Origin of the sequence: Lactobacillus sp. MRS-253-APC-2B, assembly GCF_012843675.1 — a bacterium.
GTDB lineage: Bacteria > Bacillota > Bacilli > Lactobacillales > Lactobacillaceae > Limosilactobacillus > Limosilactobacillus pulli.
Window position 1 is genome coordinate 115,344 of record NZ_JABAFO010000001.1, and the last position, 115,343, is coordinate 230,686.

At 46.1% G+C, this 115,343-nt stretch carries 101 protein-coding genes, 1 tRNA gene, 1 other RNA gene and 2 pseudogenes (1 of these 105 only partly in view); 22 read left to right on the forward strand and 83 right to left on the reverse strand.

Features of this window, described 5'->3' with window-relative positions:
* The first annotated feature begins 132 nt into the window (after positions 1-132).
* Positions 133-861 carry a M57 family metalloprotease gene (locus HF864_RS00595; protein WP_240936839.1) on the forward strand — a complete coding sequence of 243 codons (729 nt, stop codon included), beginning with the start codon at positions 133-135 and terminating at the stop codon, positions 859-861.
* 133 nt (positions 862-994) lie between these two features.
* On the opposite strand, the gene HF864_RS00600 is transcribed toward HF864_RS00595, so the two are convergent.
* The 5 genes from HF864_RS00600 to HF864_RS00620 form a co-directional block, all read right to left on the reverse strand.
* Entirely contained in the window at positions 995-1,360 is a 366-nt protein-coding gene (locus tag HF864_RS00600; RefSeq protein ID WP_205882233.1) for a DUF1304 domain-containing protein, read from the reverse strand.
* Between the two features lie 108 nt (positions 1,361-1,468).
* Positions 1,469-1,675 carry a hypothetical protein gene (locus HF864_RS00605; protein ID WP_169461206.1) on the reverse strand — a complete coding sequence of 69 codons (207 nt, stop codon included), beginning with the start codon at positions 1,673-1,675 and terminating at the stop codon, positions 1,469-1,471.
* Between the two features lie 2 nt (positions 1,676-1,677).
* Complete coding sequence (locus tag HF864_RS00610; protein WP_169461207.1) at positions 1,678-2,376, reverse strand: MIP/aquaporin family protein; 699 nt, start codon at positions 2,374-2,376, stop codon at positions 1,678-1,680.
* 110 nt (positions 2,377-2,486) lie between these two features.
* Complete coding sequence (locus HF864_RS00615) at positions 2,487-3,848, reverse strand: glucose-6-phosphate isomerase (RefSeq protein WP_169461208.1); 1,362 nt, start codon at positions 3,846-3,848, stop codon at positions 2,487-2,489.
* Positions 3,849-4,280: 432 nt separating this feature from the next.
* Positions 4,281-5,363: a GntR family transcriptional regulator gene (locus tag HF864_RS00620; protein ID WP_169461209.1), complete on the reverse strand. Its 1,083-nt coding sequence runs from the start codon at positions 5,361-5,363 to the stop codon at positions 4,281-4,283.
* A gap of 454 nt (positions 5,364-5,817) precedes the next feature.
* Here HF864_RS00620 and HF864_RS00625 point away from each other — a divergent pair, with 454 nt between their 5' ends.
* Positions 5,818-5,967 (forward strand): AraC family transcriptional regulator, encoded by a 150-nt coding sequence (locus HF864_RS00625; protein ID WP_240936840.1) that lies wholly within the window; start codon positions 5,818-5,820, stop codon positions 5,965-5,967.
* A 45-nt stretch (positions 5,968-6,012) separates the two neighbouring features.
* Here HF864_RS00625 and HF864_RS00630 read toward each other — a convergent pair whose 3' ends face one another.
* From HF864_RS00630 to ahpC, 3 genes are all read right to left on the reverse strand, one after another.
* Positions 6,013-8,220: a glycoside hydrolase family 3 C-terminal domain-containing protein gene (locus tag HF864_RS00630; RefSeq protein ID WP_169461210.1), complete on the reverse strand. Its 2,208-nt coding sequence runs from the start codon at positions 8,218-8,220 to the stop codon at positions 6,013-6,015.
* Positions 8,221-8,518: 298 nt separating this feature from the next.
* Positions 8,519-10,180, reverse strand: a complete 1,662-nt coding sequence (locus tag HF864_RS00640; RefSeq protein WP_169461212.1) for an FAD-dependent oxidoreductase — start codon at positions 10,178-10,180, stop codon at positions 8,519-8,521.
* A gap of 18 nt (positions 10,181-10,198) precedes the next feature.
* Positions 10,199-10,762, reverse strand: coding sequence for an alkyl hydroperoxide reductase subunit C (ahpC, locus tag HF864_RS00645; RefSeq protein WP_006500333.1), 564 nt, complete (start codon positions 10,760-10,762; stop codon positions 10,199-10,201).
* Positions 10,763-11,069: 307 nt separating this feature from the next.
* Here ahpC and HF864_RS00650 point away from each other — a divergent pair, with 307 nt between their 5' ends.
* Positions 11,070-11,303: a hypothetical protein gene (locus HF864_RS00650; RefSeq protein WP_169461213.1), complete on the forward strand. Its 234-nt coding sequence runs from the start codon at positions 11,070-11,072 to the stop codon at positions 11,301-11,303.
* A 67-nt stretch (positions 11,304-11,370) separates the two neighbouring features.
* Here the strand turns inward: HF864_RS00650 and HF864_RS00655 are convergent.
* The 6 genes and pseudogenes from HF864_RS00655 to xylA form a co-directional block, all read right to left on the reverse strand.
* A pseudogene (locus HF864_RS00655) lies at positions 11,371-11,583 on the reverse strand (zinc ribbon domain-containing protein); the annotation flags it as partial.
* Positions 11,584-11,921: 338 nt separating this feature from the next.
* Entirely contained in the window at positions 11,922-13,961 is a 2,040-nt protein-coding gene (locus tag HF864_RS00660) for a right-handed parallel beta-helix repeat-containing protein (RefSeq protein ID WP_056967549.1), read from the reverse strand.
* A 38-nt stretch (positions 13,962-13,999) separates the two neighbouring features.
* Positions 14,000-15,463, reverse strand: coding sequence for an MFS transporter (locus HF864_RS00665; RefSeq protein WP_169461214.1), 1,464 nt, complete (start codon positions 15,461-15,463; stop codon positions 14,000-14,002).
* A 252-nt stretch (positions 15,464-15,715) separates the two neighbouring features.
* Positions 15,716-16,915, reverse strand: a complete 1,200-nt coding sequence (locus HF864_RS00670; protein WP_169461215.1) for an AraC family transcriptional regulator — start codon at positions 16,913-16,915, stop codon at positions 15,716-15,718.
* Between the two features lie 549 nt (positions 16,916-17,464).
* Positions 17,465-18,970 carry a xylulokinase gene (xylB, locus tag HF864_RS00675; RefSeq protein ID WP_169461216.1) on the reverse strand — a complete coding sequence of 502 codons (1,506 nt, stop codon included), beginning with the start codon at positions 18,968-18,970 and terminating at the stop codon, positions 17,465-17,467.
* A gap of 83 nt (positions 18,971-19,053) precedes the next feature.
* Positions 19,054-20,403: a xylose isomerase gene (gene xylA / locus HF864_RS00680; RefSeq protein ID WP_074505119.1), complete on the reverse strand. Its 1,350-nt coding sequence runs from the start codon at positions 20,401-20,403 to the stop codon at positions 19,054-19,056.
* A 379-nt stretch (positions 20,404-20,782) separates the two neighbouring features.
* Between xylA and HF864_RS00685 the strand changes: the two genes are divergently transcribed.
* The 3 genes from HF864_RS00685 to aroB all read left to right on the forward strand — a co-directional run bounded on the left by HF864_RS00685 (position 20,783) and on the right by aroB (position 24,693).
* Complete coding sequence (locus HF864_RS00685; RefSeq protein ID WP_169461217.1) at positions 20,783-22,135, forward strand: sugar porter family MFS transporter; 1,353 nt, start codon at positions 20,783-20,785, stop codon at positions 22,133-22,135.
* A gap of 476 nt (positions 22,136-22,611) precedes the next feature.
* Positions 22,612-23,607 carry a 3-deoxy-7-phosphoheptulonate synthase gene (gene aroF / locus HF864_RS00690; protein WP_169461218.1) on the forward strand — a complete coding sequence of 332 codons (996 nt, stop codon included), beginning with the start codon at positions 22,612-22,614 and terminating at the stop codon, positions 23,605-23,607.
* 15 nt (positions 23,608-23,622) lie between these two features.
* Positions 23,623-24,693 (forward strand): 3-dehydroquinate synthase, encoded by a 1,071-nt coding sequence (gene aroB, locus HF864_RS00695; protein WP_169461219.1) that lies wholly within the window; start codon positions 23,623-23,625, stop codon positions 24,691-24,693.
* Between the two features lie 93 nt (positions 24,694-24,786).
* On the opposite strand, the gene HF864_RS00700 is transcribed toward aroB, so the two are convergent.
* The 4 genes from HF864_RS00700 to HF864_RS00715 form a co-directional block, all read right to left on the reverse strand.
* A complete protein-coding gene (locus HF864_RS00700) occupies positions 24,787-25,959 on the reverse strand; it encodes an ROK family transcriptional regulator (protein ID WP_169461220.1) in 1,173 nt (390 codons plus the stop codon).
* A 135-nt stretch (positions 25,960-26,094) separates the two neighbouring features.
* On the reverse strand, positions 26,095-26,955 hold the full coding sequence (locus tag HF864_RS00705; RefSeq protein ID WP_169461221.1) for a GRP family sugar transporter: 861 nt from the start codon (positions 26,953-26,955) through the stop codon (positions 26,095-26,097).
* Positions 26,956-27,180: 225 nt separating this feature from the next.
* Positions 27,181-28,710: a HAMP domain-containing sensor histidine kinase gene (locus HF864_RS00710; RefSeq protein ID WP_169461222.1), complete on the reverse strand. Its 1,530-nt coding sequence runs from the start codon at positions 28,708-28,710 to the stop codon at positions 27,181-27,183.
* A complete protein-coding gene (locus HF864_RS00715) occupies positions 28,707-29,429 on the reverse strand; it encodes a response regulator transcription factor (protein WP_169461223.1) in 723 nt (240 codons plus the stop codon). The genes HF864_RS00710 and HF864_RS00715 overlap by 4 nt, the downstream gene beginning before the upstream one ends.
* A 191-nt stretch (positions 29,430-29,620) precedes the next feature.
* On the opposite strand from HF864_RS00715, the gene ssrA reads away from it, so the two are divergent.
* Positions 29,621-29,996: a transfer-messenger RNA gene (gene ssrA, locus HF864_RS00720) on the forward strand.
* Between the two features lie 191 nt (positions 29,997-30,187).
* On the opposite strand, the gene HF864_RS00725 is transcribed toward ssrA, so the two are convergent.
* The 4 genes from HF864_RS00725 to HF864_RS00740 all read right to left on the reverse strand — a co-directional run bounded on the left by HF864_RS00725 (position 30,188) and on the right by HF864_RS00740 (position 33,070).
* Positions 30,188-30,622, reverse strand: coding sequence for an Rrf2 family transcriptional regulator (locus HF864_RS00725; protein WP_169461224.1), 435 nt, complete (start codon positions 30,620-30,622; stop codon positions 30,188-30,190).
* Between the two features lie 68 nt (positions 30,623-30,690).
* The gene (locus HF864_RS00730) at positions 30,691-31,326 is read right to left on the reverse strand and encodes an NAD(P)H-binding protein (protein ID WP_169461225.1); all 636 of its coding nucleotides are present in this window, start codon (positions 31,324-31,326) and stop codon (positions 30,691-30,693) included.
* Between the two features lie 135 nt (positions 31,327-31,461).
* Positions 31,462-32,046: a L,D-transpeptidase gene (locus HF864_RS00735; protein WP_240936846.1), complete on the reverse strand. Its 585-nt coding sequence runs from the start codon at positions 32,044-32,046 to the stop codon at positions 31,462-31,464.
* Positions 32,047-32,473: 427 nt separating this feature from the next.
* A complete protein-coding gene (locus HF864_RS00740) occupies positions 32,474-33,070 on the reverse strand; it encodes a hypothetical protein (protein ID WP_169461227.1) in 597 nt (198 codons plus the stop codon).
* A gap of 338 nt (positions 33,071-33,408) precedes the next feature.
* On the opposite strand from HF864_RS00740, the gene HF864_RS00750 reads away from it, so the two are divergent.
* A complete protein-coding gene (locus HF864_RS00750) occupies positions 33,409-34,623 on the forward strand; it encodes a D-alanyl-D-alanine carboxypeptidase family protein (protein ID WP_169461228.1) in 1,215 nt (404 codons plus the stop codon).
* 147 nt (positions 34,624-34,770) lie between these two features.
* Entirely contained in the window at positions 34,771-36,303 is a 1,533-nt protein-coding gene (yjeM, locus tag HF864_RS00755) for a glutamate/gamma-aminobutyrate family transporter YjeM (RefSeq protein WP_169461229.1), read from the forward strand.
* A gap of 82 nt (positions 36,304-36,385) precedes the next feature.
* Here the strand turns inward: yjeM and HF864_RS00760 are convergent, their stop codons facing one another.
* The 6 genes from HF864_RS00760 to HF864_RS00785 form a co-directional block, all read right to left on the reverse strand.
* On the reverse strand, positions 36,386-37,345 hold the full coding sequence (locus HF864_RS00760) for a hypothetical protein (protein ID WP_240936841.1): 960 nt from the start codon (positions 37,343-37,345) through the stop codon (positions 36,386-36,388).
* 165 nt (positions 37,346-37,510) lie between these two features.
* Complete coding sequence (locus tag HF864_RS00765) at positions 37,511-37,744, reverse strand: hypothetical protein (protein WP_169461230.1); 234 nt, start codon at positions 37,742-37,744, stop codon at positions 37,511-37,513.
* A 381-nt stretch (positions 37,745-38,125) separates the two neighbouring features.
* The gene (gene gdhA / locus HF864_RS00770) at positions 38,126-39,460 is read right to left on the reverse strand and encodes an NADP-specific glutamate dehydrogenase (protein WP_169461231.1); all 1,335 of its coding nucleotides are present in this window, start codon (positions 39,458-39,460) and stop codon (positions 38,126-38,128) included.
* A gap of 477 nt (positions 39,461-39,937) precedes the next feature.
* The gene (locus tag HF864_RS00775) at positions 39,938-41,029 is read right to left on the reverse strand and encodes a PTS sugar transporter subunit IIC (protein WP_169461379.1); all 1,092 of its coding nucleotides are present in this window, start codon (positions 41,027-41,029) and stop codon (positions 39,938-39,940) included.
* Positions 41,030-41,509: 480 nt separating this feature from the next.
* Positions 41,510-42,697, reverse strand: a complete 1,188-nt coding sequence (locus HF864_RS00780; protein WP_169461232.1) for a cysteine desulfurase family protein — start codon at positions 42,695-42,697, stop codon at positions 41,510-41,512.
* Positions 42,698-43,027: 330 nt separating this feature from the next.
* Positions 43,028-43,903, reverse strand: a complete 876-nt coding sequence (locus HF864_RS00785; protein WP_169461233.1) for a LysR family transcriptional regulator — start codon at positions 43,901-43,903, stop codon at positions 43,028-43,030.
* Between the two features lie 123 nt (positions 43,904-44,026).
* On the opposite strand from HF864_RS00785, the gene HF864_RS00790 reads away from it, so the two are divergent.
* Positions 44,027-45,067 (forward strand): putative sulfate exporter family transporter, encoded by a 1,041-nt coding sequence (locus tag HF864_RS00790; protein ID WP_169461234.1) that lies wholly within the window; start codon positions 44,027-44,029, stop codon positions 45,065-45,067.
* 41 nt (positions 45,068-45,108) lie between these two features.
* On the opposite strand, the gene HF864_RS00795 is transcribed toward HF864_RS00790, so the two are convergent.
* The 9 genes from HF864_RS00795 to cdaA form a co-directional block, all read right to left on the reverse strand.
* Positions 45,109-46,179 (reverse strand): LCP family protein, encoded by a 1,071-nt coding sequence (locus HF864_RS00795; protein ID WP_169461235.1) that lies wholly within the window; start codon positions 46,177-46,179, stop codon positions 45,109-45,111.
* Between the two features lie 277 nt (positions 46,180-46,456).
* Positions 46,457-47,047, reverse strand: a complete 591-nt coding sequence (locus tag HF864_RS00800) for a LysM domain-containing protein (RefSeq protein ID WP_169461380.1) — start codon at positions 47,045-47,047, stop codon at positions 46,457-46,459.
* 333 nt (positions 47,048-47,380) lie between these two features.
* On the reverse strand, positions 47,381-48,196 hold the full coding sequence (locus HF864_RS00805) for a Cof-type HAD-IIB family hydrolase (protein WP_169461236.1): 816 nt from the start codon (positions 48,194-48,196) through the stop codon (positions 47,381-47,383).
* Positions 48,197-48,211: 15 nt separating this feature from the next.
* Entirely contained in the window at positions 48,212-50,044 is a 1,833-nt protein-coding gene (locus HF864_RS00810; protein WP_169461237.1) for an acyltransferase family protein, read from the reverse strand.
* Positions 50,045-50,188: 144 nt separating this feature from the next.
* Positions 50,189-50,500, reverse strand: a complete 312-nt coding sequence (locus tag HF864_RS00815) for a hypothetical protein (RefSeq protein ID WP_169461238.1) — start codon at positions 50,498-50,500, stop codon at positions 50,189-50,191.
* Positions 50,501-50,727: 227 nt separating this feature from the next.
* The gene (gene glmS, locus HF864_RS00820) at positions 50,728-52,548 is read right to left on the reverse strand and encodes a glutamine--fructose-6-phosphate transaminase (isomerizing) (protein WP_169461239.1); all 1,821 of its coding nucleotides are present in this window, start codon (positions 52,546-52,548) and stop codon (positions 50,728-50,730) included.
* Between the two features lie 205 nt (positions 52,549-52,753).
* Positions 52,754-54,109 (reverse strand): phosphoglucosamine mutase, encoded by a 1,356-nt coding sequence (gene glmM, locus HF864_RS00825; RefSeq protein WP_169461240.1) that lies wholly within the window; start codon positions 54,107-54,109, stop codon positions 52,754-52,756.
* A 58-nt stretch (positions 54,110-54,167) separates the two neighbouring features.
* A complete protein-coding gene (locus HF864_RS00830) occupies positions 54,168-55,064 on the reverse strand; it encodes a CdaR family protein (RefSeq protein WP_169461241.1) in 897 nt (298 codons plus the stop codon).
* Entirely contained in the window at positions 55,054-55,908 is an 855-nt protein-coding gene (gene cdaA, locus HF864_RS00835) for a diadenylate cyclase CdaA (RefSeq protein WP_169461242.1), read from the reverse strand. Before cdaA ends, HF864_RS00830 begins: the two co-directional genes overlap by 11 nt.
* Positions 55,909-56,038: 130 nt before the next feature.
* Between cdaA and HF864_RS00840 the strand changes: the two genes are divergently transcribed.
* Positions 56,039-56,695 carry a DUF1361 domain-containing protein gene (locus HF864_RS00840; RefSeq protein WP_240936842.1) on the forward strand — a complete coding sequence of 219 codons (657 nt, stop codon included), beginning with the start codon at positions 56,039-56,041 and terminating at the stop codon, positions 56,693-56,695.
* A 240-nt stretch (positions 56,696-56,935) separates the two neighbouring features.
* On the opposite strand, the gene murB is transcribed toward HF864_RS00840, so the two are convergent.
* A complete protein-coding gene (gene murB, locus HF864_RS00845; protein ID WP_169461243.1) occupies positions 56,936-57,835 on the reverse strand; it encodes a UDP-N-acetylmuramate dehydrogenase in 900 nt (299 codons plus the stop codon).
* Positions 57,836-57,963: 128 nt separating this feature from the next.
* Here murB and HF864_RS00850 point away from each other — a divergent pair, with 128 nt between their 5' ends.
* Positions 57,964-58,731: an exodeoxyribonuclease III gene (locus HF864_RS00850; RefSeq protein WP_169461244.1), complete on the forward strand. Its 768-nt coding sequence runs from the start codon at positions 57,964-57,966 to the stop codon at positions 58,729-58,731.
* Positions 58,732-58,748: 17 nt separating this feature from the next.
* Entirely contained in the window at positions 58,749-59,282 is a 534-nt protein-coding gene (locus HF864_RS00855) for a 3'-5' exonuclease (protein ID WP_169461245.1), read from the forward strand.
* Positions 59,283-59,378: 96 nt separating this feature from the next.
* Here HF864_RS00855 and HF864_RS00860 read toward each other — a convergent pair whose 3' ends face one another.
* The 7 genes from HF864_RS00860 to HF864_RS00890 form a co-directional block, all read right to left on the reverse strand.
* Positions 59,379-61,415: a beta-galactosidase gene (locus HF864_RS00860; RefSeq protein WP_169461246.1), complete on the reverse strand. Its 2,037-nt coding sequence runs from the start codon at positions 61,413-61,415 to the stop codon at positions 59,379-59,381.
* A gap of 18 nt (positions 61,416-61,433) precedes the next feature.
* Complete coding sequence (locus HF864_RS00865; RefSeq protein ID WP_169461247.1) at positions 61,434-63,377, reverse strand: PTS sugar transporter subunit IIA; 1,944 nt, start codon at positions 63,375-63,377, stop codon at positions 61,434-61,436.
* A 204-nt stretch (positions 63,378-63,581) separates the two neighbouring features.
* On the reverse strand, positions 63,582-64,586 hold the full coding sequence (locus HF864_RS00870) for a LacI family DNA-binding transcriptional regulator (RefSeq protein WP_169461248.1): 1,005 nt from the start codon (positions 64,584-64,586) through the stop codon (positions 63,582-63,584).
* A gap of 126 nt (positions 64,587-64,712) precedes the next feature.
* Complete coding sequence (locus HF864_RS00875) at positions 64,713-65,234, reverse strand: GNAT family N-acetyltransferase (RefSeq protein WP_169461249.1); 522 nt, start codon at positions 65,232-65,234, stop codon at positions 64,713-64,715.
* The gene (gene tsaE, locus HF864_RS00880) at positions 65,227-65,694 is read right to left on the reverse strand and encodes a tRNA (adenosine(37)-N6)-threonylcarbamoyltransferase complex ATPase subunit type 1 TsaE (RefSeq protein WP_169461250.1); all 468 of its coding nucleotides are present in this window, start codon (positions 65,692-65,694) and stop codon (positions 65,227-65,229) included. The genes HF864_RS00875 and tsaE overlap by 8 nt, the downstream gene beginning before the upstream one ends.
* A gap of 130 nt (positions 65,695-65,824) precedes the next feature.
* On the reverse strand, positions 65,825-66,799 hold the full coding sequence (pta, locus tag HF864_RS00885; RefSeq protein WP_169461251.1) for a phosphate acetyltransferase: 975 nt from the start codon (positions 66,797-66,799) through the stop codon (positions 65,825-65,827).
* Positions 66,800-66,828: 29 nt separating this feature from the next.
* Positions 66,829-67,524 carry a uracil-DNA glycosylase gene (locus tag HF864_RS00890; protein WP_169461252.1) on the reverse strand — a complete coding sequence of 232 codons (696 nt, stop codon included), beginning with the start codon at positions 67,522-67,524 and terminating at the stop codon, positions 66,829-66,831.
* Between the two features lie 121 nt (positions 67,525-67,645).
* Between HF864_RS00890 and HF864_RS00895 the strand changes: the two genes are divergently transcribed.
* Positions 67,646-68,257, forward strand: a complete 612-nt coding sequence (locus tag HF864_RS00895) for a hypothetical protein (protein ID WP_169461253.1) — start codon at positions 67,646-67,648, stop codon at positions 68,255-68,257.
* A 193-nt stretch (positions 68,258-68,450) separates the two neighbouring features.
* Here HF864_RS00895 and smpB read toward each other — a convergent pair whose 3' ends face one another.
* The 8 genes from smpB to gap all read right to left on the reverse strand — a co-directional run bounded on the left by smpB (position 68,451) and on the right by gap (position 77,939).
* Positions 68,451-68,924 (reverse strand): SsrA-binding protein SmpB, encoded by a 474-nt coding sequence (smpB, locus tag HF864_RS00900; RefSeq protein WP_169461254.1) that lies wholly within the window; start codon positions 68,922-68,924, stop codon positions 68,451-68,453.
* Positions 68,925-68,945: 21 nt separating this feature from the next.
* Complete coding sequence (gene rnr / locus HF864_RS00905) at positions 68,946-71,354, reverse strand: ribonuclease R (protein WP_169461255.1); 2,409 nt, start codon at positions 71,352-71,354, stop codon at positions 68,946-68,948.
* A 56-nt stretch (positions 71,355-71,410) separates the two neighbouring features.
* Complete coding sequence (gene secG / locus HF864_RS00910; protein ID WP_033934341.1) at positions 71,411-71,650, reverse strand: preprotein translocase subunit SecG; 240 nt, start codon at positions 71,648-71,650, stop codon at positions 71,411-71,413.
* Positions 71,651-71,714: 64 nt separating this feature from the next.
* Complete coding sequence (locus tag HF864_RS00915; RefSeq protein WP_169461256.1) at positions 71,715-73,265, reverse strand: ClC family H(+)/Cl(-) exchange transporter; 1,551 nt, start codon at positions 73,263-73,265, stop codon at positions 71,715-71,717.
* Positions 73,266-73,377: 112 nt separating this feature from the next.
* On the reverse strand, positions 73,378-74,700 hold the full coding sequence (gene eno, locus HF864_RS00920; protein WP_033934339.1) for a phosphopyruvate hydratase: 1,323 nt from the start codon (positions 74,698-74,700) through the stop codon (positions 73,378-73,380).
* Between the two features lie 88 nt (positions 74,701-74,788).
* Entirely contained in the window at positions 74,789-75,538 is a 750-nt protein-coding gene (tpiA, locus tag HF864_RS00925) for a triose-phosphate isomerase (RefSeq protein ID WP_169461257.1), read from the reverse strand.
* Between the two features lie 93 nt (positions 75,539-75,631).
* Positions 75,632-76,840 (reverse strand): phosphoglycerate kinase, encoded by a 1,209-nt coding sequence (locus tag HF864_RS00930; protein ID WP_169461258.1) that lies wholly within the window; start codon positions 76,838-76,840, stop codon positions 75,632-75,634.
* 85 nt (positions 76,841-76,925) lie between these two features.
* Positions 76,926-77,939, reverse strand: a complete 1,014-nt coding sequence (gene gap, locus HF864_RS00935; protein ID WP_169461259.1) for a type I glyceraldehyde-3-phosphate dehydrogenase — start codon at positions 77,937-77,939, stop codon at positions 76,926-76,928.
* A gap of 309 nt (positions 77,940-78,248) precedes the next feature.
* Here gap and HF864_RS00940 point away from each other — a divergent pair.
* Positions 78,249-78,320, forward strand: a tRNA-Arg gene (locus tag HF864_RS00940).
* Between the two features lie 134 nt (positions 78,321-78,454).
* On the opposite strand, the gene HF864_RS09515 is transcribed toward HF864_RS00940, so the two are convergent.
* Positions 78,455-78,586, reverse strand: a complete 132-nt coding sequence (locus HF864_RS09515) for a hypothetical protein (protein ID WP_006500395.1) — start codon at positions 78,584-78,586, stop codon at positions 78,455-78,457.
* Between the two features lie 402 nt (positions 78,587-78,988).
* On the opposite strand from HF864_RS09515, the gene HF864_RS09520 reads away from it, so the two are divergent.
* Together HF864_RS09520 and clpP are read left to right on the forward strand one after the other, a co-directional pair.
* Positions 78,989-79,114: a hypothetical protein gene (locus HF864_RS09520; protein ID WP_272208555.1), complete on the forward strand. Its 126-nt coding sequence runs from the start codon at positions 78,989-78,991 to the stop codon at positions 79,112-79,114.
* Positions 79,115-79,283: 169 nt separating this feature from the next.
* A complete protein-coding gene (clpP, locus tag HF864_RS00945) occupies positions 79,284-79,877 on the forward strand; it encodes an ATP-dependent Clp endopeptidase proteolytic subunit ClpP (protein WP_006500398.1) in 594 nt (197 codons plus the stop codon).
* A 60-nt stretch (positions 79,878-79,937) separates the two neighbouring features.
* Here the strand turns inward: clpP and whiA are convergent, their stop codons facing one another.
* The 9 genes from whiA to HF864_RS00990 all read right to left on the reverse strand — a co-directional run bounded on the left by whiA (position 79,938) and on the right by HF864_RS00990 (position 90,868).
* Entirely contained in the window at positions 79,938-80,876 is a 939-nt protein-coding gene (whiA, locus tag HF864_RS00950; RefSeq protein ID WP_169461260.1) for a DNA-binding protein WhiA, read from the reverse strand.
* Between the two features lie 18 nt (positions 80,877-80,894).
* Positions 80,895-81,884 (reverse strand): uridine diphosphate-N-acetylglucosamine-binding protein YvcK, encoded by a 990-nt coding sequence (gene yvcK / locus HF864_RS00955; RefSeq protein ID WP_169461261.1) that lies wholly within the window; start codon positions 81,882-81,884, stop codon positions 80,895-80,897.
* A gap of 12 nt (positions 81,885-81,896) precedes the next feature.
* On the reverse strand, positions 81,897-82,766 hold the full coding sequence (gene rapZ / locus HF864_RS00960) for an RNase adapter RapZ (RefSeq protein ID WP_169461262.1): 870 nt from the start codon (positions 82,764-82,766) through the stop codon (positions 81,897-81,899).
* Between the two features lie 295 nt (positions 82,767-83,061).
* Complete coding sequence (gene aroD / locus HF864_RS00965) at positions 83,062-83,814, reverse strand: type I 3-dehydroquinate dehydratase (protein ID WP_169461263.1); 753 nt, start codon at positions 83,812-83,814, stop codon at positions 83,062-83,064.
* A complete protein-coding gene (locus tag HF864_RS00970) occupies positions 83,815-84,720 on the reverse strand; it encodes a shikimate dehydrogenase (protein ID WP_169461264.1) in 906 nt (301 codons plus the stop codon).
* 139 nt (positions 84,721-84,859) lie between these two features.
* Positions 84,860-87,712: an excinuclease ABC subunit UvrA gene (gene uvrA, locus HF864_RS00975; RefSeq protein WP_169461265.1), complete on the reverse strand. Its 2,853-nt coding sequence runs from the start codon at positions 87,710-87,712 to the stop codon at positions 84,860-84,862.
* Positions 87,713-87,730: 18 nt separating this feature from the next.
* The gene (gene uvrB, locus HF864_RS00980) at positions 87,731-89,770 is read right to left on the reverse strand and encodes an excinuclease ABC subunit UvrB (protein ID WP_169461266.1); all 2,040 of its coding nucleotides are present in this window, start codon (positions 89,768-89,770) and stop codon (positions 87,731-87,733) included.
* A gap of 149 nt (positions 89,771-89,919) precedes the next feature.
* Positions 89,920-90,615: an HAD family hydrolase gene (locus HF864_RS00985; RefSeq protein WP_169461267.1), complete on the reverse strand. Its 696-nt coding sequence runs from the start codon at positions 90,613-90,615 to the stop codon at positions 89,920-89,922.
* A 49-nt stretch (positions 90,616-90,664) separates the two neighbouring features.
* Entirely contained in the window at positions 90,665-90,868 is a 204-nt protein-coding gene (locus HF864_RS00990) for a hypothetical protein (protein WP_169461268.1), read from the reverse strand.
* 131 nt (positions 90,869-90,999) lie between these two features.
* Between HF864_RS00990 and HF864_RS00995 the strand changes: the two genes are divergently transcribed.
* Both HF864_RS00995 and HF864_RS01000 read left to right on the forward strand, forming a co-directional pair.
* The gene (locus HF864_RS00995) at positions 91,000-91,791 is read left to right on the forward strand and encodes a hypothetical protein (protein ID WP_169461269.1); all 792 of its coding nucleotides are present in this window, start codon (positions 91,000-91,002) and stop codon (positions 91,789-91,791) included.
* A gap of 14 nt (positions 91,792-91,805) precedes the next feature.
* Positions 91,806-92,582, forward strand: coding sequence for a hypothetical protein (locus tag HF864_RS01000; protein WP_169461270.1), 777 nt, complete (start codon positions 91,806-91,808; stop codon positions 92,580-92,582).
* 42 nt (positions 92,583-92,624) lie between these two features.
* Here the strand turns inward: HF864_RS01000 and HF864_RS01005 are convergent, their stop codons facing one another.
* The 3 genes from HF864_RS01005 to HF864_RS01015 all read right to left on the reverse strand — a co-directional run bounded on the left by HF864_RS01005 (position 92,625) and on the right by HF864_RS01015 (position 95,916).
* A complete protein-coding gene (locus tag HF864_RS01005; RefSeq protein WP_169461271.1) occupies positions 92,625-93,263 on the reverse strand; it encodes a YfbR-like 5'-deoxynucleotidase in 639 nt (212 codons plus the stop codon).
* 70 nt (positions 93,264-93,333) lie between these two features.
* Positions 93,334-95,058 carry a phospho-sugar mutase gene (locus tag HF864_RS01010; protein WP_169461272.1) on the reverse strand — a complete coding sequence of 575 codons (1,725 nt, stop codon included), beginning with the start codon at positions 95,056-95,058 and terminating at the stop codon, positions 93,334-93,336.
* Between the two features lie 42 nt (positions 95,059-95,100).
* Positions 95,101-95,916 (reverse strand): HAD family hydrolase, encoded by an 816-nt coding sequence (locus tag HF864_RS01015; protein ID WP_240936847.1) that lies wholly within the window; start codon positions 95,914-95,916, stop codon positions 95,101-95,103.
* 177 nt (positions 95,917-96,093) lie between these two features.
* Between HF864_RS01015 and HF864_RS01020 the strand changes: the two genes are divergently transcribed.
* Positions 96,094-97,035: an L-lactate dehydrogenase gene (locus HF864_RS01020; RefSeq protein WP_169461274.1), complete on the forward strand. Its 942-nt coding sequence runs from the start codon at positions 96,094-96,096 to the stop codon at positions 97,033-97,035.
* 50 nt (positions 97,036-97,085) lie between these two features.
* Here HF864_RS01020 and trxB read toward each other — a convergent pair whose 3' ends face one another.
* The 11 genes from trxB to HF864_RS01075 form a co-directional block, all read right to left on the reverse strand.
* Complete coding sequence (trxB, locus tag HF864_RS01025; protein WP_169461275.1) at positions 97,086-98,021, reverse strand: thioredoxin-disulfide reductase; 936 nt, start codon at positions 98,019-98,021, stop codon at positions 97,086-97,088.
* Between the two features lie 126 nt (positions 98,022-98,147).
* Positions 98,148-99,053, reverse strand: a complete 906-nt coding sequence (galU, locus tag HF864_RS01030; protein ID WP_169461276.1) for a UTP--glucose-1-phosphate uridylyltransferase GalU — start codon at positions 99,051-99,053, stop codon at positions 98,148-98,150.
* A gap of 69 nt (positions 99,054-99,122) precedes the next feature.
* Positions 99,123-100,139 carry an NAD(P)H-dependent glycerol-3-phosphate dehydrogenase gene (locus HF864_RS01035; RefSeq protein ID WP_169461277.1) on the reverse strand — a complete coding sequence of 339 codons (1,017 nt, stop codon included), beginning with the start codon at positions 100,137-100,139 and terminating at the stop codon, positions 99,123-99,125.
* Positions 100,132-100,965 (reverse strand): prolipoprotein diacylglyceryl transferase, encoded by an 834-nt coding sequence (gene lgt, locus HF864_RS01040; protein WP_169461278.1) that lies wholly within the window; start codon positions 100,963-100,965, stop codon positions 100,132-100,134. Before lgt ends, HF864_RS01035 begins: the two co-directional genes overlap by 8 nt.
* Complete coding sequence (hprK, locus tag HF864_RS01045; RefSeq protein ID WP_169461279.1) at positions 100,958-101,932, reverse strand: HPr(Ser) kinase/phosphatase; 975 nt, start codon at positions 101,930-101,932, stop codon at positions 100,958-100,960. Before hprK ends, lgt begins: the two co-directional genes overlap by 8 nt.
* Positions 101,933-101,952: 20 nt before the next feature.
* The gene (locus HF864_RS01050) at positions 101,953-102,306 is read right to left on the reverse strand and encodes a phage holin family protein (RefSeq protein WP_169461280.1); all 354 of its coding nucleotides are present in this window, start codon (positions 102,304-102,306) and stop codon (positions 101,953-101,955) included.
* The gene (locus tag HF864_RS01055; protein WP_169461281.1) at positions 102,306-102,641 is read right to left on the reverse strand and encodes a PspC domain-containing protein; all 336 of its coding nucleotides are present in this window, start codon (positions 102,639-102,641) and stop codon (positions 102,306-102,308) included. The genes HF864_RS01050 and HF864_RS01055 overlap by 1 nt, the downstream gene beginning before the upstream one ends.
* A 59-nt stretch (positions 102,642-102,700) precedes the next feature.
* Positions 102,701-103,817, reverse strand: a protein-coding gene (gene prfB / locus HF864_RS01060) for a peptide chain release factor 2 (protein WP_169461282.1) whose coding sequence is annotated in 2 segments (ribosomal slippage) — positions 102,701-103,756 and positions 103,758-103,817 — 1,116 coding nt in all. Because the reading frame shifts where the segments join, the coding sequence is not laid out codon by codon here.
* 77 nt (positions 103,818-103,894) lie between these two features.
* The gene (gene secA / locus HF864_RS01065) at positions 103,895-106,261 is read right to left on the reverse strand and encodes a preprotein translocase subunit SecA (protein ID WP_169461283.1); all 2,367 of its coding nucleotides are present in this window, start codon (positions 106,259-106,261) and stop codon (positions 103,895-103,897) included.
* A gap of 211 nt (positions 106,262-106,472) precedes the next feature.
* The gene (gene raiA, locus HF864_RS01070; protein ID WP_006500424.1) at positions 106,473-107,015 is read right to left on the reverse strand and encodes a ribosome-associated translation inhibitor RaiA; all 543 of its coding nucleotides are present in this window, start codon (positions 107,013-107,015) and stop codon (positions 106,473-106,475) included.
* Between the two features lie 348 nt (positions 107,016-107,363).
* Entirely contained in the window at positions 107,364-107,771 is a 408-nt protein-coding gene (locus HF864_RS01075) for a phosphoribosyltransferase family protein (protein ID WP_169461284.1), read from the reverse strand.
* 23 nt (positions 107,772-107,794) lie between these two features.
* Between HF864_RS01075 and HF864_RS01080 the strand changes: the two genes are divergently transcribed.
* Positions 107,795-107,947: a hypothetical protein gene (locus HF864_RS01080; protein ID WP_169461285.1), complete on the forward strand. Its 153-nt coding sequence runs from the start codon at positions 107,795-107,797 to the stop codon at positions 107,945-107,947.
* A gap of 62 nt (positions 107,948-108,009) precedes the next feature.
* On the opposite strand, the pseudogene HF864_RS01085 reads toward HF864_RS01080, so the two are convergent.
* A pseudogene (locus tag HF864_RS01085) lies at positions 108,010-109,358 on the reverse strand (helicase-related protein).
* 84 nt (positions 109,359-109,442) lie between these two features.
* Between HF864_RS01085 and HF864_RS01090 the strand changes: the two are divergent.
* Complete coding sequence (locus HF864_RS01090) at positions 109,443-110,084, forward strand: YigZ family protein (protein WP_169461286.1); 642 nt, start codon at positions 109,443-109,445, stop codon at positions 110,082-110,084.
* 198 nt (positions 110,085-110,282) lie between these two features.
* Here HF864_RS01090 and HF864_RS01095 read toward each other — a convergent pair whose 3' ends face one another.
* The 5 genes from HF864_RS01095 to HF864_RS01115 form a co-directional block, all read right to left on the reverse strand.
* The gene (locus tag HF864_RS01095; RefSeq protein WP_169461287.1) at positions 110,283-111,671 is read right to left on the reverse strand and encodes an MFS transporter; all 1,389 of its coding nucleotides are present in this window, start codon (positions 111,669-111,671) and stop codon (positions 110,283-110,285) included.
* Positions 111,671-112,090: a MarR family transcriptional regulator gene (locus HF864_RS01100; RefSeq protein ID WP_169461288.1), complete on the reverse strand. Its 420-nt coding sequence runs from the start codon at positions 112,088-112,090 to the stop codon at positions 111,671-111,673. The genes HF864_RS01095 and HF864_RS01100 overlap by 1 nt, the downstream gene beginning before the upstream one ends.
* Before the next feature lie 114 nt (positions 112,091-112,204).
* Entirely contained in the window at positions 112,205-112,477 is a 273-nt protein-coding gene (locus HF864_RS01105) for a hypothetical protein (RefSeq protein WP_169461289.1), read from the reverse strand.
* Positions 112,478-112,499: 22 nt separating this feature from the next.
* Positions 112,500-114,338, reverse strand: a complete 1,839-nt coding sequence (locus tag HF864_RS01110; protein ID WP_169461290.1) for an APC family permease — start codon at positions 114,336-114,338, stop codon at positions 112,500-112,502.
* 124 nt (positions 114,339-114,462) lie between these two features.
* Positions 114,463-115,343, reverse strand: the 3' portion of a protein-coding gene (locus HF864_RS01115) for an APC family permease (protein WP_169461291.1). 721 nt of this gene lie beyond the right edge of the window; the window shows 881 of its 1,602 coding nt (coding positions 722-1,602); its start codon lies beyond the right edge, outside the window; the stop codon is at positions 114,463-114,465.

Genomic DNA, 115,343 nt, shown 5'->3' on the forward strand with positions numbered 1-115,343 from the left:
CGAGTTGGACAATTCGTTCAAACCGATGCTTTTTAAGCTTTGGTTGCAATCTTTCCTTTAGGCATCATTAGATTAGACGTTGCTCTTTTGACAGGGTAAAATAACTCTACACCGTCGTAAAGGAGGAAAATCATGCGACGCTTTTTTGGCACCATCATGCTTTATGCACTGGCATTTATTGGCTTTGGCTGGGCCTACCAAAATAATGAGAACGTCCGCTTAACCGCCAATCGAATTGCCTACGTTGCCCAAGCTGACTTCCAGCAGCTCAAGAGTCGCGTTACCGGCCAAAAGACAACTACGACCGCCAAAACCAAGGCACAGCAACAGACAACTGGTGATGATGACTCAGTCAGTGGTCGCTGGAAAAAAGCCATGGCTACCGTTTATGTTAACTATGAAAATCAAACGCTGCAGCAGGCGGCTTTGGATGCAATTGCCAACTGGAACGCCACCGGCTGCTTTAAGTTCAAGCAGACCAGCAACAAGAAAAATGCCGATATCGTTATGACGACCATGGATAAGGATAATGATGCGGCGGGACTTACTCAAATGAGTGTTGATTCATTAACCGGCTATTTTGTGCATGGTACGGTTTATTTAAACACTGCCTACCTGCTTAACTCATCGTATGGCTACTCCATGGAACGCATCATCAATACGGCAGAGCATGAATTAGGCCATGCCATAGGACTGCAGCATACCAATGACGTTTCGGTCATGCAGCCAGCTGGTTCGCTTTATACCATCCAACAACGCGACATTGATAACGTCAACGAATTGTATAGCAGCCAAGTCAACTCCAGCAGCTCATCTGCTTCCAACATCAAGGTATCGACTCAAAACACCACCAATCAATAAGAGACTGGGAATAAAGCCTCAAAACCGAAAAATGGCTGAGGATTGCGTTACTTAAAACGCTGATCTTCAGCCATTTCTATTATTAAAGTTGTTTTACTTGGTTGGAAAAATCAGTTTTTTTCAACTTCTTTTTCTATACCAATAGACAGCAGATCGCAGCCAGAATCGCTGGCAGCATCTGCATGGCCCAAACCTTTTTACCAACCGTCAGTCCACCGTAAAAGGCTACGACGATAACAAAGCTCAACAGCAATAGCCATACCTTGATCAAGATAGCTCCATTAAACAGCCAGTAGCTGACAATCAAAGAAAGCCCCAGCATGCCATTATAGATGCCTTGATTGGCAAATGCCACCCGCGCTTCTTTTTGACCAACGTATTCTTCTGAAAGCCCAAATGCCTTGGCTTGACGTGCTGGGCTGGCAAACATCTCCAAACCCATGATACCCAGGTGTTCGATCCCAACCAGCATCGTCAAAATCAGTGCTAAAATCTCCATGAAGATCCCCTATCTATTTAAATGTTTAATTAATTATGACAAGAAATAATGCCAGTTACAAGAAGTATGCAAAACACGCCCGCCGATTAAATCAGCCGAGCGTGTTTTTTATTTGGTATGATGATAAACATTAAACAGCCACAGCCACGTGCCCAGCAAAAAAACGCAATAGCCGGCACTTAACCAAGCCAGCCAATGCACGAATGGCAAAACGTTGAAGGCTGCAATGATGTAAAAACAGATCGTCAAAACACACCAGACTGCCAGTTTGGTCTGCAGACGCTTTAGTTCAGCATGCAGCTTTTCTTTTTTCACGTTTACTTCACCGCCATCTGCAGCATAGTCGCCAGCAGTGCTCCAGCCAGTGGTCCAAACATCGGTACCCAAGCATAATCCCACATGGCACTCGTTTTATTGGGGACGGGGATGATCGTGTAAGCCAACCGTGGTCCCCAGTCACGAGCAGGGTTAAGCGCAAACCCAGTCGTCGTCCCCAGGCCAGCACCAATCACGAAAATCACCAGGCCAACAACGACTGGCTTTAATCCGGTCGTAAAATTTCCCAGGTTATACAGCACCAGCATAAAGACAAACGTGGCAATCAATTCACTCAAAAAGTTGAACAAATTGCTGCGAATCCCCGGCACGGTCGAAAAGATCCCGACGTTGTTGTGCTTTGGATCCTTAGTCACCTTAAAGTGCGACCAGAATTGAACCATAACCAAAACGGCACCCACAAAAGCGCCTAAGAATTGACCAATCAAATAAGGCACTACCTGTGACCAAGGAAATGTTCCGGCTACGGCAAATGCAATGGTAACGGCTGGATTCAAATGTCCCTGTGCACCAAAAGAGGCTGCGACATAGACTCCCATTGTTACGGCAATCCCCCAAGCAAACGTTACGTAGAACCAATCGCTTTGACCATGCGCCATAGTTTTGTTCAGGTTTAACCCGGCGCCAACGCCACATCCTAAAACAATCAGCGTCAGCGTCCCTAAAAATTCTCCCAGCATTGAAATCTTCCTTTAATGATATAGTTTTGACTATTTAGTATTTAGTTTCTAAGACTAGATACCACAAATAAAAAACGTCATCCGCCAGTCACAGCGAATGACGCAAAAAACTATTTTTCGTTTTCCTTCATTTGAGCACGCAGTTTGTCACCGACTTCTTCAAATCCTGGCTTGCCCAGCAGACCAAACATGTTCGTCTTGTATGCTTCAACACCAGGCTGGTTGAATGGGTTAATACCGTTCAAGTAACCGGAGATCCCCATAGCAACCTCAAAGAAGTAGATCAGACTGCCCAGCGTGTATTCATCCTCACGTGGAATGTGTACCGTCATAACTGGTACGCCACCGGCATTGTGCGCAGCAACCACGGCTTGGTAGGCCTTGGTGTTGACCCAGTCCATGTTCTTGCCTTGCAGGTAGGCCAAACCATCCAGATCGTTTTCAGCTGCTGGAATCGTAACGTCATGGTTTGGCGTATCCAGCTTAACAACCGTTTCCATCAGGTTGCGCAGCCCTTCTTGAATGTATTGACCAAGCGAGTGCAGATCAGTCGTGAAGTTGGCACTGGATGGGTAAATACCTTTTTGGTCCTTACCTTCAGATTCACCAGCCAATTGCTTCCACCATTCGGCAAACATCGTCATGTTTGGCTCGTAGTTTTCCAGCAGTTCGGTCGTGTAGCCCTTGCGATACAAAATGTTACGGTAGGCTGCGTATTGGTAGGCTTCGTTTTGCGTCAGGTCTGGGTTGGTGTATGACTTTTCAGCATCCGCGGCCCCAGCCATCAGCTGGTCGATGTCGGCACCAGAAACGGCAATCGGCAGCAAGCCAACAGCACTCAAAACTGAGTAGCGGCCACCAACGCCATCTGGAATTACAAAGGTTTCCCAACCGGCATCGTCAGCTTCAGTTTTCAAAGCACCGCGCTTAGCATCGGTCGTAGCATAGATGCGCTTGTTGGCACCGGCTTCACCATACTTTTTAACCAGCAGCTCACGGAAAATCCGGAAGGCAATGGCTGGCTCCGTGGTCGTACCAGACTTGGAGACCACGTTAACCGAAAAGTCGCGGTCGCCGATCAGCTTAACCAGATCATGCAAATAAGATGAACTCAGTGAGTTACCGGCAAACAGAACCAATGGGAACTTGCGATCTGCTGGTTCTTGTGAGTAGTAGAACGAGTTGTGCAAAAAGTCAATGGCCATCCGCGTACCCAGATAAGAGCCACCAATCCCAATGACAACCAGCACTTCAGAATCGGATTGAATCTGCTTGGCAGCCTGCTTGATGCGGTCAAATTCCTCATGATCATATTCCGTTGGCAGATGCAGCCAGTCACGGAAGTCAGCACCAGCCCCCGTACCATTGCGTAATTCGCTGTCAGCGGCATTGACCATGGCCTGCATTTCACCCAGTTCGTTTTCGTGCACGAACTTCTTCAGTGCACTGGCGTCAAATGAAATTTGCGTCATTAAAAAACACTTCTTTCCTTAAATCTATCTAACATATGATTTCATAATAAAATGATAGCCGATTGTGGAGCCGGTTTCAACGTTGATCTGAAACTTGTCACTAATATTGAAAAGGATTGATAAGCATTATGTCGGTGAAACATACGGTTGCACGAATAAGCATAAAAAATAGCTTTAAAAGGCAATAAATAGACTGATAAGTGGCTCTTTGTTGGACAAAATCTTAAGTAGCCGATTGATCTTGGACGTGTTCCATTAACCTTTTTTCCCGAAACAGTAGTCATCCCGTACACATCATTTGAGAAACCAGACTTGATAAATGCTCCAAATCGTGAAGGCTTCAAAGTCATTGGCAAAAATCTTGTAACCTTTGTAACCCACAAAAAGCTGCCAGCAAACACTTGCAGACAGCTTTTAGGCAACTCGCCATTATTATTTTAATTTCCGCACTGAATCATTAAAAATCAACTTGGCATCATATTCAATCGGCTTGACCACTTCGCCATCGATCATGCTCATAATCATCCGCCCGGCATCCAGTCCCATTTTTTCTTTAGGGTGCTCAATTGTCGTCAAGCGTGGTGAGAAGTAGCGCCCCAAAACGTAGTCATCAAAGCCAACGATACTGACGTCTTCTGGAATCTTCAGTCCGGCCGAACGTACCACGTCCATAACTTGAATGGCCAAGGCATCATTGTAGCAGACAATTGCCGTCGGATGATCGGGACGTTCCATAATCTGCGTTACGCGTTGGAAAATCCGATTCATATCCTGGCCTGATTGATACATAACCGTCTCACTCAAGTACGAGATGTTAGGATATTCCATATAGGCATTGATAAACCCCTCCATCCGCCGCGTTCCTTGCAGATCATCAACCTGAAAGATGCCCAGGATCCGTTTATGTCCTTGTTTGATCAAATACCGAGTCATCTCGTATTCAGCTTTTTTATCCTTGATTTCCAAATAAGGCGCCTGCAGCTGCGGATAGTGCGCGTTGATAAAGACCATTGGCAAATGACTCTGGGCGATTTTTTGATAAAGATCCATATTGGTATTTGCCAGCGCACTTTGCGTCGGTTCTACGATCAGCCCGGCAATCTGAGTGTCGAGCAGCCTCTCCAGACTCCGCCGCTCATTTTCTCTTTGGTTGTGCGTATTGCTGACGATCAAAGAATACCCATGCGCGGAAACGATTCGGTCAATCCCGCTAATGATATTAGGAAAGATATAGTCAACCAGATGCGTCGTCACCAGGCCAATCATTTTATTGTTGGCCTTAGGTGGCTGATGACTGTCCTGCCAATCATCAACATACATGCCGCCACCTTGGATCCGGTAAACGTAATGCGCGTTTTGCAGCTCGCTGATTGCCCTTCTGACTGTATAGCGGCTTACACCAAACGTTTCCATCAGGTTTGATTCCGTGGGCAGCTTGTCACCGACTTGATACTTGCCGGACTCGATCTCTTTTTGAATTGTTTTTCTGATAATTTCATATTTAATCTCTGCCATTGAACCAACCTTCTATATAACTTTAATTAACTCTGATTTTATGATAATTCTAATAATTTCTTATTATGTTTAGCAATAAAATCCTGTAATCTTTTTTTCATATTGCGGACTAAATATAAAAAAGAAAATCTGTCTTCTAGAACTTTGAGTTACTAGAAGGCCACTGTTTCATTAACCCATAAACTATTACAAACGATTCCAACTTTGATTTAAAAAATCAACTGTATAGTTGCGCAACCCAATACAATCAACAGCCTTTGCCATAACACCCGATCAAATAAACATTATGACAATCCACTTTAAAAAAATAACATAAATTAGACTCTATTTGTTATACCCCAAATCTAATCTTTTAGGAGTACTTATTTAACTCGGTTATCTTCTTTTCAAAATGAAGTTGCTAAAATCACTGGCAGCTCTTAATTTAGAATAAAAAGCCTAGCAACTGCTGATGATGCCTAAGCTTTCAATCGGTGAAATCAGTACGGCGCTGGGTTACCAGGAAGCCTCCCATTTTTCTCGACAATTCAAGCGGTGGTGTGGCCAAACGCCAATGCAGTACCGCCAGACGGCTAAGAAGCATTCCCAAGAACAAGCCAAATAAAAAGGATCGCGAGATTCGCGATCCTTTTTATTGATATTTAATTAACTAATCTGGTTCATTTAATTTTTGCAGCAGCTCATGAACCGTTTCAGCATCAACATCCGCCATCGTTAATGAACGCAAAGGAATATTGGCAAAAACCGGTGCCAATTCAGGCAACATGAACTTATCAAAAGTAGCCGTCAGACCCATTTCAGCAATGATCTGCTTGATTCGTTCATCAGCGTTTTCCATCAGTTCGCCAACGTAGGTTTCGCCGGTAATCTTACCCAGCGGATTAGTACCAATGGTCAGCTCAAATTCTTGACGCAGCCGAATGTCACGCGATGAGCTGCCGACTAAAATCTCGTATTTTCCATTATCAGCTTCCCACATTGCGGTTTCCGCGTTGTACCAAGCAAAGGCCCGTCGTAAAAGCTTAAGTGCCACATGCTTGGTTTCACCAGAATTTAGCTCAACCTTGACAAAATCACGCAATTCATCAACCGGCATGACCGTCTGACTGGCATGGTTGGCTACGTAGATCTGTGCGACTTCCTTACCAGCTTGCTTGCCAGTGTTTGCCAGGTCAAAACTGACTTCAACGTCGTCGCTGTTTTCCCTGATCGTCAGATTTTGATAGGCAAACGTCGTGTAGCTCAAGCCGTGGCCAAATGGGAAGCGTACAGCCAGCTGCTTGGCATCGTAGTAGCGGTAACCCATCAAAATTCCTTCACGATAGACTTCATGTCTGCGATCCTTGCCAAAGGTCGGATAGGTTGGATTGTCAGCCAATCGCTTAGGGAACGTTTCGGAAAGCTTGCCTGAAGGATTGACTTGGCCAGACAAAATATCCCAGGTAGCTTCACCGACTGCCTCTCCAGCCAGATAAGTTTCAACAATAGCTGGCGTCTTTGGTTCCCAAGGCATCTCAACCGCTGAACCGTTTTGAAGGACTACAACCACGTGCGGATTGACCGTCAGCAGCTGTTCGAGCAGTTTATTCTGGTTAGCCGGCAGACTAATGGAATGTTTGTCAAAGCCTTCTGATTCCATAGCTTCAGGGAAACCAGCAAAGAAGACCACTTGATCACTGTTTTTAGCTAGCGCCATTGCCTCAGCAGTCAATTGTTCATCCGGTTGATCACTATCCAAACGGTAGCCTTGCGCGTAAACCGCATTTTCAGGCATGACCTCTTTAGGCGTTACTACGCGATGGGCGTTGACATGTGAGCTGCCACCACCTTCAAAACGCGGCTTTTGGGCCAGCTCGCCAATTACTGCCAGTTTGGCGGAATCACTCAATGGCAGCTCTTGTTTTTCGTTTTTCAACAAGACAATACTGTCATCAGCCAGCTGGCGGGCAAACTCATGCTGGGCTTCCATATCATATTCTGGAGCTGCAACGGTTGGGTAACCGTAACGCTCTGCCATTTTTAAGACGCGCAGTGCCGAACGGTTTAACGTCGATTCTTGCAAACGGCCTTCCTTAACGGCTTGGACGATCTCTTCTTTAGAAGCATCCCCCTTACCTGGCATTTCCAGATCCAGACCGGCCTTGATTGCTGCAACATGATCAACTACGGCACCCCAGTCTGACATAACCAGTCCTTGATAGCCCCATTCATCACGCAAAATATGCGTTAACAGGCGCTGATTTTGCGATACCTGAACGCCATTGAGCTTATTGTAAGAGCACATCAGCGTGGCTGGGTGCGCTAATTTAACGATGCGTTCAAACTGTGCCAGATAGATTTCGCGCAGCGTCCGTTCGTCAACATCGGAAGAATTGGTGAAACGTTGATCTTCACGGTTATTAGTGGCAAAGTGCTTAACACTAACGCCAACCCCAGTACTCTGAACCCCTTTGACATAAGCCGTGCCCATCCGACCAGCCAACAGTGGATCTTCGGAGAAATACTCAAAATTACGACCAGCTAACGGGCTGCGTTTGATGTTGACCCCAGGACCGAGCAATACACCGATCTTTTCAGCCCGTGCCGCTGTTCCCAGATTCTCGCCCAATTTTTCCAGCATGGCATCATCAAACGAGCTGGCCGTCAACGCTGAGCATGGAAAACAAACCGCCTCAATACTTTGGTCCATGGCACTGTGTACATTGACTTGTTTACGCAGGCCAGATGGTCCATCCGTCATCAGCATGGGATCCATTCCCGTTACCTTGGCCGTAAACCAAAAGTCCGTTCCTGAAACCAGATCGGCCCGTTCTTCAAGTGTCAAGCCTTCAACAAAATTCAGATCTACTTTTGTCATATTGCTACCTCATTTTTAAAAATATTCGCAACCGCTTTCTGATGTTATTATAATATTTTTTTGAATCTTCGCTTATCTCACCTTGCTGCAGCCGCTCAGCCCATTACCGAGATTGCCGCCAGCCTTGGTTTTGCTACGCCCAACTATGCCTCACGCTGCTTTAAAAAATTTGTCAGTACGTCACCCAAAAATATCAGCAAGCCCATCAGCTGAATTTTTTACATCTGCAATAACCAAAAGAAAATGCCTTGGAACAGGCTAGGCTATAATGCCCACAAAAGTCCAAGACATTTTTTCATTATTCAGTTGCTTTTTCAGCAGCAGCTACCAATTCTTCTAGCGACTGGCTGCCAAAGATAACCGGCCCATCATTGATAATCGTAGCCGGTACGCTCATGATCTGGCGTTCCGTACGTAAAGCCGGGAAATGCTGTAGATCAATCATCGTAGCCGTGATGCGCGGATTCAGCGAGGCCATCCGCTGACAAGCAGCCACGACATCCGGACAGAAGTGACACGTTAAAGAGACCCCAATCTTAATATCAGTCGATGGCAGCTTTTTGATTCGCTCAGCCAGTGCTGGCTCAACGCTTTGCCCTGGGCCGCCCACGTTGTAGATGCCTAAAATCAATGACGTCAATTCATGACCGGTTGGCACGCCGGCATAGTGCAGCCCAGTATCGATATCATCAACGACCAGACGCAGCTGAGGTGTGTAGACCAGGCTATCGGGTGCGGTGGCTTTTTGAATCTTGAGGTGATCATTGAGCTTTACCAGTTCACCAATAAAGCTGTCCATCTCTTGACTCAGTTCCGTATCGTCTTCCAAAAGCTGCAGCGTGACGTCTTTGGTCAGCCGGCTAAAGACGCCCTGCATCTGAGCAACCAAATCAGGCGTAAACCAGTCACCAGTATGATGAGCTACAGGCTGTTTGCTTTCAACCTGTGAAGTCTGACCAACCGTAGCGGCTTTAGGAACCTCTTTTTTGACATGAACCGGGATTCCCAACCGCTGCTTTTGTTCCGTCACGTATTTTTCCGCGCTGGTAGCTGCTACCGCCCCATCAGCCGCGGCCGTGATGATCTGACGCAACTGCTTGACGATGACGTCGCCCGCCGCATAAACACCAGGCAGGTCGGTTGCCCCGTTTTGATCAACGTGAATATAGCCGCGTTCATCCAGATCAACGATACCCTTTAACCGCTCAGTAGCCGGCTGCGTACCAACATAAATAAAGACGCCAAAGGTTTGGTCGCCATCATCGACATGGTAGACCGTTTCCTCGCCGGTTTGATTATTGACCATCGTCAGCGAGTTCAGGTATTGATCACCATCAACGCGCTTGACTTCGGTATGATACATCACGCTGACCTTAGGATTGTCTAGCGCCCGAGAAGCTGTCAGTGGTGCACATTTGAAATGATCACCCCGGACTAAAACCGTAACGTGCTTGGCAAATCGCGTCAGGTAGTCAGCTTCTTCAGCGGCCGAATAGCCACCACCAACGACAAATACCTGCAGTCCACTGAACAACTCACCATCACAGGTTGAACAATAGGCGATCCCTCGCCCACGAAACTCTGCTTCACCAGGGAAGCCAACCTTACGTGGACTGGCACCCATTGCCAAGATGATGCTGCGGGTTTGATAGACGGTACCACTCTTGCCAGTCAGCTTTTTGACGTCTCCTTTAAGCTCAAACTTGACGATATCGTCTTTTTGAATCGATACCCCGAAGTCAGCGGTCTGCTGCTGCATTTGATTCATCAACTTGGTACCGTCAATGGCCGCGTTGCCAGGATAGTTATAGACCGTCGAAGTCGTAGTAACCTGGCCGCCAACCGTATCTGCCTCCAAAATCAAGGTATCCAGCGTGGCACGACCAGCATAGATACCAGCCGTCAAGCCAGCTGGGCCGGCACCAACGATAATTAAGTCATAAATATGTTCTGCAGCCATTTTTATCACCTGCAATCATTAAAGTTTGCCGACCAGATCCAGACTTGGCTTAATGGTATCTTGACCTGGCTTCCAGTTAGCTGGGCAGACCTGATCGCCGTGTTCACGAACAAATTGAGCCGCCTGAAGCGTCCGCAGAATCTCTTCAGCTGAGCGCCCAATGCCCATGTTATTGATCGTGTATGATTGAATCTTGCCATCTGGGTCAACAATAAAGACGCCCCGGTAGGCTTGACCTTCATCTTCGTTTAAAACATCAAACATGCGTGCCAACTTGCCAGCCGGGTCAGCCAGCATGTGGTACTTGATCTTGCCGATTTTTTCAGATGCCTCCGCCCAGGCCTTGTGAACGAATTCTGTATCTTCAGAAACCGAGTAGATCTCGGCATTGGCCTGCTTGAAGGCTTCATAATTATCTTGCAGTGCCTCCAGTTCGGTTGGGCAGACAAATGAAAAGTCGGCTGGGTAGAAGAAGAAAATGCTCCACTTGCCAAGAACGTCCTGCTTGGTTACATCCATCGTCTCGCCATCTTGATAGGCACGTACCTTAAAGTCCGCAATTTCTTGACCGATAAAGTTCATTATAATCCTCTCCTTTAGTTTAGAATGATTATTAACTACACCTATAATTTAACACTTTTACCACTCAATGTAAATCAAATTCATTTTTATTTTGTAAATGCTTTAATATTTTTGATTTACCTTAAAAAATGCCAATCTGCCAACTCTTTTGCAGCTCAAAACATCTTCACATCTATTTTAACAACTTTTATTTTCATTTGAAAGCGACTACAATTTTATCAATAATTAACAGGAGGAGTGGGCATGTAGTTTTTGGAAAACGGCTATCTGCCAACGATCAACACTACGTTTTCTTTTTTCGGTGGTCATGCTGAAACCGTTGAGCCCGGCTGGCGCCCACCCAGCCTTTGAGATTCTGCACATCTTGGATGGCGCGCAAAGAACCGTTACCGAATTAGCCGAAAAAATCATTAAGGCTGGTGAGATGATGGTCATTCCCATTGGCATGAAACACACTAACTATTGCTGGGGCAACGAATCAATGACCTTTTTACCATGCATTTCAATCTTGACGGCCCAGCAATCAAATATCTGCTGGTGAAAAACTTTACCAACCAGATTATTGATCAGACCGCGCCTTACTATGACGAACTGCGCCAATCGCTTGACTAGGCTTTTTGTTGTTTCTGGAGTCCTTTTTCTAAAATATTCAGTGCTGCATTGTAATCACGGATATGATGAACATGGCACTGTGGACATATCCATTCGCGATCTGCCAGTGTCAGCTTTTTGGTCCCGGTACTCCCCATTACAAAACCGCAGTCATGGCAGGTTTGGGTAGTGTTTTTAGAGCTGACAGTGATAAATTGACGGTCAAATATGGATACTGCTAAAAAAACAGAAGAAATCAAGTTAGATAAAAACGGGCGTATCTGCTTTACGCCCGGCTTCTTTATCTGTGCCATTCTTTGGGTGACTAGGATGGCGATCGTTTTGGCCTGCATCTTTATTCAGATGATTTGCTCTGTGAAATAATTTTTACACTTGATCGTTGGTTTATCATCTCAACTCTTTTAAACAAAATTCCTATTGTAAAATCGCTAAAATTCATTAAAATCAACGACCAAGCAACCAATAAAAGCGCTTCGCCATTTCAAAATGACGAAACGCTTTTTAGTTGATTCAGATTCAGTATTATGGCTAATCCAGCATCAAGCTTTTAGAACACACGCTGCTCGGCTTGGAACTTAACCAAAGGACCAGCCGTTACCATGGCACCGTCACGATGGTTGCCAAAGAAGTCAGCATCAAAGACGATTGGCGTGCCATCAGGATTTTCATAGCGTTCTTCTGGTTCAAACGCCATCCCCAGCGTAGCAGTTGTAATCTTGGCATCGTTGTCTTGCGGCAGGAAGTCAGCCAAATTAGTCTTAAGATACAGACCATCAGCTCGCTTCTCCAATTCTAGGACGACTTGATCCTTATCGTCGACGAATTGGTTCTGCTCCTTGCTGCATGACTGGGCACCGTTGAAGTAAGCGTTGCCCGCGTTCCATACTGGCAGGTGGTTGTAATAGTGATCGCTGTTTGGCGCATAGATTCCGCAATAGCCATCAAACTGCTGATCCCATTCTGCAAACGTTGGATATTCTTCAAATGGCTGGGTACCGACCTTAAAGTTGTAAGTATCCCATGCATCCGGCTTGTCATGCATCAGTTCAGCCAGCTTTTGCATTTCCGGCCGCAGCTTTTGTTGAACGAAGACATTATTGTAAAAACGATTGTCGCCATGTTGGAACGTCATAAAGCCCATTACCTTGGTGCCGTGATGTTCATGATATGGTGTAAAGCGGTTGGATGGCAAGTTGACGGAATTATTGTCCGTCCCAACGCCAACCGCAGTAAAGCTGCCCGCAATCAGGTTGTGCACCATGGCAATTCCCTGCGCAGCAAACCGAATTGAGCGTTCTGAAAGGAATAGGTTGTTGTCAATCAGCGTTGGTCCATGCGAAACCTCGACCCACATATCTTCACCAAGCCCTTGCAGCACGTCGCCCACGTTCTCTTCGCTGACTTCAAAATGCTCTGGTAACGAATTGTGGTCAAAAACATTTTGAGTTACACGTGTCCCTTGTGCCTGCCAGTCCAGCCATAAGCCACGCGTACAGTGGTGAATATGATTATGACGGTAGATCACATCAATGGCAGCATGCATCTTAATGCCGCCAATTTCGGCTCCCACCAGATTTTGACGAATGTTGATATTGTAGATGTCGTTTTCTTCAATCAAGGAGAAGACACCGCCCAAGTGACCAACAATCCCGGTTTGACCACAGTCATGAATGCGATTGCGCCGTACGATATGCGAGCCGACGTGTTCTTTATCCCAGCCTTCATAAGATGCTTGACAGATTACGTCACGCTCCGTCTGAGTACCATCTTTGTATTTCCACTTAGACCATTTATTGTCATTGTTTGGCTGCAGGTACTTGCCAAGCGAGATACCAGAACATTTAGAATGCGAAATCTCACATTCTTCAATGATCCATCCTTTTGACCAGTGTGGACCAACCATCCCTTCTTGGTAAGCCGTTGGTGGCGCCCATTGCGTCGCCGCTTTGGTAACGCCAAATCCTTTTAAGGTAATGTAGCCGATTCCTTCAGCCTGTGGGTAAAAACAGCTTTGACGCACGTTGATCTCCACGTTTTCCTGGTTGGGATCGAAATCATGGAAGTTGGCATAGATAATCGTTTCATCCGTATCAGCATCTTGTTCCGTATACCAGGTATAGATCGTAAAATCTGGGTCCCATGATTTTTCATTGCGAACGGGCTGTTTTACCTCAGCCAGCGTGTTGACCTCATACAAGGCCTTGTCGTTTAAATAGACCTCACCGGTATGAGCCAGGATTCGTGCATCGAACCAGTCACCAAAAATCTTGGTCGTGTATGGATTGCGCTCACTAAACATACTGTTGGGAATTTTTACCTGCCAAATGCCATCTGCAGTTTTTTCCCAGCCTTTAACGACTTCCGCCCCAGTAATAATGGCCTTTAACGGCTCAACCGACTCATAGACGATGCGCTGATCTGCCGTGCCCGCATGCTTAGGATTAACGTTTTCACGATAAATGCCTGGAAAAACGCACACCTTATCGCCTGGCATTGCGATATCTGCGGCTGCTTGAATCGTTTTAAATGGACGATGCTTGCTTCCATCGCCATCAAATGGTGCCTGCGCATCAACATAGATTTTCATGAACTTTCATCCTTTCCGTTATTTCTGCATTAAGACAGCTACTTTTCTTCAGCTTGGCGGCGATCTTCAATTTCGTGATTGATTTTGTCAACTTCTGCATCAGACAATGGGTACTTACTGATCACCCACATGCCAACAATTGCCAAAACAATTGGCAGCCAGATCATTGAAATCGTAATCCCATTCAAGGCCGTTGCTGATTGCGTAGCCTTAGTACCGTCAAAGTGGCAAGCGGCATTGATGTAGCCTGGAATGATCCCGCCAAGTGCCAGCCCAATCTTGAAGAACAGTCCCATCAAGGCGTTGATGATCCCAGCAACCCGCTTCTTTGAGTTCCATTCACCATAGGAAACGACTTCCGGAACCAGTGACCACATGTAGCCAGTAGCGGCCGTAATTCCCCACTGCATGATAAAGCGACCAATGTAGCCCAGGGCAATGCTGTTCTTAAACTGTGGCCATGACCATACCCAAAGAAGCAGCGTCCCAACGATAAACATTCCCAAGAACAGTTGGAAGAATCCCTTTTTGCCGATCTTGCGCCGAATAATTGGCCATAAGAAAACCAAGAAGATCCCTGGAATCGAACCAATCAGATTGATTGAAGCCATCCATTCTGAGTGACCAATGTTGTACTGAACAAAGAATGGCCAAACCGTATTGCCAAAGAACATGAAGGTAAAGCCAACCAGGAAAAAGCAGCCTAGTACCCGTAGTGGTTTGTTACGACGCAGCTCATTCCAAAGATCAGAAAACTTAACGGAATTCGTTTCTTCTTCCGTTGGCAGCACCCGTTCATGAACACCAAAGTAAGTGCAAAGCAACAGAATAAAACCAATCAGCATATAGATTGACATAACGTGGAAGTAGGCACCAGCAGCGTGTGGCGAGGCATAGTTACCTAAATTAAGCTTGATGCCAAACATCCCGATGGCTTTTAAATGCTTGTCAGGGGATGCCATTTGAACGAACAATGGCAGGAACGTGTAGACCAAAAGATTACCGATATTGGCTTCCGTCATCCGGACCGTCGTTAACGTGGAAATCTCATCATTATCCCGCGTCAGCGAGGCATTCAGCGAGCCATAAGGAATGTTAACGAATGAATAGATCAAGGCCGTTGCCAGATACATCAAGAATGCATAGGCAACATTGCCACGAACGGCTGGAATTGGCAAGAACAGCATGGCACAGCAGATCGTGAGCGGAATTCCGAAATAAATTAAAAATGGCTTGTATTTGCCGCCGTGCTTAAAGTGGCTCTTATCGACAACCGTTCCGACCCAGGGATCCCAAAAAACGTTAACCCAGCGAACGATCAGAAAAATCGTGGCCCCAACGGCTGCCGAGATTCCAAAAACCGTTGTCAGATAAAACAGCAGCATTGAGCCAATCGTTCCAAAAATCAGATTTTGTGCCAAGTCACCGGCACCATAAGCGATTCGCTCACCCCAAGACAGTTTGGCGAACTCATCGACTTGCTTATTTTTTGGCTTGTCCATAGTTTTTACACCTCTTGTAAATTTGATTCAAACCGGTGCAGCGCTGCACGTTAGTTTGTGTTTTCAACCAACGACCAAAATCTAACACGGTTTTTTTGAAAACGCTACCCTAAAAATCTATTTTTCGTCATTTACGAGCTAAAGTCTTTAGTTTCTTAAAAATTATGAAGCCGTTTTCTTCATATAATGCAAAATAAAAATGATCGCTGAATAAAACGCGATCATTCAACAAAAAAATTAAATCACATATGATTAATCTTTCATGTTATTTTTGAAAAGATAATCGTAAAGATTCCAATCAGCAATTTGGGTAGCATCAGCACGTGCTTCTTTAGGCGTTATCCCAGTTAGGGCATGGAAGACTCGTGAAAAATGCGCCTGGTCAGCAAATCCATAACGCTCGGCAAGTTCTGCCATTGAAAGATTGGTGCCAATCAGATCTTCAATCGCATGATTAATCTGAACCAAGCGCTTGAAGTGACTGATACTGACTCCAACCTGTTTTTTAAACTGGCTGCCAAGATAGCGACTGGATAACCCTACCGTCATTGCCAGATCATCAACGCTTTGGTCCATAGTCGGATTACTCATTAACTGCCAAAAAACCTTGCTGACCGGTGCCGTCATCTTGGCATCAACCATCTCACGGCAGCGCATAGCCATATCCACATCAGCTGCCTCAATTGCTGCCAGTACTTCATTGTAGGACGTCAATGACTCAATATGACGTACGTATTGATCATTCAGTGAATACACCATTTCGTAATCCAACCCGACTTGAAACAGAGCACGCAGATTTACGGAAACCGAGATAATGCCCCAGTTCTTAACGTTGCGCAGCGCATCTTGATTATCTGCTAAAATACCGATCCGACCTGAGTTGATGTTTTTAGAGAAAATAATTGGTAAAGCAGCCAAATTTCCCTGTGCGATTGCTTTTTTGACTTCGCGTTCATAAAGATAACTAACATGGCCACCCTCACTGCTCATCCGCAGCTTCAGTAATTGGGCATCAAAGTCTCTCGAAAGGCGTGCTTGGTGAAACTCGTCACTGATGGTTTCAAAATCGATCGGCAGTTCTAATAACCGTACCAACACCAAAATCTGCTGCAAAAACTGTTTTTCTTCCAGATAAACCGTCTTCAGCAGCTTTGGCATATACATGACGGCATGACTGCCCGGCATCTCACTGTTTTGATAACGCTGACTAATGTTAACGATCACTGGTCCTACATAGATGACTATCTGGTCGCACCATATTAAGCAACTGTATAGATTTTGACTATGCCGCAAAAATTGCAGCGACTTATGTGGACAGCGACGCAAAATTTTTAGATAGTTCACCAGCAATAACTTGCCTTGACGAAACTGTAAACTATACTGACCGTTGTCATACTCCCAAATTGTGGCTGGAACTCCCAATGATTCCAGATACGCAGTTACGATTTCCATTTTATTCCGTCCTTTGTTCAAAAAATAGTTCTAATATTCAAGCAAGCGTGTTAGCGATTACATAAAATATATCATGAGCTAGGGAAAATTAATATATTGCTGCTGATTTTAAGATCTTGGTCAGTCTGATTTTTTAGATTGGTCAATTCCTTAGCTCTTTTTAAAATCAGCATTAACTATAAAACACTCCAATTCCATTTTCCCTACTCACGCTCATTGGTAAAAATGCTGATTATTATTGTTTTGCCGACTGCTTTTTAAGCCGTGGGCAAAACATTTCTCAAATCTTACTGTCAACTCGGTTTGGACAAGTCCGTTAACCTGTCTGCGAATTCGTTTTAGTTATGATCATCTTATAAAGACAAACGGCCTAATCATCTGGTCGCTGTTTGTCTGTTTTTTTCTTATATATAATAGAAGAAAAAATTTCAAATATATAAAAGCGTCATGCAGAAATGCCTTAGTGGCAGTTTGCATGACGCTTTTTAATGATGCAAATGAGTTTTTAAGCTGTTAATTGATAAAATAATCAGAAATTAAACTGCCCAACTATTCTTCACGACGGAAGCTCAATAGAGAGTGGCACAAGTCTTTAGTCTGACCATAAACTTGATGATAGATTGCGTACAATTCATCATACTTGGCAACATTGGCGGGCTTTGGCAGATATTCCTTACCAAAGTGAACGAATTCTTTAGCACAGTCCTGCAGCGAATCAAACCAACCCAGACCAACTGCCGCGATCATAGCAGCTCCCAAACCAGGTCCTTGTTCATTGGTCAAGGCAACAACCTTCTTGTTAAAGATGTCGGCCTGCATCTGAAGCCAAAAGTCGCTCTTGGCCCCACCACCAATGGCTACCACCGTATCGAATTCCTGACCGTTTTGATCATAGATATTTAAAATATCACGGAAACTGAAGGTGATCCCTTCCATCACGGCCCGACAGAAGTCATAGCGATCCTGCATACTGTCAACACCAATAAAGCTACCTCGAATATCAGCATCAGCATATGGCGTCCGCTCACCAACTACGTAAGGCGTAAAGATCAGACCATTGGCACCCAGTGGCCGCTTGGAGGCTTTTTCAACCATCGTCGAGAAGTCCTCGTCTGGATCAAACTTATGCTTAAACCAGTTTAGCGAGTGACCGGCTGCCAGCGTAACACCCATTGAGTAGTAGGTGTCTGGGATTGCGTGACATTCGTATTGAATCTGGCCATGGTAATTAACGTTGGCATTTTCTTCATATTTAAGCACAACGCCCGAAGTCCCAATTGAGGACATAACCATGTTTGGATGCAGGATGCCGGCACCAACCGCACCACAGGCATTGTCACCGCCACCACCATAGATTTTGGTGTCCGTTGAAAGGCCTGAGAACATGGCATAGCTAGCCGAAACGTTGCCCGCATAGTCAACCGACTTCATCAAAGGTGGACACATGCTCATCGGAATATCAAAGGCATCACAGATTTCCTGGCTCCATTGACCTTCCTTGATGTCTAACAGCACCGTCCCCGTGGCATCCGAATAATCCATCCCCAGGTTACCCGTCATGCAGAAGCGAACATAGTCTTTTGGCAACAGGAACGTTTTGGCCTTAGCCCAGATCTCCGGTTCATTCTCCTTGACCCAAAGCAGCTTAGGCAGCGTGAAACCTTCCAGTGGCTTGTTGCCAGTAATATCGATGAAGCGATCGCCCATCTTATCCATGATTTCTTGACACTGCTTGGTCGTGCGCGTGTCGTTCCATAAAATAGCTGGCCGCAGCACCTGATTATTTTCATCAAGCAGCACCAGGCCATGCATCTGACCAGAGAAGGAAATCCCTTTGATCTCTTCTTTTTTAAGACCATCTTTTAAGATCATCCGGTCAATGCCAATCGTCGTACCATACAGCCAGTCTTGTGGGTTCTGCTCACTGTAGCCTGGCTTAGGCTGACTCAGTGGATAGTCGTAGCTTTGCTGAGCGGCGATCTTGCCTGAGCGATCCATTGCCGAAACCTTAACGGCACTGGTCCCCAAGTCGACCCCAATTACGTATTCATTCATAGTCTTTCCTCCAAGAAAAAAGGATCCGCAGCCATCTGCGGCGATGCGAATCCTTTCTATTATATTGTTAGAGTTTCAAGTGATTATTTAGCCAGCGTTTCGATCATGAAGTGGTTGATCGTGTCCTTAACCTGTTCAAGGTGGTCAGATTGCGTAGCTGCACGCAGTTCGCTTTGTGGCGTGTCCAGAACGGTTGGTTCGATAGACTTGAAGTCTTCCTTGCCTTCTTCGATGGACTTGCCCAGACCTTCGTCCCATGATGCGTAACGATCCTTGAGTACCTTGTCCAGGTAGCCGTCTTCCTTTAGAGCAGCGGCAACGCGCAGGCCGGCAGCAAACGTGTCCATACCAACAATGTGGCTGTAGAACAGATCTTCTGGCTTCCAAGAAGTACGACGTGGCTTGGAGTCGAAGTTCAGACCACCGTGAGGGCCAATTTGACCTTCTTCAACGACTTCGTACATTGCAGCCGTTGCTTCGTACAGATTGGATGGGAATTCGTCGATGTCCCAACCGATCAGCTTGTCACCTTGGTTGGCGTCCAGTGAACCCAGCATGCCGGCTTCACGTGCAACGCGAATTTCGTGTTGGTAAGTGTGACCAGCCAGGTTAGCGTGGTTGCCTTCCAGGTTCAGCTTGAAGTCCTTGTCCAGGCCGTATTCCTTCATAAAGTTCAGCGTCGTAGCAGCGTCGAAGTCGTATTGGTGCGTAGTTGGTTCCTTTGGCTTAGGTTCCAGCAGCATTTGAGCATCAAAGCCGATTTCGTTTGCGTAGTCCTTAGCCATGTGGAAGAACTTGGCAATGTGCGATTGTTCACGCTTCATTTCAGTGTTCCAGAGTGATTCGTAACCTTCACGGCCACCCCAGAAGACGTAGTTCTCAGCGCCAACCCGCTTACCAACTTCCAGACTGTGCTTCAGTTGAGCACAAGCATAAGCGTAGATCTTAGCAGATGGAGCAGTACCGGCACCAGCCAAGAAACGAGGGTTCGTGAACAGGTTGGACGTGTTCCACAGAACCTTCATGCCAGTCGTCTTTTGGTACTCAACGATCTTGTCAACGATCTTGTCCAGGTTCTTGTTGGTTTCACGCAGGGTGTCGCCTTCTGGAGCCAAGTCGCGGTCGTGGAAGCAGAAGTAGTCAACGCCCAGCTTGTTGTAGAATTCAAAGGCGTAGTCAACCTTTGCCAAAGCGTTGTCCATTGGGTCAGTGTACTTGTCGTATGGACGAACGGCCGTACCATCACCAAATGGGTCAACCAGGCGTTGGTCAAACGTGTGCCAGTAAGCAACTGAGAACCGCAGCCAATCCTTCATCTTCTTGCCCAGGATAACTTCTTCTGGGTTGTAGTATTGGAATGCCAGGCGTGAGTTCAAGCCTTTGTGTGGACCTTCATACTTAACTTTGTCAATACCTTGCCATAAATCACTCATAATATGGGCCTCCTGAAATTTATTAGTTTAAATAAACAACTAACTTACGGTTTTTAATATAGACCATCAAGCTATTTTTGTAAACCCTTTCTAGCAAAAAAATTGAAATTTTTGCATTTTCAATTTGGTGCGTAATTCGATTCTCCGCTTATAAATATAGTAGAGAAAAATACTCTCTCGCAACCGCTTTTTAGCTAGGTTTCATCGAAAATAGCACTAAGCAGGCCGCAGATTTTACCTTAATTGGTTTTTTTGATATTTTTTACTAAACATCTTGATTTTTGAATTGAAAGCGGTTATATTAATCTCGTAAGTTAGTTTTAATCTTTAACTAACTAAGCAATAGGAGTGTTTTTATAGTTAAGGAGTTGTAGTAATCATGCGCAAAGTATCTGCGGGCTTTATCTACTTTTTCGGGGCCCTCGGCGGTTTGCTCTTCGGTTACGATACCGGTGTTATTTCTGGGGCTATTCTGTTTATTCAAAAACAGATGCACCTGGGAACTTGGGAACAAGGCTGGATCGTTTCCGCAGTACTGCTGGGTGCCATCTTAGGTTCATTGTTTATCGGACCATCTTCTGACAAGTATGGTCGTCGCAAATTGCTATTATTGTCATCGATTATCTTCTTTGTTGGTGCGCTTGGTTCCGGATTCTCACAAGGCTTTTGGTCATTGCTTTGCTTCCGGATTGTCTTAGGGCTGGCCGTTGGTGCCTCATCTTCAATGGTACCAACCTACCTGGCCGAACTTTCTCCAGCCGACAAGCGGGGCATGGTTTCCAGTATGTTCCAATTGATGGTTATGACTGGTATTCTGGTTGCCTACATCACAAACTGGTCATTTGAAAACATGTACACTGGTTGGCGTTGGATGCTTGGCTTTGCAGCTATTCCTGCTGCCATTATGTTCTTCGGTGCCCTTTACCTGCCAGAATCCCCTCGTTATCTGGTTAAGATTGGTCGTGAAAACGATGCACGAACCGTTTTGATGAACATGAACCACAATGATAAAGGCATCGTTGATAAGGACATGTCTCAAATCGAACAACAAGTTCACATGAAGAATGGTGGCTTAAAGGAACTGTTTGGCCCAATGGTGCGTCCAGCTTTAGTTGCGGCAATCGGTCTGGCTGTCTTCCAGCAAGTCATGGGCTGCAACACAGTGCTTTACTATGCCCCAACCATCTTTACTGACGTTGGTTTCGGTGTTAACGCTGCGCTGCTGGCTCACATTGGGATTGGTACCTTTAACGTCATCGTCACGGCATTTGCCCTCTCAATCATGGATAAGGTTGACCGGAAAAAGATGCTGATCTATGGTGGTCTTGGCATGGGTGTCTCACTGTTTGTCATGAGTGCTGGGATGAAATTCTCCGGCGGTTCAAAAGCAGCTGCGGTTATCTGTGTTCTTGCCATGACCATTTACATTGCCTTCTTCTCAGGTACTTGGGGTCCAGTTATGTGGGTTATGTTTGGTGAAATGTTCCCACTTAACATTCGTGGTCTTGGGAACTCATTTGGTTCCGTGGTCAACTGGACTGCCAACCTGATCGTTTCGTTGACGTTCCCAACCCTGCTGGACTTCTTTGGTACGGGTAGTCTGTTTATCGGCTATGGCGTCCTCTGCTTCTTTGGTATCTGGTTCGTTCATGCCAAGGTCTTCGAAACACGCGGTAAGTCACTGGAAGACATCGAACAGACGTTGCGTGACCACGCTGGTTCCAAGAACTAATCCAGTCATTATTCAAAATCCCACTCAAATCTTAAATTTAAATCCGATCTTACTTGCTGAATCCTAACCCTCTCAATATCGATAGTAAGTAAATGGCCTGACAGTCCTCGCTGCCAGGCTTTTTTATTAATCATAAATTAAACTAAAATTAGAGTTGACTTAGAACTCCTCATAATGTATACTCAATCCAACCTTTTGAAATTAAAAGCACTAAAGGAGCAGCATTATGAAAATTACAAACGTACGATTTAGCTATTATTATCAATCACGCTAGCGCTGGCACGCATAGACGGTTGGCGCTGGGCTAACGGTCTATGCGATTGATAATAGTTTGTAATTACCGATTGCATGGCAGATCTTTTGTTAAGGCACTGTGTAGTCGGTCGTGCTCCAACCAGCATCGCTGCTGATCACGAACCCTCACGGTGGTTTAACATCGTGAGGGTTTTTGTATTGACGGATAAGGAGTGTTTTTTATGATTATCGTATTAAAAGCTGAACAAGCAGCCCCAACAATTGAAGCATTAAAGCAGCATTTTGGCAGTGATCATGATATCTTCGTTCATAATAATCGAATTGCCATTCAAAATATTACACCAGACGACCTGACTCCCACTGAACAAGCCGCAGCTGAAAAAATCATTACCAAGGTTCCAGCAGCCGTTCAAGCATCCCGCTTGTTTCATCCCGAAGATACGATCATTAAAACGCCTCATTCAACGATTGGCGGCGATAATTTTACCTTGATGGCCGGTCCCTGCTCAGTTGAATCAGCCGAACATGTCTTAAAAATGGCAAAAGTCACTAAAAACGCTGGCGCAACCGTTCTGCGTGGTGGTGCCTTCAAACCTCGCACCTCACCATACTCATTCCAGGGATTAGGCAAAGCAGGACTGATCGCCTTAAGAAAAGCCGCTGATCAGCTGGCATTAGATGTCGTAACCGAGGTTATGGATGTTGAACAGGTACCATTGGTCGAAAAATACACCGATATTTTTCAGATCGGGGCGCGCAACATGCAGAACTTCTCGCTGTTAAAAGCAGTTGGAAAAACCCGCAAACCAGTAATGCTAAAACGCGGCATGTCAGCAACGGTTGATGACGTTTTGAACGCTACGGAATACATTGCCGCTGGTGGCAACCATCAAATTATGATCGTTGAGCGTGGGATTCGAACGTTTGATAATAAATACACGCGCAATACCTTTGATGTTGGCGCCATTCCGGTCTTGCACAAACTGACTCACTACCCAGTCATTGCCGATCCAAGCCATGCCGCTGGTCATACCGAGTTTGTAACGCCATTGGCTTTGGCCGGGGTAGCAGCCGGTGCAGATGGCTTGATCGTTGAGATTCATGACGATCCGGCCCATGCCTTTTCCGACGGTGCTCAGGCATTGCGTCCTGATGAATTTAACGAAATGGTAACCAAGGCTAATACGGTACATCAAGCTTTACAGTCAACCAAGTAAAAGAAGGGAATCCCAATGGAAAAAATTTCAGTCGCGCTGGCCAGTCATCAATATGACGTTTTAATTGAACCTGGCTTGTTGAAAACAACTGGTGAACGGATTGCTCAAATCTGGTCACCGCGTAAGATTGCCTTGATCAGTGATGACAACGTGGCTCCGCTTTATCAAAAAGATTTGGCTGCCCAGCTGACTAATCAAGGCTTTGAAGTCCATTGTTATGACTTCCCGGCTGGTGAAGCCTCGAAATCATTAGCCCAGCTCCAGCGACTCAGCGAAAAACTGGCAAAAGCCAATTTCAATCGCGATGATGCGGTCATTGCTCTTGGCGGCGGCGTCACGGGCGATCTGGTTGGTTTTTTGGCGGCTACCTACATGCGCGGAATCTCATTGATTCAAATTCCGACATCGTTACTGGCTCAAGTTGACAGTTCGGTTGGTGGTAAAACTGCTGTTGATCTAGGAACAACCAAAAATATTATCGGTGCCTTTTATGAACCTGATCTGGTATTGATTGATCCGCAAACCTTAACAACCTTGCCTACCCGTGATCTGGTAGAAGGATATGGTGAAATCGTCAAAGCCGCGGCAATGGTTGGCAACGGTTTTTGGCGTCTAATTGAGCAGATCGATTCGCCTGCCGCTATCTTGAAACATGCTTTGAAACTGAGTGAATTCTCCATTCAGTTTAAAGCCGACATTGTCATGGCAGATGAAAAAGAAAGCGGCCAACGCCAGCTGCTTAATTTTGGTCATACCATTGGCCATGCTATTGAGGCCCTATCTGCCGGTGAATTGCGCCATGGTGAAGCGATCAGCATTGGTACGGTTGCCATCTGTCGTGCTTTTGAAGCGGCTGGTAAAACCGCACCCGGTACTACACAAAAAATCACAGCCAGACTGACAGCGGTCGGTTTGCCAATTACGTCACCATGGCTTGCTTCTAATCGGGTTTTAGAACTGATCAAACACGATAAGAAAAACCACAACGGCTATTTGAATCTGGTTTATGTTAAAGAAATTGGCGTCCCCGCCATCTTAAAGGTTCCCACCAACCAGATTGCCGCAACCCTACAGCTGCCTAGCTAACATAAAAATCGTCAGCTCCCATTTTAGGAGTTGGCGATTTTTTGTGCGCTGCATTTCTTATCTAAAAAGCCCGTCCCATTAGATGGGCCTTACTTATTTGATATTTGAAACTGACTTAGGCCACTTTAACGTCAGCGAATATTGATCCATCTTCAAGAAACGATGAATGGCAATCGAGCTGGCACCCAAAAGCGAGGCCATTTCAGACCCCTTGATCATCCGAATCGGAATATCAACATGATGTACCTGCAGCCAGTCGCGAAGCTGTTGATACAGTTCTGGAATCTCGTCAAACAATGGCGAATCAAAGTATACTGCCTGAGGGCCATAGCCAACGACTGCATTATGGGCAGTCTTTTGCAGCTGCTGCATGGCCTGAGCAACAACTTTTTCGGTCGCCTCGTCATGCTGCCGATACAGTTCATACAGCTGCATTGGCGTCAGTTCCGCCAGCCCCTTTTCTTTGGCAATGCGGTTTAAGATGGCCTCTTCCGAACAAAGATCCTCAACCTTGACCAGCTCACCATTTTGGCCCACCACCAGGCTCCGACCGATTTCACCAGCCCGACCATGAAACCCTCGATACAGTTGATGGTTGGCAATGATGCCGGCACCAATCCCTTTATGAATACTGATCGTCAACAAGTCACGATAGTTTTCTCGATCGCCAAAATCGCGCTCAAAAATCGCCGCCAGGTTGGCTTCATTTTCCAAGATCGTGGGGACATTGAACTCATTTTCAAAATAGGCTGCCAGATCAATCCCGTTCGTATTCATAAACGGTGCATCAACGATTTGATTGTCATCAACGATCCCATGCACTGAAAAGCCGATTGCCAATAACCCATGACGCGTATCGTTGTTTTGTTCCATTTTCTGCAGTCGATCCTTCATCAGCTGCATGATGGTCAGCATGTCGCGATTGTTGAGTATTACCGCTTCATAGCTGATTACCTCGCCATTTATGTAGTTAAACATGATCCGCAGATGATTGGTTCCAACTTCAAAGCTGGCCACAAAGCCATATCGTTTATCCAGGCAGACCAGATTAGGCTTGCGGCCCCCACGATTGGTCGATTCCCCCTGCCCCAGTTCTTCAATAAAGCCTTCATCATTTAATTCGTTATAGATTGCTGATACGGTTGATTTGTTAATATCCAGCTCACGAGAAATATCAACTCGTGTCGTCGTAGGATGATTAAACAGCTGCTGTAAAACCAGTTGCCGATTAGTCACCCGCACCAGACTACGACTGTCATTTTTCATGTGGCCACCTCTTTTAGTTAGTATAGATTTTAAACTATCTTTAGTTTAACCGTTTTAAGCCAAATTATAAACCATTCGTCAAATAAAAAAAGAGAAAAGCCATTCAGCTCTTCTCCTTAATTAATCTCAAATTCTTTAGGCAAATGCCGTTGCGATACTGCCGATCACGATCAGCACGATACCCCAGAAGGTAAACTTCGATTCACGAGGACTCTTGTGTTCATGTAGAACCAAAATCCCACCAAACGTTGCGATAATAACGTTCAATTGCGTGAAGACAAAGGCCACCGTAACCCCAATCATCCGCGCTGCGAAGATGTAGGCAAATGCCGCAATCCCCCATGAAATACCAGCCAGGATGTTGGTGTATTGTTCTTTTTGCGTAAAGGCCTTAGCATTGCCAGAAGCCAGATCATAGATGATGGCCCCCAGTAAGATCCCCAGCACCTCTGGCAAGAAGATCCCAACTGAATCCTCATGCGCCAAAATGGGCATCTTTGGAAATGACGAGTAGATCCAGTAACCAATCGTCGTTACCAACAGGAACAAAACATCTTTACTGGTAACGTTTTGACCACCTGAACGATCGGTAAACGACGTCATCATAGCCCCGATGATAACAATGGCCAAGGCGATGAAACCAATCGTCAAAGCCCGTGCTGAATGCCATTCACCAAAAATTACCACCCCAATGATCGAATTACCGACCAGTTGGAAAACCGTTGACAGCGGTACCGTATTGGAAACCCCAATTCGTTTGAATGAAACGAACTGACCAACCTGAGCCGTTGACCATAAAGCTCCACAAAGCAGTGAGAACAAAAATGCTTTCATGCTAACCTGCGGATGAATAATCAAAAAGGCAATCAGACCGACTAATGAGGCCCCAGCGCCAATCCCAAAGATCTGGTTGGCTTCTGATCCACCAACCTTACCGGTAATCAGCGGCATAAAGCCCCAGCCCAACGCTGGAATTAATGCAATAAGATAAGCCATAATCAAAATCTCTCTCTCTTAATAAAAATTTCGATAAAAATATTTAAAACTTTACGAGAAATAACTATACCTTAGTGCAATCGTTTTCACAAGTATTTACATTCAAAAAGTTAGTAAAACCATTAGTGGTATCGATATTCTAAAAGTGGTTAAGATTGATATTGCAAACGGTTGCCTAAAAAGTTGGTCTAAAATTGGAAAGGTTTGCAGATTTTATTTTAAAAACTACTTTTCAACTTGACCAGCCGTTTGCTGCTCGTCTGTAGTCTGCGGTGTGATCGTGTGAGGAGCATATTCACGATCAGGAAAGAACAGCGTAAAGGTCGTCCCTTTGCCCAATTTACTTTGAACCTTGATCGTACCGCCATGCAGATCAACTAGATGATGCACGATTGCCAGCCCCAGTCCCGATTCGCCATACTGTGTATTCATCCGGGAACGATCAGCCTTATAGAAGCGTTCCCAGATTTTTTCGGTCTGCTCCTTGGTCATTCCAATCCCATTATCCTTAACTGCAAACTCGGCCCCTTTTGGCAATCGCCGACCAGCAATTTCGATCTTGTCATTTTTGGTAAATTGAATGGCATTTTGGATAATATTGAACATAATCTGCACAAATCGGTCATAGTCAGCATAAACACGTAGCACTTTAGGCATGTCAACAACCAGCTCATCATTTTGCAAGGCGGCTTTTTTATTCAGCTGTGCCCGCAAATTATCGATCACCGCCGTGGCATCAAAGACTTTACGATCCATTGAAATCTGATTGGTCCGGATCTTTTCGTAGTCCAGCGTGTCATTGACCAGACGAATCAGACGGCGCGTGTCATTTTGCATCAATTGAATACTGTGCTTTTTATCTTCTTCTGGAATGGCATCATAGGCCAGCCCCTCCAAAAGGCCATTGATCGTCGTCAAAGGCGTCCGCATTTCATGAGCAGCATCGGCCATAAAGCGGCGCCGGCGTTCTTCTTGCTGACGAATCTCTTCTTGTGATGCCTGCAATGCATCAGCCATTTGATTAAAGTCGCGCCCCAGATCGTCCAGTTCATCTTTACCTGGCGTATCGATATGTACCTTATAGTTGCCGCGTGCAATCTGGTGCGTAGCCCGCCGCATCTTGCTGATTCGCTGCGTAGATGAGCGCGCCAATAAATAGCTGACCACCAGTGCCACCAGCATGGCAATTACAAACGTCGCCAACAGGTTGCTGATGATCTGATGACGACTCTGTTCAACCGTTGACACAAACGTTCCAATTGAAACTACGGCTACCAGCTTGCCTTGATAAAAGTATGGTCGCAAGATATCCGTCATTTTAGGATGGGGTCCAGGGCCTGATTTTTTTTGTTTGTTTTTATCAGAAATGTTCAGCCGTGGACGATCCATCTTTTTTTGAATCGTCTTGCCTTCCTTTAGGGCTTGCCATTCTTTTTTAGTCAGTTTGGCTGTATAGCCGTTGCTGGCAAACATTTTCTTATGATCGGCACTATAGATGGCGAAGTGGACGTTTTGCCGCGCCAACAGACTGGCATTGCTTTTTAAGGATGCCGTTTTTAGCCCTTTAAACTGATGGGTTGTCTGGTCATATTTGATGGAATCTTGAATCAAGCTGTCGGCATCCTGCTGCAGCTCACGCCAAGTATTGGTATAAAGAGTCCGATTGGTGACGTTGACAAACGAGATGGTAACAATAATCAGCAGCGTACAGATAACGGCAAAAAAGCTCAGCATCTGCCGATAGAGCAGCTTCATTGATCTTCAACCTCGCTGTCATCAAATTTATAGCCAACGCCCCAGACCGTTTGAATAACCTGTGGACCAGCTTTTTCAATCTTTTGCCGCAGCTTTTTGATGTGGGCATCGACCGTTCGCTCATCGCCATAGTATTCATAGTTCCAGACCAGCTGTAGCAATTGTTCCCGAGTAAAGACCTGCTTAGGCTTGGAAGCCAGCGTCTTGAGCAGGTCAAACTCTTTTGGCGTCAGATTTTCGATCTGTTGATCATCCAAAAAGGCTTCCCGCGTCTTGGAATTTAATTTAAAGTGCGGTGTCTGCACATCAAAATCGCTGGCGATCTGCTGCGTATTGGCACTGAGCTGATTAAGCTGCGTCCGCCGATACAACGCCTTGATCCGTGCAATCAGAGCAATCGTACTGAACGGCTTGGTAACATATTCATCAGCCCCCATTTCAAGTCCCAGCACCTGATCGCTTTCTGAATCACGTGCCGTCAGCATGATGATTGGCACGGTTGGCGAAATTTTGCGCATTTCAGCCGCTACCTGCATGCCGTCCATCTTGGGCAGATTAAGATCCAGCAAGACAATGTCCCAGCCCGTTGGATCCTTTTTAAACATTTCAACGGCTTTAACGCCATCTTGCGCGTAGCCAGCCTCCCATTTTTCTTTTTTGAAGAACATTGCCATCATTTCACATAAGGTCTGGTTGTCCTCCACCATTAGAATCTTCATTATTTTCACCCCGTAATTTTATTAGCATAATTCTAGAAACATTATAAAGCATTGATCTACTACAATAGGAATAATTTGTGACCAAAGTGCGAAACTTTTGATAAGTCGAGCCGAATTTAGCTGGTTATTTAATGGAAGGCTGCGTGACACGTGCAATTAAAATGGGAATATGATAAGATTATGATCGTAACGGGGATGTTTATGGATTCGACGGGTATAGTTCGAATTCCGGCTGCGTTTCGAAGGTTGCGACTTCGTAAAAACGCTCAGTTTCAAATTATAACTGCAAACAATAATTCAAACTCTTACGCATACGCTGCCTAACAAGTAAGCATGCGTAAATCCGGCTGGGCTCGTCCATGGTGCAGTACCGGGTTTTATCTAACAGTGGACTTACGCTTGTTGCTCCGGCTTGAAGCAGCAAGAAGAGACTAATCAAGCTAGTCAATTGGGTTAGCCCTGATCAGCGGCGTTCCAATCGATGAAATTTAAATAGCTGAGATACGAACGTAGACGCCGAAATGGCGATATATTCGGACGCGGGTTCAAATCCCGCCATCTCCATTTGTGAATTTTAAGCGTTGATGGATAACCAGCCATAAAGGTTGATCTACCAACGTTTTTTTATTCCAGCAAGTAAAAAATTTAATATTTCACAAGTAAATACAGTCAAAAATGTAGTCACAAAATGCAAAATGAATAAAAAAACCATCACCGATCATTTTGATCAGTGACGGTTTTTTTAATATTGGTAATGGTTATTTGGCATCAATGGCTTTAACAACGTCTTTTTCAACGTCGCCAACCGTCTGGCGCTTTAAGTCATCTTCAAAATTCCGCTGAATCTTGAGCAGCTTATCGCTCAGTGCCTGGTGAATATTGCGTCCCACTGGGCAGTTGAGATTAACGTGCTCATGAAAATTGAACAGCTCATCCTTATTTTTTTCCACGGCCAGATAGACATCATAAAACGTAATCTGATCCAAGGGCTTGAGCAGCTTGATACCGCCCGGACCCCGCTTGGTATCGATCAAGCCGGCATGCTTGAGCTCCGACATCAAATTACGGATGATCACGGGATTGCTGCCGATACTATCGGCCAAAGAAGCACTGTTGACCGTTTCTTGATCGCCAAAATAATCAATTGCCACCAGCATGTGAATGGCAATCGTAAACTTAGTTGAGATCTGCATTTAAACACTTCTTTTTTGTATTCTATAAAAATATTCTATTACAGATTTCGAGGAATTGCGAATCGGCTTTAGGCCTCAACTACTGAGATCCGCTGCTGAACATGATCGCCATTTTCGATCTCATCGATCATGGCAATGGCATAATCAGCATATGAGATTACGCTTTGCTGACGATCATTGAGCATGAATTCTTCGCCACCAAGCAGATACTTGCCAGTCTTTTGTCCATCAGCTTGAAAATCAGCTGCTGGTGAAACATAGGTCCATTTGGTATCCTTTGAGGCCCGCAGAACTGCCAGTGCTGCACCATGAGCGGCACTGACTGGTTTGTAGCTGGCAGGAAAATCAGGCTGCAGTTCCAAAGTTGAGGTATGCTCCGGATTTACATACAGGGAACCAGCACCCCCAACCACCAACAGACGCGTAGCCGTTCCCTTCAGCAGATCAGCCAAGTAGGCCGCAGCTTTTGAGATTACATACAGATCCGTCAACTGCCAAACACCAACAGCATCAACAACGGCATTAAACTCTTGCAGATCAGCCTTTGTCAGCTCAAAAACGTCCTTTCGAACATAGCGGGCAGCCTGCGTATTGTTTTCATGACGGCCAAATGCAGTCACATCAAAGCCGCGTGAAACAGCCTCACTGATGATTTCTTTGGCAACACGTCCATTAGCGGCAACCACGGCAATTTTTTTAGTCATTTGAGATTCCTCCATTTTTGTAATATGTTTCATTACATTTTTGTTATTTATAATATATTATGTTACAAACTATTTGTCAATATGATTATTACAAAAAAAGACCAGTCTCCGTTAAGAAACTGATCTTTGATGTTATTAATTATCGGCAATCACGACTTTAGTACCTTCCGGCAGATTCTGTTCCATCCATTTGGCATCCGGAACCGACAGCCGAATACAGCCATGCGAGCCGGTCGACTTCCCCAGCTTGGCAGCTTCTTTTAGATTATAGGAGCCGTCTGCCTTGGTTGGTACCGAGTGGAACAGGTACTCACCATGATTGAGCCAGGAAACGTAGTAGTTGGCACCTTCACTCAGCTCTTGGTTAAAGAAGCTGTCACCTCGTTCAGCCTGTACGTAAAAGGTGCCAGTTGGCGTAGCGCTCTTCATTTTGCCGGTCTTGGCATCTTTTTGATAGACGCCACCAGAGCTGTACATGGTGTAGATAATCTTGGAGCCATCATAAAGGTAGGTCCGGTTGCCCTTTAAGCTGACCTTGACCCACAGATCCTTAACCTTGCTCAGATCAGGATATGGAATGGTTTCAGACGACTTTTGCCAATCAATCGGCGTGCGCATGTTGCTGTCTTCAGAACTGGAATCTTTAGCTGTGGCCTTGGACTTGGCAGTCGTAGAAACCATACTGCTGGTGGCCGAAGACCGGTTAAGATGACCATACATGTACCAGCCGCCTAAAACGATTACGATTAAACAAATCAACCAATAAATAGCGTGTTTTGATTTCAATTTTCTTTCTTCCTATTTTTATTGTAAGATTGTAGCAAATTCAACGGATAGGGGGATTTACATTGCGAACCAACTTAAAAATTGCCTATCTTTCGGCAATCGGATTTGCTGCTGCAGTTATTATTCTATCAAATTGGCACTGATAATGCTCGGGGGAAGCAAGATTGAATCACTTTTTTAAGAAAACTGTTGGCCACTATAAAAATGGGATCGCCTGTCAACTGCAGACCATCCCATTTTTATTAGGTTTATTCTCGACCCGACAGTACGATTGCTTGAGCTATCACACATAAAACATCAGCAACCGCAATCAATAACAGGACTGTTCCAATCCCAAGATGAATCAACGGAACAAAAAAAGTCAATCCATCATATAAAAGCAACGGTAAAAACAATAAGATATTGCAAACGGCAAAATGCTTGGGCAAATCTGGCCGCTGCCATAGTTTTTTAAGCTGTCCATTTTTCCTCGCACCAATCGATAAATTATCATTTCAACGTGTTCTGGCAAATTGGCATTCAACCATTTAGCATCGCTTTTTGATAATAGAATCGTGTCATTTGTCTTGTTATTGTTTTGTGATCTAGCTTCAAAGTCCGCACTTTTGCCAATGCTCAACCAGTCAGATGATTTAACGCTATTGCCATTTGCATCATAATGATAAATCGAAGTTCCCCTTAGGTCACCAACCGACACGCAACAATGTCGATCTGCCAAATTAAACCTGGCATTTAGGATGTAGATGATCTTTTGCCCACTTAAAATATAGACGCGATTTTGATTTGACATGGCAATCATCTTTAATGCTGGCTGACTCTTTAAGCTCGGGTGAAGACCGACTTCTGAAGCGCCATTGCCTTGCTGATTAAACAGTCGATTATTTTGAATGCGCCAATTACAGTAACCTACTTTTAATTGTGACGGCAATGGTCGCATTAACCCAATCAGATTGATCAATATCAGACCTGTCAAAATGATCAATGTACTGAAATGCAGCATCTGCTTGATTTCTCGATTTATTTTTTCTAAAAGTCACTCCCCATTTTAATCTGAAAATTCCGATTCTAATAAAATAATTTATATTAACTATGTTTAGATGATATATAATTACAGAGTTGTCCACAATATATACCTAGTTATTTTAGATAATCGTTCAACATGCTTTAAATTTCAAGTTTTCTAATTGCGTCCGCTTTTTGGTTACCCCACAAACAAATCTTAAACATTGTCTCGTTGACAGTGTGATAAAATGTCGCTGATATCTATTTTTGATCTGTCTACTAGGAGCTATTTTCATGAAAAAAATTGTCACTGTTTTTCTGACATGTTGGCTAACGCTGCTGAGTTGGCTACCAATCGCCCATGCCGAAACGTTTTTAAACGTCAATCAACTGGATGCCTCAGCCGCCCTGGCAATCGATGCCAAAACCGGCCAGATTCTATATTCACAAAACATTAATCAGAAGTTACCAATTGCATCAATCAGCAAGCTTTTAACGGTCATGGTCATTGAAGATGAGATTAATAATCATCAACTGAGCTGGAACACTAAGATCAAGATCAATCAAAAAGCAGCGGCGATTGCCAATGACTCAGAATACTCAAACGTCAGCCTGACACAAGGACAATCCTATACCGTATCTGACCTGGTCAAAGCCGCTTTGATCAAGTCAGCTGACGGAGCCACCGTCGCCCTGGCTGGTGCTTTAGGCGACAGTACCGCTCAATTCAACCAAAAACTGCAAAAAAAGGCGCGCCAAATCGGTATCAAAGACGCAACCATCGTCAACAGTGTTGGTTTAACCAACAGTCAGCTAAAAGATCTGGCTGTCAAAAACATTGATGACAATGCCGAAAACATGATGTCAGCCAAAGACGTTGGCAAAATGGCAGCCTATTTGGTCAACCACTATCCTGATCTGCTCAAGATTGCCGGTCAGACCTCATTTGAAATGGACGGTCAAAGCTATACCAACATCAATAAAATGCTGACAGAATCCAAGTATCAGACCAACGGCGTGACGATCGATGGCTTAAAAACCGGAACCTCCGATGCGGCCGGTGCTTGTCTGGTCAGCACGGCTACCTTTCAAAACCGTCATATCGTAACGGTCGTACTGCATGCCAATGGTGACAGCACCGATGCGCGGTTTACGGCAACCCAAAAGCTGTATCAGTTGATCGTCAACAGCAGCTTAACGCCACAAAAGGTTGCTTTACCTAAGTCTTTTTATCAGCGCACCGTAGTCAAATTTCTGTTTTTTAAGCACCAGATCACATTGCGTCCGCGTTCGATTACCATCTGGGAGAATGCCAACGATGCTGCCAAGACATCCAGTCTCACCATCTATGATCATCTCTTGGCCAAAACCAATCAAAACGGTCAGCTTAAAGCTCCAATCAAAAAAGGGCAGTTGCTGGGGTATTCATACGTCAAGGTTAAAGGCATTCAATTTCTCAATAGTCACGGCCTCAAGCTGCATCTGTTCAGCCAGACCGCCGTCCAATAATCAAAAGGTCAGTGATCTTCACTGGCCTTTTAATTATGCCTGATGTTATCAAATCTCTTCATTATTAATTTTTATAAATTATTAACAAAAAAAGAGCGTATAATTTATACTAATTTACAAATGATTATTGAGAGAAGGAATTCTAATATGGATTCACAGTCGTCCAGTACCAAGATCAAGCTTGGCGCACTGGTTTTGATGATTTTTTCATCGATTTTTGGCTTTAGCAATTCACTGACTGCGTTTTATCAGATGGGCTATGCCAGCATCATTTGGTATATCGTAACCGCAATCTTGTTCTTTTTGCCTTCTGCCTTGATGTTTGCCGAATACGGGGCTTCGTTTAAAGCGGCCAAGGGCGGCATCTTTTCCTGGCTAAGAGGCTCAATTGGCGAAAAGCCAGCCTTTATCGGGACCTTTATTTGGCTTGCCGCCTGGGTCATCTGGCTGGTTTCGTCAACCCAGTTTTTCTTAGTGTCGGTGTCAACCATGATTTCAGGTCATGATCAAACGCAGACCTGGCATCTGTTTAACTTGAGCGCCAATCAGACATTAGGGATCTTAGAGATTGTATTTTTATGCATCGTTACTTTAATTGCCTCTAAAGGGATCGATAAAATTGCCAAGATCTCTTCTTTTTGCGGCATCTTTACCTTGGGAATCTCAATCATTTTTATTCTGGCCAGTCTTTTGGTTTGGATCTTAGGGCATGGTCAGCTGGCTCAGCCAATGACAACTGCCAGTCTGATTCATTCACCCAATGCCGCGTTTGTCTCACCAATTGCCGTGATTTCTTTTATCGTTTACGCTCTGTTTGCCTATGGCGGCTTGGAAACAATGGCGGGCGTGATTGATTCGGTCGATCAGCCCGAAAAGACCTTTCCACAGGCCATGATTATTGCGATGTTTTTAATGACCTTTATCTACATTGCCGTAATTTTTCTTTGTGGGGTCTGCACCAACTGGCAGGCCGTTTTGAGTGGCAAAAACGTTGATCTGGCAAATGTTGAATATGTTTTAATTAACAATATGGGACTGGTAACGGCCCAAAAACTGGGGCTGTCACATGCCGTTGGAATCACTTTAGGAAAGGTCTTTGCCCAATTTACGGCCTTTACCGACGTACTGGGTGGTCTGGGAGGCGCGTTTGTTATGACCTACTCGCCGATCAAGTCGTTTATTGAAGGATGCGATCCGCGCCTTTTGCCTAAGAAGCTAACTGCAATGAACAAGCATGGCATGCCATCATTTGCCATGTGGATTCAAGTTGTGATCGTCTCAATCATCATCCTATTTATCTCGTTTGGTGGCGATGCAGCCGGTCATTTCTATACTATTTTAACGGACATGATGAACGTTTCTTCATCCGCACCGTATCTGTTTTTAGTTGGGGCCTTTCCGTTCTTTAAAATGAAGCATGATCTGGATCGACCATTCGTATTTTACAAAAATATGACGACAACCTGGATCGTATCAATCGTGGTCTGGCTAGTACTGGCAGTAGGCATCATTTTTACCTGCGTTGAGCCAATTTTGGAGCATGATTATGCCACCGCCTTTTGGACGGCAATCGGGCCCGTTGCGTTTGGCGTTGTGGCCTGGATTTATTATTCATGGGCTGAGCACAAACACATTTTAGATGATGAACCTGCTGTCTCAGCTGAAGAAAACGATAACTAACAACATTTGACTCAGAGTAAAAATAGCGCTGTATCAAGCTTTGATGAGCTCGGTACAACGCTATTATTTATATTTGGCTTAATTATTTAAGACTGGCAGCCATCTGAACCAAGGTATCAGTACTGTGCGCTTCCATGGTATAAACGACGTTGCCGCGCATCCAGGTCAAAACCTGAGGCCGCTCACCATCGCCAACGCTGACCTCAAACGTCCCCGTTCCGCGATCATCAGGAGCTGGCAGGTAGTACTGCTCCAACAGTGCGACGATATGCTGAGCAGTTGGCAAAGGATCTTCACCATTGACCGCCGCGGCATGCACCGTCAATTGCCATTTGCCCTCTTTCCAGGTCAGATAGCGCTGCCCGGCCCCGGCATCGATCGTACCCTTGATGCCATGACCAAGATCAACCGTTGCAAGGCCGCTCGTATCAAGGTCATAGTTTCTGATTGCTTGTGCTGCTGCTGATTGGCTGGCATAGGTCTTCTTATTGAAAACCAAGTATGGAATCTGCGAGCTTAGGGTAGCATCATTCAGGCTCTTAGCTGTGTAGCCCACGCTGTAGTAGATCGTGTAGCTGTCCGCATTGCCCGAATAGCGAACGTTGAGGTGTCCATTGCTGGTTGACAGTCCCGACGTAGTTGGCAAAAGAACGTTTTTACCCAGTTTGGAGCGCATCGACTGGTTGAATGCCGTCAGCCGCTGCACATCGCTACCGGTTGGATTGACAGCACTGGACTTGGTCTGACCGGTTAAAGAGTTCGTCGTTGAGCCAGCTGCAGATGATGAAGCAGTAGAACTGGACTGGCTGGCTGATGATTGAGCCGAACTAGAAGACTGGGCAGTCGGAGATGAGCTGATCGACTGTGATGACTGGCTGGCAGCTTGTTTGGCTGTCTTTTTGGCGTTCGAATGCTTTTTGGCGGTTTTAACGCTGCTGGAACTGGACGTATCTTTTTGACTGGACGTGGTTGAAGAACCGCACCCAGTTAAAAGCATGGCCAGGATTACTGCACCAGCCATTAAATTGAATTTCCGTTTCATTGGGCTTCCCTCCCATTGGTTAACTCGAGAAAGCGTTTTCTATTAACTATATTATCCATCAAATCAACGTAATAGACAAATTCAATTTAAATCATCCTGAGCCGCGACCACTTTATTGCAAATAAAAAACCGCCGGGACCTTGATCCCAGCGGCGGTTGGATTGGCTAAAACACCAAGCGGGCACCTAATACCAAAACAGAGATGGCAATTACGACACCCACGCATTCAACGAAAAGGCAGCTGATGTTGATTGTCGTTGCTACCCAGGGGGCTGTTTGCGGCAGGTTATCCTGCACATCCTTCAATACGACAAACAAACTGCTGAGACTCAAAACGGCAAAAACGATCAATGCACCGAAAAGAGCGGCTTGGTTAAGAGCAGCAACAGCAACAAACATAGTAAAACTTCCCTTCTGTAACTTATTTGCATGGCTTATTCTAACACAAGAATTTTTTAAATCCACCCTACGTCCCTTGACAATCACTGCGGTTTATGGTTAAAAATGTTTGAAAAATGAATAAATTGGTTTTTAAACCATAAAAGTCGTTTAAACCTTGATTAAACCATGATTTATGCATATTTAATTTTTAAAATTATTTTTTGAAAAAATTTTTCGTCACTTTTTAAGACAGCGTTTTCACAATTAATTTGGTTAATTTTTAGCGTTTTGCCTCGATTTTTACCGCTATTTTTTCACAAACTTATATGTTAAATTTATCATATTTAGTCAAAAAAACAGCTCCTTATCCCGATTTTGAGATAACGAGCTGTTTAACATTTAAACGATACCTTGCGCCTCCATGGCATCGGCAACTTTTAAGAAACCGGCAATGTTGGCCCCAATAACGTAATCACCTTCATGGCCATATTCCTTGGCTGCGTCATCGATACTATGATAGATGTTGATCATAATGTCTTTGAGCTTGGCATCAACTTCGGCAAAGCTCCAGGACAGCCGCTCTGAATTCTGGCTCATTTCCAATGCCGAAACGGCAACCCCACCGGCATTGCTGGCCTTGCCTGGTACAAACAAAATGCCATGCTCTTTAAGGTAATTGGTAGCCTCGTAGGTCGTTGGCATGTTGGCCCCTTCGCAGACCGCCAGAACGCCATTTTCAACCAGCTGCTTGGCATCCTCAACATTCAGTTCATTTTGCGTAGCACATGGCAGTGCCACATCGGTCTTGATGCTCCAGACACCGCAGCCTTCATGATATTCGGCACTTTCTCGCTGACTGGCGTATTCAGTTAAACGCTGGCGCCGATTCTCCTTGACCTCTTTTAACAAAGCCACGTCAATACCAGCTGGATCATAAACCCAACCAGTTGAGTCAGAACACGTTACCACCTTGGCCCCCAGCTGCTGTGCTTTTTCAATTGCATAGATCGCCACGTTACCTGATCCCGAAACCGTTACCGTCTTATTCTTCAGGTATGTACCGTGATCTTTTAGCAGCTCTTCAACCAGATACAGCAGGCCATAGCCCGTTGCCTCGGTCCGGGCCAAAGAACCGCCAAATGACAGACCCTTACCCGTTAAAACGCCCTCATAGCGATTGGTTAGGCGCTTGTATTGACCATACAGATAGCCAATCTCACGGCCACCCGTTCCAATATCACCAGCAGGTACATCAATGTCGGCACCAATGTATTTATGCAATTCGGTCATAAAGCTCTGGCAAAATGCCATTACCTCTCGATCGGACTTGCCTTTAGGATCAAAGTCGCTGCCACCCTTAGCTCCGCCAATCGGCAGCGTCGTCAGTGAGTTTTTAAAGATCTGCTCAAAGCCTAAAAACTTAATGATCCCCAGATTAACGGTTGGATGCAGCCGCAAACCACCCTTGTAGGGACCGATTGCATCATTGAACTGAACTCGATAGCCATTGTTGACTTGAACCTGGCCATGGTCATCAACCCAGGATACCCGGAATATGATTTGACGATCCGGCGTGGTTAAACGCTCCAATAATGCTTCCTTGCGATAATGATCCTCATTGCGCTCAATTACTGGGCGCAGCGATTCCAAAACCTCCTTGACTGCCTGGTGAAACTCAGGCTGTGCAGGATTTTGCTTAACTACACGGTCATAAACTTCATCAACATATGCCATTTGTCGGCCCTCCTAAGGGAAACTTTATTTAATGAGACTGCTCATTGATAATAATCTTACACTATTAAATTAAAAAAATCTCTTTTTTTAATTATTTTCACATCAAAAAAGCGATCAGTCCTGTCAACCAATCGCTTTCTTTTGCTTGTCAACCACCATCGGCTAAAGTCGATGGCTTGTGGGCAAACACCCCGATATTGAGTGTCTGAACCACAATTTGCATAGATACGGACGATTTACTCAAACAGCCGCAGTTGCTTGAGCAGTGATCGTCTAATTACCAATGCCTTTTACATTCCCAGGTTGCCATAGGAATGATATATCAATAGTTGTTAGATAGTCAGTCTTATAATGCTGTAATACTCACTTTGGTTCTCAGCGAGGCAGTTACTAAGTTAATTACTATCTACAAGTATTCTATCATAGCAGGCCTATCCATCCCATGACTAAAGTCACGGGATTTCCGGCTAGGCATAATTAAAGAACCGTCAAATGCATCTCGCCATCTCGTACCAGCTTCATCTTCTTCATAAGTTGGAAGCCAACTACGGAAATTAATGCCGGTAACGCCATGCCACATACAACATAGGTCGCAAACGCACTGGTACTCTGCCCCCAGAAGTAGATCGGTGCAATAAACGAGTTAAGTCCCAGGCCGCCAACCGTATAAGCGGCACGAAAATGAAGCATTACTGTTGCCAGTGGTGCACAGACCGCTGCTGCCACGACTGGTGGGATCAGTTGCAATGGATTTACGATCAGATTCGGAAACTGCAGTTTTGGCGTAACCACGAATTGCGCAATATTGGCCCCAACCGTATTCTGCCGCCAAGACATTGCCGTAAAGCCAACAAACTGCGCCGTCGTACCAATTGCCGCGGCAGCTGAGGAAACCGGATCAAGCATCAATGCTACTGCCAGTGCCGCTGAAGATGCAGGTGTCATCAAAAACAGCGCCCAAACCACCGAAATGCAGATTGAGCCAAGCACTGGGTTAACCGTCATTGACTTAGCAATGAAGGTACTAACAGCAATCAGTGCTGGCGTAACAACAGCTGCCAAACCCAAACCAGCCATCGTACCTACCATCGTTGCCGCAAATGGAACCAGAACCATATCCAAAGGCGTCTTACCCGAAAGGTACTTGCCGACCAACGCTGCTATTAGGGCCGCACAGACTGCCGAAACCGGCTGACCAGTACTAAAAACACCAGTCCCCGCGGCTTGAACGGCGGTTTGACCGGTTGCCGTCACGGTTGCCACCCCTTTGGCTGCTGTAACAAAATGAACTGCATTAGAACCAACCGTTGCTGCAATCATGGAGCTAAACATAACCAGCGTAGTCGTCTTCAGCTCAACGGCAACAGCAATTCCCAGTGCCGGTGCCAAAAGATCCTGCGCCAGTGTCCCGGCCATATACAGCGGTTGGAAGTGAACAAAACCTGCAATCGTCTGCATCAACAATCCCATCCCCAGCGTGACCAGAATGGCATTGGCAACCGCTGCAGAAATATTATAGGCATATTCCTTAACGGTTGTTTTGTGCACGGCTTTTTCACGTGCACTCATACTAAAATTCACTTGTTTGGTATTGGCTGCTTGCTCCATATGCATTACCTCTTTCCTCTCATACCTTTTTAATAAAACACATCCACTGCCGATTCAACAAGCAGTGGATGTCAAGCTAGGATCTAGATTGATGCTTGTCCACTACCGCGTTTCGGTTTTAGGCGCGCGTCGTGGACAGAAATCTCAATGCTAAAAAGCATGGATTCTTGATCGCACGATTCGCACGATAATAATGACCAGGATTAGGGAAATAATGGCTAGGACAATTGCTGATTGAATCATGGCGATCAAGCTCCTTTCTTAAAAATAAATGAGATTTCTTAATGGCTTTATAATATCAGATTATTGCAATAATACAAGACATTATTAATGTTTTGACTTTTATTAAGTCAGTTTATGCAATAAATACAAAAAAGAGCCGCTGTAAGCGACTCCTCTAACAATGCATATTATTTTTTTAATGTACTAAAACTTAATTAACTAACGCTGACCCCGATCACCATTGTTCTTGAGGCGTGGTACGTACTTATTCAAAGCAGCCAACAAGCGATCAACATCTTCAGTCGTATTGTAGATACCAAAGCTGAATCGCAATGTCTCCCAGACTCTAGGACTGCCCTTGCCATACATGGCTACCAAAACGTGGGAAGGATCCAGTGAACCAGACGTGCAGGCCGATCCCGCTGCCCCGACGATGCCATCCAGATCCAGATTGGTCAAAAGTGCATCATTGGGAACGTCTTTAAACCAGATACTGATAACCTGGGGAGCCATCCCCTCATTTAAGCGACCATTGATCTCAAATTCAATATTATTAGCCTTTAATCCATCAACCAGCCGTTGCTTAAGCTTTAGATAGCGCTTGGTCTGATCTGCCAGATCCGCCATGTGCAGTTCGATAGCCTTGGCAAAACCAGCTGCTGCCGGTACGTTTTCGGTCCCCGCACGCCGCTTGAGCTCCTGGTCGCCACCGCGAACAAACGACGGGAAATTGATGCCGCGTCGCCGGTACAAAAAGCCGATCATCTTTGGGCCATTCAATTTATGACCAGAAACCGAAAGCAGGTCGATCTGATCTTTTTGAACGTCAATCGGTACGGTCCCGTATGCCTGAACTGCATCCGTGTGGAACCAGGCGTTGGTTGGGGCCACGATCTCACCGATTTCATGAATTGGCAGATGGCTGCCGACCTCATTATTGACCATCATGACTGAAACCAGAATCGTATCGGGACGGATGGCCTGCTTTAATTCTTCCAAATCAATCTGACCATTTTCATCCACATTTAGGTAGGTTACCTCATACCCTTGTTTTTCCAGATCCTCTAATGGTCTTAAGATTGCCTCGTGCTCAAAGCGCGTGGTAATGATGTGATGTCCCTCGTTTTGTCGGGCTAGCGCCGTTTGCTTGATAGCGGTATTGTCGCTTTCCGTTCCGCCGCTGGTAATTACGATCTCATCATCATAGGCAGCATTAATCGATTCAGCCATTACGTGACGGCTGTCTTCTAAGACCTGTTTGGCAATCCGACCATAATAATTGGTTGTTGAAGCATTGCCAAAAACGTTGGTCATCTTATCAGTCATTTCTGAAACGACCTCTGGAGCCATTGGCGTGGTTCCGGCATTATCTATATATACTCGCTTGTCCAAAATTTTCGCTCCCATTTTTTGATTTGGTCAAGGTTCTTAATCTAGCGCATTCTTTAGTATACCCCTTGGCCACCGAGACGCAAAATAAAGCCGCTCAGCTTGGGGGAACTGAACGGCTTTATTTTTAAGTGCTTTATTCAATAATTGGGAGTATTTTTGAGAAAAAGTAGGGGATCATCAAATCAATCACCGTTGCTTGATTAATTTGATTGTCATTATCATACCGATTAAATGCAATTAAGCTGTGTCAGATTTATGAAGTAATTGCGAATAATGGTTAAGAAAGCATTTATCAAGTCTTGATTTTGGCTGAGCTGCCCGGTCTTAATTGAACAAATCGCAATTTCAGCGTACCTGACGACAGATTTTGGCCAATTGATGGCGCTGATCTTTAAAAAAACTATTTTTGGCCGTTACCAAATAAAGCGCGTGCCGAATTGAAAGTTCATTGAGATCCCATTCAAAAAGTTTTCCTGACTGTAGATCATCTTCAACCAAGGCCCGATACATAAAGCTGATCCCTACACCATCCTTTAGTAGGGTAATAATTGTCGCTGGACTGCCGATCTCAATTATCTGCTTAAAATCCGTTAAAGCGCTGCCCTGTGCCTGCAGCCATTTTTCTAGAATCTGCCGCGTTCCCGATCCCGATTCACGAATCAACAAGGGGTAGTCAAATAATTCTGGTAAAGCAACAGGCCGATCGATTGCCTGGCTGCCAAACAACGCAAATGGCTCTAAGCCAATTTCTTCCCAATCAAAGCGCTGATGGTCAAAGTCGCCTTCAACCAACGCTGCATCCAGCTCACCTCGTTGAATCTGGTTAAGCAGCGTTTGCGTATTGCCAATCTGAGTTGTGACCGGCCTGTTTTGGGCAATCATTTCCGTCAGCACCTGCGGTAGCAAAAAACTGCCGATCGAAAGTGTCGCGCCCAACCTTAATGGTGCGGTTTGCCTTTTTAGCTCATCCAGCATTTTTTGATTTTCATGCGCCAAAAAGTTCAAATAATCAACCAAACGCTTGGCAGCCGGTGTTAGAGTTACCTTTTTTCCTTGATGATCCAATAGTCGAAAACCAAGTTCTTTTTCCCAGGCATTCAACTGCTGAGAGACCGCTGGCTGTGTAATAAACAGCTGTTTGGCAGCCGCAGTCAGCGAGCCCGTTTTTGCTACGGCAAGCAGGGTTTGACCACGATAATCGAGTAATGGGTCTTTTTCCATGACTGATACCTCTCTTTTATAAGCAGAATTTTGGATTACTAATAAATACTAATTTTTATTTATTAATATATCATGATAGGCTTAAATCATCAGCAATCTGAGTTAAGAGAAAGGGTTTTGGATATGATTAAGACACTGTTTTCACGGCAGTTCATCGTCGCATTTTTTCTGACACTGCTGTGCTCTTTAGCTGGCTCGTTTTTAGGTGGACTTCCCTACCTGTCTGTTATCGGTGCCTTGGTGATTGCATTGATTTTAGGCATGTTGATGCAATTTGCCAAACCAGCTATCAGCTATGCCCAACCAGGAATCGGTCTGATCTCCAACAAGTTTTTGCGACTGGGGATTATTTTGCTAGGATTTAAGCTCAATTTAATTGCCTTGGCGCAAGCTGGCATCAAAACGATTTTACTGGCCGTTTTGATCGTTTCAGGCACGATTCTGCTGGTCTACAATCTAGCGCGGTATTTTGGCGTTGATCGGCATTTGGCAATCTTGGTGGCCAGCGGAACCGGAATTTGTGGTGCGGCGGCTGTCATGGGGATTTCGTCACAGTTTGACAATGCGGCTGATGAAACCGAAGCCGAGCGGCAACGAGAAAACAAGGTCGTTGCCGTTGCCATTGTTGCCATTTTAGGGACCTTGTTCACGCTTTTAGAGATCGGCATCAAGCCGCTTTTGCATATGTCAGCCGTTCAATTTGGCGTCATGACCGGGGGCTCGCTGCATGAAATCGCGCATGCCGTAGCTGCCGGTAGTGCTGGAGGTCCGGTCAGCCTGGATACTGCAATTATCACCAAGCTGTCACGGGTTTTGATGCTGGCTCCGGCTGCCATGATCATTGGCTGGTGGTACCAAAAACAAGGTATCAAGGATGGTTCAATCGTTTTGTCGGCTGACCAAAAACGCGTACCGATTCCATGGTTCATGGTCGGTTTCATTTTGGCCAGCGTCATCGGTACGTTTGTCCCACTTGGCAGTGCTGTTATTGCCGGGATGGTCAAACTGGCCTACCTGGTCTTGGGCATGGCCATGGCAGCATTGGGGATGAGCGTCAACTTCAAGGTTTTATTGACGCGGGGGCGTAATGCATTAATGGCTGCTGTTTTAGGTTCCCTGGTACTGTTGACGTTCGTGATTACTATGAGCAAACTGTTTTTCTAAAACAATCTAAAAAGAGCTAGGGATCTCCCCCCAGCTCTTTTTTAGTTGCTGACAACCGTATTATATTGCGCACCGTTTGGCAAGGTGAATTCCAGATTATTCACCCCATCGTAGCCATTTTGAACGGCATAGTTGTAAAGCTTGGTTTCCGTATTAACAACATGGATCGGCTTTTGACCAAGCGACTTGCGAATGGCCTTAGAAACCCGGTTGATTTCAGTTGGCGTAACGGCCTGGAACGAGGTGCCATCAATGGTAGCACTAAGCCCTTGTAAATGATCAATCTTAACGTTGCTCAAGGCTGGACTATACTTGGTATACAGCGTTGCCACGGCCTTGACTGGCAGGTCAGTCCGCACGCCATCGTCGGCTGCCTTTAAAAGCTTGTTGGCAACCGAGATGGAGCCGTTTTGCTTAAATTTATTGATTACAGCCTCCAGAATCTGCTGCTGACGATACTGACGGCCATAATCGCCGCGTGGATCATCATAGCGCATCCGAGCATATTTAAGTGCCTGGCTGCCATTCAAATGCTGCTTGCCCTTCTTGAAGTGGTGACCCTCATAGGTAAAGGCAAATGAATTATTGACCGTAACGCCGCCAACTGCATTGACGACTTTTTCCAAAACCCCCATATTGACTGAGGCATAGTAGTCGATCTTGATACCGAGTAAATCTTCAAGCTGTTTTTTGGTTTCCTTAACCCCACCTAATGAGTAGGCCGCATTTAGCTTAACATAGGTGTAGCCGCCATCAACCTTAACTTTGATCGGAATGTCACGCGAGATTGCCGTCATCCGCACCGTTTTCTTTTTGGGATTGACGGTAATAACCTCAATCGAATCGGTATTGCCGGCCCCCCAGTTTTTACGTCCCAAGGCACCGGAATCGATTCCCAAAGTCATAATCGTGATTGGCTTGCCCTCACGCAGTTTTTTATCAACTTTGGCACTATTGCTGAATACCTTAGAGGCCGTCTGATGAATCTGATAGTATTCATAACCGCCACCAGCTGCCAGCCCGATCACAATCAAGGCCAACAGCCATTTAAGCCAGCGCCATTTTTTCTTTTTTGGTTTAGGCGTTCTGGTTGGTTGTGTTTGTTCTTCCATGTTTTCGTTCGCATCTGTAATCAAGAATTCATTCAGATCATCAAACGATTCTCAATTTGCAGCATAATCCTCCCGTCACAGATTTGACAGTAAACTGACTGTTGCCATATTTAGCCTGACTAATTCAATTTAGCAGAGAAATCCAACAACAAGCTCAGTTTGCTTAAAAATTTAAAAAATTAATAATCTTCTTTAGCAAATTTTTAAGTAATTTCCAAAATAAAAACACCGTTCATAAAGAACGGTGACTAAATTACTGTTTTATTAATGTTTGATCTTAGTACCAGCCATTGCTCATCCAGAATTGTTGAGCATTGGTCCAAGAACCGTAACGACTGGCAACATAATTGTCAGCTACTCGTTCTTGGTTGGCAGCGGAGTAGTCGCCATTCAGGTAAGAAGCGCTCAATTGGTACTTACCGATGTATTGACCGTTACGAGCACCGTAGTTGTTGCCGGATTCACGAGCAGCAATCCATGCCTTGGCAGCTGCTTCGGAACCAGAAACTGATGAAGTGTAGCTGGAAGTGGTTTGTGAAGTTTGAGCAGCAGCTGATTGCGTCGTTGCTTGAGCGGCTGGCTGTGCCGTAGCAGCAGTTTGTGCAGCATCAGTACCTTGGCCATCCGTCTTAACAACCAGTTGTTGACCAACGTAGATCTTGTTGATGTCTTGAATGTTGTTTTGTTGAGCCAGGGTTTGAATCAAGCTGTTGTCGTTAGCGAACTTTTGAGAAATGCTGGACAGCGTGTCGCCGGATTGTACCGTGTAGGTCGTGTCAGCGTTGGCAACCGTAGCCGTAGCAGCAACGCCAAATGCAACGGCGCCCAAAGCAGCAGTAACTTTCTTGAAGTTCTTCTTCATAAAAATCAAAACCATCCTTTATCAATTATCAATTCGTTATTTATCATTTCCTTATCAACGGTCCCTATCATACACGCTCAATATTACCAACAGATAACAGAGCAATTGCGATTTAAGAGTTTTTTACGGCCGTTTTGTAATATTTTGTAACATAACCTTTATCGTTGAATCAGCAATTTGATTATAAATGTTGTTATAGCAATGTTTTTAGGTTTGGCAAACTTTTTATCTAAGTATTTTAAATATTGCAAAAAAAATCGTAAAAAGTCACACAAAAACCATTTTTCGGCTTTCGGCAGCTTTTTACGACCCTTTTTTAAGGCTTGACCATCGTCAATATTACATTAATGTTGCAAAATAATTTTCCAGATAGACAGCTACGCCATCCTCATCATTAGCAGCCGTCAGATGATCGGCAACTTTTTTGACGCTTGCCAATCCATTTGCCATGACCACGCCATCGCCGGCATCTCGAATCATCTCATAGTCATTGTCAGCATCACCAAACGTCATTAGATTCTCAAATCCCCAGCCATAGTGCTGCAGCAGTGCTGCCAAGCCAACGCTCTTGTTGACGCCGTTTGGCAAAAATTCCAAAACCATCGGCTGCGACTGGACGACATTGACTTGTTTTTTCAGCTCATCAGGTACGCTTGGCAAGACCTCACGACTCATTTTTTCTGCTGGAATTGCCATAATGGCTTTGGCATAAACATGATCATCACCAGGCAGATCACTAAAATCCGCATCCTCAAACTCAATATTTTTTAAGATCGTTTTGTAGATCGAACGCGGCATATCCATAATCTCATAGACACGATCAAAGTCCAAAACATCCAGTGAAAAGTCATGCTGCTTGGCAAAAACAAAAACAGCCTGCAGCTTATCTTTGGTGATACCATGTTCGCTGAGTGCGTTCCGAGTCTGATTATTGACGACCAAGCCACCATTAAAGGTAATCGTATAGTCATCAGCCGTGGTCAGCCCCAGCTGCTCGATATAAGGCCAGATAGCATTGATTGGCCGACCTGTACAAAGCACGACTTTGATACCTTGTTCGTGCAGTCGTTTCAAGACTTGCTCGTTTCTTTGGCTGATCTCCTTTTGACTGTTCAGCAACGTATTATCCATATCCAACGCAATCATTTTAATCATATTATTATCTCTTTTCTATTTATTTTTTAGAATGGTTTTGACGATTAAGCGCGTAAAGTAGGCATTCCCCTGCTCATTCATGTGCACCTTGTCTTGGCCAAACCACTCGGCATGACTGCTGGCAGCCTGATTCCAGTCAATCACATGCACATTGTTATGCTGCTTGGCAGTCTGCTTGATCTGATCACAAACCGTCTGTTCCCAGTCACGCGTTGGTACGTGCGGCGTAATCCAATATATCTGATGATCGCTGCCGATTGCATTTAAGATATCATCAATTGTCTGTGCATTCATTGCGCCATTGGTTCCAAGGTTTAGAATCACGATCTTTTGCAGCTGGCCTTTTGCCTTGAGATCTTTAATGACTCCAGGCGTGGCATTGCCCTGACGACCAACTTCAGCATCAACATAGGCATGCGGCATGATTTCTTGAATATCCTGGGAGGCATCCGCCATTACCGAGTCCCCAATTGCCGTGATCTTAAGCTGTGAAGCGGCTTTTAGCTGAGCTGAGGTCAAACCGTATTTTTTCTGCAGCGACTTGCTGTTGACGTTAACTTTAGTCGTTTTTCCTTTGGCAATTTGTTGATTTTTCTGCGCGGTGGCCTGCTTGCTTTTTTCAATCCGGGTCTGTTCCGCGCTCTTTTTAATCGGTCGACTCGGCAGCATCAATCCACACAAAGCGATAAAGCAGATGATCACACCAGGGCCGATCTTGACCCATTGCCGCCAGTCGTGCATCTTAAAATCGATCCAGTGTCGAATGCTGTTTGGCAGATGACGCCATTGATAATGGGCCAATGGCTGTTCAACAAAACGATAGGAAAGCTCGCTGATCACCATGATCAACCCACATTCAATCAGCGCATTGAGCAATGGATGCTGGCCAATCTCAACTACTCGCTCATAAAAGACCATTACCGGCAGCTGATAGACATAGATACCATATGAACGCTGACCGATCCAGGCAAAAATCGGATTGGTCAGCCACCGATTCATATGACTGCCGGGATGAACCACGGTCGCAATTAAAAGCATTCCGATCAGACTATAGAAAAACATGCCCCCACGATAGGTCCAGCTGCTCTGCCCTGGTAAGGTAAAAAAGCCCAGCAGCGTAATCAAAAGCGCACTGATCCCAACCCCATCCAAGATTTTGGCGGCCGGCGTCGTCAATTTGGCGTTTAGATGATCGATCGGCCAGCACAGCGCCAGCCAGGCACCCAAAAGCAGCGAAAAGGCCCGCGTATCAGTTCCATAATAGACGCGGTTCAGATTATTTGGATCAAATAAGACGGCCATCTCAATTGCTGAGGCAACGGCCAGGATAAAAACGGTCCATTTAATACGCGTGCGTTTTCTCAAGACCAAAAACAGCAAAAACAAGATCAATGGCCACAAGAAATAAAATTGTGCCTCCACGCCTAAGGTCCACAGATGCGTGAACGGCGACTCACCATTAAAACGGTCAAAGTATGACTGTCCATGACCAATTTCCCACCAGTTGTAAACCCAAAGCAGATTGGTAATGATCGTACTCTTTATGTTGTGCAATAGATCGCGGGCGAATACCGTAATATAGGCTGTTGTGACCGTCAGCATAACAATCAGCACCGGATAGAGTCGGCGCAGTCGCTTAAGATAAAACTGTGTCAAGCGAATGCCGCCTGTCTGATCCATTTGACGTACCAACTGCAAGGTCACGAAATACCCCGAGATCAAAAGAAACAGCGGTACGCCCAGATAGCCGCCCGGCAAGGTTGTTGGCAGCAAGTGATAGATGATTACGCCAAATACGGCCAGCGTCCTGACGCCATCGATTCCGGTCACGTATTGCTTGGATCGCATAAAAACTTCCCCCAAATTAAAAATACAATTTTCATTATAGTCACAGTTGTTCGTCAAGTCTCACCAATTGACGTTTTTTTACAAAATAAACGGCCAGGGCACCCTTATGCCCAAGCCGTTCATCAAAATTTTTAGTTTGCTGAATCAGCCGACCCGATTCTCCCGCAGAATGTCTTTAACCAGCTGGTCCGCCTCTGGGGTTCGTTTCCATTCTTCCCAGTGATCCATTGACTCATCCTGCATTTGATAATGCGTATTGATAAAATGCTCATATTTGATCACGTTTTGTGAGTGTGGGATATTAAGCTTTAAAATGCGAACTTCCTTAATAAAGCCCCGCTCGGCAGCCAGCTCGGCCCGACCGTTATGTACCATATTGCCGATTTCATAATACTTGGTACCGTCATTGCGCGTAATTTCTTCAATTAAGGTAAAGACTTCATGCTGTTCTTCCATTTAATAATCCCCCTTCATGTCTATTGTAGCAGAAAACAAAAATCATCGCCGTGGACCGACGATGATTGGCATAAGAGAGAAAGAGAATTGATTAGAAGGTAAATACTTAATACCTTGTGACTATATATTACAAAATTCTGTAAGCGCTGTCAACAATTAACGATAGATTTTTATGACTTTATGCATAAAAGAAGGTCTCGGCAATACCGAAACCTTCCTTTGATAATTTATTGTACCGTAACGGACTTAGCCAGGTTACGTGGCTTATCAACGTCCAGACCCTTGCCCAGACTGGTGTAGTAAGCCAGCAATTGAGCTGGAACGACACTAAGCAGCGGCGTCAGCAGTTCGTCAACGTCTGGAATAATGATATTGTCGTCTTCACGTGCCAGATGACGAGAAACAATCGTCAAAGCAGCGGCACCACGCGACTGCGTTTCTTCCAGGTTGCTGCGCGTCAAGCCAGCCGTACGATCCTGCGTAATGATGGCAATTACCGGCGTCTGGTTTTCGATCAGGGCAATCGTACCATGCTTGAGTTCCCCAGATGCAAAGCCTTCTGCCTGAACGTAAGAGATTTCCTTAAGCTTTAAGGCAGCTTCCAAAGAAACCGACCAGTCGATGCCACGACCAATGTAAAAGGCATTGCGTGGCTTAGAGAGGTAGCGTGATGCCAACGCCTCAATGTCTTCTTTGGAATCCGTGATTGACTGCATCCCGTTGGCAATCGTACCCAACTGGTGCTTTAAGTCAAAGTCCTGAGCAGCATCGCGACTCAAGTACTCGCCAAGTGCCTTAGCCAAGATAGCTTCAACGGCGATCTGTGCCGTGTAGGCCTTGGTTGAGGCAACGGCAATTTCTGGACCAGCGTACAAAAGCAGCGTAAACGTAGCCTCACGCGATAGCGTTGACTTGTCAACGTTAGTAATCGTCAGACTTGGCCAGTTGTGCTCATTAACGTGAACCAGCACCTCACGACTGTCGGCCGTTTCACCACTTTGCGAAAGGAACAAGAAGAATGGCTTTTCGCTCAGCAATGGCTGCTCGTAGGCGAATTCAGAAGAAATATGGACCGTCGTTGGTACGCCACAAAGCTTTTCAAACATCCGTGCCCCGATTAGACCGGCATGATAGCTGGTCCCGGCACCAATGATGTAAATATGGTCAGACTCAGCCATAGCCTTCAGCAGCTTTTCGCTGACCTTTGGCTGATCATCGCTGTCAAAGTATTCTTGAACCAGCTTGCGCATTACGGCAGGCTGTTCATCGATTTCCTTTAGCATGTAGAATGGATAGGTACCTTTATCGGCAGCGCTTGGATCCATGTCAACCTTAAAGGAATCGCGTTTCTTTTCCGTCCCATCGAATTCTTCGATCGTGACATTGTCTGGCTTAACGATAACCAGTTCATGGTCGTTGATTTCCATAAACTCGTTGGTCTCGTCAATCATTGACATAGCATCGGAACCAACCATGTTGTAGCCTTGGCACAAACCAACCAACAATGGGCTCTTGTTTTTGGCAACAAACAGCGTATCGGGCTGTTCACGATCCATTAAGGCAAAGGCATATGAAGAGTCCGGACTGATCAAGCGCAGTACTTTGAGCAGGGCATCTTTGGTATCCATCTTGTAGTCAACAACAAACTTGTCAACCAGTTGGACGATTACCTCAGTGTCGGTCTGGCTCTTGAATTCAACGCCCTGCAGGTATTCTTCTTTGAGCTGCAGATAGTTTTCGATCACACCGTTGTGAACCAGGTAGAAACGTTCATCATTGGAGTAGTGAGGGTGCGCGTTGGTTTCACTAGGAACACCGTGCGTAGCCCAGCGGGTGTGGCCAATCCCTGCCATCCCTTTGACTTCTGGCGTCAAAGCTGCCTCTAGGTTGCTGATGCGGCCTGGGCGCTTAACCAGGTAGTCATGTCCTTTTTCGTCGTTGACGTAGATGCCGGCTGAGTCGTAGCCGCGGTATTCCAGCCGCTTCAACCCGTCGATCAGAATGGAAACGCTGCGATCGTTTCCAGTAACACCAACAATTCCACACATAATATTTCCCATCCTTTAATAAAATTGGTATAGATAACTTTAAAAACAAGCTATTATTTAATAACACTATTGTATATTAATAATTGCCGGCCCCAATGTCAATCGATTAACCTCGATTGGTATAGAGTCGGCAATTTTTTAATGATACCAATGGCGTCACGACAACGATCGCACCTGCCTTGGCTTGTTCAAATATTTACTAAAATTATTTAACTTCCAATTCGCGACGGGCAACTTCGGCAATTTTTTCAACATAGCCATGTACCAGTTCTTTGGTTGGTGCCTCGGCCATGATCCGCAGCAATGGTTCCGTACCAGAAGGCCGTACCAGTACTCGGCCATCTCCATTCATTTCCTTTTCAACATCAGCAATCACGGACTTCAGTGCTGGATTTTCCATCGCCGACTGTTTGTCAGCCACGGTAATGTTGACCAGCTCTTGTGGATACGTCTTAACGTCTGAAGCCAGTTCCTTAAGGCTCTTGCCGGTTGCCTTGATAACCTGCAGCAATTGCAGTGCCGTCAGCATCCCGTCACCAGTCGTATTATGATCTAAGAAGATAATATGGCCGGACTGCTCGCCACCTAGGTTGTAGCCGGACTTCAGCATTTCTTCGACAACATAGCGATCGCCAACCTTGGTTTGAACGCTCTTCATACCGTGGGCTTCCATGGCCTTGTACATGCCCAGGTTGCTCATCACGGTCGTTACGATCGTATCCTTTTTCAGACGGCCATTTTCATTCAGATACTTGCCGCAAACATACATGATCTTGTCACCATCGACCAAGTTACCCTCATTATCGACGGCAATGCAGCGATCCCCGTCACCGTCAAAAGCCAGCCCCAGGTCAGCCTGATTTTCAACCACGGCTTTTTGCAGACTCTCTGGATGCGTGGAGCCACAGTCCAGGTTAGTATTCAGCCCATTTGGATTGGCATGAATTGGCGTAAAGTCAACGTTTAAATCGGCAAACAAATTGGAGACAAAACCGCTGGTAGCACCATTGGCCGCATCAACAACGACTTTGAGACCGGACAGATCCGTTGAAATCGTCTGTTCCAAAAACGATGTGTATTTCAAAGCTCCTTCATGATAGTCTTCAACCGTTCCCAAACCGGCATCGGATGGGCGGGGCAAGGTATCTTCTTTTGCATCCAAGAACTGTTCGATCTCATATTCCAGCTCATCGGAAAGCTTGAAGCCATCACTGCCGAAATACTTGATTCCATTATATTGAATCGGATTGTGGCTGGCCGTGATCATAACCCCGGCATCAGCACCTTGGGCCCGAACCAGGTAAGCCACGCCAGGCGTTGTTACAACCCCTAAGCGCAATACCTCGATGCCGACTGAAAGTAAGCCGGCAACCAGGGCATTTTCCAGCATCTGACCGGAAATTCGCGTATCATGGGAAACCAAGACTTGGGGCTGCTTGCGTTCTGAGTGCCGCGTCAAGACATAGCCCCCGGCACGGCCAACCTTAAAGGCCAACTCAGGACTCAGGTCGCGATTGGCCACACCACGAACGCCATCAGTTCCAAAATATTTCAACTTCATGTTTCTCCTCATTTCTGGGCTAAATAAGCTCCATTAAAATTCACTATGTTTGATTATACTACTTTGTACTGTTTTCGCTTGCCGAAACCGATGAATTATTTGCCTGGCTGCTGACAGACGAACTAGCAGAACTGCGCTTGGACGATGATAAGCTCTCAGAGTCAGCGTCACTGACCGTACTGGACTGCGTATCAGTTGAGCTGGCATCCGACGTGCTGCTTGAGTCTTTTGAGTTGCTTGCCGTCTGGCTGATCGGTACGGTTACGGAAACCGTATTTGGCATGATCACCACGTTCATGGTCTGACCAGCCTCATTGATTGCCTGCAGGGTTACCGTGCGATGCAGCGTACTTTGCGTATTCTTAGGCACGTTGACATAGGCAATAACCTTGGCAACCTGCTGCACCTCACTTTTGGCACCGGTAATCTGTACCTTTTCCAAGGCCGCTTTTGGCGTTCCGACTCGATAGCCGTCATTCAGACTTTTTGAGCTCAAGCGAACTTCAACCGGCACCGTTGCGGTATTGCGCGATTGGATATTAACCTTGATTTTGGCTGGATTGATCGAATAGCTTAATTCCTTATTCAAACCGGATGCCTTTAAGCGGACCTCATGCTTGCCCACACCTAGATTGGTCAGATCGGCAGTAACCTTGAAATTCTGCGTGTTGGCAGTCGTCGTCACCAAAGCGGAAGGGCCGGTGATCTTGATCTTGACGTATTGTGGATAGCCGGTGACTACATACTTTTCCGAATTCGACTCAACTTCAAGCGGAATCTTGAGCGTCTCAGTCTTATTGGCCATCAGCGCACTGTTTTGGCCGTTTTGTGACGATTGGCGCGTATCGCTGCTTTTACTGCCGGTAACGTAGACAAACAGCAGAATCGCCAGAATCAAAGAGACGATCCGCAGTACCCAGACATGGTCAAACAGACCTAACTTGTCATTTTTCATGCTGATCGCCTCCTTGCTTGCGGAAACGCCGCATTAGGCTGGTAAAAAAGTTCTCCGGTCGTGGATGCTGTGATTCCTCGGTATAGAGCTGCGCCCGCAAAAACTTCAGATAGTCCTTGCGCGACATACCACGCATCAGTTCATTATCTTTGGTAATCGAAACCTCGCCCGTTTCTTCAGATACCACAATCGTCAAAGCATCGGTGACCTCGCTGATTCCAACGGCTGCACGATGCCGTGTCCCAAGATCTTTGGGAATCAGTTTGGAGTCAGACAGTGGCAAATAGGCAGCTGCCACGGCTATGCGATTGTTTTTAATGATGACGGCACCATCATGCAGCGGCGTGTTAGGAATAAACGTATTGATCAAAAGCGCACCGGTTACCTCAGCATCCAATGGAATCCCGGTTTCGATATACTCCTCCAAACCGGTTTCCATTTCAATACAGATCAAGGCCCCGATTCTTCGCTTAGAAAGATACTGAATCGCTTGGTCCAGCTGCCTGATCAGATCCTCCTCTTTTTCATTGACCTTATGGGTGCGGGCAAACAAGGCGCCGCGTCCCAGATGCTCCAGCCCTCGTCTGATTTCTGGCTGAAAGATCACGACAATGGCAATGACCCCCCAGTTGATGACCTGATCCATGACCCAAGAAACCGTACTGAGTCCGATATACCAGCTGATCAGCTTAACCAAAATGATGATCAAAATCCCTTTGAACAGCTGTACGGCCTTGGTTCCGCGTACCAGCATCAGCAATTCGTAGATCAAAAACCAGATGACCAAAATATCAATCAGGTTGACCAGATTATGCCAGGTCAGGAGTGATGCAAGAAACTGCAATGATTTTCTCTCCCTTCTGCCTAAAACAAAATTCTTAAATATGATTATATCATCAAAAATATTCGTTATTTAGCCTATCTACCACGTTGTCTGTTATGCTAGGCATAAGAATTTTTTAAGAGGTGGTTTTTTGCCTAAACTATCCTATCAATGGAAGCTACGGCTTTATTTTCTGATTCTGCTGACGACTTTGCAGCTGCTGCTCAAGTCGCCATTTAACTTTATGGTTTTAAACGTTTTTTTGGCTTATTTGCCAATCGAGTTCAGCTTTTGGGTGCAGCATTTTGCTGATCGCCGCTCCTTGGCTTTTTGGGCACTGCTGGTCTTATGGCTGGTTTTTTATCCCAACACGCCCTATGTCATGACCGATCTTTTTCATCTCTCATGGCTGCATCCTCATACCAGTACAACCGGTATTTTACGCTCCGATCCTAAAATGTGGCTGGCCTTTGCATTAATGGTGCTTTCAGCATTCAGCTGTGCGATCTTTGGTACGGTTGAGATAACTCGCATCAGCCGGCTTTTGGAGAAAATGCTGACGCCTAAAATCACCGGCTTTCACTTAATCTGGATTGCGCTCTTCTCTTTTCTGGCCGGCGTTGGTATCTATATCGGCCGTTTTTTGCGGCTGCACTCAATCTACCTTTTCATCACGCCTTCATGGTTTTTTAAACAGCTTTTAAGCATCTGGAGCTGGCCAATGCTTGAGTTCGTATTGATCATAACTCTGTTGCAGCTGCTGATTTATTGGTGTCTGCAGATGATCAGTCGCACCGATTTTATGTGATTGGCCAAACGTTGATTTATCAGCGTTTGAATCGTCAGCCAGTACTGTGCTCAAGCATCATCATCTATACGTAGTTAGAGGCTGAGTTAATTTTTGAAGCTGGAAAAAACTAATTTTTCTGACAAAATAAAACAACTTTAATAATGGAAATGGCCGAAGATCAACGTTTTAAGCAACGCAATCTTCAGCCATTTTTCTGTTTTGAGACTTTATTCCCAGGCTCTTGAATAAATCAATTTATTAGGCTTCGCGGCCGATAATTCGAACCTCGGTTTCCAGACTGACGCCAAACTTTTCTTTAACGGTCTCTTGCACGTGATGGATCACGTTTAGGTAGTCCGTTGCCGTACCATGGTCGACATTAACTATAAAACCAGCATGCTTGGTTGAAACCTGAGCTCCGCCCGAAGTATATCCCTGCAATCCTGCATCATGAATTAATTTACCGGCAAAGTATCCCTCGGGGCGCTTAAAGACCGAGCCGCATGATGGCAGTTCCAGAGGCTGCTTGGCGGCACGCCGGGCGTTAAGATCATCCATCATTGCCGTAATCTCTGCTTGATTACCAGGCTTAAGTTCAAAAACAGCTTCCAAGACGATCCCGTGGTTGTCTTGAATTGAGCTGTGACGATAGCCAAAATCGAGTGCTTCGTTGTCATAGTGCTTGATCGTCCCATCAGGCAGCATTGCCGTAACCTCAGCAGCAACGTTTTTGGTCTCACCACCATAGGCACCGGCATTCATAAAAATGGCCCCACCAACACTGCCAGGGATGCCGGCAGCAAATTCCAGACCACTCAGTGAATGATCGCGAGCCACCTTGGTTGTCTCAATATATGAGGCCCCAGCCTGAGCAATGACGCGGTTGCCTTCAACTTGAATCCCATTCATTTGAGTCAAGATCATCGTTAGGCCTTCAATACCGCCATCACGGACGATTAGATTGCTGGCATTGCCGATTACCGTCAGCGGCATGGTATTTTGATCAGCATATTGAACCAGCTTTTCGACTTCATCAACGTTTTTGGGAAACGCCAGCCAGTCTGCCGGACCGCCTGTCTTGGTATTGGTATACTTTGACAGCGGTTCGTCTTTTAGAATTTGAATATCAGGAAATTCCTGCATCAGATTATTTGCCATAAATTTGTTCTCTCACTTTCTCAACAAAAATTCGTCAATCTTTTCTTATTGTAGCATTGTTTGTTTTGGATTTTAATGTTCTGAACCCTTACAATAAGATCAGATAATTTTTTGTGAGGTTGATTGCAATGACCAAATTTGTCTCATGGAACGTCAATGGCTTAAGAGCCGCGATCAGGCACGGCTTTATGCAAACTTTCAACGATCTGGATGCTGATTTTTTCTGCGTTCAAGAAACCAAACTAGCGCCTGGCCAATTGGATCTTGATTTGCCTGGCTATCACCAATACTGGAACTATGCCGAAAAAAAGGGCTATTCAGGTACGGCTATCTTTGCCAAGCAAACCCCGCTTAACATTAAATATGGCATCGGCGTACCGGAATTTGATCATGAAGGCCGCGTCATCACTTTAGAGTATCCTGATTTCTATCTGATTAATACCTATGTGCCCAATTCCGGTACTGAACTGAAGCGTTTGGATTTTCGGCGTGGCTTTAATGAAGCTTTTTATGGATACATTAATCAGCTCAGTCAGCAAAAAAGTATCGTTTGGTGTGGCGATCTCAACGTAGCTCATCAAGAAATCGACTTAAAAAATCCGCAGAGCAATCATCATCATCCTGGTTTCACCGATGCGGAGCGGCAAGATTTTTCCAAGCTGCTAAAAAGCGGTTTTACCGATACGTTCCGCTATTTCTATCCTGATCAAGAGCACAGCTATTCTTGGTGGAGCTATCGTTTCCACGCTCGTCAGCGCAATGCTGGTTGGCGGATTGATTATTTCGTTGCTTCAGCCGATCTTGACTCACATTTGGTTGATGCCAAGATCCATGATCAGATTCTTGGCAGTGATCACTGTCCCGTTGAATTGGACGTTCAGCTGCCCAGTCTTTAATCACAGGAGGAATTTTTATGAATTTTGTGGCAATGGACTTCGAAACCGCCAGCGGCAAGCGTTGGTCGGCTTGTTCGCTTTCTTTGGTAATCGTCCGGCAAAATCAAATCGTTGATGAATTCTATACCTTAATCAATCCCCAGACGCCTTTTTTCTGGCGCAACGTACAGATTCATGGCATTCATGAAAGCGAAGTTGCTAACGCCCCGATTTTCCCTGAGGTCTGGGATCACATCCAAACCTTCTTTGATGCCAACAAGCTGGTGATTGCCCATAACGCCGCCTTTGACAACAGCGTTCTCAAAAATACACTGACTCATTATGAACTGCCGGTACCGCGCTTTTTATCACTGGATACGTTAAAGACCAGCCGCCAGTTCTGGCCACAATTGCCCGATCACAAACTCAACACCATCTGTAACGCATTAAACATTGATCTGCATCATCATCACAACGCTCTTGATGATGCCCAGGCCTGTGCCAATATCTTGCTGACGCAAAATCACCAATTTGGTCCCGAAATGCTCAAACCATTTATTAAAAGCGTCTGATCATCTTCAATACAAAAAGCATCGTCAAAATTGGCGATGCTTTTTTGGATCGGCTGACTGCCGATCAAGGGAGTTTTAATGATGCCTTTAGAAAGGCTAGTCAGTCATGGTCCGTTTCAATATCTCAACGTCCCATGGCTTAAGCTGAGCTTTGGGTGCAGCCTGGGTCAAAATGTCGATAAATCCAGCCTGCTGCAACTCAACCGGCAAAGGTCTTGCTTCATTTCTCATATTAAGCACGAAATAGAGTTCCTGACCATTTCTAACGCGGCGGGTGATTTCCAGATCGGTCTTTTCTGTGCACAGGCGCTTAAGATCGGTCTTTTCAACAACCCGATCAATCACCTGACTAAGCCCGTCATGATCCAGCCGCGTGCCGACATACCAAGCCTGACCCTTGCCAAACGAGTTTTCGACCACGGCAGGCGTACCAGCATAAAACTCACTGGCATAATGAGCCAGCACCCGCGCTTTTGAACTGGTTAGATGAATCTGATCACAAAGCAGTCGTCCGTTAAAGCTGACTTTTGGGTTATTTTCAAAAGCGACCTGCACAGTCTGACCAGGCACCGTGGCATCAGTTTCTTCAACCCAGATTCCCAAAATCTCACTCAAAGGTCCCGGATAGCCGCCCAGATAAACATTATCAGATTCATCAACCATCCCAGATGCATAAGTAGTCAGCAATTGGCCGCCATTTTGAACATACGCACTGATTTTTTCACCCAGTCCCTTTTTTACCATATACAGAACCGGTGCCACAATCAGATCATATTGAGAAAAATCATCGTCCGTACCAATCACGTCAACCGGAATCTGGCGCTCATAAAACTGCTTGTAATAGTCCAGAATCAATGGCACGTATTTCAGATCTTGCGTAATACCGGCTACGTACTCAAACGCCCAAAAATTGCTCCAGTCAAACACAATGGCTGCTTTGGCGGGGATGGCGGCATCTTTAAAGGCCCTACCCGCTTTTTTCAGATCATGACCCAGCTGTGCAACTTCTTGAAAAGCCCTGGTATCGGTACGCTGCGAATGACTGATGACGGCGCCATGGAATTTCTCAGAGCCCCCTACGGCCTGCTTGAGCTGGAAATACTGAACGGTATCGGCCCCGTGTGCGACAGCTTGCAGCTCAGTTGCCCGCATTTGGTTGGGCCGTTTCAAAGGACTGTATGGCTGCCAATTGACTTGCGATGGCGTCGATTCCATCAGCATAAACGGCTGATGCTTTAACCCACGCATCAAATCGTAGCGAAACGCAGCTTCATAAGCAGGCTCATCATAGGCCGGATAGCTGTCATAGGCAATAATGTCTTGATCTTTGGCCCAGGCATGATAATCAATCCACTTATTTGGCGTCCCATGAAAATTGGTCAAAATCGGTGTTTGATCGTCATATTCTTCAATCGTCCGCTTTTCCAGATTATACAGATCCAACATGGCATCAGACTGAAAGCGCAGATAATCTACTGACAACCCCGCCACGATCGTATGCGTGCCCTCAGCTCCCCAGGCGTCGCCCAGCTCATTGGGCACTTGAATCTCATCCCAGTCATAGATCGTATGGCTCCAGACACTGTTGTCCCAGGCGCGATTTAGATTATCCAACGTCTGATAGCGCTGTTTGAGCCATTTTTGAAAGGCTAATCGGCAGTTTTCGCAATAGCAGTTGCCGCCATACTCGTTATTAACGTGCCAAGCCACGATATGCGAATTGTCGGCATAGCGTTTTGCCAATTGGTCAACCAGATTTTTTGCCAGTCGGCGATAGTTGGTCGAGCTGGGACAGAAATTATGGCGCTGGCCAAAGACATGCCGCCGTCCTTGATAGTCGACTCGTGCTACGTCTGGATATTTTTTAAACATCCAGGCCGGCATAGCTGCCGTTGACGTTGCCAAAACAATCTTAAAGTCGGCTTGACTTAGTTTTTCAATAACGCGATCCAGCTTTTCAAAATGATATTCACATTCACGTGGTTCCAAAAGTGCCCACGAAAAAACATTGATCGTTGCCGAATTGATATCGGCCTGTTTAAAAACTGCGATATCCTTATCCCAATCGTTTTCTGGCCACTGATCAGGATTGTAGTCACCACCATATAAAACAGTTGGCAGTCCTTTTTTCATAATCTCTCCTCCCAGCCTTTACTTTTTGATCTCCGCTTTGGCGATCGGCTGACCATGGACAACCTTGACGCCGGTCTTAAGTTCTTGCAGCTGTACTTTTTGTGGCTGGGTCAAGAACGTTACGACAATATCATCATAGCCGCTTTGTAAGATCAGGTCACGATTGAACTCTAACAGCAGCTCACCGGCATGTACCGTCTGTCCCTCCTGGAAGTGCGTATTGAATCCTTCGCCTCGCATGTTAACCGTACCGATACCAACATGAATGACTAGGCCAACGCCATTTTCAGCCTCAATTTCAAAAGCATGCCGAGTTGAAAAGGCAAAGCGGATCTTACCGTCAAATGGTGCATAGATGCGTCCATCAGCAGGCTTAATGGCAAAGCCACTGCCTGGAAAGCCTTTGGTGCCGTCCTCATTAGTGACGTTAGCTAAATCAACAACCTCACCATCAACCGGTGCCAACAGCGTCACCGCTGCCTGATTTTCGTCAACGACGGTTTCTTCGGCATCATTACCGGCTGCCAGTTCGGTCTTTAATTCTTCAACTACTTGGGCATGCTTCTTTTCGCTAAGCGTAACCTTGCTTAAGAAAATAACGATTGAAAGCAGCGCCAGTACCATTGGAATATAGAAAGCCATGCTGTCAAACGTCCGAATGCTTTTAGCAGTCATATCGGCTGCCGTGGCGCTGCCAGTCATACCACAGGCCAAAGCGATCCAACCAACCAGACCGTTTGAGATGGCCCCGGTTAATTTATCAATCATTGGTCGTACTGCCAACACAACGGCTTCGTTACGCTGACCGGTCTTAAGCTGACCATATTCAATTGCGTCCGTCAGCGTCAAAACGGTAACCAACTGCGCACAGTTGACGTTGAACAAAACCAGTCCCAAATCCATGACATAAACGTTGCTGCGGCCAAAGATAAAAATCAGATAGGCCACAACCATGCAGCACTGACCAATCGTAAACAGCCATTTTCTTGGTACGTACTTGTTAAAAATCGGGAACAGCGGACTGACAAAGAAGCCCACGATCGTAGCAATGACCCCAACAACCCAGAAATGACCAGGCTGACCGATTACAAACTTGTACAGATAGAACAAAACGCCATTGGTAATGACATAGGCACATGAATACATCAAATATGCTAGCGCTGGCCACATAATCTGATCATTATGAAAGATTGCGGAAAAGACGTCTTTGATTGACGTCTTTTGCTTGGCCGACTGCCGAATGATATTATCGTTTTCTTTAGTGCCAAGGCAGACTGCCAAAGCACTTAAAAGCGCCAGCACCGTTACGATCGCCGCAAAAGCAAACCAGCCGGCTGGACCCTCATTGCGGTGTCCAGTTGCCAGGTAGGGAAAGGTCGTTACAATCGGTACCACGATGATCGTCAAACCGTTCCAGCCGATCGTACCGGCAAAAGCTCCCAATGACGTATAGATACTGCGCTCATGTGAATCTTCACTCAGCGCTGGTACCATGCCCCAATATGACACATCGGAAAATGAATAAAAAATATCAAATGTAATGAAAATTACAACGAACAAAACGGCAAACAGTACCCAGTTTACCTTGGCCAGGCCAAAAATCCCGGTAAATAATACCAAGAGCAGTGCGCCGCTGACAATGTTGCCCCATAAAATCCAAGGCTTGAACTTCCCCCAGCGAGTGTGCGTGTTGTCGACAATATTACCCAGCAATGGATCAATCACCAACTCGATAATCCGCACGCCAACAATCAAACCGGTGATCAAGCCAATCAAACGGTCGGCAACTGATTTGCTTAGTCCGGCAAACATGCCGCTGGTAACGAAAATAATGAAATAATTGCTCATTACGCCATAAAAAGCAGAGTGGCCAACGTTTCCAAAACAAAATGCCGAGCGCGAAATCCACTGCTGCTTAGTTAAATGCTGCCGTGGTGCGGCAGCTTTGGTGGTAGTATCCACGATAATGCCCCCTTATTTACTCTCACTCAAATCCATCTCGTAATCGATCGTTTCAATCTAAATGCATTTATTTGAAATCGCTTACAGATTATATTGTACGCATTTAACGAGCAAAGTAAATAATTTATCAATAAAAATAAATCATTTACTTTATTTAGTAAATGATTTATCGGGATAGCTTAGCTAACCAGGGCATCTTTCAGTTTATTTCAATTTAAAACTTTCGCGCACGATTAAATTGGTATCGACCATTGCATGAACATGGGGACGCTTCGGATTGGCAATGGCATCTTTTAAAATATTCAGGGCCATGCGTGAGATTACCTGTTGATTAATGTTATAAGTCGATAATGGTGGCGAAACGTATTCAGAAATATCACTGTTGTTGATGCTGATGATACTGGTATCGCGTGGCACGATCACACCAGCATCGTTAAACGCCTGCAGCACTCCTACGCTCATGGTATCTGAAGCGATTAAAAAGCCTTCAGGCAATTGATCGCCATATTTTTTGACGGCTTTTTCTCCGAGCTGACGCCCATTCAGCACGCTAAACGCACCATCTGAAAAGACATCGGCCTGCTTAAAACCCATCTCTTCAGCTACGATTTTAAATGCCGCTTCTCGTGAGTCGCGCCGTCTTGGGTGCTTGCCGATTCGTGGACCAACCCCGCCAATAAAGGCAATTCGTTGATAGCCAGCATCAGCAAACTGCTCTAAGGCATCACGTACCGTCATGGTCAGATTGGGCTGAACCGAGTCAAAAAGATGTGGCAAGGGATCCGTATCAACAAATACCCCAGCTGGCAGCAAGCGATGCAGCCGCTTAAAAATGCTCAACTCAACCTGGTCATCACCAACACACAAAAAGCCTTGAAAGTCCTCGGCATTGTCAATCAGCTCCTCAGCATACTGAAAGACTTTTACGCGCATGCCGGCATCTTCGATTGTTTCCAACAATGCATCCTTTAAGCTGGCAAAATAAGAATCCTGCAGCTGCTCTTGATTGTTCATTCGAAACAGCAATGCGATTGAAGGCGCAATTGCTGGCTTTTTACGATCCTGCCAGTAGCCAAGCTGATTGGCGACTTTTAAAATCTTATTGCGCGTCGTCTGCGTAACCGAAAGCGTCTGATCATTGTTAAGCAGTCGTGAGACCGTAGCTGGAGAATAGCCGGATCGTTGGGCAATCTCTTTGATGGTAACCATATTTTCACCTCTTATACTGATTTGTGTACATTGATTATACCTTATTTAGTAAATATGAGTAAATAATAGGTAAATAAAAAGCATGAAATCGCCATTAAGCGTATTTCATGCCCTAGCAGACGTGAGTTAGTCATTTTTATTATCTGTTGACGAGCGATACTCCATCAAGACTGCCGAGCGGGGATGCTTGTTTTGGTCTTCAATCGTTGCATCACCCGTTTTGATGAAGCCATATTTTTGATACAGTCTGATTGCAGGTACGTTGTCGCTGAAAACGTCTAAAACCAGTTTTTCCAAGGTACTGTAGTTTTCAAACCAATATGTGGCCTCATCAACCAATAGGCTGCCAATCCCATTTTGCCAAAAATCTTTTAAGACGGCTACACCCAGCTCGCCGACTTGAGGCTGATCAGCCAGCCCCATGATCGTAACGATGCCAATTGGCTGATCTTGGTACTGAGCCAATAGAATCAATGAATCCGTACTTTCGCAGATATCATAAAGGCTGTATTCTTCCTGCTCAACCGTCAGCTTGTCTAAGTGCGGTACCAAGATAGCCTCGCTTTCCAAGGATAATTGCCTAAGCAGCTTCAAAATGGCCTGGGCATCTGCTGGCGTGGCTAGTTTGATTCCTACTGTTTCAGTCATGAGCAGTCACCATTTGATTAACGATTGTCTCAAAGCGCGCACCATGCGGCTCAAAGCTTAAAACGCGGGTCTTTTCGTCATCAGTACGTTTAAAGTTGATTGCCAAAAAATCAGCTGGCAGCTCATCTTCAATAAATTCTGCCCATTCAACCACGCTGATGCCATCACCATCAAAATATTCTTCCAATCCCAAATCTTCGGCACCGCCATTTTCCAGACGATAGATATCCATATGATAGAGCGGCAAGCGTCCTGATTGATATTCACGAATGATCGTAAACGTTGGGCTTTTGATTACGTCCTTAATACCAAGTCCGGCAGCCAGTCCTTTGGTGAAGGTCGTTTTACCGGCACCGAGGTCACCGTTTAAAACAATCACGTCACCAGCTTGTAAGTATGGTGCCAGCTTTTGTCCCATTGCCATCGTTGCTTCTCGATTGTGTAAGGTTAATTCAGTCATTATTATTGTCCTTTGCTGGAATTGGCCATTTTGATCAAATTACTGACCATGGCCTAACGCTTTCTATTTTAGCGTATCGACGTCATAAAGCCAAAAAAGGCCGCCTGACTTCTGCCAGACGACCTGGATTTTATAATGCCTGTGCTGCCGTAATCAAGGCAACCTTGTAGACGTCTTCTTCATTGCATCCCCTTGACAGGTCGGCAATTGGCGCGTTCAAGCCTTGCAGAACCGGTCCAATCGCTTCAAAGCCGCCCAAACGCTGGGCAATCTTGTAGCCAATATTGCCCGCTTCCAGACTTGGAAAAACAAAGACGTTGGCATGCCCAGCTACCTTAGAGACAGGGGCCTTTAATTCGGCCACGGCTGGTACGATGGCAGCATCAAACTGCAGCTCGCCATCAATTGCCAATTCTGGATCGGCAGCTTGAGCCAGCTTGGTTGCCTCAGCCACTTTAGTAACCATTTCACCCTTTGCCGATCCCTTGGTCGAAAAGCTCAGCATAGCAACACGAGGGTCAAGGCCAAATAATTTAGCCGTCTTGGCGCTTTCCACAGCAACCTCAGCCATCGTTGGCGCATCCAGCTCGATATTGATGGCACAGTCGGCAAAAATGTAGCGCTGATTGCCCTTTTGCATCAAAAAGGCTCCACTGATCCGCTTGATGCCTGGCTTGGTCTTAACGATCTGCAAAGCTGGCCGGACCGTGTCACCAGTTGAGTGAATGGCACCAGAAACCATTCCGTCAACCTTGCCCATGTAAACCAGCATCGTGGCAAAGTAGCTGACGTCTTTGAGCATGGCATCGACTTGTTCAGGCGTGTTCTTACCGTGACGCCGCTCTAAAAGTGCCGCATGCATTGCTTGGTAGTCAGCAGCTGGATAGGCAGCCGGGTCCATAATCTCAACACCAGTCAAATCAACGTCGTTTTGTGCTGCGGCTGCTTTGATCTTAGCCTCATTACCCAGCAGAATTGGCGTCAAGAGACCATCGTGTGCCAAACGGGCCGCGGCGCCAAAAACTCGCTCATCCGCGCCTTCTGGAAAAACGATCCGCTTGTTTGCTGATGAAAGCTGTGTCTTCAAATGTTCAAATACATCCATTATTCATAACCTCGCTTCTATGTCTGCATCTATTGAGCAACAAGATCAACATGTTCGGGCAGGCGCCAGTCAATTGGCGTCTCTCCCATTGCCACCAGAGCCTCATTGGTTTTTGAGAAAGGCTTTGAGCCAAAGAAGCCACGGTTGGCAGAAAAAGGACTGGGGTGCGGTGATTGTAAAACGATGTTGGTCTGCGTGTTGATCAAAGGAATCTTGGATTGGGCTGCCTTGCCCCAAAGAATAAATACCACTGGTCGCGGCCGTTCCGACAGCGCTTGAATCGCTGCATCCGTAAGCTGCTCCCAACCATGACCGCGATGCGAGAATGCTTGACCAGCCCGCACGGTAAGCACCGAGTTCAAAAGCAGTACGCCTTGATCGGCCCACTTCTTCAGATAACCGTGATTAACCGGTGGATAGCCAAGGTCACTTTGCAGCTCTTTATAGATATTTTGTAAGGAAGGCGGAATCTTGACCCCCGGCAAAACCGAAAAGCTGCAGCCATGTGCCTGATGCGGTCCATGGTAAGGATCCTGTCCTAAGATTACCACTTTTACCTTTGAAAATGGAGTCCATTCAAAAGCTTCAAAAATATGATGCATTTCAGGATAGATCGTCTGATGAGCATACTCATCGGCTAAAAAAGCGTGCAGCTGCGCATAATATGCAGATTCAAACTGGGGTTCCAAGACGCCCCACCAATCGTTATGGATAAGTTGTTTCAAAGTCAGCACCTCGTGAATATTTTAACATGATTATGATGATTACGATACGTTATTGACTGTTTTTATTGCCAACAGCTGTTAAAATAGTGATAGATACTTAAGAAAAGTGGTGATTTCTGTCATGCGGCAATTGTACATCCGCGACCGTTCAACCGATCTGAATGGCGCCACTGTCATTCACGATGAAAGCGGCCATTCATGCTATCTCTTAGCCGGTAAATGGGGCATTCGCTACGATGCACTTTCATTATATACGATGAGCGGTGAATTGTTGGCAGAAGCCAAGCAGCTGACACTTGGGCTGACGCCAAAGTTTGCCCTTTATTTGAATCAGCGACAAGTTGGCACGATCGGCAAATCACTGGGCTTTTTTCATGAACTAATCTATATTCGCGGCTTAAACTGGATTGTCGTTGGTTCGCTGATGAGCGGACACTTCAAGGTCTTTTGTGGCAGCCGGCTAATTTTTGAGGTTGAGCCGGTGCAAAATACCGGGGGCTTTTGTAGTCGATTAAGTGTCGTCAATCAGGCCGATGAGCCATTGGCAATTCTGACGGCAACAATCATCAATCGCTGGGCCAGACATCAAGATCGCCAGCCGCTGCGTGAAAAACTGAGTCAGCTGAACCCATTGTCTTCAACCGACAATGGCGATCTGAGTATGGGTTTTATGCAAAAGACAGTTCTCAAAGACCGTCAAAATCATTTTAAACGTCTTCATCAAACCATTTAAAAAGAGAGTGAGAAAAAACTCCGAAAATCAGCTTGCGACCGATTTTCAGAGTTTGTCTTCGAACCTCCGCAAGGATGGCTAGGCCAGCCAAATGCTGATTTATCAGCGTTTGAACTGCCAGCCAGCTACTGCACTGAGGCATTATTATCCATAGAGGTTGAGTTAATTCCCAGCCTTTTTATTTTACCCAAAATCAGTAATGTTTTAAGACCCGTTCAATCTGACGCTCCTGCTCACGTTTTTTGATCGATTCACGCTTGTCGTACTCATGCTTACCCTTGGCCAGACCAAGCAGCACCTTGGCATAACCGTGCTTGATGTACATTTTCAGTGGAATCAGCGTGATCCCTTTGGTGGACAGCTCACCTGCAATTTTTTTGATTTCTTTTTTATGCAGCAGCAGCTTGCGATTGCGCAGCGGATCATGGTTGAAAAAGGTACCATTGTCATATTGACTGATATGCACGTTCATTAGCCATAATTCGCCATTATGCAGCTGTGCAAAGCCATCCTTAAGGTTGACGCGGCGAGCCCGTACCGACTTGATCTCAGTTCCAGTCAGTGCGATGCCGGCCTCATAGGTTTCCAAAACCGCATAATCATGACGCGCTTTTTTATTTTGGGCAACCAGATTATCGTCTTTTTCGTGATGGGATTTTTTTGCCATCTTTTTCCCTCCCGTTAAAGCCTAACGCGAGCGCCGATCACCGTTATTGTGTCCACGCTGAGAACGTTTGCCACCGTCATGTCGATGCGATGGACCGCGGTCAAACAGATGATTGCTGCGCCGGCCGTTGCCATTGCCCTTACCGCGGTAGGAACGCTGGCTGCCATTTTTATCGCGACCATTACGACCAAACTTGCCATGCTTGTCATCTCGATTATTGCGCCCACGACTGTTAAAGCGACCATCGTTTTTACGCGGTACGCGCAGCTTGGTCGTTGGTGCGTCTTCAGGGTTGACCAGCTCAAAGTCGACTTCGCGCTGATCCTTGTCAACTCTAATCAATTTAACCTTAACCGGCTGACCAATCTGGAAGATGTGATGATGACGACGACCAACCAGGGCCATGTTGGATTCTAGGTACTCATAAAAGTCGTCATTCATAACGCTGATGTGAATGAGACCCTCAACGGTATTTTCCAAGGCCACGAACAGGCCAAATTTCATTACCGAGCTGACAACGGCATCAAACGTTTCGCCAACGTGATCTTCCATATATTCGGCCTTCTTCATGCTGTCAACATCCCGTTCGGTATCGATCCCACGTCGTTCGGTAACCGAGGTATGCTCAGCCACTTCTGGCAGCCAATCACGGTACTTAGACTTGGCTTTTTCAGTCGTGCCGTTTTCGGCATACCAGCTGATCAAACGGTGGACCATTTCATCAGGATAACGGCGAATCGGTGAGGTAAAGTGCGTATAGTATTGAGCACCCAGACCAAAGTGTCCGACCTCTTCATCGGCATATTTAGCCTGCTGCATGCTTCTGAGCATCATTACCTGAACCATCTGCTCTTCTGGCTTGCCTTCTACGCTCTTTAAGACGTCTTGCAGCATCTTTGGCTTGACGTTTTTCAGATCACCCTTCATCTCAATACCAAAGACACTGAGCAGCTCAGCAAAGCTCTTAATCCGGTCAGCATCCGGTGTTTCATGAATCCGGTATAAAAATGGCACGTGCAATTTATAGTAATGCTCAGCCACGGTTTCATTGGCTGCCAGCATAAATGATTCGATCATCCGTTCTGAAGTCCCCCGCTCCCGCAGCTGAATGTCAGTTGGATGCCCTTCTTCATCAACAATGATTTTGGCTTCTGGTGCGTCAAAATCGATCGCACCACGGTCATGTCGATGCTTTAAAAGAATCTGGTGCAATTCGCCCATCGTCTCAAACATTGGTACCAGTTCCTCATATTCTTTGATTACCTGCGGATCATGATCTTCTAAGATGGCATTGACTGCCTTGTAGGTCATTCGCGCATGTGAGCGCATTACGCTAGGGAAGATTTCGTGTTTGACGATATTGCCCTGCGGATCAATTTCCATCTCACAGCTCATTGCTAAACGCTCTTCATTTGGATTCAAAGAACAGATCCCATTTGACAATCGCTTTGGCAGCATCGGAATTACCCGGTCCGTTAAATAGACTGAAGTTCCACGCTTAAAAGCCTCTTTATCCAGTGCTGAGCCAAGCTTAACGTAGTGCGTAACGTCTGCAATGTGAACGCCCAGGTGATAATTGCCATTGTCTAATTTCCAGGCAACTACGGCATCGTCAAGGTCCTTTGATTCAATACTGTCGATGGTAACCAGCGGCTGAGCGGTAATGTCTTTGCGACCCTTCTTTTCTTCTGGCAAAACATGGTCTGGAATAGCGTTGGCCTCGTCCATAACTTCTTGCGGAAAGACGTGCGGAACGTCATGGGCATAAACGACGGAGAGAATATCGATACCGGGCTGATCCTTATCGCCGATTACTTCAGTTACCATCCCCGTCATGATTTGTGGCGATTCATCGCTTGGATAAGAAGAAATCGTGGCATTAACGATTTCGTTGTCTTCTGGGTGTAGACCATCATCTGTGACAAAAAACCGGAAATTACTGAGTTTTTTGTCCTTTAGAATAATCTCGCCAATGAAATGTCCCATCGTAATATTTTTAAACTCACCGACCACGTGCTCATAATGCCGCGTCAGAATCTCGGTAACCTGTCCTTCTGGTCCTTGATCGCTGCCTGGTTCTGGCATACGCAAAATCTTGACCTCAACCTCATCACCGCTCATTGCGTGCATAGTGTGATCGGGATTGACGTAGATATCAGGCTGTTCGGGATCGTAGGCCACAAAACCAAATCCCTTGGCATTTCCCCGAAAGACCCCACTGACCGTCTTTGACTTAATCACGGCCTTAAACTCGCCTTGATCCGTTACCATGACCTTTTTGTCACGTTCCAATTGAGCCAGTGCCTGCACGACCGGCGTAAATTGGTCAGCTCTGTTCATTCCCAGCTGCTGGGCGATTTTTTCAGCCGAAAAGCTGAGTTCTTGATGATCGAGTAAACGCTTGAGTATTTCAAGTTGTAATTGTGTCATCCATATACCTCTTTAATAAATAAAAAGCCCCCCGAGATTGGCAGGAGGCACTTAAACTAGTGTGAAGAAACATAGACCAGCGCCAGTGCCAAAATAAAGAAGAGGGCACCAAAGATGGTCGTAGCAATCTGCATAACCGCTTCAAAACCGCGAGCCTTGCGCCGACTGAACAGGTCGCCAGCACCCCCGGTCAAAGCGGACATGGCATCGTTGTCATTCTTGGCTGGCTGCATCATTACGCAAGCAATTAAAATGACGCAGACAATCAAGAAGAGGGTCATAATCGTATTATACAAAAAAGATTTCCTCCTATTTCACCCGCTATATCCGTTAAATCATACCATATTTCCAGTTATTTGGCTAATCATGCAACGATTGCCGAGCCGCGGCATTGATCCGTGCCTGGTTGGCAATGTGATTTTTACCGCGCAATTGAACGACCAGCGTATCACCAGCCTTTAATCTGGTATTGCCATGCGGAATCAGCTGGTTTTCACCACGATAGATGCAAGTGATCAGCGCCCCGGCTGGCCAGTCAAAATCCTTAATTAAGCAGCCATCCAGTACGGAACCCACAAAAATCGGCGTTGTCATCTGGGTCAGGCCCAACAGCTCTCTTTGCGGCTGTTTGTGCATCATGTTGGCAAACATCGCCGCATAAATCGGCGTGCCGCCCATCAGATCAACCACCAGCCAAGCCACAATCGAGACAATCGCCAGGGGCATCAGATGCGTCAGCGTCCCCACCATTTCCGTAATCAATAAAATCGCCGTAAAGGGGGCCTTGCTGATACAGGCAAAGTAGCCGGCCATAGCACAGATAACGTAATTTGGCAGATACTTGGCTGGAATCAATCCCCAATGGATCATGATCGCGCAATAGAGTGCCCCGATAATGCCACCCAGCGTTAGGATCGGCAAGAAAATCCCCCCGGGCAGCTCAGAAGCATAGCTGATCATGGAAAAAACAAAGCGTAAGATAAACAATCCCAGCATCACTTTAAACTCAGCCGGCATCTTAGGCAACGCCACGACCAGATTATTGCCGCCACCCAGCGTTATCGGCCACCACCAGGCAATTGGAATTACCAGTAAAAACGGAATCACCGGATACCAAGCTGGTTTTAAGAAATGCAGCTTGTGCATCCATTTTGGCAGCTGCAAAATCACAACCTGATACAGTCGCCCTAATAGCCCCAGTAAGATTCCCAGCAAGATTAGATGCCAGTACTGTGAAGCTGGAAGCAGCACCTCATGTGGCACATTCAGATCTGGCGCTAATCCAAAGAAAGCCATCGATACTAAATTAGCGGCCAAGGAACTGATAAACACCGACAGCCAGACTAACGGCGAAAAGTTATGATAAACCTCTTCTAAGATAAACATTGTACTGGCAATTGGAGCATTAAAGGCCGCTGAAAGTCCAGCCGCAGCCCCGCTGGCAATCCCAACGCGTCTTTCGATTTCAGTACCGGTATTTTTTTCGGCAATTCCTTGACCGATCGCGGCTCCTAGTTGAATCGAGGGACCTTCTCGCCCCAAGAACAGCCCCGAGCCAATACTGATAATGCCACCAAAAAACTTGCGCCACAGCACCGGCCACCATTTTTCATCAAACTGTCCTGTCAGCTGTCCCTCAACTTGAGGAATCCCAGAACCTTTAATATCCGGATTTTTCTGCACCAATCGTCCTAAAAAAAGCGCGACCAGTATGCTTGCCAAACTCCAAGGCAGCAGCCAAAATGGATGACCATGAAAATATCCAAATGCTCTGATGACCCCATTTAACAGATTCTGAATTGCCCAGCGAAACAAACTTACGACTAGTCCGGCAAGCAGGCCAATGATGGTGGCGCGGCCAAGCTGACGTAGATTTGCATACCTGAGTCTTGCAATTCTTGTAGTTTTCACTTTCTCTTCACACCCAAAAATTCTTGTTACTAAACTAGTCTAGCACAGATTTGCGGTCGCAAAAAAAAGCGTTTGGAAAAATCCAAACGCTTTAAAATCATTAATTGAAAAATTAACGGTTTTCGATGTCTTGACGAGCTTGTTCGCTCAGGTTGTAGAAGGAGTGAATCCCCTTGTATTGAGCAACGTCGCCCAGGTTGTCTTCGATCCGCATCAGTTGGTTGTACTTAGCAAGACGGTCAGTCCGGCTCATGGAACCAGTCTTGATTTGGCCGGCGTTAGTAGCAACAACCAGGTCAGCAATCGTCGTGTCTTCAGTTTCACCAGAACGGTGGGAAACGATAGCCGTGTAGCCGGCTTCCTTAGCCATTTCGATCGCTTCAACCGTTTCAGTCAGCGTACCGATTTGGTTCAGCTTGATCAGGATGGAGTTGGCAGCACCCATCTTGATACCCTTGCGCAGGTAGTCCGTGTTCGTAACGAAGAAGTCGTCACCAACCAGTTGAACCTTCTTACCCAGCTTGTTGGTAATCGTTACCCAGTCATCCCAGTTGTTTTCGTCGATTGGGTCTTCAACGGATACGATTGGGTACTTTTCAATGATACCAGTCAGGTATTCGATCCATTCTTCAGTAGTGTATTCTTCACCAGTGGACCAACGCAGCTTGTACTTCTTGTCTTCATCGTTCCAAAGTTCAGAAGCAGCAACGTCGCAAGCAATGGCAATGTCCTTACCTGGCTTGTAGCCAGCGTCTTCAATCGCCTTGATCAGGTATTGGAATGGTTCTTCGTTGTTGGCAAAGTCAGGAGCAAAACCACCTTCGTCACCAACTGAGGTAACCTTACCAGCAGCTTCCAGTTCCTTCTTCAGGGCGTGGAAAGTTTCCGCACCCCAACGGATAGCTTCACGAACAGTTGGTGCACCAACTGGCATGATCATGAATTCTTGGAAGTCAACCTTGTTGTCAGAGTGGGCACCACCATTGATAACGTTCATCATTGGCGTTGGCAGCAGATGAGCGTTGAAGCCGCCAAGGTAGTTGTACAGTGGCACTTGCAGTTCATCAGCAGCAGCCCGAGCAGCAGCCAGGGAAACGGCCAAGATGGCGTTGGCACCCAGCTTGCCCTTGTTAGGCGTACCGTCAAGCTTGATCATTGCCTTGTCGATTGCAACTTGGTCAGTAACTTCCATGCCGACGATTTCCTTGGCAATTACGTTGTTGACGTTAGCAACGGCCTTCAGAACGCCCTTGCCGCCAAAACGGTTCTTGTCGCCATCGCGAAGTTCAACCGCTTCGTGTTCACCAGTAGAAGCACCAGAAGGTACGATACCGCGGCCAACACCGCCAGCTTCAGTGTAGACTTCTGCTTCAACAGTTGGGTTACCACGTGAGTCCAGGACTTCACGAGCATAAATATCAGTAATGAGTGACATTGATGAATCTCTCCTCTGTCATTTTAAAATTGGAAAGTTCTTCCGCTTTCCATTGTATTATTCAGAACAATTTAAAACAAGCTTTATCTTAAGAGTTTACAAGCTTTAAGAATCGGTTGGGGTCCAGACTGGCGCCACCAACCAAAACGCCATCGATATCGTCATAGGCCATCAGCGCATTGATATTGGTCTCATTGACGCTGCCACCATAAAGAATTCGCACGGCATTGCCAATATCTTCGCCATACATATCGCGAATCGTCTGACGAATCAGGTAGCATCCTTCTGCCGCCTGCTCTGGGTCGGCGCTTTGCCCGGTACCGATTGCCCAGCTTGGCTCAAAGGCCATCGTAACCTTGGTAACGTCAATCGGTGACAGACCTTTTAAATCGGCCAGAATGCGGCTGACAACCCAGCGAACCTTCTTACCGGCAATTCGGCGTCCCATTGTATCATCACAGCAGACGATTGGGCACAGACCATTGCGCAAGGCCACCTGAACCTTTTGATTGATTAGTTCATCGGTCTCGTTAAACAGCCGCCGCCGCTCAGAATGCCCTAAGATGACATGATGAATGCCTGCTAAAGACAAAGAGCGTGGACTGGTTTCGCCGGTATAGGCCCCCGCAATTCGACTATAACAATTTTCAGCAGCGATTTTTAACGGCGTATCTTTCGCCGCTTGTACCATTGACGTTAAAGACAGCGTGGGTGCAGCCAGAATGGTTTCACGCTCACTAGGGTCTGGAAGATCGTTTTTAACGTAATTAACAAATTCAACGGCCTCTGAAACCGTCTTATTCATCTTCCAGTTGCCCGCAACAATTGGTACGCGCATGCAAAAGCCTCCTTTAATTATTTTTCCGCTGCTTTTATTTTATCAAAAAAAGCGATTGAATCGCTACTATGCTAATCAATCGCTTAAATATCTTTACTTTTCGGAAATTGCTGCAATCCCTGGCAGTTCCTTACCTTCCAAGTAAGTCAATGAGGCACCGCCACCAGTTGAGATGTGGCTCAGACGGTCGGCAATCCCCAATTGCTTAGCAGCGGCCGTAGAGTCCCCGCCACCAACAATCGTCGTAGCATCCGTCAGCGTGCCCAGGAACTTGCCGATTTCCAGCGTACCCTTGGCAAAGTTGCTCATTTCAAAGACACCCATTGGACCGTTCCATACAACCGTCTTAGCATCAGCCAATACGCTCTTGTACAGTTCAATCGTCTTAGGGCCAATATCCAGGGCCATCCAGCCATCGTCAATGTCGCCTTCGACTACCTTGGTGTTGGCATCGTTCTTGAAGGCATCGGCAACTACATTGTCAACTGGCAGTACCAGCTTGTCACCGGCTTTGTCCATAATTTGCTTGGCAACGTCGATCTTGTCTTTTTCAACCAGTGAGTTACCAGTCTTGATGCCCTTAGCTGCGTAGAACGTGTAGGCCATACCGCCACCGATGATGATCTTGTCGGCCTTATCCAACAGGTGATCGATAACGCCAATCTTGTCAGAAACCTTGGCACCACCCAGGATGGCAACAAAAGGACGAACCGGGTTGTCAACGGCATCACCCAAGAACTTGATTTCCTTTTCCATCAAGAAGCCAACACCTGACTTGCCTTCGCCGATCGCTTGCGCAATCCCGACGTTGGAAGCGTGGGCACGGTGAGCCGTACCAAAGGCATCGTTGACAAAGACATCGCCCAAGGAAGCCCAGTACTTACCCAGTTCAGGGTCGTTACCAGATTCACGCTTGACGTATTCGCCATCCTTAACGTCTTCGTAACGCGTGTTTTGAACCAGCAGTACGTCGCCGTTGTTCATTTGGTTGATGGCATCTTCCAATTGCTTACCTTCCGTTACTGGAACGAAGGTAACCGGCTTGTTCAACAGGTTGGAAAGCCGTTCTGCAACTGGACGCAGTGACAGACCTGGCTTGTCTTCTTCCTTCTTGATTCGACCAAGGTGGGAGAACAGAATTGCCCGACCACCATGATCGATTACATGGTTGATCGTTGGCAGTGCAGCCACGATTCGATTGTCGTCACCAACGACACCGTCTTTGATTGGCACGTTGAAGTCAACACGCATCAAAACCTTTTTGCCTTCCAATGGAAGATCTTCAACAGTCATTTTAGCCATAATTGACCAATTCCTCCTTAATTTGAAAAGAAGGCGGGCGGAGTTTCCTCCTCCCGCCTTCCTAATTGGTACTATTCAGTTCGCATTACAGAGTAGCGAAGTGAAGCAGCGTACGGATCATGTTGCAAGTGAAGCCGTATTCGTTGTCGTACCAAGCAACCGTCTTAACCAGTTGTGCGCCTTCGCCATCAGACATGATTTCAGTTTGAGATGGGTCGAAGACAGAACCGTAAGTAGAACCAATGATGTCAGAAGATACGATTGGGTCTTCAGTGTAACCAAAGGCTTCGTTGCCTTCAGTTGCCTTCTTCATAGCAGCGTTGACTTCATCAACCGTAACTTCCTTGTCCAGGATGGAAACAAGTTCAGTCAGGGAACCGTCAACGACACCAACACGTTGTGCGTGACCGGACAGCTTACCGTTCAGTTCTGGGATAACCAGACCGATAGCCTTGGCAGCACCAGAAGAGTGAGGAATCGTGTTCGTGCTTGCAGTACGGTTGTTACGCATCTTCTTGCCACGAGGGCCGTCCAGGATAGCTTGCGTGGAAGTAAATGCGTGGATCGTAGTCATGGTACCAACCTTAACGCCGAATTCCTTGTTCAGGAAGTAAGCCATTGGAGCCAGGCAGCTGGTCGTGCAAGAACCAGCAGAAACGATCTTGTCGTCAGCCTTCAGCGTGTCCAGGTTAACACCAGGAACAACAGTTGGGATGTTACCAGCAGGTGCAGAAATCAGCACACGCTTTGCGCCAGCGTCCAGGTGTGCTTGTGACTTTTCTGCAGAAGTGTAGAAACCAGTACATTCCAGAACGAAGTCAACACCATCGTTCTTAACCCAAGGAATGTTCCGTGCGTCGCGTTCAGCGTATACAGGGTATTCCTTGCCATCAACAACGATGCCCTTGTCAGTGGAAGAAACTTCGCCAGGGAACTTGCCGTGAGTAGAGTCGTACTTCAGCAGGTAGGCCAGCATTGAAGGAGTAGTCAAATCGTTGATTGCAACAACTTCAATGTCCTTGGAGCCCAGTTCGTGGATCCGACGGAAAGCCAAACGACCAATACGGCCAAAGCCATTAATACCAATTTTTACAGTCATACTGCAATTTCCTCCTTTAGGAAAATAATTCAATGTTCTTGTTTAGTTTACCACAACTTTTCATCCAAAATTGCCAAATTTAAGGAAAAAATCGGCAATTTTGTCTGCTAGCTAAACAATCACACTAACCTACGTTGTTTATGATACTCAAAACCGACTAACTTGTCCATGGAAATGTATTTAGTTTTCATCAAATTGGATCCATCCAATATTTTTGTAAAAATATTCATTTTCCTCTTGCATTTTGGTGCTGCAAAGGATATTATAATAAACGTTCGTGTTATTTATGCGAACTCATCTAAACAAGATGCGCCCTTAGTGTAATGGATCGCACGTGAGATTCCGGTTCTCGAGATCCGGGTTCGACTCCCGGGGGGCGCATTTAGGTACATCAAAGCACTGGTCAGGCTGATCAGTGCTTTTATTATACTTAAATGATCTTAATTAAAAATCAGCATAAAAAAGACCTCATCACAGTCAGCCTGGATGAGGTCTTTTTTTAATGGAAAAGCAAATTACTTTTCTTCAGCTGGCTTTTGCTTAGCCCACTTACGAATAGCTTCGATTTTCTTTTCCTTCTTAGCCCGCGTGTAACGGTCTGCGACTGGGCGACGGCCTTGTACGCCGTATGGATGTGCTTTACGCATAGCAATATGCCTCCTTTATATCTAACGTAAATAATCAACATTCCAATTATAAGGGTCAGGGTATCAAAAATCAACAACTATTATTACAACCAAGCTGTCATCAATAAAATTCAAAAAAATTTTTTGATTATCTGACTGATTTTGGGCATCTTGCTCATTTTTTAATTTCTAAGCTGGAAAGCCGGTCTGCGTTGACCTTTGGAAACGTTAGCACTGTTTTCACAATAAAAAATTGATAAACGTTTTCTGTCAATTTGACCTATACCAATTTGGGTATAAAAACCAAAAATCGCTTAAAACAGGCACTTGTCAATAATACCAATTTGGTGTATAGTCTTAGACATCACAGAGGTTAACAATTAATTCATTCACAAATCCATATTATTCGGGGAGATGAAATCTATGTTTAAAAAGAACATGCACGAATTGAACGAACTTAAGAAATTGATCGAAAATGACGATCGGGCCATGCTGGATGCCGAAATCGCCGATCAAGAACTGAGCATGATCTCAGCTGACTTGAAATAATTCTACCTATTATAAGGTTAGAAAGCGCTGTCATTGACGACATTTAGGTCGTACTTGGCAGCGCCTTTTTTGTGACAAAACATTTGACCTTTTCTGACCTATCGAGTATAGTATTCACATAAGTTAGCAATCGAAGCTGACTACTGCTAATTAAGAGGGAGGCCAAAGCATGAACTTAGTTCCAACGGTCATTGAACAGTCATCACGCGGCGAACGCGCTTATGACATTTATTCACGTCTGTTGAAGGACCGCATCATTATGCTGTCCGGTCCGATTGAAGATGACATGGCAAACTCAATCGTTGCGCAGCTGCTATTCTTGGATGCGCAAGATTCAACCAAAGATATTTACCTTTACATTAACTCACCCGGTGGTGTCGTAACCTCTGGGATGGCCATCTATGACACGATGAACTTCATCAAAGCCGATGTTCAGACCATCGTAATCGGTATGGCCGCATCAATGGCCAGCGTGCTGGTATCATCTGGTGCCAAGGGCAAGCGTTTCGGTTTGCCACACTCAACGGTTATGATTCACCAACCATCTGGTGGTGCTCAAGGTCAACAAACCGAGATTCAGATCGCAGCTGAAGAAATCTTGAAGACGCGTAAGATGATCAATGGCATTTTGGCAGAAAATTCCGGCCAGCCAATTGAGCAAATCGAACGTGATACTGAACGCGACCACTACTTAACGGCCCAGGAAGCCGTTGACTACGGTCTGCTTGACGGCATCATGGAAAACAGTGCCAAGTTGAAGTAATCACTCGCTTTTAAATATTTAAAAACCACGACTGCATGACACATGACAGCCGTGGTTTTTTTAGTTGGTTTTAGCCTGCCGTAATTCATCGGCATAGGCATTTAATTTACGCAATCGGTGGTTAACCCCTGATTTCGAGATTGGACCACCTGGCACCAAAACGCCGAGCTCTTTTAGACTGACTTCTTGATGAGCCAGACGGGTTTCGGCAATAGCGCGCAGCTTTTCTGGCAGACTGTCCAAACCAACCATTGAATCAATCAGACGGATATTTTCGATTTGGCGATTGGATGCATTGGCAACCTTATCCATATTGGCATTCTCGCAGTTGACCAGTCGATTGACGGAATTGCGCATGTCACGTACGATTCGAATATTTTCAAATTTGAGCATGCCATTGGTAGCACCGATTAATTGAAGAAACTCGGCAATCTTTTCGGCTTCTTTCAGATAGACGATGTAGCCGCTGCGGCGAGCCGTGGTTCGGGCATTCAGATGATAGCGATTGATCATCTGGGCAATCATTTCATTATGTTCTTCATATAAAGAATAAATTTCCAGATGATAGCGCGATGTCTCAGGATTATTGACTGAACCACCCGCCAAAAACGCCCCACGCAGATACGAACGAATCATCAAATCATCCTTAAGCAATGCCATTGGAACCTTTTCTTTGATCTGAAAACCTTCCAAAATTCCCAGATCACTGAGAATCTCTTGGGCGTGATAGCGCAGGCGTACCACGTATTGATTGTTCTTTTTAAGCTTCATCTTACGCCGGACGACGATCTCACTTTCAACTTGATAAAACTGCTTTAAAAGCGAGTAGATTCTGCGAGCAATCGCCGGGCTTTCCGTTTGAACGTTTAAAACCAGATTGCGATTGGCAATTCCTAAAGCGCCATTCATCCGAATCAGCGCCATCAGTTCGGCCTTGGCATTATCCAAGTGCACCTGCAGCCCCGTCAGCTCTTTTTTTACCTCGCTGGCATATGACATGCGCGATTCCCCCTCTTGTTAATAATGGACGCCATGTAGACGATTCAGCAGTTCAGCCACCACCTTGTCGCGATCATGAAACGCCCCATTGTCTCTTAAACGCAAGAAATTACTGGAGATTACCCGACAGCCCATATCACGCAAGCCTTGAAAGTCATGCTTGACAGGCTGAGAGATCTCGTTCCATTCTTGAAAATCAATATAGTCTTTTGGCACCGGCTGAATATTTACCAAAACGGTATCAATGAAATTTTGCTTTAAGTGCGAGTTGAGCACGCGCACATGATCAGCATCTGAGAAATTGTCGGTTTCACCCTTTTGTGTCATGATGTTGCAGATATAGACAACTTCAGCTTTGGTTTCACAGACGGCCCGACCAACGTTTTCGATCATCAGGTTGGGCAAGATGCTGGTAAACAGACTCCCTGGTCCCAATACGATTTGATCGGCATCCATAATGGCATCAATAACCTGCTTGACGGCTTTTGCCTGGTGATGATTCTCATTATTGGACGGCGTGATCCAGACCCGCTGAATTCGCTTATGTGCTGCCGTAATCTCGGATTCACCACTCAATGTCGAACCGTCAGTAAACTCGGCATTTAAGGTCAGCGGCTCATCGGTAACTGGATAGATGTGTCCTTTAATCTTCATCAATGACGACAGTTCCTGCACGGCAGCGAAAATATCGCCGCCTTTCATCTCAGCCAAAGCTGAAATAATCAGATTACCAATCGCATGGCCAGCCAGAAACTGGTCAGTACTGTTGAAACGATATTGAAAAATTGACAGCTCTAGTTCCGATAATTCCGATAAGGCAACCAGTGCATTGCGAATATCACCAGGCGGCACCACATTGACATAGTTGCGTAAGATTCCTGATGAGCCGCCGTCATCGGCTACCGTCACGATTGCTGTAACGTCAACGTCTTTGTCCCTAAGACCATGTAGAATCTCAGGAAGTCCCGTCCCCCCACCGATCATGACGATTTTAGGTTTGTGGATCATTTGAATACCTCCTTATTTTGCCTTATCGACGTCACGATGATGCAAATTGACCGTATAGCCATCCTGACGCAGATCATGATTTAACCGGTTGGCAATCGTTACTGAACGATGCTGACCGCCAGTACAGCCAATGGCAATCGTCAGGCTGCTTTTGCCTTCTTGAATATAGCCAGGTAAGGTTACCTTTAACAGGGCCTTGAGGTGTGAATAAAAATCTTGGGCCAACTGACTCTTCATCACATAGTCTTGGACTGGCTGATCGTTGCCGGTTAAATGCTTGAGCTCAGGCAGATAGAATGGGTTGGGCAAAAAACGAGCATCAATAACGATATCAGCATCTAATGGCAATCCATATTTAAAGCCAAATGACATAACCTCAACAAAAAAGCTGCTGGTCTGACCATTGCCAAAGTAGTCATCAATCCGCAGCCGCAGATTGCGCGGCGTCAGGTTAGTGGTGTCAATAACAACGTCGGCTTGACTCTTCAGATCACTCAAAAGCGTCCGTTCCTTTTGAATTCCTTCTAAAACGCCACCTTGCCGTGACAGTGGGTGCGAGCGCCGCGTTTCCTTATAGCGTGATACCAGCTCAACATCACTGGCATCCAAAAACAAAACTTCAACTTTTAGATCAGTCCGATTCTTCAAGCGCTGAATGCAAGGCAGAATCTGGTCATAGAACGCTTGTGATCGCGAGTCCATTACCATCGCCATCTGGTCGAATTCAGCAGCGTTTTGGATCACGTCGGCAAATTTTTCCGCCAGATTAGGCAGCATGTTATCAATTACAAAATAGCCTAGATCCTCAAAGCTTTGAACGGCAACCGTCTTACCGGCGCCACTCATCCCAGTAATGATCACGACTTGTAGTGGTTTTGCCACGGAGCTATCACCTCAATTCAAAATACGCTTCTCATTGTATCACACCCGGGCGTGTCTTTTAATTTTAATGACTTTTCATTAAAAAAGCATGAGAGTGAGAAAAAACTCCGAAAATCAGCTTGCGACCGATTTTCGGAGTTTGTCTTCGAACCTCCTCAATTATGGCTAGGTCGGTCAAATGCTGATTTATCAGCGTTTGAACTGCCAGCCAGCTACTGCGCTGAGGCATTACTATCCATAAAATAGTTAAGAGGTTGAGTTAATTCCCAGCCTCATGCTTTTAAGATCAATTATCTTAAATTTTTAAATTATCCAGTGCCCTTCTTAATTCGGCAATGCTTAGCTGACCGGGGGCTGAGGCCTTTTCAACGGCACCAAACGTCAATGCTGAGCCAAAGACCTCACCGGCTATGCGCGTTACCTTCCCTAGATCGCCCATGGCCATGGTGATCAATGGCAAATCCAGTTGTGCATGTGCTTGAGCAGTCGCTTGCAAAAGTGTCAAAACATCATTTGAGTTTTGCGGCATAACGGCAATCTTAGCCACATCGGCACCAAGATCAGCCATCACGTGCAAGCGATAATAGATCTCTTCAGCAGCTGGCGTTCGGGCAAAATCGTGGCTGCTCATAATTACCTTAATACCATGAGTGTTTGCCAGTGCTACGATTCGCTCAATCTGAGATCTTTGATGAAACAGCTCAAGATCAATGGCATCCGTCAGCTCATTTTCAATTACAAAATGTACGATCTGAAAATACTTTGCTTCATCAAGCTTTCGACTGCCACCTTCTTCAATCGTGCGAAACGTGGTTAAAAGCGGCAGCTCAGCCAGTATTTTTCTCAATTTAAGGGCTGCTGAGCGTAGTTTTTCAAAATCCAGGACATCATCAAAAAAATCAATTCGCCATTCAACAACGTCTGGCTGCGCATTTACGATGGCTTGTGCCTGCTTTTCAATGGACATTTGATCATCAGCAACGATTGGAACGGCAATTTTAGGTCTGCCATTGCCCAAGACGATATTTCTAAGCTTAACCTCTTTCATCTAATCTTCCTCTTTGAAAAGCAGATTGCGAATGTATTCAACCGGCATGTTCTGACCAGTCCAAAGCTTAAAAGCTGCGGCTCCTTGCTCCAGCATCATGCCCAGTCCGTTGAAGACGTGATTGACGCCTGCTTGCTGGGCCACCTTCATCAACTTGGTCTCACGTGGAGAGTAGACCGTATCGTAGACAATCATGTCCTCATGGAACCAGCTTGGATCCTCAACCAAAGTCATATCTTCCAGTGGCTTCATACCGACACCGGTTGCATCAACATAGATATCACAATCGGTCAGCTCTTTTTTAAAGTCATCCTGGTCCTCTAAACGATGCAGCGTAGCATGGGCACCGGTCTTTTCATTGATGATCTTGACGTTGCGCTCGGCATTTGGCCATTTGTCATCGGCAATGTTAAACAGCGAAAGCTCACTAACGCCATCAATTGCTGCTTGCATGGCAATCGGTGTCCCAGCACCGCCTGCTCCGGTCAGCACCATCTTTTTGCCACTAATATCCAGCCCCTCGTCTCGCAACGATTGCATAAAGCCGATTCCGTCGGTTGTGTAGCCCGTCAAGACGCCATGATCGTTAACAATGGTATTGACGGCCTGACAAAGTTCAGCCGATTCATCCAGCTTGTCTAGGTATGGAATTACTTTTTGCTTGTTGGGCATTGAGATATTGGAGCCGCGCATATCCAACGTTCTGATGGCATCAATAGCTTTGGGCAGCTTTTGATTATCAATCTCAAAACAAAGGTAGGCGTAGTTTAGACCCAATTTAGCAAAAGCATTGTTATGCATCGTTGGCGACATTGAGTGACGAATCGGATCCGCCATCAAGCCAATTAAAATCGTGTGTCCATTAAGCGAAATGTTTTTCCCGGTATGAATATTGTTCAGATCCATCAGCCAGACCTCCGTTTTTATTTTTAATTAAAATATAATATTCTAATCTTAATATAACGATTATAGAATTTCAATCTTTAATTAAAAAGTCCAGCGGATCAAAACCCGCTGGACTAGTAGCATTCAAATCAAAATCATTTTATCTTTCATGCTGAGCAGCCCATTTGCGGTCACGCTCCAGCATCGGCTTGAGGTATTGTCCCGTATAGCTTTCTGACACTTCAGCAATTGTTTCTGGCGTTCCGGTGGCCACGACATAGCCGCCAGCCTCGCCGCCTTCTGGCCCCAGATCAATCAGCCAGTCCGCTGATTTAACCACATCCAGGTCATGTTCGATTACCAAGACGGTATTGCCGGTATCAACCAGACGCTGCAAAACACCCAAGAGCCGCTTGATATCAGCCATGTGCAGACCGGTTGTCGGCTCATCGAGAATATAAAAGCTCTTGCCATGCGACTGCCGGTGCAATTCACTGGCCAGTTTCATCCGCTGGGCCTCACCACCCGAAAGCGTCGTTGCCGGCTGACCCAACTGCACGTAGCCCAGCCCAACGTCTTCAATAGTCTGCAGCTTGCGCCGGATCTTCGGAATGGCACTGAAGAATTCCAGTGCTTCAGAAACCGTCATCTTAAGGACTTCAGCAATGTTTTTGCCTTTATATTCAACTTCCAGCGTTTCGGAATTATAACGCGTGCCATGACAGACCTCACATGGTACATAGACATCAGGCAAAAAGTTCATCTCGATTTTTAAGATCCCATCGCCGCGGCAGGCCTCACAGCGACCGCCCTTGACGTTAAAACTGAAGCGTCCTTTGGTATAGCCGCGTAATTTAGCCTCATTGGTCTGTGCGAACAGATCACGAATATCGTCAAAGACCCCGGTATAGGTTGCCGGATTGCTGCGCGGCGTCCGACCGATTGGCGATTGATCAATATCAATGACTTTTTCGATATTTTCCAGACCACTGATCGAAGCATAGCGTCCTGGCTTGGCTGATGCACCATTAAGCTTTTGAGCCAGGATGCGCTTGAGGATCAGATTGACCAGCGTTGACTTGCCAGATCCGGAAACGCCGGTTACGCAAATAAACTCACCCAACGGGAATTTAACGTCGATATTTTTCAGATTATTGGCCTGGGCGCCTTTTAGTTCGATAAAGTTTCCGTTGCCGCTACGCCGTTTTTCAGGTACAGGAATCAGCTGTTTGCCGGAAAGATATTGACCAGTCAGCGACTTGCGTGAACGCATGATCTGTTTTGGCGTTCCAGCGGCCATGACTTGACCACCGTTTTCGCCGGCGCCGGGGCCAATGTCGATAATGTAGTCAGCTGCCCGCATGGTATCCTCATCGTGTTCAACGACGATCAGCGTATTACCCAGATCACGCATCTTCTTGAGTGAAGCGATCAGTCGATCATTGTCGCGCTGATGCAGGCCAATTGATGGTTCATCCAAGACATACATGACGCCGGAAAGGTTTGAGCCAATCTGAGTAGCCAACCGAATTCGCTGCGCCTCACCACCCGAAAGCGTCCGTGCGGCTCGACTCAGCGTCAGGTATTCAACGCCAACGTTAGCCATAAACGTCAGGCGATCCAAAATTTCTTTTAGAATCGGCTTGGCAATCTTGGCCTTGGCTGGTGACAACTCGACATCTTTAAAGAATGGGATGGCTTGGCTGATTGGCAGTTCAGAGACCTCGCCAATGTTTTTACCCATGATCTTAACGGCCAAAGCCTTTTCGTTCAAACGATAGCCATGACAGGCCGGACATGGCAGCTCAGTCATATACTTGCGCATCTGCTCACGGGTAAAGTCAGAGTTGGTTTCATGGTAACGCCGCTTGACATTGTTGATGACGCCTTCAAACGGTACGTCAACATCACGCACCCCGCCAAAGTCGTTTTCATAATGAAAATGAAACGTCGTCTCACCATTGCCATAAAGAACCTGCTTTTGCTGCTTGGCTGGCAGCTTTTCAAATGGTACGTCCATATCAATGCCAACCGAGTCACAGAACTGTTCCAGCATTTTTGGATAGTACTGAGACGAGATTGGATTCCATGGCAGCATGGCACCTTCACGCAGTGTTTTTTGTCGATCTGGCACGACTAATTCTTCGTCAACCTCTAATTTACTGCCCAGGCCTTCACACTCAGGGCAGGCCCCCAGCGGTGCGTTGAATGAAAACAGTCGTGGTTCTAATTCGCCAACCGTAAAGCCGCAGACTGGACAGGCATACTGCTCAGAAAACATCAATGGCGTTCCGCCAATCACGTCCGCCGTTGCATAACCATCGCTTAAACGCAGCGCAGCCTCAAACGAGTCGAATAGGCGCGAGCGGATACCATCTTTGATGATGATTCGATCAACCACCACGTCAACGGTATGCTTTTTATTTTTATCCAGCTCTGGAACCTCTTCAAGATCATAGGTCTCGCCATCGACTTGGACACGGACGAAACCGGCCTTCTTGATTTTTTCAAAGACCGCTTTTTGTGTTCCCTTCTTATCACGAACGACCGGAGCCAAGACCTGCAGCCGCGTGCGTTTTGGCAATTCCAATACACGGTCAACCATCTGCTCGACGGACTGACTGGCAATCACGCTGCCATCATTAGGACAGATTGGCGTCCCAACTCTTGCCCACAGCAGCCGCAAAAAGTCATTGATCTCAGTAACCGTGCCGACCGTAGAACGCGGATTGTGCGAAGTTGTTTTTTGATCGATCGAAATTGCCGGTGACAGGCCATCGATCGAGTCAACATCGGGTTTGTCCATCTGCCCCAAGAACTGCCGCGCATAGGCAGAAAGGCTCTCAACATAGCGACGCTGTCCTTCAGCATACAGTGTATCAAAGGCCAGTGAGCTCTTGCCTGATCCGGAAAGCCCCGTGATCACGACCAGCTTGTTTTTAGGAATCGTTACGTCTATATTTTTTAAGTTGTGGGCACGTGCACCATGCACCACGATTTTATCGTTGGCCATTGCCAAATCCCCCTAGTCTCAGTGCTTAGCCTGTTTGGTTTTCTGATGCTTGATTGCGGCATTGAGTTCCATGATCGTATCGCGCAGCGTGGCCGCCTGTTCAAAATCAAGTCGCTTGGCAGCTGAGCGCATCTGCTCGGTCAGCTCAGCCAAAAGATTTGCCTGCTCGTCTTTAGCCAGGGCCTTAAAGTCCTTGACCGTAAATTCAGTATCATGCTCAACCTTACCAGTATCTTCGGCTGGCTTAACGGCACTAATCGCTTCTTGAATCGGCTTGATGATGGTTTTGGGCACGATATGATGGGCCTGATTGTAAGCTTCTTGAATCTCACGCCGCCGCTTGGTCTCATCGATGGCAGCCTGCATTGAATCGGTAATCGTATCGGCGTACATGATAACCTGACCGTTAGCATTACGGGCAGCCCGCCCAATGGTTTGAATCAAGGAGCGTTCATTGCGCAGAAAGCCTTCCTTATCCGCATCTAAAATTGCGACCAGCGAAACTTCCGGAATATCCAGACCTTCCCGCAACAGGTTGATTCCGACTAAAACATCAAACTTGCCTAACCGGAGCTCACGAATAATCTGAGTTCGCTCCAATGTCTTAATGTCACTGTGCAGATATTTGACTTTTAAGCCCAGATCCTTTAGATAGTCGGTCAGATCCTCTGACATTTTTTTAGTCAGAGTCGTAATCAAGACGCGTTCGTTCTTTTCAATCCGCTGGTTGATCTCACCCACCAAATCATCAATCTGCCCCATAACTGGCCGGACCTCAACCTTAGGATCCAAAAGTCCGGTTGGCCGGATAATCTGTTGAACGACATGATCAGTCTGGGCCAGTTCATAAGGGCCTGGTGTGGCTGACATGTAGATAACCTGATTGATTCGTTCTTCAAACTCGCTTAGTTTCAGTGGCCGGTTGTCTAAAGCACTTGGCAGCCGGAATCCATAATCGATCAGCTGCTGCTTACGAGCGCGGTCACCATTATACATCCCACGTACTTGTGGCATGGTCTGATGTGATTCGTCAACGACCAGCAGAAAATCCTTAGGGAAAAAGTCCAACAGCGTAAATGGCGGCTCGCCGGGCTTTCTGCCATCCATGAAGCGCGAATAGTTTTCAATACCGTTGGTGTAGCCCATCTCGCGCATCATTTCAATATCATAGGTCGTCCGTTGCTGAATCCGTTCCGCTTCCAACGGCTTGCCTTCTTTAGTAAATTTTGCAACCTGCTCTTTCATCTCAGCTTCAATCTGTGGTAAGGCAGTATCCATAATATCGTCACTGGTTAAAAAGTGCGTAGCCGGGAAAATCGAAACCTGTTCACGATCACCGATAATCTCGCCAGTCAAAGCATCAACTTCACGAATTCGATCGATCTCATCGCCAAAAAACTCAACGCGCAGTGCTCGCTCGCCACGCGAAGCTGGAAAGATCTCGACAACGTCGCCATGAACGCGAAAACGGCCACGCTGAAAATCAATATCGTTGCGATCAAACTGAATCTCGACCAGGTCTCTAAGCAGCTGGTTACGCTCGATTTCTTGACCAACGTGCAGCGACAAGACATGATCACGATATTCGCGCGGATCACCCAAACCAAAAATACTGGAAACCGAAGCGACAACGATTACGTCATTGCGTTCCAAAAGCGCGCTGGTGGCTGCATGCCGCAATTTATCGATCTCATCATTAATTGAGGCATCCTTTTCAATATAGGTGTCACTGGATGGTACATAGGCTTCCGGCTGATAGTAGTCATAATAGGAAACAAAATACTCAACTGCATTGTTGGGAAAGAACTTTTTCATCTCACCATACAGCTGACCGGCCAGAGTCTTGTTGTGCGACAAAATCAGTGTTGGCTTGTTGTTTTGGGCAATGACGTTTGAGATCGTAAACGTCTTGCCAGTCCCGGTTGCCCCCAGCAGAATCTGGGCATGCTCGCCTTCTTTAAGACCTTGCGTCAACTGAGCAATGGCCTCGGGCTGATCACCGGTTGGCCGGTAGTCAGAAACCAGTTCAAATGGTCGATCAGGCTGACGATAAATCAAAAGAATTCCTCCTTGTTGACGACAGCAGGATTCGCTGATTCTGCCGTCGCATAAAATCGGTACAAGTTTAGCACACGAACGTTTATTCGTCTAACGATTTGCTCCTGCCTTAAAAATAAAAAGCCGCCTGATTTGGCAGCTTAAGCTCTTTAGTTTGATTGGCGCGCAGCTCGTTCCTCCATATCTGGCGCAACGCGGGCAATATAGTCTGGCAGCTTCTCTAAGGTTGGCAGCGCCTTATTGTGCTTGTACATCCGTGAGTTGGCCATTCCTTGCCGATTGATCCAAACGTTATGCCAAGACCGATCAGCAGCTGGCTTGATATCTTGCCAATAATCACTGCCGATATGTGCATGAGCCTGTTGGTCAAGGTTGAGCTTTTCGCTGACCAGATCAAATAAGGCTGCCTGTGGCTGGTAAGCCTGTACTTGTTCAGCAGTCAAGATGCCATCCAGCCATTCATTCAATTCCTGCAGCTGAGCTTGAGCAATATCATTGTCGGTATTGGCAATCGCATACAGTTTATTATGACGCTTTAATACCGGCAGCGCCTTTAAAGCATCGTTGAATGGATGCAATTCTTTTTGGGCGGCCAGCAGCTCGTCATAGTGACGACCAAACCAGCCGCGGTCATTAAATTGCACGTCCATCAGCATTAAGGTCTGCTTTAAGATCGTCTTTTGATCCTGGTATGCCTGGCCATACTGTAAGCGTGCCTGGTAGAAGCGGTAAGCCGAAACAACCTGTTCTTCATCCAGTTCTGGCTCTTTGGCAAGTGCTTTTAATGCATCAAAAAATAGCGTTTCATCCAATAGCGTGCCATTAACGGCAAAAGTCAAAATCATTGGCAATTGACCCCTTTTTAAATTATTCTTCACTTAGTATAGCGCATTTTTAATCATCATGACGCTGTTGGGTAGCTAATTTACCCATCAGATAAAACTGCAGTCCCGTAGCTGCCAGATAAATCAGCAGCATGGCCGCCATCCAGCCCATATGACGACCGGCCAGACAAAAGCCGCCGACAAACATGGCAAAATTAGCCAGGCCCGACAGTAGAATCTGACCATCAATTCGACGGCGCGTTGGCTTATCCATTTAAAATCCCCCTTGCAGTAGCGTTGAACTAAATTATAGGCGATCAAGTTCAAAAATGCATTTATTTGTCAAATCAGAAAAAACGTGAAAAAATTAATTATATCTATTCAGTATCGGAAAGGAAGTTGGCCATGTTTGTTACGCCAGCCATGTGCAAAGGATTGGAGCGTGAGTATCTGACCTACCGCTTTAATCGGCATACCAATTATCTAACCGGATTCTTTCGCTCACCACTTTTAAAGCCCGGACAGACCGAGTTTATCTTTCGGCCCACTAAAACAACCATCGCAGCTTATGATCAAGCACGGATGGAACTGAATCAGCGCTCACTGATGATGCAAAAAAAGCGCGGCATTCCGGAGAAATTTCAGCAGCTGGCCTTTTCTCAAAGTTTCAGCCAGGACTTTAACGAAAGCGACTATCGCTATTCAACGGCTCAGGCCACGCGCTGGATGGAAGAGCTGACTGGTCAGCCAATTCATATCTGGCGAGTCAGCGCCCAGTTATTGGATCATGTGGGAACGACATCATTGGATCATGCCTTACTGTGCTTTTTCGGTACTGACCCAATGCATCATGACTATCAGATGTTTACCGCCGGCTTTGCACCTTTATATCATTTAGCCCACTCAATGGAAAATGCCTTTAACTTCTCGGCTGATGATTTATTTTCAACCAATTATCATCAGTTTGATCAATGGGTTTTTACCTTATTTCATGCCTTAGCACTGGAAATGACCGAGCAGCCTGACCTTGGCGAGGCCGCTGCTAGCGACACCTTGTTTTTACAGCCGGATCGCCATTTCGAGCACTGGACGCTGCAAAATGAGTTTCCTACACGCGCGGATTATTGGAATCTGCATGGTCGCGTCATTATGGCCATGTCTTTGAATGCCGATTTGGCCAGTGAGGATCATGATTAGAAAGGATGATGCTGATGATCCCAGATGAGTTGTTTGAACTATTATTGCAGGAGTTTTCCAGCGACCCAGTCCATGACTACATTTTAAAGACATTTTCATCGTCACCATTAAAACCGGGTGAGACGGAATTTTACTATTCACCGCTGGGACTGAACACGTTTACCGTTTTTGATGAGCAGCGCGAGCGCATTGCCGCCCAGAGACTTCATCATGTAATTCCTTCATTTACCGAAGAGTTCATGGCCAATCCCTGGCGCTTTGCCGGCTCGACCAGCCTTGCCGATCAAATGATGACCAGCTATGCCAATTCATTGCGACCCGCTTCTGAACAGACCGTCGTTCAGACTATAGAAGTTGTAGCAGCTCTGCTTGACGTCATCGGCACTCAGCAGTCCTGGCAGGCCCTGCAGCTTTATCACGGTCAGTCACATGATAGAAACGACTATTTTCTGCTACAGACCGGCATCGTACCGCTGCTTGCCCTGGCTAGAGATCTGGCCCATGATCATGAGATTTTGGATTACGATGCTGAACTGGCTCATTTTAATAACGTTGCAGACTTTGTCGGTGCTTTAAGCAATATTGCCATGGCACTAGTCCATCGCTGGTTTAGCGAGGTTGTTATTAATTTTTCCATGACCTCAAGAATTCAAGCAGCTTGGCCTTATCTTTTGGTACCCACTCAAAATAGCTGGCATAATGAGCCCTTAACTCAAGATTCATTTAAATCACTGCCGCTTGCAAACGTCAATTCAAGACATGTCCAGCTGCTGTTGCCATTTTCCATATAACAAAAAGATTCTGCATTTCGGCAGAATCTTTTTATTTTAATTTTAACGTTGAATAATCTGCGTGGTAACAACGGCCAATTGCGTCTGACTTTGCGTCCCCGCATTGTCTTTTAAGAGTTCAGGCAGAATCCTTTTTAAGAAATACTTAACGCTGGCCATCTCATGAAACTCCATGATCGATTCTAGACTGGAGCGATAAATATCCATGTAGACCGGCTCTGGATTGCCTTTTTGAATTTCGCCAAACGACTCATACATCAGATCGATCTTATCAGCCACGGATAAAATTCGTCCTTCAATCGTATCATCTTTACCTTCGCTAAAGCGTCGCCGATAGGCCTTACGAAACTCTAGCGGAATTTCAGTTTCAATAAAGTTTTCCGTCAATGAGTCATCAACTTTGGCCAGCATCTCACGCAGCTCTGGCGTGGCATACTTGACCGGCGTCTTGATATCACCGATGAAGCGTTCCGTATAGTCATGATTCAAGGCCTTTTCATAAAGCGAGCGCCAATCAATCTCATTGCCAGCCTGCTCTTCAATATCGCCCAGCATCTGTGCCGCCTGGGTAACCTTAAACGAATGAGCTGCAACGTTATGCTGCTCAAATTTAAAATATCCCGGTGCACGGTTGATCATCTCAAGATCACTCAGACTTTTTAAGTATTCATGCATTCCCATTTGATCACCTGCTTTCTTAAAATAATAATAAAAACGGCTTGTGGTTTCCCGCAAGTCGTTTTCAGCTTGGCTAGGCTTCAGCAAATTCTTGCAGTGCCTTTTCAAAGTCAACCAGCTTTTGCTTGGCGCCATCCAAAGTGTCGGCACTCGTACCAATGTAGTACTTAAGTTTTGGTTCCGTACCAGAAGGACGAATAGCAATCCAGGTACCATCAGCCAAAACATAGCGCAGTACGTTTGATTCTGGAATGCCCAGTTCTTCAACCGTACCATCGGCCAGCGTCTTGGTATTGTTGGAGAAGTCTTCGGTAGCTGCAACCTTTTGACCGGCAAAGTCCTTTGGTGCCTCTTCACGGAACTTCTTCATCAAGCCCTTGATCTTAGCAGGTCCCTCAACCCCGGCATAAGTATTGGCAATCGTCTTTTCTTGGAAGTAGCCATACTTTTGGAACAGTTCCTGCAGACCATCGTACAGCGTCATATTGCGGCTCCGGTAATAGGCAGCTACTTCAGCCAGCAGCGTCAGCGTTTGAATGGCATCCTTGTCGCGGACGAATGGCTTGATCAGATAGCCGAAACTTTCTTCAAAACCAAACATAAACGTGTGGTTGTGCTTGGTCTCATATTGGTGAATCTGATCGGCAATCCACTTAAAGCCGGTTAAGACGTTGACCATCTTGACTCCGTAATCTTCAGCAATCTTGGTGGCAAACTCAGTCGAAACGATCGATTTAACAGCAGCTGCATTTTCTGGCAGCGTACCAGCCTGTTTGTGGGCTTCCAAAATGTAGTGCAGCATGATTGAGGCAATCTGGTTACCAGTCAAGAGCAGGTATTCACCATCTGGCTGACGAATTGCACATCCCAGACGGTCGGCATCAGGGTCAGTAGCGATCAGAATATCGGCATTAACCTGCTTACCCAGCTTTTCAGAACGAACGAAGGCTTCAGGGAATTCTGGATTTGGATGTTCCAAGCCAGGGAAATCACCATTTGGCTGACCTTCAAATGGTTCTACCTCATAGTTGGTAAAGCCGGCTTGACGCAGGGCCCGTTCGCCAAGCATTCGACCGGTTCCGCACAGCGGCGTGAAGACAAACTTCATTTCCTTACCGTACTTTTTGGCCAGCTCATGGTCGATCGTAACCGTCTTGGCATTTTCAAGGTAAGCGGCGTCCACGTCTTCGCCCATGATGTTTTCAATACCGTTATCCAGCATTTCCTGCTCGTCAGCCAGCTTGATATCAAAAATATCATCAATCTTGCGAATATAGCTGGTCATCAGATCAGATTCCTTAGGTGGCATCTGACCGCCGTCTTCACCGTAGATCTTGTAGCCGTTGTATTCCTTAGGGTTATGGCTGGCCGTAATCATAATACCGGCATAAGTGTGCTTGTAGCGTACGGCAAACGACAGCTCAGGGGTTGGCCGCAGATTATCGTAGATGTAGACCTTAATGTTGTGGGCTCCCAGAACACGGGCAGCGTCGTGTGCAAACAGACGCGAGTTGTGACGGGAGTCGTAGCTGATGGCAACCCCGCGCTGCTTGATTTCTTCGCCCAGCGTGTCCATAAATTGAGCCAGACCTTCCGTAGCCTGCCGAACCGTGTAAACGTTCATTCGATTGATGCCCGGACCCATCAATCCCCGCATGCCGGCCGTTCCAAACGAAAGCGGACCATAAAAGGCATCCTCAATTTCTTTTTCGTCCTTCATTGCTGCCAATTGACGCTTCAAGCCAGGTTCCAGATCTTTACGATCGAGCCAGGTTTGGTAGGTATCTTTCCAACTCACAATGACATCTCCTTAAATTATAATCACCTGTATCACAGTAACTTAAGTATACCGCACTTGGTCCTTGTTTGGTGCAATTCGTTCAATAATTTGGGCTATACCATCTTTTTCGTTGCTTAAAGCAATTATCTCAGCGCTTTCCTTAACGTTTTGACTGGCATTTGCCATGGCAACCGGATGAGAGACGCTTTTAAGCAACGGCAGATCGTTTTCATCGTCGCCAAATGCCATCAACTGATCATAACTGGCTAGGCCATGATTGATCAAATAATGCGCAGCCTGACTCTTATCGGCACTGGCTGCGTTAATCGTCAAATAGCCATCACCGGCTTCATGTACTGCAATCTCAGCTGACTGCAGACTTAGGATTGCTGATTTGACCTTTTTTAAAAGGATGGGATCTTCAATGATCAAAAGCATTTGCAGTGCGTTTTGGATTGGGCGATTATGCACATCATAGACTGGCTTGATGCCAGTATAAAAGATCTCATTGGCTACCCCTTGGTCATAAGTTGAGACATGCCAAGCAAAAGCATCCATCCAGGTAAGATTGAGCTGAGGAAACACCGATTCAATCAATTCTTGCACCTTTTGCGCGGCTGGATCAGGAATCGCATGCTGGTTTAAGATTTCAAATTTATCCTGATTTGGCTGAAAAACAACCGCGCCATTTAAGGCTGTCTGTGGTCCCTTCAGTTGCAGCTGATTGATGACATCCAGCATCTGAGCCGGCATTCTTGCTGAGGCCAGCATCAGTGAAAGACCGCTAGAAACGACGGCATGAATCGTTCTTTGACTCAATCTGCCTTGTTCATTGAGCAGCGTATGGTCCAGATCGCTGATTAGATAATATTGCATGCCCACTGTTAAATCATTCCTCCTTAAAGATGGTATTTTTCTAATCTTAGCATGGTCGACTCGCAAAAAGTTTGCCATTTTCAGCAAACTTTTCATGGACATTTATAAAAAATAGCGTTAAGATTAAAAAAACATTAAAAAATAAGTTTTAATTCTAATTTTAAGGGAGATGTCCGTATGAGTCGAAAAGTTGCTGTTATCGGAATGGGAAACGTTGGTGCCGCAGTTGCTCACTATATTGTCGCCTGTGGATTTGTTGACGACCTGGTGCTGATTGACAAAAACGAAGCTAAAGTCAAAGCTGACGCATTGGACTTCTACGACGCAATGCCAAACCTTAAGAACCACACCAACATCTTCGTTAACGACTACTCACAGTTGGAAGATGCTGACGTTGTGGTTTCCGCGCTTGGCAATATCAAGCTGCAGGACAACAAAGATGATGACCGCTTTGCCGAACTGCCATTTACGCGCGTTCAAGTCCGTGAGGTTGCTCAAAAGATCAAAGAATCTGGCTTCCATGGCAAGATGGTGGTAATTACCAACCCAGTTGACGTGATTACTTCAATTTACCAAGAAGTTACTGGTCTGCCAAAGAACCATGTCATTGGTACCGGGACGCTGCTTGACTCTGCACGGATGAAGCGGGCTGTGGCTCAGCGTCTACATCTGGATCCTCGTTCCGTTACCGGCTATAACCTTGGCGAACACGGTAACTCACAATTTACGGCTTGGTCAACGGTTCGCGTTTTGGATCAGCCAATTACTGAACTGGCCAAGGATCGCGGCCTTGATCTGGACAGTCTGGACCAAGAAGCACGGGTTGGCGGTTTTACCGTTTTCCGTGGCAAGAAGTACACTAACTACGGGGTCGCAACGGCTGCCGTTCGTCTGGTCAACACGATTCTTTCCGATGCCCACACGGAACTGCCAGTTTCCAACTATCGTGAAGAATACGGCACCTATCTTTCCTACCCTGCCGTGGTTGGTCGCGATGGCATCTTGGAACAGGTTCAACTGGATCTGACTGATGAAGAACTGGAAAAGCTGCAGACCTCTGCCAACTACATCAAGCAAAAGTATGCCGAAAGTCAAGAAGCCGCCAAAGAAGGCAAATAAGCATACCAAGGCAATAAAAAAGGATGGGTTATCACCCATCCTTTTTTGGCTTAAAGACTTCTTAGGTATTGGTAAACCTGTTGACCGGCAATCGCACCATCACCAACTGCTGTTGCTACTTGGCGCAGTGGCGTCTCACGCACATCACCAATGGCAAAGATGCCTGGTACATCGGCAGCCATCAGATCATTGGTCTTAACATAGCCCTGCTCATTTAGGATACCCAGATTCTTAAACGGCGCCGTCATTGGCAGGCTGCCAACGTAGATAAAGACACCGTCTGCTTGTAGCTGCTCATCCGCACCGATTTGCGAATTGTGTACCTTAACGCCGGTAACTTTGTTTTCATCGCCAAGCACTTCGGTAACGCTGGTGTTGAAGACAAACTCCATCTTGTTATTTTGCTTGGCCTGTTCTTGAATCAATGGCTGAGCCCGCAGCTGATCACGACGAACGACAACCGTTACCTTATCGGCCAGCTGAGTCAGATACATTCCTTCCTCAACGGCAGAGTCGCCACCACCAACAACGATAACATGCTTGTTTTTAAAGAAGGCACCATCGCATACCGCGCAGTAGGATACGCCGCGGCCACCATATTCTTCTTCACCTGGGACGCCCATATGACGCTGCTGGGTTCCCGTTGCAATTACCAGGGCCTTGGTTTCAAAAACATCGCCCATGTCAGTCGTCAGACGCTTTAGATCACCATCAAGCTCAACTTTTTCCACCGTTCCGTAGGCATACTGAGCACCGAACTGGGTTGCTCCTTGGTACATATCCTGGGCCAGTTCAGGTCCTTGGATTGACTTGAAGCCAGGATAGTTTTCGATTGCCGCCGTGTTGTTCAGATTACCGCCATAGATACCGCGATCCAGCATCAACACGGACAAATTGGCCCGTGAGGCATACAAGGCCGCAGTCATGCCGGCAGGCCCAGCACCAACCACGATTACGTCATAACTGGTTTGTTTTTCTTCTGCCATGTTGTTCCTCCGTATAATTTATGATTAATGCCATCTTACTTGGTTTAATTTTATTTGTCCACAACTTTGCTTACTTTTTGTTAGTTAATAAAAATGGGGCGCTGATAACGGCGTCCCATTTTTATGTTATTTCTTGGCTTTGTCCTCAGCAGTCATTTTGGCACCGAGTTCTTTAATGTATTCGCGCAGCTCGTCTTTGACTTCTGGGTGGTTCAGACCATATTCAATGTTGGTTTCGATCCAGCCAAACTTGTTGCCGACATCGTAGCGGTCGCCTTTGTATTCGTGGGCAAAGACCCGTTGCGTTTTGTTCAGCGTATTGATGGCATCCGTCAGTTGAATCTCATTGCCCTTGCCTGGCTTGGTCTTAGCCAGTACGTCAAAGATTTCTGGCGTAAAGACGTAACGGCCAATAATTGCCAGATCGCTTGGTGCATCTTTTGGATCTGGTTTTTCAACGAAGCTCGTGACGTTGAACAGCCCTGGCTTGACTTCCTGACTTGGATTGATCACACCGTATTTTGAAGTATCCTCATGTGGCACGCGCATAACGGCTAAAGTAGAGGCACCCGTCTCTTGATAGCTGTCGATCAGTTCCTTGGTCAGCGGCGTACCGTTGTTGTTGATGTCGTTTAAATCGTCACCAAGCATTACAACGAATGGCTCATCACCAATAAAGTCACGCGCCGTCAAAACAGCATCTCCCAAACCACGTGGGTGAGATTGACGAATAAAGTAAATGTTGATGTCAGTGGTTTCTTGAACCAGCTTGAGCATCTCGTCCTTATGCTTGTCACGCAGGTTGTCTTCCAGCTCTGGGTTGGAATCAAAGTGATCTTCAATCGAGCGCTTGTTTTTGCCATCAACAACGACGATGTCTTGAATGCCTGACTTGCGGGCTTCTTCAACGATAAATTGAATCGTTGGTTTGTCAACGATTGGCAGCATTTCCTTAGCTAAAGCCTTGGTAGCCGGTAAGAACCGCGTCCCCAGACCAGCTGCAGGAATAATTGCTTTACGAACTTGTTTCATTATCAAAAAATCCTTTCAGCTTCATAGCAGAATAGTTACACGCTTACATTCTACCATACTTATGGCAGATTATTCCATTTCAGATGTGGCCTTTCGACTCATCAGATTGGTAATCGCCGTTTCAATGTCTTCTCCTTCATAAAGAACCCGGTAGAGTGCCTCGGTAATCGGCATTTTGACATTGCGTTTTTGGGCCAGTTCATAGGCTGCCTTGGCCGTGTAGATTCCTTCAATAACCATACCCATGTTGCTGATGACATCCTCTAACTGGCGTCCTTGCCCCAGCTGATAGCCGGCTCGCCAGTTACGTGAGTTTTTACTGGTAGCCGTTACGACCAGGTCACCAACACCAGAAAGGCCAATAAACGTGAATGGATTAGCACCAAAGGCCACGCCTAAGCGCCGAATCTCAGCCAGTCCCCGCGTAATCAGAGCTGCCCGTGCATTGTCCTTGTAGCCCAGTCCCTGCAGTGCACCGGCACCGATTGCAATAATGTTTTTTAAGGCTCCACCAAATTCAGCGCCGATGACGTCATCATTGGTGTAAACCCGGAAGAAGTTGTTGGAGAACAGTTTTTGAACGCGCTCAGCTGCCGCCAGGTTGGCACAGGCGGCCGTAACCGCCGTCATATCTTGGATAGCAACGTCTTCGGCATGGCTTGGGCCGGAAAGCACGACAATGTCTTGACGATGGTTTTCATCAATTTCTTCGGCCAGCATTTGAGAAGGACGCTTGTAGGTTTCCTGTTCCAGACCCTTAGTGGCGTGAATCAAAAGTGGCTTTTGGTTCAGCTTAACCAGAATCTGATTCAGGTTACCGGCAACTTCGCGCAAGCCCTTGGTTGGAATGACCATCAAAATATATTCGGCACCCCGCACAGCTTCTTCCATGTCATCAGTCGCCTTTAGATCTGGGGAGTACTTAAAGTCCTTCATGTATTGAGGATTGATGTGCCAGCGATTCATCGTAACCACCTGTTCGGAGTCACGTGACCAAAGCATTACTTCTTGATTGTTGCCAACCAAAAGATTAGCTAAGACACTGCCCCATGATCCGGCACCTAAAACAGCAATTTTGTTACTCATATTTTTCTCCTTTCAACGATGCGGCATACCATGGTAATTGTTTTGAATGACGCCGCGTGATCCAAATTATTAGTGCACCAATAAAGAAGACGGCAGATAAGACTTGCGAGATGCGCAAGGGGCCGATCATCAGGCTGTCCGTGCGCATTCCTTCAATAAAGAATCTGCCAAATGCATACCACATAACGTAGGTCAAAAAGATTTCACCCTGCTTAAACAAATGTGGGCGATGGCGCAGGCTCACCAATAGCAAAAAGCCTGTCAGATCCCACAATGATTCGTATAGAAAAGTCGGCACGTGATAATGACCGCCAATATACATTTGATTAATGATAAAAGCAGGTAGGTGCTGAGCCTTTAAGGCAACCAGCGTCGTGATTTTCCCAAAGGCTTCTTGGTTGAAAAAGTTTCCCCAGCGTCCCATCGCCTGAGCCATAATCACGGTTGGCGCAATGACGTCCAGCATCGTCCAAGTCGATATTCTTCTCGCCCGGCAAAAAAGCCACAGGGTCAAAAAGCCACCCAGAATCGCGCCATAAATAGCGATCCCACCATCCCAGACTGCAATGATCTCACCAGGAAAACGAGAGTAATACGACCACTGAAACGCCACGTAATAAATGCGAGCACAGATTACAGCAATTGGCAGCGCCCATAAAAGATAGTCGTAAAAGTAATCCTCATCGAGTCCCTTGCGCTGGCCCTCACGAATCGAAAGCCACAGTGCCAAAACGACACCAGTTGCAATAATGATACCATACCAGTGAACCTTGATTGCCCCCAGGCGAAAGGCAATCGGATCCAAACTCAAGAGTGTATCAGTCATGCTCTTGACCCTGTTTTTGTTCCTTTGCCTGTGTGTCGTGAACCGAATTTTGTTGAATCAGCCGGTTTAAGTTGTCATCAAAAGTCTTGGTGGCATCGTATCCCATCGTTTCAGCACGATAGTTCATCGCTGCTGATTCAATAATAATAGCCAAGTTACGACCGGTTTTGACCGGAATTGATACCTTAGGAATGATAACGCCTTGAATCGTCTGGGTGTCACCACGGTCGCCAAGCCTGTCAAACTGTGCATCGGGCGTCCATGTTTCCAGGTGTACGATGAAGTTGATGATGTCGCTTTCCATAATGGCCCCGGCACCATACAGGTTCATCACATCAATAATCCCGATGCCCCGAATTTCCATTAAGTGATCAAGAATTGCCGGTGCTGAGCCAACCAGCGTCTGTTCGTCTCTGGCGTAAACCTCAACACGATCATCGGCAACCAGCCGATGACCACGCCGAACCAGCTCCAGCGCCGTTTCTGATTTACCGACCCCTGAGTCACCGGTAATCAGAACCCCAATTCCGTTGATGTCAACCAAAACCCCGTGCAGTGACTGCCGTTTGGCCAGACAGCCAACCAAATATGAGGTCATGTTGCTTAGAATTCGCGAAGAGGTCAGATGCGTACCCAAAATTGGAATATGAGCCTCTTCGGCAGCTTTTGACAGTTCTACTGGAATTGGCAGATCCGTTGAGATAACGAAGCATGGCGTCTGTGGCATGCACATCTTGGTCATATATTCCGTTCGGTGCTCTTGAGTCATGTCCTTGGCAAAAGAGGTTTCCGTAATTCCCAAGAGCTGAATTCGCTCAGCTGGATAATGAGTAAAGTAGCCGGCAAATTCCAATGCTGGCCGACAGATGTCACTGGTGACGATTGGCCGCTGCAGATAGTCTTCACCCTGCAGCACTTTGAGTCGGACGTTTTTGACCAACTCTTCAACAGTTACGCTTTCTGGCATTTTTATTCACTTCCTGATAATTAGCTTTCAAAGTGATTGGCAATAATCGTATTGCATACTGACATAATTAAGGCAATCAGCATGGCTGACCACAGCGATGAAAAGTAAAATGCGCTTTTACCAACTACGCTCGAGGTCATAATCAACATCAAGCCATTGATTACAATGCTGAAAAGTCCTAGCGTCAAGACGTTGATTGGCAAGGAGATCAGCATCAAAAAGGGTTTTACCAAAGCATTCAGAACTGCTAGCACCAGGCTGGCCAGCAAAGCTGCACCAACGCTGGAGACATAAAACATTCCGGTCTGAGCAAATATGCCCGCTAAGGCGATAAATAAAACGGCATCAATCAAAATGCTCTTAAAAAAGCCCATTAATCTTTCCTTCCTGATTTAACATCATGCTCTTCGACGTTATGCAATACTCGTCGTGATTCTTTTGGCTCCGGTTCGCCTTTTTTGGTATGGCTCAGCCAGTCAAAAAAATTGAAAGGTTGTGGGTCTGCTGGAATGATGATTGCCATCAGCAGATAGATCAAAACCCCTGGGACGATCGAAGTCAAAATCGTCAGCACCGCATAGCCGATTCGCAGCCATTTAGGATCGATCTTAAAATAACGACCCAAGCCGCCAAACACACCGGCAATATAACGATCGCTTGCTGATCGAGTCAGGCGACGATTTGGTTTATAACGCTGTTCTCTGGTCAAGATTTTCCCTTCCTTTCCTTATCTATCTTACTTTGTTTTCGCTTTCATCACAATCTGCTTTAACGTGGATTTTTCTTGCTGAGCCGCCATTGCAGATAGGCATTGATAAATGGGTCCAAATCGCCATCCATTACGCCCTGCACGTCATGGGTCTCATAGCCGCTGCGATTATCTTTGACCATCGTGTATGGTTGGAAGACATATGAACGAATCTGTGAGCCCCAGCCAATATCCAGCTGTACTCCTTCGATCTCAGCACGCTGCTTGGCCTGTTTTTCTTCTTCCAGTTCATAGAGCTTGGATTTCAGCATACTCATCGCCGTCTGACGGTTCTGCAGCTGTGAACGCTCAGCCTGCGAAGCCACCACGATCCCAGTTGGCAAGTGAGTGATCCGGACGGCCGATTCGGTCTTATTGATATGCTGACCACCGGCACCTGATGAACGGAAGGTATCAACGCGCAGATCAGATGGATCGATGTCGATTTGAACACTGTCATCAAGTTCAGGCATGACGTCAACACTGGCAAATGACGTATGACGGCGCTTGGCTGCGTCAAATGGCGAGATTCTAACCAGACGATGAACGCCTTTTTCACTGCGCAGCATGCCATAGGCGTTGCGGCCCTTAATCAATAGACTGACACTCTTGATACCGGCTTCTTCACCAGCTTCATAGTTGGCCGTCTCCACGACAAAGCCATGCCGCTCTGCCCAACGGACATACATGCGCAAAAGCATTGCCCCCCAGTCTTGAGCTTCGGTACCGCCAGCACCAGGATGAATTTCTAAAATTGCGTTTTTGTCATCGTATGGGCCATCCAAAAGCTGCGTCAGTCGATATTCACGCAGTTCTTTTTGCGTGGCCTCATAGTCATGGTCAAACGCTTCTTTAAGCTCATCATCGGGCTCAACGCTTAACAGTTCAATCGTCGTCTGCAGGTTCTCAAGCTGTTCTTTTAGATGCACGTAGGTGTCGCGTTTGGCCTTTAAGTCATTGTTTTCATTGATGACTTTTTGAGCAGTCTCATTGTCGTTCCAAAAATCAGGAGCGGTCATTTGATGCTCGTTTTCAGCGATACGCTCATTTAATGCATCCAGGTCAAAGAGACCTCCCGAAGCGTGCAACCTCAGCCTGCATTGCTTCTAAATTCTTTTTGGCTTCACTTAGTTCCAAAGTGACTCTTCCTTTCAATAATCAAAAATACGGCAGCGGTACCGTGCTTGGCGCCTTGCTGCCGTACCTGTTTGGTTTTATCGTTCAACGTTGTGTCTGATTTCCGACTTCATGAAAAGACGCGTTGTTTCATATTCAATATCGGCAATCATCTGTTCAAACATATGGTAGCCAGCCGTCTGATACTCAACCAATGGATTAAGCTGACCATAGCCACGCAGGCCAACTGACTGCCGGAACTGATCCATCACATCGATATGATCGGTCCAGTGAGAGTCCACGACCCGCAGGATAACAACCTTTTCAAACTCAAGCATCTGTGCTGGATCATAAAGCTGGCGCTGCTTGTCTTTATAGACGCCATTGGCCAGACTCATCAAATGTTTGGTAATCTCTTCTTGAGACTTTCCTTCAAGATCCTTGATACTGATCTGCTCTGGCTTGACCAGCGTTTCAACGGCAAAGTCAACAATCTCTTGGAGTTTCCAGTCCTTTTGATCACCCAGCGTGTGCTGATCAACCTCACGTTGAATCGTACGTTCAACCATTGGCATCAAAACCCACTTTAAGGACTTCTCTTCAGTAATAACCTGCTGACGCTCCTTGTAGATGATCTCACGCTGCTCACGCATTACATCGTCATATTGAAGCACGTTTTTACGCGAGTCGTAGTTGTTCCCTTCAACCCGCTTTTGAGCTGATTCAACCTGACGCGTTAAAAAGCGGCTCTTGATGACGGCATCCTCATCTTCAACCTTCATCCGTTCCAAGAAGGCCTTGATGCGATCGCCACCAAAACGACGCATCAGATCATCCTCCAGTGACAGATAGAACTGCGAAATCCCAGGATCACCCTGACGACCAGAACGGCCTCGCAGCTGGTTGTCGATTCGGCGACTTTCATGACGTTCAGTCCCAATTACCGCCAAGCCGCCCAACTCACGCACACCGGGTCCCAGCTTGATGTCAGTACCACGACCAGCCATGTTGGTAGCAATCGTAACGGCACCAACTTGTCCGGCATTCTTGATGATGTCGGCTTCTTTGGCATGGTTCTTAGCGTTTAAGACAACGTGCGGAATATGCTCTTTGTCCAGCATTTCAGACAGGTATTCTGACGTTTCAACAGCCACCGTACCAACCAAAACGGGCTGGCCCTTTTCGTGTAATGCCTTAATCCGCTTGACGACGGCCTTAAACTTGCTTTCCAAAGTTGGGTAGAGCAGGTCTGGCTCGTCAATCCGGGCTACGGGACGGTTGGTTGGAATCGAGATGGTTTCCATGTTGTAGATCTCACGGAACTCTTCTTGTTCGGTCTTGGCCGTTCCCGTCATCCCGGCAAGTTTTTTGTACATCCGGAACAGGTTTTGGTAGGTGATGTTGGCCATCGTCTTGTTTTCTTCTTGAATCGGCACGTGCTCTTTGGCTTCAATTGCCTGATGCAGACCATCTGAAAAGCGCCGACCCTGCATGATCCGTCCAGTAAATGAATCCACGATCAAGACTTCTTTATCCTTTGAAACCACGTAGTCCTTATCACGCAACATGATGTAGTTGGCCCGCAGCGCTTGATCCAGGTGGTGCGTCAAAGCCGTGTTCTCTGGGTTGTAAAGGTTATCCAGATTAAAGTACTTATCAGCTTTTTTGATTCCTTCATCAGTCAGCGAAACCGTCTTGGATTCCAAATCAATCTTGTAGTCGACGTCTTTTTTCAGTTTCTTGACGAAGCGGTCGGTCTGTTGATAAAGCTTTGACGTTCCCGTACCCGGTCCTGAGATAATCAATGGCGTCCGTGCCTCATCAATCAAGATTGAGTCAACCTCATCGACAATGGCAAAATTCAAGCCACGCTGAACCTGATCTTCTTTGTAGACAGCCATATTGTCACGCAAGTAGTCAAAACCAATCTCGCTGTTGGTTGAATACATGATGTCGCACTGGTAGGCCTTACGCTTTTCGTCAGGATCCATCTCAGAGTTGTTGACCCCAACCGAGCAGCCAAGCCAATTGTACAGCTGTCCCATTTCCGTTGCGTCACGCTTGGAAAGATATTCATTAACGGTAATAACGTGTACACCTTCACCAGAAATCGCATTAAGGTAGACCGGCATTGTGGCCGTCAGCGTCTTACCTTCACCAGTTTTCATTTCTGCGATGTTACCTTCGTGAAGAACGATGCCCCCCATGATCTGGACGTGGAAGGGATACAGTCCCAAAACCCGCTTAGCTGCCTCACGAGCAACGGCAAAGGCTTCTGGCAGCATATCGTCAAGCGACTCGCCTTTTTGGTAGCGCTGCCGAAATTCTGGCGTTTTGGCCTGCAGCTGCTCATCAGTCAGCTTGCTCATTTGATCAGCATAGCTCTCTACCCGATTGGCAATCTTATCAATCCGGCGCAGCTCGCGTCGATCGCTTTCAATCCACTTTTTCAGTATGTTCGCCATTAAGCGTCATTTCCTCCATTACAATGATTCTAAAAAGCTAAATCGCCAAGTGCGGTCTAACCCATTATCATTTTATTTTCATATTTTCCATTTTAACATGGAACCAGCGACATGAACACGAAACTGTTCAACGACCCTTAATCAATGCCGGCTTTTTTGTAACTAAAAAAGGAATGGCCAAAATTGCCATTCCTTTTCCTTTGATTACGGACTAGTTGATTTCAATCAGACCGTAGCGACCATCCTTACGACGGTATACGACGCTGGTACCATTGGTTTCAGCATCTTCAAAGACAAAGAAGTCATGTCCCAGCATGTCCATTTGCAAAACTGCCTCTTCTGGGTCCATTGGCTTCAAGGAGATTTGCTTGGTCCGAACGATCTTTAAGTCGTCACTGACTGGTTCGTCTTCAACATCAGGTACAAAGTCCATGTTCTTGTAGCCCTTTTCACGGGACTTACGGTTAACCTTGGTCTTGTACTTACGGATTTGACGTTCCAGTTTATCGGTAACCAGGTCAATGCTACCGTACATGTCGCTAGAGGTTTCTTCCGCCCGCAGCGTCAAGTATGGAAGTGGAATCGTTACTTCAACCTTGAAAGTCTTGTTAGGGTAGACCTTCAGATTAACGTGCGCGTTTGCTTCAACGTTATCTTCGAAGAACTTTTCCAGCTTGCTGATCCGCTTGATGACGTAGTCGCGAATCGATTCGGTAACTTCGACGTTTTCACCACGAATATTGAATTTTAGCATTGCACTTCTCTGTCGCTCAAAAATGACGAGATTTGATTATTTACCCACTATGCTTACCGTCACAGATTAATCTGAAAAGACGGCACCCAAGACCACTGCCCTTGCCTCAAGCAGCAGTCTACGGTGATAGCCACAACCGCAATTTTTCCAATAAATCAGCTATAAGACTTATTGGGTTGCTATTGCATAGTGCTCGCCAGATCTGCCGACAGAAATTCATCTCCTTCCAGTCCAAGCAAAAAGCTTGTTCTGATTGATATCAGAAGGACCACTCTTCTCATATCCTGATTCTATTATAGATTACTTTGCCTTAATAGACAAATTCATTTTGTAATCGTTTACAGAATTTTAACTGACCAAGGTGGCACTCTTGACTTCAAGACAACCGGCCTGATGGCATAAAACCGCTGCATGATATAGTGTCCGGCCGGTCGTATAGACATCATCAACCAATAAAACCCGCTGATGAATGATTTTTTGTGGTTGCGTCAGGCGAAAAATCTGTGGCGTTTTTAGACGTTCTTGCCGTGTTTTGGATGATTGTTTCTGTTTATTATTCGCAATTGTCGTCAAGGCCGTGGTATAGGGCAGTGTCAAAAGAGCCGTTGTCTGATTAAAGCCGCGCGTCTGCCATGTATGCGGCGCTATCGGAATGGGGACCAATACATCATAGTCAAATTCTTTTAAAAATTGGTTGAATTCAGCCTGAAAAGCCAAGCGCAGTCCATAGTCTCCTTGAAACTTATATCTTTTCATATATTCACGCATCATGTCATTATATGCGTAAAGACTTTGATTGGCCAATAGCCAGCCATACTGATGCTGCCATTGTTGACATTCCCAGCATATCGTTTCCGATGCCAGTAGCTTTCGACCGCATCCTGGACATGGATGAGTACTTTTCCTTAAAACAAGGCGACTTTGACACTTGATACATATTTTAGGCTGTGGGATTCGACCTGGCAGCAGCAATTGTTTTAGGCTGAGACGCTTTTCAATCGTCGCGCCGCAAAGCAGGCATTTTAGCAAGTAGACGCGCCCCCTTTTGATTCATATAGGCAATCTGATACAAAGCCTCGCGAACCCGGCGGCTCATTGCCCCAACGTAAAACCAGACGCTGCCAGTAGGACGCTTTTGTGAACGCCCCGCTCGGCCCGCCATTTGAACCAGCGCGGATGCTGAAAAAACCTCATCATCGGCACCCAGAATTATGACATCAATTTCTGGAAACGTAACGCCGCGTTCCAAAATTGACGTCGTAACCAAAAAAAATACTTTTGATCACGCATCGCCTGTACTTTTTCCAGACGCTTTGGATCACTGGCATAGACAGTCGCAAAATCCATCGTTTCCAAATCATTATGCAAAGCAAGCTTGACTGCCGGCAGATCCTTAACGTGTGGTACAAAAAGCAAAAAACGCTGGCCAGTCGCAAGCTCATGCTGCAGTGTTTGTCTGACTTTGGGCGGCAAATGACCTTTTTGCAGCTGAAGACGCCAGTTTAAGGTCAACTCAACTCTTGGTACTGGCAATAAATGGCCATGATAGCGCAACGGCAGATAACTGACTTGCAGTTGACCTCGCTTTACGGACTGCAGCAATGCTTTACCAGGCGTAGCCGTTAAAAAAGTCATCCCACCATCAGGCTTAACGGCATTTTGGGCAGCAAAGTACAGCTGGGGGTTAGTCGCAAATGGAAAGGCATCGACCTCATCAATGATCAGATTATCAAAGGCATGATAAAATCTCAGTAGCTGATGGGTGGTGCAGACGGTCAGCTGTCGATAGTGATACGGTTCTTGGGCTTTGCCGTACAACAGTGCAATCTCGCAGTTTTTAAATGCTTTTTTTAAACGCGGATAAATCTCTAGGCAAACATCAACGCGCGGCGAGGCCCAAGCGATTCGCTCACCTTGCTGCAGCCGCTCAGCCAGTCCTTTAAACATCATTTCTGTCTTGCCAGCTCCCGTAACCGCCCAGATCAATCGTCTTTCATGATGGCACATGCTCACCTGGACCTCTTTTGCTACCTGCTCTTGCAGCAATGAAAGCTGACCTTGCCAAATCAGCTGCGGATATGGCGGACAAAATTGATTTGGCTCGGCAACATGGTAAAATTTACTCAGCGTATCAACTCGACCTAGATTCAGGCAAATGGGGCAATAAAATTCATGATTGGGCAGCGCTGCGGCACTTAAACTGATTCTTGCACCGCAGCGCTGACAGATGATTGTACTTTTGGCAACTTTCATCGTTGGCAGTACCTTGATTTTTGCTGGCAGTGTTTTTGGCATATCAACGATTGGTACCAAGATCCGACGGCCAAAATAGTCTTCTATCATTTCAAATCCCCTCCTGAGATACTCTATGCCAATTAGATCATGTTCACATTAAATTAAGCGATAAAATAATAAAGAGGAATTTTTATGACTGCGCCATTTTTAACTATTGCTCAAGATGTCACCCATGAAATCATCATTAAAAAATCACGCTTTATCTGCAGCCTGTTTCGCGTTGAGTCTGAAGAGCAGGCGCAAGCGGCAATTACCCAGATTAATAAGCTTCACCGCAAGGCAACCCACAACTGCTTTGCCTACCTGATCGGCGAACACGACCAGATTCAGCGTGAAAGCGACAACGGCGAGCCCAGTGGAACCGCCGGCGTACCAATGCTGGAAGCTTTAAAGGCCAATCAGCTGCATAACGTTTTAGCCGTCGTCACCCGCTATTTTGGCGGCATCAAGCTGGGAGCTGGCGGCTTGATTCGTGCCTACAGCAATTCGGTATCGCAGGCTATCGAACAGGCCGGACTGGTCGAACGTGTCGAGCAGGCCGTTTTAAAAGTCAATGTTTCCTATTCACAGCATGACTCACTACTTTATTTTTTAAAGCAAAACAACCTTGAGATTGCCGCTGAAGATTACGGTGCCAGTGTCATCGTCAGCATATATGTTGATGAAGATCAGCTAAGTGAACGGCTAAAGCAACTGACTGATCGTTTCAACAACCAGCTGACAATTGAAAAAGGCCCGACGCGCATTCACGAGATTCCATATTCCAAGGCATAATTAAAAGAGAGTGAGAAAAAACTCCGAGAATCAGTTTGCGACCGATTTTCGGAGTTTGTCTTCGAACCTCCGCAAGGATGGCTAGGTCGGTCAAATGCTGATTTATCAGCATTTGAACTGCCAGCCAGCTACTGCGCTGAGGCATTATTATCCATACATAGTTAAGAGGTTGAGTTAATTCCCAGCTTCTTTGTTTATTTATTTTTCCTTTGGCACGCTCTTAAAGTAGCTCAGCCAAACGATCAGACTAAAAATCAACAGCATGATAAAGGCATGCTGCGTACCGATTGCCGTAGCTTTAGCCGTTCCAACATGCAGATGGTATTGACTCTGTGCCACTACGGTAGCCGAAAGCGAGGTCCCCATCGCACCAGCAAACTGCTGCAGCGTGTTCATAATCGCATTCCCTTGAGTTCGCTCCTTAACTTGCAAAGTATTTAAGGCACTGGTCATAACACAGCCCATACACGCACCCATGCCGCCCATATACAAAATATAGATCAGCATAATAAACATATTGCTTAGCTGTCGGCTGAAGGCTGCAAACAGCACCAATGAGATCACACAGCTGGTAAAGCCGGCTAAAATCGGCTTGCGCGGACCATATTGGTCCAGCAGCTTGCCACCAAACGGACCAAAAAATGCTCCCATAAAGCCAGCCGGTAAGACCAATAGCCCAGCCAGCAGCGCTGAGTTGCCATTGACCAGCTGAATATAATTTGGCAACAAAAAGGCAAAGCCCAATGAGATGATCTGCGTCAAAAAGAAGCCCAGTACGTGTCCAGCAAAAGCTTGGTTATTAAACAGTCTTAGATTCAAGATTGGCACCGCAATCTTTAGTGAGCGCACAATCAAAACAATCATGCCAATCAGTCCAAACAAAAGTGCGCCACCAACTTGCCAGCTTAAGAATTGACCACTGCTGAGGTTGCTGAAGCCAAAAATCAAGCCGGAAAACATCATGGCAATACCAGCAAAGCTGATGCCATCGATTTTTTGCCGCTCAATAGCCGATTTTTGCTCAATACCCCAGATTCCCAAGAGCAAAGAGATTACCAATAGTGGTAATAAAAAGTAAAAGACCCAACGCCAGCCAAAACTGCTGACGACGATTCCGCCAAAGGTTGGACCGATTGCTGGCGCGATCCCGGTAATCATATTGGCCAGTCCCATCATAAAACCAATTTTACTTTGCGGTACCTGTTCCAAAATAATATTGAACATCAATGGTAAGGCAATCCCCGTTCCAATTCCTTGAATTGCTCGCCCCATCAGCAAAAAGGCAAAGCTGCCCGCCAAAGCATCAATCAAAGCCCCAGTAATAAACAGCAGATTGGCACATAAAAATAATTTTTTGGTTGCAAACGACTTCTTTAAGATGGCTGACAGTGGCACGATAATTGCCACGATCAATAGATAGATCGATGTCATCCACTGAACCATGTTTGTTGTAATATCAAATTCCTTCATCAATGTGGGGAAGGTTATGTTCATTGCCGTTTCCACAATCACACCGCTAAACGACATCAGTCCCGTTGCTAGAATCGCTGCGTAGACCCGCTTATCGATTCGATCCGTTTGATTCACTAATCATCACTCTTTTCTTGCAGATATGCCAAAACTTCTTCAAAGTCTGCCAGCTGTTGAGAAGAAAAACGATTTTCCAAACGCTGCTGACGCATGTCAAGATACTGACGAGCAGTCTTGGCAAACACCCTGGCCTGCGGTGTTAATGAAACGATCTTGCTGCGCCGGTCATTGCTGGCAGTTTTTCTGGTAACCAACCTTGCTTTTTCCATTCGCTGCAGCATCTTGGCCGTCGTCGACCGTTTGATGTTGAATTCCAATTCAATCGCATGCTGCGTACTTTGCCATTGTGGCTGGTTGGCCAAAAAATCAATCGTTGACAGCTGCTGTCCGGTCAATCCATATTCATTTGCAAAATGATCAAACTTCCAGGCCAGATAGTTGGCAGTTTGGTGTAGTTCTTTTTCCAGATAGCTCATGTTTTTCTCCTTTTTGTTAGCTGGCTAACATTAATATGCTAAGGCATGTCTCATTGCCTGTCAAAACAAAAAAGACTGACATTGATTTTCATCAATGTCAGTCTTTTGTTTAAATTAACCAAGCAATGATTGAACTACTTCCAAACCGATCAAAACGATAACTAAAACTAAGATCAATCGCACCGAAGCAATGGTTTTTCGATCATGACTCTTAATCTTTGTCCAATTAAAGCCCAAATACGCGCCAACCAGCAGTACGCAGCCCAAAAAGCCGCCTAGATCAGAAACAAAGTGCTGATGCCGAATTGAAAAGCTCGAAATCAAAAAGATACCGACTGCTCCTAATGCAGCCCAGAGCCATTGACGATGCTTCAAAAATTTTTCCATAGTTCAAAATTGCTCCTATTGGCTATTCATGCAAGTGATAGTTGTAACTGGAAACGACGATGTTTTCCCGTGAGTTCAAAGCAGCTCGCAGTCTGACACTGGTCTGGTTGTGCAGTGCCATCTGCCATGGCTTATTGGGAATAAACTGCGGTACCAGAACCGTTGTTGAATAGTTTCTGGCTGCCGCTCGCTTGGCAACGACATCAACAAAGCGTAGCGTTGGCTTGGCAATTGAGCGATATGACGAATGAATATCGACAAACCGTACGTCTGGATACTCTGCTTTAAACTCATTGGCCGTCTTGTGTTCTTTACCAGGGTTTTCATCAAATGAGACGTGCATGGCAATGACATAGTCACCGATTGAACGCGCATAATTGATGGCTCCCTTGGTAACCCGGGTCACGTTACCAATCAAGACGATCACGGTCGAACCATCATAGTCATGCAGCTGAACCTTGGTCTTTTCGGCAATCCGCAGCTGCATGCCGACCTTGATATAGTGGTTGTGAATCTTGTAGAACATAAACAGCAGAGCAGGCATGATGATCAAGTATGGCCATACGTTGCCAAAATGCTGCCAGAACAAGAAGACAACCAGGCATGCCGAGATCAAGGCCCCGACCAGATTGATCGTGGACTTGCCCAGCCAGTGTCCCTGGCGATGTCTAAACCAGTGAATGATCATCCCGGACTGAGAAAGCGTAAATGGCACAAAAACACCAACCGCATACAGTGGAATTAACATGTTGGTCTTACCATGGAAGATCAAAATCATGACGATGGCACCAACGGCCAGAGCAATGATCCCATTGGAATATCCCAAACGGTCCCCACGATCCATAAAGGCATGTGGTAGATACTTGTCCTTGGCCATGTTAAACGCCAGAATTGGAAAGGCCGAAAAACCAGTATTGGCAGCAACGGCTAAGATCATGGCCGTAGAAAGCTGCAGCAGGTAAAAGCCGATTCCATGACCGTCAAAGATTACGGCACCAATCTGTGAAAGCACGGTGGCATGTGAGTTTGGCACAATTCCAAAGTAGTAGCTAAAGAACGTGATTCCGCCAAAGAAGGCAGCCAGAATTAGACTCATGATCGCCAGCGTATTGGCCGCGTTCTTCTTTTTAGGTTCATTAAAGTTTGGCACGGCATTGCTGATCGCCTCAACCCCGGTCAATGAGGATGAACCGGCTGAAAAAGCCCGAATAAACAGCACTGCCGACATTCCGGCAACCGGTGTTCCAAACGATGCCGTCGCATGATAGGTCAAGTGGCCCGTGGCAATATTGATAAAGCCCCAAACAATCATGGCCGTGATCATAACGATAAAGAAATAAACCGGAACCGTTAAGAAATTGGCACTATCACTCAATCCCCGCAGGTTCAAAATCATAATCAGCAAGACGATAATGACTGAAATCGGCACCGAATACTTATAAAGCTGCGGGACCGCAGAAACGATCGCTTCAGTGCCGGAAGTCGTTGAAACCGCGACCGTCAGCATATAGTCAACCAAAAGTGAGCCACCAGCCAACAAGCCACCGGTGCGGCCCCAGTTTTCGGTAGCAACGACATAGGCACCACCACCGCTTGGATAGGCATTGATGATCTGTCGATAGGAAAGGGTAATTGCCACCAGCAGAATCAAAACCATCGCTGCAATCGGCAGTGAGTACCAGATCGCAGCCGCTGACAAGGTTACCAAAACAGTCGTAATCTGTTCAGTACCATAGGCAACGGATGATAAAGCATCCGACGATAACAAGGCCAATGCCTTAAACTTGGTCAAATGGGCCTGGCCTTCATCCAGCGTCTTCAATGGCTTACCAATGAGAACGCGTTTTAAATACCGCCACATATTCTTTTTCTCCTTCACTCTATTAAGATATAAAGTCAATAGTTATTCTACACCACTAAAATGGTTAATACCACCCACCCGCAATTGGCGGATCGGCGGTTTAAAAGACTTTATCAAAGCTGCGCTATTCATCGATGCGCGCGTTGACGGCCCGTCCCAATTCAAGATCCTGGCCAGCAACGCTGCTATTGATCCCCCACCAGTAAAATACTAGTGAACATAAAATGATTACAACAAAGTCAAAAGGATATTCAATCCAGTTCTGACCACCAAAGCCATCACTACCCAGATAAGACATAATTGATATGAACACCAGATAGCCCAACAGCCAGCCGCATCCTTTCAGCTGCATCTTCCAAGAAACGTGATGGTAACGAATCTCATAATAGGCATAGATTGGCAGACCGAGACAAATGACAAAAATCACCTCAATCGTCGTCGGCCACATTGCCCAATAGATTGCAAGACTGGTCAGTACAAACGACAATGGTGCCATCCAGCTTAAAGAACGTGGCTTAAATGGCCGCTTCAAATCAGGCGCAATTTTTCTAAGTGCTACGGCAGCTACCGGTCCCGTCAAATAGGCAATCAGCGTTGAGGCGGAAATTACACTTGCCAAGGCACTCCAATTGCGGAAAATGCAGACCAAAACAGCCGCCAAAATCAGATTCACCACCATGGCAAAACGCGGTACCATATAACGGCGCTGCAGTCTCCCCAGCCAAGCTGGCAGATGATCGCCACGCGCCATTGCCGCCAGCGTTCGTGAAGCATTGGTAACAAAAGCCACCCCGGTACCAAACGGCGACACAAAAGCATCAATATACAAAAGAATCGTCAGCCAGTTGATCCCCATCAAAATGGCCAGATCTGCAAACGGCGAAGCAAAATTAATCCCGTGCCAGCCATGCACAGACAAAAGTGATGGCTTAACGGCACCAATAAAAGTAATCTGCAACAGAATATATAGCACAGCTGTAATCGTCAGTGAGATCACGACCCCAC

What these genes read in the sequence shown, in the direction of transcription:
- whiA (WP_169461260.1), bottom strand. Translation starts at nt 80,876, where the DNA reads ATGTCATATGCCAGCGAGGTAAAAAAAGAGCTGACGGGGCTGCAGGTG.
- galU (WP_169461276.1), bottom strand. Translation starts at nt 99,053, where the DNA reads ATGAAACAAGTTCGTAAAGCAATTATTCCTGCAGCTGGTCTGGGGACG.
- HF864_RS00775 (WP_169461379.1), bottom strand. Translation starts at nt 41,029, where the DNA reads ATGAGTGCACGTGAAAAAGCCGTGCACAAAACAACCGTTAAGGAATAT.
- HF864_RS00600 (WP_205882233.1), bottom strand. Translation starts at nt 1,360, where the DNA reads ATGGAGATTTTAGCACTGATTTTGACGATGCTGGTTGGGATCGAACAC.
- HF864_RS01110 (WP_169461290.1), bottom strand. Translation starts at nt 114,338, where the DNA reads ATGTGGCGGTATTTAAAACGCGTTCTCATTGGTAAGCCATTGAAGACG.
- yjeM (WP_169461229.1), top strand. Translation starts at nt 34,771, where the DNA reads ATGGATTCACAGTCGTCCAGTACCAAGATCAAGCTTGGCGCACTGGTT.
- HF864_RS01000 (WP_169461270.1), top strand. Translation starts at nt 91,806, where the DNA reads ATGATCCCAGATGAGTTGTTTGAACTATTATTGCAGGAGTTTTCCAGC.
- HF864_RS01075 (WP_169461284.1), bottom strand. Translation starts at nt 107,771, where the DNA reads ATGAAAAGATATAAGTTTCAAGGAGACTATGGACTGCGCTTGGCTTTT.
- HF864_RS00750 (WP_169461228.1), top strand. Translation starts at nt 33,409, where the DNA reads ATGAAAAAAATTGTCACTGTTTTTCTGACATGTTGGCTAACGCTGCTG.
- HF864_RS00930 (WP_169461258.1), bottom strand. Translation starts at nt 76,840, where the DNA reads ATGGCTAAAATGACTGTTGAAGATCTTCCATTGGAAGGCAAAAAGGTT.
- glmM (WP_169461240.1), bottom strand. Translation starts at nt 54,109, where the DNA reads ATGAAGTTGAAATATTTTGGAACTGATGGCGTTCGTGGTGTGGCCAAT.
- HF864_RS00760 (WP_240936841.1), bottom strand. Translation starts at nt 37,345, where the DNA reads ATGAAACGGAAATTCAATTTAATGGCTGGTGCAGTAATCCTGGCCATG.
- uvrA (WP_169461265.1), bottom strand. Translation starts at nt 87,712, where the DNA reads ATGGCCAACGATAAAATCGTGGTGCATGGTGCACGTGCCCACAACTTA.
- HF864_RS00730 (WP_169461225.1), bottom strand. Translation starts at nt 31,326, where the DNA reads ATGACTAAAAAAATTGCCGTGGTTGCCGCTAATGGACGTGTTGCCAAA.
- aroF (WP_169461218.1), top strand. Translation starts at nt 22,612, where the DNA reads ATGATTATCGTATTAAAAGCTGAACAAGCAGCCCCAACAATTGAAGCA.
- HF864_RS00875 (WP_169461249.1), bottom strand. Translation starts at nt 65,234, where the DNA reads ATGACTGAAACAGTAGGAATCAAACTAGCCACGCCAGCAGATGCCCAG.
- xylB (WP_169461216.1), bottom strand. Translation starts at nt 18,970, where the DNA reads ATGAATGAATACGTAATTGGGGTCGACTTGGGGACCAGTGCCGTTAAG.
- HF864_RS00785 (WP_169461233.1), bottom strand. Translation starts at nt 43,903, where the DNA reads ATGGAAAAAGACCCATTACTCGATTATCGTGGTCAAACCCTGCTTGCC.
- HF864_RS00995 (WP_169461269.1), top strand. Translation starts at nt 91,000, where the DNA reads ATGTTTGTTACGCCAGCCATGTGCAAAGGATTGGAGCGTGAGTATCTG.
- HF864_RS00685 (WP_169461217.1), top strand. Translation starts at nt 20,783, where the DNA reads ATGCGCAAAGTATCTGCGGGCTTTATCTACTTTTTCGGGGCCCTCGGC.
- gap (WP_169461259.1), bottom strand. Translation starts at nt 77,939, where the DNA reads ATGACTGTAAAAATTGGTATTAATGGCTTTGGCCGTATTGGTCGTTTG.
- HF864_RS00725 (WP_169461224.1), bottom strand. Translation starts at nt 30,622, where the DNA reads ATGCAGATCTCAACTAAGTTTACGATTGCCATTCACATGCTGGTGGCA.
- HF864_RS00795 (WP_169461235.1), bottom strand. Translation starts at nt 46,179, where the DNA reads ATGGAAGAACAAACACAACCAACCAGAACGCCTAAACCAAAAAAGAAA.
- HF864_RS01020 (WP_169461274.1), top strand. Translation starts at nt 96,094, where the DNA reads ATGAGTCGAAAAGTTGCTGTTATCGGAATGGGAAACGTTGGTGCCGCA.
- aroD (WP_169461263.1), bottom strand. Translation starts at nt 83,814, where the DNA reads ATGAAAGAGGTTAAGCTTAGAAATATCGTCTTGGGCAATGGCAGACCT.
- HF864_RS00735 (WP_240936846.1), bottom strand. Translation starts at nt 32,046, where the DNA reads ATGTATGGTCATCTTAACCGGTCTTCGGCCACCAGCAGTATGGTTTCT.
- HF864_RS00860 (WP_169461246.1), bottom strand. Translation starts at nt 61,415, where the DNA reads ATGAAAAAAGGACTGCCAACTGTTTTATATGGTGGTGACTACAATCCT.
- HF864_RS00665 (WP_169461214.1), bottom strand. Translation starts at nt 15,463, where the DNA reads ATGGACAAGCCAAAAAATAAGCAAGTCGATGAGTTCGCCAAACTGTCT.
- HF864_RS00850 (WP_169461244.1), top strand. Translation starts at nt 57,964, where the DNA reads ATGACCAAATTTGTCTCATGGAACGTCAATGGCTTAAGAGCCGCGATC.
- HF864_RS01080 (WP_169461285.1), top strand. Translation starts at nt 107,795, where the DNA reads ATGCGTAAAGACTTTGATTGGCCAATAGCCAGCCATACTGATGCTGCC.
- yvcK (WP_169461261.1), bottom strand. Translation starts at nt 81,884, where the DNA reads ATGATCCACAAACCTAAAATCGTCATGATCGGTGGGGGGACGGGACTT.
- HF864_RS09515 (WP_006500395.1), bottom strand. Translation starts at nt 78,586, where the DNA reads ATGCGTAAAGCACATCCATACGGCGTACAAGGCCGTCGCCCAGTCGCA.
- HF864_RS00630 (WP_169461210.1), bottom strand. Translation starts at nt 8,220, where the DNA reads ATGACAAAAGTAGATCTGAATTTTGTTGAAGGCTTGACACTTGAAGAA.
- tsaE (WP_169461250.1), bottom strand. Translation starts at nt 65,694, where the DNA reads ATGACTGAATTAACCTTACACAATCGAGAAGCAACGATGGCAATGGGA.
- HF864_RS00650 (WP_169461213.1), top strand. Translation starts at nt 11,070, where the DNA reads ATGCTGAAACCGTTGAGCCCGGCTGGCGCCCACCCAGCCTTTGAGATT.
- HF864_RS00815 (WP_169461238.1), bottom strand. Translation starts at nt 50,500, where the DNA reads ATGGAAGAACAGCATGAAGTCTTTACCTTAATTGAAGAAATTACGCGC.
- HF864_RS00670 (WP_169461215.1), bottom strand. Translation starts at nt 16,915, where the DNA reads ATGGAAATCGTAACTGCGTATCTGGAATCATTGGGAGTTCCAGCCACA.
- eno (WP_033934339.1), bottom strand. Translation starts at nt 74,700, where the DNA reads ATGTCACTCATTACTGATATTTATGCTCGTGAAGTCCTGGACTCACGT.
- HF864_RS01105 (WP_169461289.1), bottom strand. Translation starts at nt 112,477, where the DNA reads ATGGAAAAATTTTTGAAGCATCGTCAATGGCTCTGGGCTGCATTAGGA.
- HF864_RS00765 (WP_169461230.1), bottom strand. Translation starts at nt 37,744, where the DNA reads ATGTTTGTTGCTGTTGCTGCTCTTAACCAAGCCGCTCTTTTCGGTGCA.
- smpB (WP_169461254.1), bottom strand. Translation starts at nt 68,924, where the DNA reads ATGGCAAAAAAATCCCATCACGAAAAAGACGATAATCTGGTTGCCCAA.
- murB (WP_169461243.1), bottom strand. Translation starts at nt 57,835, where the DNA reads ATGGCAAATAATCTGATGCAGGAATTTCCTGATATTCAAATTCTAAAA.
- HF864_RS00970 (WP_169461264.1), bottom strand. Translation starts at nt 84,720, where the DNA reads ATGGATCTGAACAATATTCATACCGGGAAAAACATTTCGCTTAATGGA.
- HF864_RS00620 (WP_169461209.1), bottom strand. Translation starts at nt 5,363, where the DNA reads ATGGCAGAGATTAAATATGAAATTATCAGAAAAACAATTCAAAAAGAG.
- HF864_RS01035 (WP_169461277.1), bottom strand. Translation starts at nt 100,139, where the DNA reads ATGAGTAACAAAATTGCTGTTTTAGGTGCCGGATCATGGGGCAGTGTC.
- xylA (WP_074505119.1), bottom strand. Translation starts at nt 20,403, where the DNA reads ATGAGTGATTTATGGCAAGGTATTGACAAAGTTAAGTATGAAGGTCCA.
- HF864_RS00710 (WP_169461222.1), bottom strand. Translation starts at nt 28,710, where the DNA reads ATGAAGCTGCTCTATCGGCAGATGCTGAGCTTTTTTGCCGTTATCTGT.
- lgt (WP_169461278.1), bottom strand. Translation starts at nt 100,965, where the DNA reads ATGACTGATACACTCTTGAGTTTGGATCCGATTGCCTTTCGCCTGGGG.
- HF864_RS00660 (WP_056967549.1), bottom strand. Translation starts at nt 13,961, where the DNA reads ATGAAAATCTATGTTGATGCGCAGGCACCATTTGATGGCGATGGAAGC.
- ahpC (WP_006500333.1), bottom strand. Translation starts at nt 10,762, where the DNA reads ATGAACTTTATCGGTCAAGAAATTGCGGACTTTAAGGTACGTGCCTAT.
- HF864_RS01090 (WP_169461286.1), top strand. Translation starts at nt 109,443, where the DNA reads ATGACTGCGCCATTTTTAACTATTGCTCAAGATGTCACCCATGAAATC.
- HF864_RS01100 (WP_169461288.1), bottom strand. Translation starts at nt 112,090, where the DNA reads ATGAGCTATCTGGAAAAAGAACTACACCAAACTGCCAACTATCTGGCC.
- HF864_RS00700 (WP_169461220.1), bottom strand. Translation starts at nt 25,959, where the DNA reads ATGAAAAATGACAGTCGTAGTCTGGTGCGGGTGACTAATCGGCAACTG.
- glmS (WP_169461239.1), bottom strand. Translation starts at nt 52,548, where the DNA reads ATGTGTGGAATTGTTGGTGTTACTGGAAACGATCGCAGCGTTTCCATT.
- HF864_RS00870 (WP_169461248.1), bottom strand. Translation starts at nt 64,586, where the DNA reads ATGGTTACCATCAAAGAGATTGCCCAACGATCCGGCTATTCTCCAGCT.
- HF864_RS00780 (WP_169461232.1), bottom strand. Translation starts at nt 42,697, where the DNA reads ATGGGAGCGAAAATTTTGGACAAGCGAGTATATATAGATAATGCCGGA.
- aroB (WP_169461219.1), top strand. Translation starts at nt 23,623, where the DNA reads ATGGAAAAAATTTCAGTCGCGCTGGCCAGTCATCAATATGACGTTTTA.
- HF864_RS00855 (WP_169461245.1), top strand. Translation starts at nt 58,749, where the DNA reads ATGAATTTTGTGGCAATGGACTTCGAAACCGCCAGCGGCAAGCGTTGG.
- hprK (WP_169461279.1), bottom strand. Translation starts at nt 101,932, where the DNA reads ATGCCAGAAAGCGTAACTGTTGAAGAGTTGGTCAAAAACGTCCGACTC.
- HF864_RS09520 (WP_272208555.1), top strand. Translation starts at nt 78,989, where the DNA reads ATGTTTAAAAAGAACATGCACGAATTGAACGAACTTAAGAAATTGATC.
- HF864_RS00810 (WP_169461237.1), bottom strand. Translation starts at nt 50,044, where the DNA reads ATGCGATCCAAGCAATACGTGACCGGAATCGATGGCGTCAGGACGCTG.
- clpP (WP_006500398.1), top strand. Translation starts at nt 79,284, where the DNA reads ATGAACTTAGTTCCAACGGTCATTGAACAGTCATCACGCGGCGAACGC.
- HF864_RS00615 (WP_169461208.1), bottom strand. Translation starts at nt 3,848, where the DNA reads ATGACGCAAATTTCATTTGACGCCAGTGCACTGAAGAAGTTCGTGCAC.
- pta (WP_169461251.1), bottom strand. Translation starts at nt 66,799, where the DNA reads ATGGATGTATTTGAACATTTGAAGACACAGCTTTCATCAGCAAACAAG.
- HF864_RS00610 (WP_169461207.1), bottom strand. Translation starts at nt 2,376, where the DNA reads ATGCTGGGAGAATTTTTAGGGACGCTGACGCTGATTGTTTTAGGATGT.
- HF864_RS00990 (WP_169461268.1), bottom strand. Translation starts at nt 90,868, where the DNA reads ATGGATAAGCCAACGCGCCGTCGAATTGATGGTCAGATTCTACTGTCG.
- HF864_RS00805 (WP_169461236.1), bottom strand. Translation starts at nt 48,196, where the DNA reads ATGATTAAAATGATTGCGTTGGATATGGATAATACGTTGCTGAACAGT.
- HF864_RS00640 (WP_169461212.1), bottom strand. Translation starts at nt 10,180, where the DNA reads ATGGCTGCAGAACATATTTATGACTTAATTATCGTTGGTGCCGGCCCA.
- rnr (WP_169461255.1), bottom strand. Translation starts at nt 71,354, where the DNA reads ATGACACAATTACAACTTGAAATACTCAAGCGTTTACTCGATCATCAA.
- HF864_RS00705 (WP_169461221.1), bottom strand. Translation starts at nt 26,955, where the DNA reads ATGGCTTATCTTATTGCATTAATTCCAGCGTTGGGCTGGGGCTTTATG.
- HF864_RS00830 (WP_169461241.1), bottom strand. Translation starts at nt 55,064, where the DNA reads ATGAAAAATGACAAGTTAGGTCTGTTTGACCATGTCTGGGTACTGCGG.
- HF864_RS00985 (WP_169461267.1), bottom strand. Translation starts at nt 90,615, where the DNA reads ATGATTTTGACTTTTGCCGTTAATGGCACGCTATTGGATGAAACGCTA.
- HF864_RS01005 (WP_169461271.1), bottom strand. Translation starts at nt 93,263, where the DNA reads ATGGGAATGCATGAATACTTAAAAAGTCTGAGTGATCTTGAGATGATC.
- HF864_RS01015 (WP_240936847.1), bottom strand. Translation starts at nt 95,916, where the DNA reads ATGCAATATTATCTAATCAGCGATCTGGACCATACGCTGCTCAATGAA.
- HF864_RS01050 (WP_169461280.1), bottom strand. Translation starts at nt 102,306, where the DNA reads ATGGGCTTTTTTAAGAGCATTTTGATTGATGCCGTTTTATTTATCGCC.
- raiA (WP_006500424.1), bottom strand. Translation starts at nt 107,015, where the DNA reads ATGCTAAAATTCAATATTCGTGGTGAAAACGTCGAAGTTACCGAATCG.
- HF864_RS00625 (WP_240936840.1), top strand. Translation starts at nt 5,818, where the DNA reads ATGCCTAAGCTTTCAATCGGTGAAATCAGTACGGCGCTGGGTTACCAG.
- trxB (WP_169461275.1), bottom strand. Translation starts at nt 98,021, where the DNA reads ATGGCAGAAGAAAAACAAACCAGTTATGACGTAATCGTGGTTGGTGCT.
- gdhA (WP_169461231.1), bottom strand. Translation starts at nt 39,460, where the DNA reads ATGGCATATGTTGATGAAGTTTATGACCGTGTAGTTAAGCAAAATCCT.
- secA (WP_169461283.1), bottom strand. Translation starts at nt 106,261, where the DNA reads ATGGCGAACATACTGAAAAAGTGGATTGAAAGCGATCGACGCGAGCTG.
- HF864_RS00715 (WP_169461223.1), bottom strand. Translation starts at nt 29,429, where the DNA reads ATGAAGATTCTAATGGTGGAGGACAACCAGACCTTATGTGAAATGATG.
- tpiA (WP_169461257.1), bottom strand. Translation starts at nt 75,538, where the DNA reads ATGCGCGTACCAATTGTTGCGGGCAACTGGAAGATGAATAAGACGGTT.
- HF864_RS00790 (WP_169461234.1), top strand. Translation starts at nt 44,027, where the DNA reads ATGATTAAGACACTGTTTTCACGGCAGTTCATCGTCGCATTTTTTCTG.
- HF864_RS00595 (WP_240936839.1), top strand. Translation starts at nt 133, where the DNA reads ATGCGACGCTTTTTTGGCACCATCATGCTTTATGCACTGGCATTTATT.
- HF864_RS00895 (WP_169461253.1), top strand. Translation starts at nt 67,646, where the DNA reads ATGCGGCAATTGTACATCCGCGACCGTTCAACCGATCTGAATGGCGCC.